Genomic DNA, 88,250 nt, shown 5'->3' with positions numbered 1-88,250 from the left:
TTTTGTTATCCTCTTGGCTTGGGGTCCCGAGGTGTTGATTCCCGCCTGTGGTTTTGGTGCAGCCCTCTAAGGCGGGGGCGCCGGGCCGATTACCGGGCCGGGCGCCGCAGGTCGGACGCGGGATTCAGGAACCGGGTCGCAGCGAGTTCCGGTACGGCGGCATGAACCTCAGCCGCGGCATCTGGTCGGCCAGCACCCCGCCGTCCACGACCAGGGTGGAGCCGGTGACGTAGCGGGCCGCCTCCGAAGCCAGGTAGGCGACCGCGCCGGCCACGTCGTCCGGCCTGCCGTACCCGCCCCGCAGCGGGATGCGCTCCTCCCACGCCGCCTCGAAGGCCTCGCGGTCGAAGGGGAAGTCGCCGTCGATCGGGGTGGCGATCATGCCGGGCGCGACGGCGTTGACGGTGATGCCGTGGGCTCCCAGCTCGGCGGCGAGCGAACGGGTGATCAGTTCCAGGGCGCCCTTGGAGGCGTTGTAGTGGGCCAGGCCGGCTTCGGCCATGAGGCCGTTCTTGGAGGAGACGGAGACGATCCGGCCCCGCACGCCGTCGGCGATCATGTGCTCGGCCACCCGCTGGGACAGGAAGAACGGCGCGTCGCAGTTGACCCGCATGACGGCCTGCCAGCCGGCCACGGTGATCTCGTTGAAGTGCTCAAGGCGAGCCACCCCGGCGTTGTTGACCAGGACGTGGATCGGCCCGTGGTCGCGCCGGACGTCGTCGGCGAGCCCGGCCAGGCCCTCGGTGTCGGCCAGGTCGAAGCCGTACGCGCAGCCCGCGCCCGGCCGGTCGACGGTGACCACCCGGTAGCCGTCGGCCGTCAGGCGCGCGGCGATGGCCTGGCCGAGGCCCCTGGCGGCCCCGGTGACCACGGCCAGTTCGGTCATGACAGCCCCAGCAGGTCGAGCGACGGGCGGTGGATGAGCTTCTCGATCTCCTCACCGTCCAGGGGCGGCAGCCCGGGGATGCCGGGGACCGCGCCGACGGCCCGCAGCCCCTCCACCGAGGCGTCCACCGTGGTGAAGGGGTAGTCGCTGCCGAACAGGAGCTTGGCCCACACGCCGTAGTCCTGGGCCAGGCGCAGGCTGTGCCAGAGCTGGAAGGGCCGGTAGTGCAGGGCCGAGACGTCGGCGTAGACGTGGCGGTGCTTGCGGATCACCGCGATGCACTCGCCCTCGTACGGGTGGCCGAGGTGGGCCAGGACCATGCGCAGCTCCGGATGCCTGATGGCGACCTCGTCCAGGTGCACCGGCAGGGCGTACCGCAGGGGGGCGGCCGAGACGAACGTGGTCCCGGTGTGCACGAGCAGCGGCAAGCCGTGGCGGGCGGCGTAGGCGTACAGGTCGTCCAGCTCGGGGGCGGCCGGGTCGAAGCCGGCGTACATCGGCATGAGCTTGATGCCGCGCAGCCCCAGGTCGCGGTGGCCGTGCTCCAGCTCGTCGCGCCAACCGGGCTGGGTGGGGTCCAGCGACAGGTAGCCGATGAGCCGGTCGGGGTGCTCGGCCGCGTAGGCGGCCACGGCGGCGTCGTCCACCCACAGGCCCGAGCGCCTGGCCTTGCCGCCCACCACAACGGTACGGGTGCCGGGGGGCGAGGTGGCGGCGTAGTCCGCCCAGCGCACGGTCAGGTCGACGTGACCGCCGTGCGCGCGGGCGGACTCGGCCGCGAACGGGTCGCCGACGTCGTCCGGGCAGGTGAACAGATGGGAGTGGACGTCAACGATCACGCTTCTCCCAGCCCTCCTTGAACATGTTCCAGAACCGGTGGGAGGGCGGGTGCTCGGCGAAGACCTCGTCGGCCAGCTCGACGCCGAGCCCCGGCCGCTCCGGCAGCCCGATGTGGCCGTCGACCACGGGCAGGGCGCCCTTCAGCGCGTCGAAGACGTACGGCTCCAGCATGCCGTCGAACGTCTCCAGGACGAGCAGGTTGGGCATGCCGAGCACGGCGTGCACGGAGGCCGTGGTGCACAGCGGGGAGTTGGAGTTGTGCGGGGCGACCAGCATGGCGTGCACGTCGGCCTGCGCGGCGAGCTTCCTGATCTCGGTGAACCCGCCGGCCATCGACAGGTCGGGCTGGATGATGTCGACCGCGCCGGTGGCGAACAGCCGGGCGTACTCGTAGCGGTTGTGGAAGTGCTCGCCGCCGGAGATGGGCATGGCGGCGCGGGCGCGCAGTTCGGCGTAGCGCTCGATGTGCGTCCAGGGCAGCGGCTCCTCGAACCAGCCGAGGTCGAACGGCTCCAGCTCGCGCACCAGCCGGACGGCGGTCGGCATCGCGAAGCGGGCGTGCCCCTCGACGAAGAGGTCGAGGTCCGGCACGGCCTCGCGGACGGCCGCGACGATGTCGACCGAGAGCCGCAGCTCGGCCCGGGACAGCTCGCCCAGCCCGGCCCCGAACGGGTCGAACTTCAGCCCGGTGTAGCCGCGGGCGGCGACCTCCTTGGCCTTGGCCGCGAACACCTGCGGGTCGCGCTCGCCGGTGTACCAGCCGTTGGCGTAGACGCGCACCGAGTCGCGGCAGGCACCGCCGGTCAGCCGGTAGGCGGGCACGCCCAGCGCCTTGCCCATGATGTCGTAGAGCGCCTGGTCGACGCCGGAGACGACGATGCCGCCGACGTCGCCGCCGCGCAGGAAGTCGCCCTGGTACATCCGCAGCCAGATCTCCTCGACGTCGAAGGGATCGGCGCCGATCAGGTGGCGCTGCGCCATGGCCTCGGTCAGCGAGCAGGTCTCCCGGCCCCGGTAGGGGTGGGTGATCTCGCCGATGCCGCTCAGACCTTCGTCGGTGTGGACGCGCACGTAGGAGAAGTCGCGCCAGGCGGTGCCGAGCGAGAGGGTCTCGACGCGGCTGATCCGGCCGGCGGGCCCGACCGGGCGCCTGGTGTCAACGGTGAGCATCGGCTCCGCCCATCGTGCTGGCGTCGGTGAGGTCGAGCACGTCGCCGCGGGCCAGGGTGGCCGCGGCGGCGGCCGCTTCGAGCAGGTGGTCGACGTCGGCGTCGGTGTGGGCGTAGGAGACGTGGCTGCGCTTGAGGTTCAGCGGCAGCTCGAAGATGCCGTGCTCCAGCAGGCGGCGGCGGTACCCGATGAACATGTTGGCATCATTGCGCAGCAGGTCGTCGTAGGTGCGGGCGGGTCCGGTCATGAAATATCCGACGAAGACCGAGCCGTAACCGCTGACCAGCGCCGGGAGGTCCAGCGAGGCGAAGACCTCGGCCAGCCCGGTCCTGATCCGCTCGCCGAGGCGGAAGACGTGCTCGTGCACCGGCTGCTCGCGCAGCTTGCGCAGCGTGGCCAGGGCGGCCGCCACGACGGCCGGGTGGCCGTTGTAGGTGCCGGCGAAGAAGGCGGGGCCGCCGGGCCGCGAGCTGAACAGCTCCATGAGATCGGCGCGGCCTCCGAGCGCGCCCACCGGGTAGCCGTTCGCGATCGCCTTGCCCATGGTGGTGAGGTCGGGGGTGATGCCGGAGATCGCCTGCCAGCCGCCCAGGTGGTGACGGAAGCCGGTGATGACCTCGTCGAAGATCAGCACGCTCCCCGACCTGGTGCACTCGGCGCGCAGCGTCTGGAGGAACTCCTGCTCGGGCAGCAGGCAGCCGACGTTGTGCGGCACCGGCTCCAGGATGACGGCGGCGATGTCGTCGCCGTGCTCGGCGAACGCCCGGCGGACGGCCTCCGCGTCGTTGAACGGCAGGACCAGCGTGGCCTGGAGCACCTCGGGCAGGATGCCGGTCGAGATCGGGTCGTGCGTGCCGACCTTCTCCGGCGTGGAGATCACGTTGAGGCTGACCGCGTCGTGCCAGCCGTGGTAGCAACCCTGGAACTTCACCACGAGCCGGCGGCCGGTCGCGGCCCTGGCCACGCGCAGGGCGTGGAAGGTGGCCTCGCTGCCGGTGCTGGTCAGGAGCACCTTCTCCACGCTCGGCACGAGTTCGGCCAGCGTCTCGGCCAGCTCGACCTCACCCGTGGTGACGCCGACGCCGCACAGGTCGACCGTACGGCCGGCCTCGGCGACGGCCGCGCCGACGTCGGGGTCGTTGTGGCCGAGCAGCGGCGGGCCGAAGGCGGCGTGGTAGTCGACGAACTCCCGTCCTTGCGAGTCGCGGAAGCGGGCGCCGGCGGCATGGGTGATCACCAGGTCGGTGAGCCCGGGGATGCTGCGCTGCCCGCTGTTCACGCCGCCGGGGATGACCTGGCGTGCGCGCTCGGCTAGGTGCTTCAAATCTCTCTCCTCTGACGCGCTTCCCGGCCCGGCCCGGCCTAGGGAGCGCTGGTCATCCGCCACAAATTCCGAACAGTGTTTGGCAATACCGAACAGACGAGGGAGATTGAAACACGAAGATGGGTGGGGGTCAACGATGAATTCCGCTAAGCTGTTCGGCTGTGACGAACACTGCTGCTGAGGAATCGCGATATTGGGTCCGCAGCGTCGCCCGCGCCGCCGAGGTGCTGGAGGTCCTGTCCCGTGTGGGGCCGGGCGGCGGCATGAGCGTGACCGAGATCGCCGCGGCCTGCGGGCTGAGCAAGAGCGCCGCCTTCGCCACGCTCTACACGCTGCGCGGCTACAGCCTGGTCGCCGACGACGGCGAGGGCATGAACCGCCGCTACCGACTGGGCATGGCGCTGGCCAGGCTGGGGGCCAGGGCCCAGGCACAGCTCTCGCTGCGCGACGTGGCGCGGCCGGCGCTGGTCGAGCTCACCGAGCGGACCGCGATGAACTCCCGGCTCGCCGTGCCCGAGGCCGGGCAGGCGGTCGTCGTCGACCAGGTGAGCAACGGCGAGCGCATCCAGGTCGACCTGCGGATGGGCACCAGGGAGCTGCCCCACTGCACCGGGCTGGGCAAGGCGCTGCTGGCCGAGATGAGCGACGAGGAGGTCGCCAAGGTCGTCGGCCACGTCGGCCTGCCGCGCCGGACCGGCCACACGATCACCGAGCTGCCGCTGCTGCTGGCCCACCTGAAGACCGTCAGGGAGCTCGGCTACGCGGTCGACGACGAGGAGGACGCCGACGGGATCTTCTGCATCGGCAGCGCGCTGCGCGACCACACCGGCGCCTGCGTGGGCGCGATCAGCATCACCTCGCTCAAGCGCGACCTGCCCGCCTGGCGCTACCAGGAGCTCGGCCGGGAGGTGCGGGAGACCGCGGCGATGATCTCCCAGCAGCTCGGGCATCCCGCGTGACGGCTTGACAGATCCGCCACCACTGTCTAGCGTCCTCGCCAATCGTTTCGGGCGAAGATCCGACTCCGAGCGCCGCGGCCCCGGCGCCGGACGTCCTGGGCCGCAGCGCCGCCGCCTGCCCGCCTTCGCACGCCCGGCCTTCCCATCACCCCGTTCCCGAAGGCCTCCCCCCATGAACCATGTAAGCGACGTCGCACGCCTGCTCGCGCTCGACGCCTCCCGACTCGCCGACGGCACGCTGCTGCGTGTCGCGGGCTACCATCGCGCCGGTGACGGCGGCGGCAAGCTCGTCCGCTGGGACGCGGCCTCCACCGCGCCCCCCAACGGCGGCACGGTCCTCGGCTCCGCGCCGAAGGGCCGCTGGATCCAGCTCCACGACGGCCGCCTCGACTTCCGGGCCTTCGGCGTCCTCGACCCCAGGACGCCCGCGGACGCCGCGCTGGAGGCCATGGTCAACGACCCGGCCGTCTCCAGGATCGAGGCCCACACCGACCTCAACTTCGTCAGGCGCCACACCTTCCGGCGCTCGGACGTCGTGCTCGACTTCGGCGGCCACACCATGACCACCGAGGGCATCGAGAAGAACAGCCACGACAACCCCTTCGGCGCGGTCCTGTTCTTCCAGGGCGAGCGGACCCGGACCACCGTCACCGGCACGCTCACGGCCACGATCCCCGACCTGGCCGACGTCTTCGAGGTCGACTCCCGCTCGTTCCGGGTCGGCCAGTGGTGGGCCGTGGAGGTCGACGCGCTGGCGGGCACGTACGAGCGCGAGCTCCAGCGCCTGGTCCAGGTCACCCAGATCGTCGACGACCGGCACGTCCGGGTGAACTACAAGAACGGCTGGGAGCTGGCGGCCGGCCGTACGCTGACCTGGACGCTGGTCAACCCGGTCGAGCGCGTCGACGTGCGCGGCCTGCGCTTCGTGGCCGCGCCCGGCGGCGACGAGTACACCGGCTCGCACCCGATCGCCTACGAGTACGCCGTCCACTGCGACGTCGAGGACGTCCACGCCACCGGCAGCTTCTGGCCGGTGATCATGCGGCGCTGGTGCACCCACTTCCGCACCCGGCGCTGCAGCCTGAAGAACCCCCCGACCGTCATGTACGGCGGCGCGGGCTACCTGACCCAGCAGATCTACTGCCTGTACGGCCACGTCGCCGACTGCACCACCTCCAACGTCCGCCACCTCAACGACTTCACCGCCAGCGCCTACTGCACGGTCGAGAACTGCCACGGCGACGGCGACGACGAGGGCGGCAACCCCTTCACCACCCACGGCCAGTACGAGCACGACCTGGTCTTCACCGGCAACTCCGGCCTCATGGACATCGCCAACAGCGGCGCCCTGTGGGGCACCAGCGCCAAGCGCATCACCGTGCGCAAGCACCTGTGCTCGTGGTTCGTGGCCGGAACGAAGATCACCGACCTGACGCTGGAGGACGTGCGGGTGATCCCCCGCTCGACGTTCGACCCGGCGGGAACGCTCCAGGTGAACGCCGACGGCCTGCACATGCGCGGCTGCTCGGCCAAGACCGTCGCGATCGGCCAGCGCTCCAACCGCTCCGGCCGCCCCAACGTCATCGAGGGCTGCTCCTTCGACCTGCCCAAGGACCAGGTGCTGGTCCAGACGCCGGTGAGCAACGCGCTGCACTTCAAGGAGTGCGTCATCACCGGGCTCGACGGCGCCACCCTGCGCGGCTCCGGTCCCCTGCGCCTCACCGGGTGCGTCCTGAGCGGCAAGGGCCAGGTCTCGCTGGGCTCGTCCGACGTCGTGATCAGCGGCGGCCGGGTCGACGGCGTGCGGATCGAACTGAGCGCCGTACGCGACCAGCGGCTGCGCCTGGAGGGCGTCACGCTGGACGGCGCCGTCCTCGGCCGTGCCGCCGGTCCGGGCGTCCTGACCTGGGAACTGGCCGCCTGCACGGCCGACGCCACCCGCGTCGAGCTGACCGGCGGCGACAACCGCTTCCGCGCCGCCGGCTCCCGCTTCACCGGCGGCCGCCTCGACCTGACCGCCGCCACCGTCCTGGTGCACACCGGCTGCACCGAGGAGGGCGTCGAGCGCGCCTTCCCGCCCGCCGGCCCCCGCGTCCTCATCGCCGACACCCTCGCACTGTAAGGAACCACCCATGGAACGTCGTGACATCCTGCGCGTCACCGGTTTAGCGGCTGTCGGCACCGTCCTGGCGGCCAGGCCCGCGCTCGCCGAGCCGGACAAGAAGCCCAAGGACGAGGTGCAGGCGGTCGGCACCGTCGCCGAGCTGCTCGCCTTCGAGGCCGCCAAGCTGGCGGACGGCACACTGGCGCAGGTCGCGGGCTACCTCAAGCCGGGCGACGGCGGCGGCAAGCTCGTGCGCTGGGACGCGGCCTCCACGGCCGCCGCCAACGGCGGCACCGTGCTCGGCTCCGCGCCGAAGGGCCGCTGGATCCAGCTCCACGACGGCTGCCTCGACTTCCGGGCCTTCGGCGTCTTCGACGACAGGACGCCCGCGGACGCCGCCCTGGAGGCCATGGTCAACGACCCCGCCGTCTCCAGGATCGAGGCCCACAGCGACCTCAACTTCGTCAAGCGGCACAAGTTCCAGCGCTCCGGCCTGGTGCTGGACTTCGGCGGTCACACGATGCGCACCGTGGGCATCGAGAAGGCCGGCCAGGACGACCCGTTCGCGGCGGTCATGTTCTTCCGCGGCAAGGTCACCTCGACCACGGTCACCCACAAGCTGGGCGCCGCGGTGCCCGACCTGTCGGACGTCTTCGAGGTCGCCGACTCCGCCGCCTTCAAGGTCGGGCAGTGGTGGAGCGCCGAGGTCAACGCGCTGTCCGGCCGCTGGGAGCGCGAGCTGCAGAAGCTGGTCGAGATCACCCAGATCGTCGACGGCACGCACGTCCGGGTGAACTACAAGAACGGCTGGGAGCTGGCCGCCGGCCGGACGATCACCTGGACGCTCGTCGAGCCGGTCGAGCGGGTGCACGTGCGCAACCTGCGCTTCGAGGGCGTCGCGGACGGCGACCAGTACACCGGCTCGCACCCGCTGGCCTACGAGTACGCCGTCCACTGCGACGTCGAGGGCCTCCACGGCACGGGCACGTTCTGGCCGCTGATCATGCGGCGCTGGGCCACCCACTTCCGCACCGAGCGCTGCACCCTGAAGAACCCCGCCAGCGTGACCTGGGGCGGCGCGGGCTACCTGACCCAGCAGATCTACTGCCTGTACGGCCACGTCCGCGACTGCCACACGGCCAACGCCCGCCACCTGAACGACTTCACCGCCAGCGCCTACTGCTACGTGGAGAACTGCCACGGCGACGGCGACGACCAGGGGCCGTTCGTCACCCACGGCCAGTACGAGCACGACCTGACCTACACCGGCAACTCCGGCCTGATGACCTTCGCCAACTCCGGCGCGGCCTGGGGCTCGGCGGCCAAGCGGATCACGGTGCGCAAGCACGTCTGCTCGTGGTTCGTGGCCCGGGTGAAGATCACCGACCTGACGCTGGAGGACCTCCAGGTCATCGGCAAGCCGTCGCTGGAGGGCTCGGGCATGATCTGGGTCAACGCCGACGGCGTGCAGATGCGCGGCTGCTCGGCCAGCCACACGCTGATCGTCTCCCAGCAGTCGAAGTTGTCGCGCCGTCCCAACCTGATCGAGGGCTGCGTCTTCACCGTCCCGGCCAAGAGCGAGATCGTCCAGGCGAACGTGACCGCGCCGGTGCACGTCAGCCGCACCACGTTCCACGGCCTGAACGGCAACGCCTTCAACGGCGCCGACCTGCGCCTGTCCGGCTCCACGCTGAACGGCGCCGAGGGCGCGGCCCCGCTGGTCCTCGCCGGGTCGGTGTCGCTGACCGGCTGCACGGTCAAGAACGTGGGCCTGGCCGCCGCCGGCAAGGCCGACCAGCGCGTCCGCCTCGACGGCGGCACCGAGCTGGCCGAGGCCGGGCTGTCGCGGGTGGACGGCGCCGGGCTGGTCTCCTGGCAGCTCGCCGGGGTCCGGAGCCAGAACGCCGGAGCCCACGTCCAGCTCGACTCCGGCAGGAACCGCTACACGGCGACCGGCTGCCAGTTCGGCGGCGGCCGCCTGTCGATCAAGGCCTTCGAGGTGGTCCAGCACACGGGCAACGTCGAGGAGGGCGTCGCCAGGGAGCTGCCGGCCGACGGGCCGAAGGTCCTTACCTCGGGAAATCTGGTGATTTAGGTGCGTAAAGTAACGCTGGCCGTCGCGGGGGCGGGCAACCGGGGGCAGACCTACGCCTCCTGGATCGCCGCCCACCCCGACCGGGCGGAGCTGGTCGCCGTGGCCGACCCCGACCCCGTCCGCCGGGCCAGGCTGGCCGGGCCCGGGGTGCGCGAGTTCGGCGACTGGCGCGAGCTGCTGCGCGAGCGGGTGGCCGACGCCGTCGTCCTGTCCACCCAGGACCGCCTGCACGTCGAGCCCGCCATCGCCCTGGCGCGGGCGGGCTACGCGCTGCTCCTGGAGAAGCCCATGGCGCCGACCGAGCAGGAGTGCCGCGAGATCGTGTCGGCCGTCGCCGGGACGGGCGTGCTGCTCGCCGTCTGCCACGTGCTGCGCTACACGCCCTACACCGCGCTGGTGAAGGAGACCGTGGACAGCGGGGTGCTCGGCGAGGTCATGAGCGTCGAGCACCTGGAGCCGGTCGGCTGGTGGCACCAGGCGCACTCCTACGTGCGCGGCCCCTGGCGCAGCGAGCGCCTGGCCAGCCCGATGCTGCTGGCCAAGTCCTCCCACGACCTGGACTGGCTGGCCTACGTCACCGGGCTCAGGATCGAGAAGGTCGCCAGTTTCGGCTCGCTCGGCCACTTCAGGCCCGAGCGGCGACCGGCGCAGGCCGCCGACCGCTGCCTCGACTGCGTGCTGGAGCCCGGGTGCCCGTACTCGGCGCCCCGGCTGTACCTGAACCGCGGCTACGACTGGCCGACCAGCGTCCTGGGCGAGAACGAGGAGCAGGTCATGGACGCCCTGCGCACCGGCCCGTACGGCAGGTGCGTGTACGCCTGCGACAACGACGTGGTCGACCACCAGGTGCTCGCCATGGAGCTGACCGGCGGGGCGACCGCGACGTTCACCATGACCGCCTTCACCGAGCAGACCCACCGCCAGACGAAGATCTTCGGCACCCACGGGCGGCTGATCGGCGACGGCGAGTCGGTCGAGGTGCTCGACTTCCGCGACGGCCGCAGCACCCGTCGCGACGTCACCGAGACCGGCTCGAACGCCGGCGACGGCCACGGCGGCGGGGACGACGGCGTGATGGACGCCTTCGTCACCGCGCTGGCCACCGGCGACCCCGCACACGTGCGCTCGGGCCCCACCGAGTCGCTCCACAGCCACCTCGCGGTCTTCGCCGCCGAGAAGGCCCGGCACAGCGGCACGGTCGTCACCGTGCCGGCATCCTAGGAAGGAACGATCATGCGACTGCGCGCGCTGGCCGCCGCTGCGGCCGCCCTCGGCACCCTGACCGCCTGCGGCGGCGGCTCCGGAGGCGACGAGAAGCAGACCGTGACCATGTGGATCTACCCGAACATCGCCGACCAGGCCAAGCACCAGGCGTTCTGGGACGAGCAGACCAAGGCGTTCGAGGCGGCCAACCCGAACATCGACGTCAAGGTCGAGATCTACCCGTGGGCCAAGCGCGACGAGGCGCTGTCCACGGCGATCGCCGGCAACAAGGCGCCCGACGTGGTCTACCTCATCCCCGACCAGCTCCCCAAGTACGGCAGGACGCTGGAGCCGGTGGACGCCTACCTCGCCGACAAGGCCGACTACCGGGACAACGCCCTGAAGTCGGTCACCATCGACGGCAAGGTCATGGGCGCGCCGATCCTCATGTCGGCCAACCCGCTGGTCTGCAACCAGAAGGCCTTCGACGCCGCCGGGATCACCGAGTTCCCCAAGACCTGGAACGACGTGCTCACCCTGGCCCCGAAGTTCAAGGCCAAGGACGTGGACGTCACCAACTACTGGGCCGACCCCGCCGCCACCCTCAACCAGTCGTTCTACCCGCTGCTGTGGCAGGCGGGCGGCGACGTGTTCAGCCCCGACGGCAGGTCGGCGGCCTTCGGCGGCCCCGAGGGCGTCAAGGCGCTGACGTTCCTGAAGAACCTGGCCGACGGCGGCTTTGTGGAGAAGGACCTGCTGACCGGGCTGCCCAAGTTCGAGCAGACCAGGACCGCGCAGAACAAGGTGGCCTGCACCTGGCAGCAGCTCCCCGCCGACGTCGAGTCGTTCTGGGGCAAGGAGAACATCAAGGTGCTGCCGCCGCTGACCGACGCCAAGCAGGTCGCCTACGGCACCGTCGGCTCGCTGTCCCTGCTCAAGGCCTCCGACAACAAGGAGGCGGCGGGCAAGTGGATCGGCTTCGCCACCGGCGCGGCCCCGAGCAAGGCCTACGACCTGGCCTCCGGCTACTTCTCGCCGCGCAAGTCCACCGGCTCGCTGTACGCGGACGACCCGGTGCAGGCCGAGGTGGAGAAGGCGCTCGACCTGACCACGGCCGGGCCGCTGCACGAGAAGGCGCGTGACGTGATGGGCGTCCTGGCTCCCGAGATCCAGGCCGCGCTGATCGGCAAGAAGACGCCCGAGCAGGCGCTCGCCGACGCGGCCAAGGCCGCGGACGCGCTGCTGGGTGGCTGATGGCGGCGATCGACGTCAGGCGGTGGGAGGCGCGGACCGGACTGCTGTTCGTCCTGCCGTGCCTCCTGCTCTTCCTGCTGTTCCGGTTCGGCCCGTCCGTCGCCGGGGTGCTGCTGGGGTTCTTCGACTCCTCCATCGGCGCCAGCCCGGAGTGGACCGGCGTGGACAACTACCGGCGGATGGCCGCCGACCCCGTCTTCTGGGAGTCGCTGCGCATCACGCTGATCTACACGATCCTGTACGTGCCGGCGTCGATGGCGGCCTCGGTGGGCATGGCGCTGCTGGTGCGCCGCGCCTTCCGCGGGGCCGCGTTCTTCCGCTCGGTCTTCTTCCTGCCCGTCGTCACCAGCCTGGTCCTGGCCGGGACGGTCTTCACCTGGCTGTTCTCCTCCGAGGGGCCGATCACCAAGCTCACCGGGCAGTCCTGGCTGGCCTCCACCACGCTGGTCATCCCGGCGCTGGTGATCGTCTCGGTCTGGTCCAGGTTCGGGTACGGCATGCTGATCGTCCTGGCCCGGCTCCAGGACCTGCCGCGGGAGCTGGAGGAGGCCGCGCTCACCGACGGCGCCTCCACCTGGCAGCGGTTCCGCTACATCGTGGCCCCGCAGCTGCGCCCCGCGCTGTTCTTCGTCGCCGTCATCGAGACGACCAACTCCTTCCAGGTGTTCGACCTGGTCTACGTGATGACCGGCGGCGGCCCGGCGCACGGCAGCTTCACGCTGGTCATGGCCCTGTACGAGCAGGCGTTCAAGAACTTCGACTTCGGCTACGCCAGCGCCATCGGCGTCGCGCTGTTCGTCATGACCCTCGTGGTCGCGCTGATCCAGCGCCTGATCATCGGGAGGTCGAAGTGACGAAGTATCGCTCGTACAAGGCGCTGGAGCCGACGAGGGGCGGGAAGGTCGTCAGGTTCGTCCTGCTGGCCGTCGCCACGCCGGTCACGCTGTTCCCCTTCTACGCGATGGTCGTGCTGTCGCTGAAGCCGGGCACGGCCGTGACGTTCCCGGAGAGCATGCTGCCCTGGCCGGTCGACTTCGGCGCCTACGGCGAGGTGCTGGGCGGGCGCGACCTGGTCACCTGGACGGTCAACACGCTGATCTACTCCGTGGTCAGCGTGGTGGCCGTGCTCCTGCTGGCCTCGCTGGCCGGGTACGCCTTCGCCAAGAAACGGTTCCCCGGCCGCGAGCCCATGTTCTGGTCGTTCCTGGCCATGGTCATGGTGCCCTACCACGTGACGCTCATCCCGACCTTCATGCTCATCGCCGAGCTGGGCGGGGTGGACACCTACTGGGGGCTGATCCTGCCGACGCTCGCCAACGCGCAGGCGGTCTTCCTCATGCGGCAGTTCATCATGGGCCTGCCGGACGAGCTGTTCGAGGCGGCCCGGCTCGACGGCGCCTCCGAGTGGCGGATCTTCATCAGGATCGTCCTGCCGCTGTGCAAGCCGATCCTGGCCACGCTGGGCGTCTTCGTCTTCCTGTGGCACTGGAACGACCTGCTCTGGCCGCTCATCATCGGCGGCGGCGCCGACATGCGCACTCTGACCGTGGGCATCGCCTCCCTGCAGACGGAGAACGTGCCGCTCAGCGTGGTGCTGGCCGGTGCCACGGTCGCGTTCGTACCGATCTTCGCCGCCTACCTGGTCGGCCAGCGTTATTTCACCGAAGGAGTCACGATGTCGGGGATCAAGGGTTGATGTTCACCTCCGTCGACGAACTGGAAGAGCGCCTCACGCGGCCGTCCGAGTCGCTCGTGGCCGACCTCGCCGCCGGCTCCGGCGACCTGGTCGTGCTGGGCGCCGGGGGCAAGATGGGGCCCACGTTGTGCCGCCTGGCCCGGCGCGGCCTGGACGCCGCCGGGCGCGGCGCCGACCGCGTCTTCGCCGTCTCCCGCTGGTCCGACCGCGCGGCCGCCGGCGCCCTCGCCGCGCACGGCGTGGACGTCGTCCCCTTCGACCTGCTCGACGGCGACCTGGGCACGCTGCCCGACGCCGGGGACGTGGTCTTCATGGTCGGGGCGAAGTTCGGCACGTCGGCCGCGCCGTACCTCGCCTGGGTCGTCAACGCGGCCCTGCCCGCCCGCGTCGCCGACAGGTACGGCCACGCGCGCGTCGCCGCGTTGTCCACGGGCAACGTCTACCCGCTGGTGCCCGTCTCGTCGGGCGGCAGCGCCGAGGGCGACCCGGTCGGGCCGGTGGGCGAGTACGCGATGAGCTGCCTCGGACGCGAGCGCATCTTCGAGCACGCGGCCGCCACCCGCGGCACGGCCGTGACGCTCGTCCGCCTCAACTACGCGGTGGACCTGCGGTACGGCGTGCTCGCCGACATCGGGCAGCGGGTGCTGTCCGGCGCCCCGGTGGACGTGACGACCGGCCACGTCAACGTGGTCTGGCAGGGCTACGCCAACGAGGTCGTGCTGCGCTCGCTCGCCCACGCCACGTCGGGCACGCCGTTCACGCTGAACCTGACCGGGCCCGAGACCGCCTCGGTGCGCCGGGTGGCCGCCGCCTTCGGCGCGCGTCTGGGCACGCCGGTGTCCTTCGAGGGGTCCGAGGCCGCGACGGCGCTGCTGAACGACGCCACCCTCTGTCACCGGCTCTTCGGCTACCCGGACGTCCCGCTGGGCACGCTCGTCGACTGGCAGGCCGCCTGGCTGTCCGCCGGGCTGCCGACGTCGGGCAAACCCACCAAGTTCGCCGTACGAGACGGGAGATTCTGATGCTCACGCCGAATGCCGCGCTGTCGCGCCTGCGGGCGGGGACCGTCATCCCCGCGCACCCGCTCGCGCTGACCGCGGACCGGACGCTGGACGAGCGCCGCCAGGCCGCCCTCACCCGGTACTACCTGGCGGCGGGCGCCGGGGGCCTGGCCGTGGGCGTGCACACGACCCAGTTCGAGATCCGCCGGGCCGGGCTGCTGGAGCCGGTCCTCCGCCTGGCCGCCGACGTGAGCCGGGAGTCCGCCCGGCGGTCTTCCGGGGAGCCGCCGGTGCTCGTCGCCGGGGCGTGCGGCCCGACCGCGCAGGCGGTGGCCGAGGCCGAGCTGGCCGCCTCCCTCGGGTACGACGCCGTGCTGCTGTCGCCGGTCGTGCCGGGCGCCTCCGAGGGCGATCTGCTGGCGCGGGCCGCGGCCGTGGGCGAGGTGCTGCCGGTCGTCGGCTTCTACCTGCAGACGGCCATCGGCGGGCCGGTGCTGTCGCGCGGCTTCTGGCGGGCGCTGGCCGACCAGCCGTCCACGGTCGCGGTGAAGGTGGCGGCGTTCGACCGCTACCGCTCGCTGGACGTGGCGCACGGGGTGGCCGCCTCCGACCGGGCCGACCAGGTCGCGCTGTACACGGGCAACGACGACCACATCATCGGCGACCTGCTGGCCGAGCTGCCCGGCGGGGCGCGCTTCGTCGGCGGGCTGCTCGGCCAGTGGGCGGTGTGGACCCGGGCGGCGGTGGAGATGGCCCAGGGCCTGCGCGACGACCCGGCGCCGTGGTGGGGCCGGGCCACGGCGCTCACCGACGCCAACGCCGCCGTCTTCGACGCCGCCAACGCCTTCGCCGGGTGCATCGCCGGCGTGCACGAGGTGCTGCGCAGGCAGGGTTTGCTGGCGGGCACCTGGTGCCTCGACCCCGCCGAGGGCCTGTCCCCCGGCCAGGCCGAGGAGCTGGCCCGCGTCAGCGCCGCCTACCCGTGGCTGACCGACGACGACTTCGTGGCGGAACACCGCGATGCCTGGCTCTCCTGACTCCCCCGTGCGCGTCCTGGTCAGCGTCCCGCCGGGGTTGCGTGCGCAGTTCTTCCCCGATCCCGCCGCCCTGACCGCCCTGGGGGACGTGCGGCTGATCGACGACCACCGCGCGCTGCCCGAGGCGCTGCCCGGCACCGAGGTGCTGGTGACGTCGTGGGGGGTGCCACCGCTCACCGCCGAGCTGCTCGATCGGGCGCCTGGGCTGCGGCTGGTCGCGCACACCGGGGCGACGGTCAAGCCGTTCGTCACCGGCGAGCTGTGGGCGCGCGGCGTCCGGGTGACGCAGGCGGGCGCGGGCATGGCGCGGTCGGTCGCGGAGGTGGCGCTGACCTTCACGCTGGCACTGCTGCACCAGGTGCACCGCTTCGACCACGCCCTGCGCGGCGGCCTGCCGTGGGAGGAGGCCGAGCGCGCGCCGGCCAGGCGGGAGATCCTCGGCTGCCCGATCGGCGTCATCGGCGCCTCCAGGACCGGCCGCGCCTACCTCGACCTGGTCCGCGCGCTGGGCGCCGAGGTCACCGTGGCCGACCCGTACCACGAGGGCGCCGTCGAGCTGGACGAGCTGCTGTCCACCAGCCGGATCGTCGCCGTGCACGCCCCGGCGCTGCCGGAGACGCGCCACCTGCTCGGGGCGCGGGAGCTGGAGCTGATGCCCGACGGCGCCGGGCTGGTCAACACCGCCCGGTCGTGGCTGGTCGACGAGGCCGCCCTGCTGGCCGAGCTGCGCACGGGACGGCTGGACGCGGCGATCGACGTCTTCGACGAGGAGCCACTGCCGGTCGGGCACCCGTTCCGCGGGCTGCCGAACGTGCTGCTCACCCCGCACCAGGCGGCCGGCACCGACTCGGGCCGGGCCCGCCAGGGCAGGCTGGTGGCCGAGGAGATCGCCCGGTACGCCGGCGGCGTCCCGCTGGAGCACGAGGTGACGCCGGAGCACCTGGGGAGGATGGGGTGACGCCGCTGCGCACCGCCCGTCCCGGCGACCGCGAGGCGCTCCACGCGCTGTGGGCCGCCTGCTTCGACGCCCCGCACGTGGTGCCCCTGTACGAGACCGACCCCGGCCGGTACGGCAGGACGTTCGTGACCGGCGACGTGTCGGCGTGCGTGTACTACCTGCCGCGCCGGGTCCACGACGGCCTGGGCGGCGAGGTGCTGGTGGGCGGGGTGGCCAACGTCGCCGCCCATCCGTCGGTGCGCGGCCGGGGGCACGTCCGGCGGCTGCTGGCGATGGCTACCGAGGCGATGGCGGCCGACGGCTGCGCCTGGTCGCTGCTGTTCACCGGCACGCCCGGGGTCTACAAGGAGTGGTCCGTCTTCGAGCTGCGGACCGTGTCCGGCCCGCTGCGCCGGCCCGCCGCGGGCGGGCGGAGGTTGCGCGGGCTCGCCGCGGGTGACGCGGCCCTCCTGCGTGACCTGTACGACCGGCACAACGCGCGGCGTCCGCTGACCGCCGTGCGGGACGAGGCGCACTGGCGCGACCGGCTGCCGATCTGGTACGGCGACCCGGTCGAACTGCTGGCCGGGGACGCCGGGTACGCCGCCGTCCGATGGGAGGGCGGCGTGCTCGACGTGCTGGAGGTCGCCGGGGACGTGCCCGAGGTGCTCTCCGCCCTGGCCGCCGAGGCGGAAGCCAGGGGCGTCGGCACCGGCAGGGCCAGGCTGACCTGGGACGACCCGGCCCTGCCGCACCTGTTCGCGAGCGTCGTCCCGGAGCGGGACCGCACGGGGATGGCCCGCGCGGTCCTGGGCGACCCGGCGCCCGTGGTCGGCGCGGCGAACGCCGCCCACTGGCCGGCCGACTACTTCTGACAGCCGGGGCTCATCCGGACATGCGGAAGTCGTACCGGGGTGGGACGGGCTCGCCGGGGTGGACGGCCAGCCAGAGCCGGTCGAGGGAGACCTCGCCCTCGCGCAGGTCGTCGACGCGGATGCCCTCCGCCAGCAGGCGGCGCAGGCGGTCGTCGTCGCCGGTCGCGTGCGCGGCCCTGGCCTCGGCCAGCCGGATCCGGCCGTGGTCGCGGTAGGGCAGCTCCTCGATCAGGGCGAGCGCCGCTTCGCACCGCCCGGCCACGAGCTGGGCGTCGAGGGTCTCGACGGCCAGTTCCCGCAGGTCCGGGCGCAGCCGGTGGGCTTCGAGCAGCAGGTCGGCCGCCTCCTGCGGCGACGCGGCGAGGAAGGCCAGGACGCGCAGCGCCCATGGGGTCCTCCGCGCGCCGACGGACAGCTCGCAGGCGTCACGGGCCGCGTCGTCCTCACCGTCGGCCAGGCGCATCAGGGCCAGGTGGTAGTACGCGTGCCAGTCGTCCGCGCTGCCCTCCAGCGCCTCCCTCCAGTGCCGGCCGGTGATCGGAGGCGCGGGCGGGTCGCAGACCGGCAGCCGGCCGGTGGCCAGTAGGTGCCCCCAGGGCTCCTGTGCGGGGCCCGGCGGCGGGAAGCCGTCGAGTCCCTCCAGCCCGCCCCAGCCGGACCCCTCGGCCAGCCACTCCTCGGGCGGCCCGAAGGACGCCGCCTCCCCGAGCGCCTCGTCCAGCCGGGCGGGAGGGACGAGCCGTTCCAGCGCCTCGGCCGTCGCCGCGCACGCCTCCCGCCAGTTCCCGTGCGCGGCCGCCGCGTCGACGTCGAGCCGGCCGTACGCCTCCACCCAGGACCAGGTCGCGCCGCCGGGCATCGGCAGGTGCTCCAGCTGGGTCCTGGCGAGCCCGGCCTGGATCTCCAGGTACGGCGAGCCGGGGCCGGACAGCCACTCCTGCCACTGCCGGCCGCCGGCCGTGTCCCCCCAGCAGAACAGCTTGCGCCCGCGCAACCTGCCGGTGGAGGTCTGGACGAGCCCCGACCCGGCCTCGTCCAGGGCCGCGATCCAGCGGCGCTCCCCCTCGGGCAGGTCCAGGAAGTAGTCGGCCGCCCGGACGGCCCGCGCCGGGTAGCTGCGGTCGGCCCCGTCCGCGCCGTCCACGCCCGGGAAGTCCACGTGCCGCAGATCGCTCACGTAGTCGAAGTGGAAGGCGCGATCGGCCGGGCAGAGCACCCGGCTCCCCGCACTCTCCGGGACGGCGATGTTGGACCACCAGTAGACCGGCGTGACCTGGTGGGCGGGGTTGTGGAGGGAGACGTGCACGTAGAGCACCGGCGACCCGGCGGGCAGCCAGGCGTCGATCCGCACGATCAGCCGCCGCAGCCGCTCGAACTCGAACATGCGCAGCACCGGCGTCCCGTCGGCGGCGGTGGCCCGGACCGCGTGCAGCGGCTCGCAGGTCAGCGGCCAGTGCCCGGTCGTGCCCAGGTTCCACTCCACCCCGCCGGCGACCCACGCGTCCCGCAGGGCGAGGTTGGCGGGCTGGAGGATCGGGTTGCGGTGCAGCAGCTCCCGGCCGCTGGGCCGGTGGACGAGGGACCACAGGCGCCCGCCGTACCCCGGCAGGAACGTGGCGGTGAGCAGGTCGTTCTCCAGGACCACCGTGGGCAGCTCGCGCTCGGCGCGCTCGCGGCCGTACCCCCACTGGCGGGTGTAGGGCAGGAGCGAGCGCGGCCGGCCGTAGGCCAGGTTCCGGCGCATCTCGTCGTCGACGCCCACGCCGTCCCCGGTGGTGGGGGGCACGCCGGTCAGGATCGGCAGCGTCCCGGAGACCGGGTCGGCGGCTCCCTCGATCCGGAGCAGTCCCTTGCGCAAGGAGGTCATGGCGTCACCTGTACGGTCAGTCCGAAGGTCAGCACGGCGCCGCCCGGCAGCACCGGACGTACCGTGAACGTGTGCGCCGAGCCGGGCGCGAGCGCGGCGAGCTTCGCCTTGGTCTTGTTCGCCGGGACGCGGGCGACCTCGGTGTCACCGTCGAAGACGGCGTAGCCGGTCGCGATCGGCGACCTGGGCCAGGCGAGCCGCACCGAGTTCTGCTTCTTCGTGACGGTGAGCTCGGCGCCGTCGGCCCACGGGCGCGGCACCTCGACGACGAAGGCGTCGACGATGGCGATCCGTCCGGTGTCGGCGGCGCTCTGCCTGTTGACGACGCGGATCGTGTGCTCGCCCAGCTCCAGGCCGCTCGCCCGGAACACCCGCTGCTGCCCCTGCCGGACCGGGCCGTAGCAGTCCGCCGAGGCCCGCAGCTCGCCGTCCACGTAGAGGTCGACGACCCCCATGTCGGTGTAGCGCTCGGTGAGGAAGCTGATGCCGGTGCCGGTGAAGGTGAGCTCGGCGTAGTCCCCCTTCTCGGTGGAGTAGTGCACGTCGTCGCCGTAGTCGCCGAGTCCGCGGCCCCGGTCCACGCCGAAGGCGCCGGAGTACGTCACTCGCGGGTCGTCGTCGTTGACGTGGGTGAGGAGCAGCGCGGGGTCGGTGACGGTCAGCGAATAGCCGTCCGAGAGGCCGTCGTAGATCGCCGTGATGGTGGTCGATCCCCAGGACGCCGCCTTCACCACGCCGTGCGCGTCCACCGTGGCGACCGACGGGTCCGAGCTGACGTAGGTGACGCCGTCGGAGACCTGGGTGCGGCTGCCGTCGGCGTGCACGGCCTCGGTGGTGATCGTGGCGGTCTGGCCGGCCTTGAGCGCGGTGGCGCCGGTCGCGACGAGCGCCTTGGTCGCGGCGGTGCCCGCGGTGACGGTGAACGCGTCGAGCAGCAGGCCCGTCCCCTCGGCGACGATCCGGAACGTGTGCGCGCCCGCGGTGAGCTTCACCCAGGTGCCGACGGTCGTGAAGTGGCCGTCGCCGCCGGTGTCCGGCACGTGCACCGGGTACCGGTCGCCGTCGACCTCGAAGCGGAAGGAGGTGGCCTTGCCGGACGCGGCGGTGAACGCGACCCGGTAGAGCCCGGTGTGCGGCGCGAGGACGTTCTCGTAGCGCAGGTAGTCGCCCTCGTCCACGTGGCCGACCGCGCGCACGGGGCCGTCGGGGCCCTGGTACGTGCCGACGACGACGCCGGTGTCGGCCCCCTTCCAGGCCCATTCCTGGCCCAGGTTCCACTGCATGGTGTAGTGCTCCGCCTCGATCGTCTGCTCGGCGGCGCCCTGGAGGTCGAAGCGCATCCGGTTCCACACGATGTTGGAGTGGGCCTCGGTCCACACCACCTTGATCGAGTGGGTGCCGGCGGTCAGCGGGAGGACGAAGTCCTCCGTCCGGACGCGGTTGACGCCGCCCGTGTCGCGCAGGCTCAGCCCGCCCGAGACGTCGGTCCCGTCGACCTCGACCCGGAACGTCAGCGGGTCGGCGTTGACCGTGGAGTACTGGAACTGCAGCAGGTAGTCGCCGCTCGCGGGCACCTCGACGTCGTCGTACCGCAGCCAGTCGCCGGTGTCGACGACCGAGACGCCGGGGGTGCCGTCGTCGCTGACCGCGTCCTCGGCGGCGAGCCAGACGCCCTCCTGAGCGGTGGGCTTCTCGGCCTGGATCGTGATCGACTCGGGCCGCTCGCGGGTGAACCGCATCCAGTTCATGAAGAACCAGCGGCCGTCCTCGCGGATGATCCGGATCGTGTGGCGGCCCTCGGGAAGGGTGAGGTCGCGTTCGACGGTCCGGTAGACGTTGTAGCCGCCGGAGTCCGGCACGGTGACCGTGCCCAGCGCGTCCCGGCCGTCCACCTCGACCCGGAAGCGGTTGCCCTGCTCCGACGACACGCGGAACTCGGCCCGGTAGGTCCCGCTCGCGGGCACCACGACGTTGTCGTACTCGGCCCACTCACCGGCCTCGTCCAGGTAGACCGAGCCGAAGCCGCCCTCGGGCGGCGCCTCGACGCCGTACGCGCCCTTGGCCTCGGTGTAGTCCTCGTTCTCGATCCTGAACTGGGTGAGCGGCGCGGCGAGCGCCGCCGGACGCGTGACCTCGGGCACGACCTTGATCGTGCCGATCGGGTACACCTTGCCGGCGCCGTCCGGCATGGCCAGCTCGATGCGCGGCTTGCCGTCGGCGCCGAGCATGGCGACCCCGACGTCGTAGGTTCCGGCGGGGACGCCCGCGGGCAGCGTGAACGCCGAGCGCAGTTCGCGCACGTCCCCCTTGAACCACTTCGTCTGGTCGAGCGAGTCGTCGGTGCCGCGCCACACCACCTCGCCCGTGGCACGGTCGGTGAAGCGTACCTCCAGCGGGTACTTGCGCGGGCTGAAGCCGACGCCGTTGTTGGTCCAGGTGTGGGCGAGCGTGAACCGGCCACCGGCCGTGACCTGTGAGTCGTACGTCGCCCGCGGCATGACGAACCGGTAGCCGGAGTAGCGCCCGAGCGTCGTGAACCACTCGCCGTACGCGTCCTTCATCGCCTGCCACTGCGCGAAGCTCGTGTTGTTGATGCCCTGGAGGTTCGAGTGGTAGGCCTCCAGCGCGTTCTTGACGACGAGCCGCGGGTTGTTCAGCATGATCCCGCTGTCCCAGCCCGCGCCCTCCGAGACCTGGATGAGGTCACGGCGGAGCTTGCGGTTGATCCACACGTTCTCGCTGCCGGTGCCGTACTGCATCCACGGGAAGGCGCTGTTCACGGTGTCGGACCGCAGGCCCCAGTTCTCGTTGCGGGCGGCCTGGTCGTAGCCGAACGCGACGTACCGCTTGGCCTGGGTGTCGGCGTCGGGGTCGGTCGCGACGACGTCCGCGCCGGGGTTCGGCATCATGACCATCGTCCGGGTGAAGGCGTCGGCGTAGATGTCGATGATCGCGCGCAGCGTCTTCGAGCGGGTGGCGTTGTCGGGCCAGGGGAAGTTCATCGCGTCGTTCCAGCCGGACCACTCGCCGAACAGCGCGAAGGCGCGCAGGTCGACCCAGGCCATCCCCGGGTTCGTGTCGTAGCGGGCCGCGAAGGCGCCGACCGCCTCCTTGAGCTCGGCGAGGTAGATCGGGTCGTGGTAGATCGGCTGCCGCGACTTGTAGACCGTGTTGTACGGCGCGAGCCGGAACCCCGCGCCGAGCTTGTCGAAGAGCCAGGCGGGCGGGTACTCGTAGGCGAAGACGCTCGGGTCGTTCTGGATGTCCGGCGCCTCGGACATGAGGAGCTGGAACTCCACGGTCTTGCCCTGCTCGACGATGCGCTTCATGAACGCGTCCAGGCGGTCCCAGGTGAAGGCGTCGTCGTCGGGCTCGAAGTCGGCCCACGCGATCTGGAGCCGTACGATGTCCGCCTCGTCCGGGATCTTCTCCTTGCCGTCGATGAACGCGGTGATCGCGGGGTCGTCGGCGAAGACCCAGCCGCGTTGGCCCGCGGGCTTGGGCGAGTTGATGTCGAAGGCGGTGCCGGTGTACGGGTTGCCGTGCAGCACCTCGTGGGTGTCGGTGAAGGTGACCGTCGTGCGGGGGGTCGGCGTCTCGGCGGCCGTCGCGGCGGCGGCGTGACCGGGCACGACGGCCAGGGCCGCGGCGACCGCTAACGAAAGGGCCAGGGACAGCGGGCCGCGTCTCATCGGTTCTCCATCTCAAGGCGCACGGGGGCCGTCTCGGTCAGCGACCGGTACGCCGCCTCGACCAGCGCGACGGTGCGGTAGCCCGCCCTCGCGTCCGGCTGGCGGGCCTCGCCGGTGCGCACCGCGTCGAGGAAGGCGCGGATCAGCAGGTCGTCCAGCGGCGCGCCGTACCCGGCGGCGACCGCGCCGCGGCTGTTCCAGCCGGTCAGGACGCCGGCGAAGGGCGCGATCTCGGCCACGCCCTCGGTGCCGACGACGGTCAGCGTGACCAGGTCGCCAGCGTTGGGCCGGCCGGGCGGGCGCGACCAGGAGCAGTCGATCGAGGCGATGGCGCCGTCGCGGTAGAGCAGGGAGACGAGCCCGGCGGTCTCGACCGGTGCGGCGGCGCCGTTCTGCGCCGGGTTCGGGATCGTGTTGGCGATGGCGTACACCTCGACGGGGTCCTCGTCCAGGAGGTCGGCGAGCAGGTCGGCCACGTGCACGACGTGGTCGGTCAGGGCGCCTCCGCCGCTGCGCGCCGGGTCGACGAACCAGTCCCGGGTGGTGGGCACGCCGCCGCAGTTCGTGGCCGCGATGGAGACGATCCGGCCGAGGTCGCCGTGTCGTACCGCCGCGCGCAGTTCGGCGTAGGCGGGGGCGAACCTGACCGGGAACGCCGTCATCAGCACGGTGCCCGCGGCGCGGGCGGCGCCGAGCATCTCGGCCGCGTCCGCGAGCGACGTCGCCAGCGGCTTCTCGCACAGCACGTGCACACCCTCGGCGGCGGCGCGGACCGCGAGCTCGCGGTGCCTGACGTTCTCGGCGCAGATCACCACGCCGTCCGGCCGCCAGGCCCAGAGGTCCTCCTCGGTCTCGAACCAGCCGATGCCGAGCTCGTCGGCGAGCGCACGGCCGCCGGGCTCCCCCGTGGGGCGGTCGGCGTGGCCGGCGTCGCACGCCGCGATCTCGACGTCGCCGGCACGGCGCAGCGCGGCGGCGTACTCGGTCGCGTGCAGGTGGGCGAAGGAGAGGATTCCGATCCTCATGCGGCAGAAACCTCTTCCTTGGTGGGCTGAAGGTCGACGGGCAGGCCGGCGGCGGCCGAGCGGGCCACGGCGTCGGCGATGCGCATGGCCTCAAGGCCGTCGAGGGCGGTGACCCTCGGCGCTGCGCCGGTCGCGATGGACCGCATGAAATCCGCCAGTTCGGCGCGATAGGGGCTGGTGAGAGGGGAGAAGTCAGGAAGGAGGTCCGCGCCGGGCTCGGCGTGTCCCTCGTAGCGGAAGGCGCGGCGCTCGGCGGAGTCGCCGTGCAGGACGCCGCCGGACCCCGCGACCTCGAACTGCGTCCGGAACTCGATCGGAGCGGTGGTCCAGGTCGCGGTGAGCACGGAGATCGCGCCCCCGGCATGCGTCAGGAACGCCTGCGTGCTCTGGCTGCCGTCCACGACGTTCGTCCGGGCGAACACCCGCTCGACGTCGCCGCCGATCCAGCGGGCGACGTCGATGTCGTGGATCATGAGGTCGAGGAGCACGCCGCCCGAGCGGTGCTCGTCGAGATACCAGCCGCTCTGCGGGCTGCGTCCCTGGCGGGTGTGGCGTTGCACGCCGACGCGGCCCACGTCGCCGCGCGTCACCGCGCGCCACAGCTCCTCGTACTCGGCGAAGTACCGGACGACGTGGGCGGGGAAGAGCGGCACCCCGGCCGCGGCGAACCGCGCGACGAGGTCCTCCGCCTCTCCGAGTGTGCGGGTCAGAGGTTTCTCGCACACCGTCGGGAGGCCGTGCTCAAGGGCGGCGAGCGCCAGCTCACGGTGGGTGTGCGTCGGCGTGCAGATGTCGACGACGTCGGCCGCGCCGAGCAGTTCCTCCAGGCCGGCCACGGACCGCCCGCCGCCGTGCCGGGCGATGAGCCGCTCCGCGTCGTCGGCGACGGAGAAGACCACGACGTCGTAGCCGAGGTCGAGCCAGGCCGGGAGATGCGCGTTGGCGATGCCGCCCGCGCCGATGAGTCCGACCGTTCCGTGCATGGGGTGACCATCCGTTTCCGCGCGATTGTCAGTCATTTGCCGATGCCTTGCGTCATGCCGTTGACGATGCGGCGGCCGAACCAGAGGTAGATCACGATCATGGGGAGCACGACGATGACGACGCCGGCGAAGAGCCCGCCCCAGTTCGAGGTGTATTGCATGTTGGAGTAGAAGTTGAGCAGCGCGACGTTCAGCGTCTGCATGCGCTGGTTGGGCACCAGCATCAGCACGATCACGGTCTCGTTCCACAGGCTCAGCACGTTCAGCACGGCCACGGTCGTGATGCCGGGCCTGGCGAGCGGGACCATGATCCGCCAGAAGGTCCTGAACGGCGTCGCGCCGTCCAGGGCCGCGGCCTCCTCCAGCTCGCCGGGCAGCGACCGGAAGTAGCCGATGAGCACGAAGACGCTGAACGGCAGGCTCAGCACGACGTAGAAGAGCGCGACGGTGACGCGTGGATCCCACGCCCCCGTCACCCAGTCGATCATGAACCTCGACAGGCCGACGCCGATGAGCACCATGGGCACGGCGAACGCCTGGAACGGGATGCTCATGCCGACGGCGAAGAACGTCGCGACCGGCCCGCTCGACCGTCCGCCCAGCCGCGCCACCGCGTAGGCCGCCGGGATGCTGAGCCCCATGATGAGCGCCACCGAGACGGTCACCAGGACCACCGAGTTGAGCGCGGCGGCCCCGAGCCCCGAGTCCGACCAGGCGGTGGCGAAGTTCTCCCACATCCAGGTGTCGGGCATCCCCACGGGGTTCGCGAAGATCGACCGTGAGGTCTTGACCGAGTTCAGCATGACCCAGACGACCATGGCGACGTTGAAGAGCACCCACAGCCAGAGACCGGCCCTGATGAGCACGATCAGCGAGGCGCCGAAGACGTCGGCCGGGCGTCGGGCGGAGCCGGTCATGACCACTCCAGCCGGTCGCGCCGCTGGATGCGGCGGGACAGCACGATCAGCCCGACGGTGATGGCCGTCATGACCACCCCGATGGCGGCCGCCTCGCCGAGCTGCGCCATGCCGCCGACGCGTCCGCCCGTGACCCGCAGGTACTGCTCGACGGCGAGGGTCCTGGCCTCCGGCGGAGGGGTGCCCGCCGTGCCGACGAAGGCGATGACGATCTCGAACGTCTTGATGCCGGCGATCGCCCAGAGGGCCGCGGCGATCGCGATCATGTCCCGGGTCAGCGGCAGGGTGACGTACCTGAACTGCTGGATCAGACCGGCGCCTTCGATGCGGGCCACCTCGTACAGGCTCGGGGGGATCCCGTCCACCGCGGACATCACCAGGACGACGTAGAAGCCGGCCGCGCTCCACACGACCCCGGCCATGATCACCCGGAAGATGAGCTCGGGCCCGAGCCAGGGCTGGCGCAGCGCGTCCAGGCCGGCCAGTCCGAGGACGCTGTTCACCATGCCCTTCGGGTTGAACAGGAACGAGACCGCGAGACCCACGGCGATCGGTGAGATCATGAACGGCAGGAAGACGGCCGACCGGATGAAGGCGCCGGCGCGAGCCGTGCGCAGCGCGACCATCGCGGCGACCGCGACGAGGAAGAGCGCCGCCCCGACGATCAGTGTCAGCAGGACGGTGTTCAGGAACGACGACAGGAACATCCGGCTCGACAGGAGTTCGGCGTAATTGGCGAGGCCGACCCAGGAGAACTCGGTGCCCAGCCCCGACCACTCGGCGAAACTGAGCACGACGCCGAAGACCGACGGCACGACGAAGAAGAGCAGGTAGGCGATCAGTGCCGGCAGCAGCAACGGGAGGTACAGCCGGCGGCGCTCGACGTGCAGGGCGCCGCCGTCGGCCGCCGCCCGCCCTCGGCGTGCCTTGGGCCGCGCCATGGTGTCCGCGACCACTATTCGCCCAGCTCGGCGGTCTGCGCCTTGCCCTCGGCCAGGAACTTGGCGGCGTCGATCGAGCCGCCGACGAGCTTGTCGTCGAGCGGGAGGAAGACGTCGTTGAACCACTTGGGCGCCACGGTGGCGACGCCGTCGAAGTCGAGGCTGACCGCCGTCGCGGTGCGGATCGACTCCTGGATCGAGGTGAGCGCCTCGGGGGCCGGGGAGTCGGCGCGCGACGGGATGTTGTCGGCGTCGGTCGCGATCCGGTCGATGTACTTCTTCTGCATCGCGAAGGCCAGGAAGTCCGCGACCGCCTGCCGGCTCTTCGACTTCGGGTTCATCCCCCAGCCGAGCGCGCCGATCGTGACCGCCGAGCCCTTCGAGGCGTCCACCGGCGGCAACGAGATGATGCGCGCCTTGACCGCCGGGGCGCGGAGCGAGGCCGTCTCGCTGCCGAGCCAGGTGCCGTTCAGGTTGAAGGTGTGGTCGCCGGCCGCCCACGCGTTCTGCGCGTCGGGGAACTTCGTGGCCATGTGGTCGGGCTGGAAGAGCCCGGCCTCGACGAGCGATTCGAGCTCGGTCGCGGCCCGCTTCACCTCGGGACGGTCCCAGGCGCCGGGGTCCTCGGCGAGCTGCCGCAGCGCGCCGGGGCCCGCCGTCGAGAGCAGCAGCTGGTAGAGCCAGAACGCGTTGTAGGAGTTGACCGTGCCGTCGAGCGCGATCGGCCGGCGGCCCGCGGCCTTCTCTTTGCCCGCGACGGCGAGGAAGTCCCCGAAGGTCTTGGGCGGGGTGGTGGCGAAGTCGGGATAGCGGGCGGCGTCGTACCAGAGGCCCACGGAGAAGACGCTGTGGGGCACGAACCCGTAGCCCTTGTCGTCGCTGATCGCCTTCAGCACGCTCTTCGGCAGGACCTGCTCGATCGTGGCGTTCTCGCCGGGGATCTTGGTCTTGAAGACGTCCGCCATGTCGCCGAGCGCGCCGGCGGCGCGGAACTCGGCGGTGTGGTCGATCGCCGTGTCGAAGAGGTCGGGGCCCTCCCCGGTCGCGATCGCGTTCTTGATCTGCTCTTCCTGGGCCTTGCCGAGCCACTGCACGTCGACCTTGCGCCCGGTCTCCTTGGCGTAGTCGGCGATGATGCTCTCGAAGAGCGTGGCCTGCGGGGTGCCCTTGGCCCACTTTCCCCAGTAGACCAGGGGTTTCGCGTTCGAGTCCGGCGAGGCGCCGGAGGGCTCGCCGCCTTGGAGCTTCGTGCCGCACGCGCTCAGGACGAGGAGCGCGCTGACGACGGCCGTGACGCGGATGCTGTTGCGCATTGCTGTTCCCTTCTGGGGGCAGGCGTCTACGGGGTGCCGTGCGACGCGAGGCGGGACTGCGCTGCGCAATAATAAAGACAGTTTCTGTATTAATGGAAGAGGTTGACCCGTACTCCGTGCGTCACCCGACGCCGCAGGAATCGAGAGGGTTGTGGATGAGTGTGCTGTTCGGACGTGAGCAGAGCCCGCTGCGCCGCGCCGGAGACCAGTCGCGGCTACGGCGCCTGAACTCCCTGGCCGTGATCGAGGCGATCCGGCGGGAGCCGCTCACCATCCCCATGGTCGCCCAGGCCACGGGGCTCTCGAAGACCGCCGCGGACTCCGTCGTCGCCAACCTCGTCACGCTCGGCTGGGCCGTCCCGGTCGAGCCGCTGGCCCCGACCGGCGCCGGTCGGCCGGCCAGCCGCTACCGCTTCCGGGCCGAGGCGGCGGTCGTGGTCGGCATCGACCTCGGCCAGCACACCACCAGGGCCGAGATCGCCGACCTGAACGGCGAGGTGCTGGCCGCGGGGGCGGTCGCCTCGTCCGTCTCGCAGGCCCCCGGCGATCTCGTCGCCGCCGCCGTGCGGGTCGTCGACCGCCTGCTCGCCGAGCAGGGGCGCGGGCGGGCCGAGGTCTGGGCGATCGGCGCGGCCGTGCCCGCCGTGGTCTACCAGGACGTCATCACCAAGGGGGCGGCGGGCTGGGCCGGCTTCAGCGTGCGCGCGGCGCTGGAACCGCACTTCGAGTGCCCGATCGCAGTGGAGAACGACTCGAACCTGGCCGCGTTCGCCGAGGCGTGGAAGGGCAGCGCCACCGACGCGACCTCGACGATCTACGTGCACTCGGGCAACCGCACGGGGGCGGGGCTCGTCCTGAACGGCATGGTCGTCCGCGGCGCGAACGGCGCGGCCGGCGAGATCGGCGCGCTGCCGCACCTCGGCTGGGAGCACGCCCAGGAGTTCCTGCACGACGTGCGGCTCGCCGACGGACGGCGGCTCAACCGCGAGGAGGTGTTCGCCGCCGCGGCCGACGGCGAGGCTCCGGCCGTCCAGGCGGTCGACCGGTTCAGCGGGGAGATCGCGATCGGCATCGCCGCGCTCGTGCTCGCGATCGACCCCGAGATCGTCGTGGTCGGCGGCGGCAACGCGCGTGCCGGCGACACCTTCCTGGAGCCGCTCCGCCGGCACGTCGAGGCCCTGTGCACGGTACGGCCGGCGCCGCCGATCGTGCCCTCGACGCTGAAGGAACGCGGGTCGATCACCGGCGCGGCCGGGCTGGCCGCCAACACCGTCCTGGAGCGGCTCTACGCGGTGGCCTCCGGCGGGCAGACGCTGTCCAGCACCGACATCCCGCCGTGGCGGTGGACCACGGCGGCGGGCGGAGCCGGGGCGTGACGCCGTCTCGCCCTTCAGGACAGACATCGGATGAATCTGCGCACAGCTCTTGCCGACGCCACGGAGATCGGGCTACGTTTCCTCCAATCTCTCCCCCGCTTTGGAGTGGCCATGGCCCGCTTACGTCGACTTCTCGCCGTCTCCATGCTCAGCATCATCGGATGTCTGCCTGCTCCTGCCCAGGCAGCGACAGACGGCCCGTATGAGCCGACCGTCGAATCACTAAACAGTCATCCGACCCCCAAATGGTTCAACAACGACAAGTTCGGCATCTTCCTCCACTGGGGGGCGTACTCCGTCCCGGCCTGGGGCCCGCGCGGCAGTTACGCCGAGTGGTACTGGTACTACATGAACTCCCCCGGCAACGCGACCAACAGCTACCACCGGGACACCTACGGCCAGGACTTCTCCTACGACCGCTTCGCCGAGCAGTGGAAGGCGGAGAAGTTCGACGCCGCCGACTGGGTCAAGCTCTTCAACGACGCCGGGGCCAAGTACTTCGTCCTCACCTCCAAGCACCACGAGGGCGTCGCCCTGTGGGACAGCAAGGTGAGCGAGCGCGACACCATGGCGATGGGCCCGAAGCGGGACCTGGCCAAGGAGCTGTTCACCGCGGCCCGCGCCGACGGGAAGCTGCGCGCGGGCTTCTACTACTCGCTCATGGAGTGGTACAACCCGCTGTTCACCGGCCAGCCGGCGACCAACCCGTACACCGGTCAGCCCGTGCCGTACACCGGGGCTCCGCAGAACGGCGACTACGTCAAGGACTACATGCTCCCGCAGATGCGCGAGCTGATCGACGGCTACGACCCCGACATCCTGTGGTGCGACGGCCAGTGGGACCGTTCGGCCGCCCAGTGGCAGACCGCGGGGGTGATCGCCGACTACTACAACCAGGCGGCCAAGAAGGGCAAGGAGGTGGCGGTCGCCAACCGGTGCAAGATCGAGAGCGGCGCGCTGGAGAGCCACGAGCTGGACTTCCAGACGCCCGAGTACTCCGTCAAGCCGGACATCGACCCCGTCAAGTGGGAATCCAGCCGCGGCATCGCCCACTCCTACGGCTACAACCAGAACGAGCCCATCGAGGACTACCTGACCTCCGACCAGCTCGTGGACTCCTTCGTGGACATCGTCAGCAAGAACGGCAACCTGCTGCTGGACGTGGGCCCGAAGGCCGACGGCACCATCCCCGAGGTGCAGCGCGAACGGCTGCTGGACATGGGCTCCTGGCTGAAGGTCAACGGCGAGGCCATGTACGGCACCACGTACTGGAACCGGGCCGAGGAGAAGGGCGGCCCGGACGACCTCCGGTACACCGTCAAGGACGGCGTGCTCTACGCCACCGCGCTGAAGTGGCCGGGCGAGCAGCTCACCCTGGGCGCGGACGTGCCGGTCGCCCCCGGGACGCGCATCACGCTGCTCGGCTCCGACAGCGGCCCGCTGCGGTGGCAGCGCGACGAGCAGGGCCGGGTGGTCGTCACCACCCCCGCCGAGACCGGGAAGTACGCCTACTCCTTCAAGATCGAGACGCCCGGCGTGTCGGCCCTGCCGCGCTTCGGCACCGATCTGCCCGAGTTCGTAGAGGCCGGTGAGACCTTCAGCGGCAAGGTGACCGTCACCAACCCCGGCTCCAAGCCGCTGCACGGGGCCTCGCTGGAACTCACCGCGCCCGAAGGCTGGACGGTGAACGCGGCGAACACCAGGATCGGCAACCTGGCGGGCGGGGCGAGCGCCGACGTGCCCGTCACCGTGACCGTGCCAGAAGGGGCCGAGCCCGCCGCGATGCCGATGCGGGCAACGCTCAAGTCGGGCCGGTTGCGCGTGCCGTACCCGGTGCCCGTCTCGGTGGTGTTGCCCAACCTGGCCGAGGGCAAGCCGGCCACCCAGCAGAGCACCGGCTACGACGCCCCGGCCTCGCGGGCCGTGGACGGCAACACCGACGGGAGCTTCTGGAGCGGTTCGGTCACCCACACCGCGGAACCGGCCAAGGAAGCCTGGTGGCAGGTCGATCTGGGAGCCTCGGCCGACCTGGACAGCGTCGAGATCTGGAACCGCACCGACTGCTGCGCCGACCGGTTGCGCGACTACTGGGTGATGTCCTCCGAACAGCCGATCACCGCGGACGGCCTGGAAGCGGCCCGCACGACACCGGGCGTGACCGCCGTGCACGTGCAGGAGCAGGCCGGACGGCCCAGCACGATCAGGCTGCCCGCCGGCACGACCGGGCGGCACGTGCGCATCCAGCTCTCCTCGGCCACCAATCCCCTGGCCCTGGCAGAGGTACGGGTGAGAGGCCGCTAGCAAAGACGGCCGACCACAAGGCGCCGATCGCCGTGCGGGTGCGCGGCGGTCGGCGCCGACGCGCGTGGCGGCAGCGGGCGGGTCAGGGGCGGCAGGTCTGGTCGGTGGCGGGGAGGGCGCCGGTGGCCAGGTAGGCGTTGACCTTGGCGTCCACGCAGGCGTCGCCGTACTCGCCGTAGATGCCGTGGGCGGTGACGCCGCGCAGGGTGAGCAGGCGGGAGCCGGACAGCGCCCGGTGCATGGCCTTGCTGCCCTGGTAGGTGGTGGCGGTGTCGCCGGTGGCGGACACGATCAGCGCGGGGGTGGCGTTGGCGACGCGCGTGAGGCGCTCGCGCGGCCGCGTCGGCCAGAACGCGCAGGGCCAGATGTTGTTCTTGACGGGCCCGAAGAGCGGGTGGCGCACACGGCTGCGCTGGACGTCGTCCCAGTAGACGTCGGGGTCGCGCGGCGCGGCCCGGTCGCCGCAGGTGATGGCGGCGGCCGGACCGGCGAGCGGGGAGCCGGCGCCGGTCAGGACGAACGCGAGGAATCCGGCGAGTTCGGCGCCTGGTTCGGCCGGGCGGCCGTGCGCGGCCTCGTTCAGGGTCCGGACGGTGGCGGCGAACTCGGCGCGGGCCTCCGGGCGGTCGTTGGCCGAGCCGACGGACAGGAGGTACGGGACCGCCTGGTCGTCCACCTCGTACCGGCCGACGCGCAGCGGGCCGTCCTCGGCGGCGGCGACGATCGTGTCCACGGTGGCGAGCACCCGGGCGGTGGTGGCGCCGAGGCCGTAGGCGCCGTGACGGGCGGCGGCCCAGGACGCCCAGCCGCGCAGCGCGCGGTCCGCCTCGTCCTCGCTGCCCCGCATCGCCCTGGGGCCCCACTTGTCCGGGTCGCCCGCGCTGTCCAGGACCACGCGGTCGGTGCGGCCGGGGAACAGCTGGGTGTAGACCGCGCCCAGGTAACTGCCGTAGGAGTAGCCGAGGAAGGAGATCCGGCGCTCCCCGAGGGCGCGGCGCACGAGGTCGAGGTCGCGGGCCGTGTCGCGGGTGTTGGCGTACGGGAGCACGTCGGCGTGGCGCTCGGCGCAGCGCTCGGCCAGGTCGCGCTGCACCGCCACCTGGTGATCGAACCGGGCGCGGGTCGCGCCGGCCGAGCGGACCCACAGGCCGATGGGCCAGCCGCAGTCGAGCGGCGTGCTGCGCCCGACGAAACGCGGGTCCAGGCCGACGATGTCGTACCGGGCGGCGACGTCCTTCATGGCCGCGCGGGTCCGCAGGGGCATGTCCAGCGTGCTCTCGCCGGGTCCGCCGCTGTTGAGCACCAGGGTGCCGATGCGGTGGGCGCGGTCGGCGGCGGGGATGCGGGACAGCGCGAGTTCGATCGTGCGGCCGCCCGGCCTGGAGTGGTCGAGCGGGACGGTGAGCGCCGCGCACCGTGCGCCCGCCCGGTCGAGCTCCTTGCCCACGGCGTCGTCGGAGCCCTGGGCACACGGCTTCCAGTCGAGCGACGGAGGCGCGACGGCGCCGGCGCCGGCCGGGGGCGCGAAGGCGGACAGGGCGATCAAGGCGGTCAGGGCGGCGGCCGGGACCAGGCGTCTCACACGTGTCGGTTTCATGGCCGGGGACGCTATTGCGGCCGCAGCCCCGGCACGATACAGCCGGCCGCACGCGCCTTGGTACAGCCCGCTGTAGTGTCCGGCGGGACATGGTGACAAATACTGGGATCCGTACGGAGTCGTGAGGAGGTGCGCATGCGTGACCGTGCGTTCTCCGGCTCGATCTACCTGCTGGGCACGCTGGCCACCGCCGTGGCCACGGCGCTCGCCCTGCCGGTGCTGCTCGCGCCGGCGGCCGGGCGGGGCTGGGCGGCCTGGCACCGCCGGCGGGCCGGCGGGCTGCTCGGCGTCCCGGCCGACGGGCGGCCGGGCGGGCGGCGGGATCTCCCCTGGGCCCTCGCGCACGTCGCCGTCGGGTTCCCGCTCGGGCTGGCCGCCCTGCTGTGCCTGGGCAACATCGTGGTCGCCGCGGTGGCGATGTCCCTGTGGTGGGCGTTCCCCGTCGGCGTGCGGCCCACGTTGTTCTCCTTCTACGACGTCCAGGTGGGCGACTGGGTGACCGCGCTGGTCGGGGGCGCCGCGCAGATCGCCGTCCTCGGCGCGGCGGCCTGGTGGGGGCTGCCGGTGCTGGCGCGGCTGCACGCCCGGCTGTGCCTGGCGCTGCTCACGCCGTCGGCCCGCGAACGGCTCACCGAGCGGGTCGACGTGCTGACCAGGAGCCGCGTCGGCGTGGTCGACGCCCACGGCGCGGAGCTCCAGCGCATCGAACGCGATCTCCACGACGGGACGCAGGCGCGCCTGGTGACCATCGCCATGCATCTGGGCCTGGCCCGGGAGTCGCTCGCCGACGACCCGGAGACGGTCGCGGCGCTGCTCCGGCAGGCGCACGAGACGGCCGAGGAGGCGATGGCCGAACTGCGCACGGTGCTCCAGACGATCTACCCGCCGATCCTGGCCGACCGCGGGCTCGACGGCGCGCTGACGGCGCTGGCCGCCCGGTCGGGCGTGCCGGTCCACATCGAGCTCGCCGAGCTGGGCGTGCTCCCGGCGTCCGTGGAGACGGTGGCCTACTACGTGATCGCCGAGGCGCTGACGAACGTGGCCAAGCACGCCGCCGCCACCCGGGCGGCCCTGCGGGTCGAGCGGTCCGGCGACGTGCTGTCCATCGAGGTCACCGACGACGGGAGGGGCGGCGCCGACGAGGCGCGCGGCACCGGGATCCCCGGGATCCGCCGGCGGGTCGCCGCCCTCGACGGCGTGGTCCGCCTCGACAGCCCCGCGGGCGGCCCCACCACGCTCGCCGTCCGGATGCCGTGCGCATTGTGATCGTTTCAGGAGGTTCCGTGCGGGTCGTGATCGCCGAGGACAACGTTCTGCTGTCCAGCGGGCTGAAGCTGCTGCTGGCGGCGAAGGGCTGCGAGGTCGTGGCGGTCGTCGGCGACGGGGAGGCGTTCCTCGACGCCGTCGCCGAACACCGCCCCGACATCGCCATCGTGGACGTGCGGCTGCCGCCGTCGTTCCGCGACGAGGGGATCCACGCCGCGCTGCGGGCCCGCCGCGAGCACGGCGCGCTGCCGATCCTGGTGCTCTCCCAGTACGTCGAGCGCGAGTACGCCGGCGAGCTGCTCTCCGACGGCCGCGGCGGCATCGGCTACCTGCTCAAGGACCGGATCGGCCGGGTGGCCGAGTTCGTCGACGCCCTGCGCCGCGTCGCGGCCGGCGGCACCGCCATGGACCCCGAGGTGATCGCCCAGCTCTTCGCCCGCCGCCCCGACGACCCCCTCGCCGCCCTCACCGCCCGCGAGCGGGAGTCCCTGGCGCTCATGGCGCAGGGGCACGACAACGCCACCATCGCCGAGCGGATGCGCATCTCCGACAACGCCGTCCACAAGCACATCGGCAACGTCTTCGCCAAGCTCGGCCTGGCCCCGGACGACTCCGGCCACCGCCGCGTCCGGGCCGTGCTCGCCTACCTGGACGGCACCTCCCCTCCGGCCGAGCCGGCCCCCGTCCGGGGGACGCGGCGCTGACCAGGCCGCACCCGGCGGACCGGCCGGGTCGTCAGAGCAGCGCGGCGAGGTCGTCCGGGCGCGAGAACATCGGCCAGTGGCCGGTCGGCAGCTCGACGAAGGTCCATTCGGGCGTGCCGAGCGGGGCGAACGCCGGGTTCCCCGAGGCGATCAGCTCGTGGATCAGCGCCACCGGCATCGTCGAGGCGACCATGGTCTTCGGCGTCGCCGGGATGTCCTGAGGCCGTTCGATCGGCTGGGTGACCGCGCCCCACGGGTGCGGCGTCGCCCTCTCGCGGACGCGCTCCCAGTCCTCCTCGGTCAGTCCGTCGAACCTGCCCGCCCCCTGCTCGTAGGCGGGCACGTCGAGCGCGTAACCGTCGCCGACCTGGGCGCGCCAGGCCTTCTGGGTGACCTCGTCGTTGAAGTCGATCACCGCCACGCCGGACGGCAGCGACGCGGTGTCGACGTACACGATCCGGGCGATCCGCTCGGGGTGCCGGTCGGCGACCGCGGTCACCGGGACGTTCGCGCCGCTGTGCCCGACCAGGACGACCTCCTCCCATCCGTCCATCGCGGCGAGGATGTCGGCGACATGCGTCTCCACGCCGACCTCCGGCGACAGTTCCGCGGCCCGCTCGGCCACCCCCGTCAGCGTGACCGCCCGCACCCGGTGCCCGGCGGCGCGCAGCCTCTCCGCCACCCGGTCCCAGGCCCAGGCGCCGAGCCAGAGTCCGGGCACCAGTACGTAGTTCGCCATCTCTTCGTCCTTCCAGTGAGCCGATGTCGCTACGCTAAAACCGAAAGCGGACAGAATCCGCCCGGATCAAGTGGGTGACCTGTGTCATATCCGGCGACCCGGATGCTGGCGATGCTCGAACTCCTCCAGGCGCACCACGTCCTGGGCGGCAGGGACCTGGCTCAGCGGCTCGGCGTGGACGAGCGGACCGTCCGGCGCTACGCCGCCCGGCTCGCCGACCTGGGCATCCCGGTCGCCGCCGAGCGCGGCCGCTACGGCGGCTACCGGCTGATGCCCGGCTACAAGCTGCCGCCGCTGATGCTCACCGACGACGAGGCCACCGCCGTGGTCCTCGGCCTGCTCGCCGGACGCCGCCTGGGCCTGGCCGCCGAGGCCACCGAAGCCGCCCTGGCCAAGATCCGGCGGGTGCTGCCGGCCACGCTGCGCGAGCAGGCCGGCGCACTGGAGGAGACCCTGGACTTCACCCTCGCCGAGCGCGCGACGCCGACGCCCGCGAGCCGGGCCGTGCTGACCCTGGCCGCCGCGATCCGCGACCGCCGCCGGGTCACGCTGGCCTATCGCTCCTGGAAGGGCTCACGAACCGAACGTGAACTGGACGGCCACGGCCTGGTCCTCCACTCCGGCCGCTGGTACGTCACCGGCCTCGACCACCTGTCCGGCGAGATCCGCACCTTCCGCCTCGACCGGATCTCGTCCGTCGTCCCCGGGACGGCGTCCTATGAGATTCCCGAGGAGTCCGACCCGGTGCGGCAGGTCACCGCGTCGCTGGCGCGGGTGCCGTACGCGCACGCGGTCGAGGTCCTTCTGCACGTCCCGCCGGCCGAGGCGGCCCGTCGCATCCCGCCGTCGGTGGCCACGCTCACCGGCGCCCCGGACGGGACCCTCCTGCGGATGCGCGCCGAGTCGCTGGACGGCATGGCCGCCATGCTCGCCGGGCTCGGCTTCCCGTTCACGATCCGGTCGCCGCGCGAGCTGGGCGACGCCGTTCGCCGGCTGGCCCGAGGCCTGCTGGAGCAGACTCCCGAATGAGGCCGGCCACCCGCTCCCGTGCTCTCACCCAGGCGGTGAGGCCCTCGACCGCGTCGACGACCGCCTCGAAGCGGACCGAGTGGTACAGATCGAAGGCGTGGTTGCCGCCGCGCAGCTCGGCGTACACGACGGGGGACGCCGACGTCCGGCGCAGGCGGTCGGCGAAGTGCCGGGCGTCCGCCACGGGCACCAGCGGGTCCAGGTCGCCGTGGGCCACCAGGAACGGCGGTGCGTCGGCGGTGATGTGGGCCGGCGGCGAGGACGCGGGGTCGTCGTCGAAGTAGGGGCCGTACCAGCCGTTCAGGTAGATCACGCCGGTCACGGAGGTGTCGGCGTGCTCGAAGCCCGGCTGGAAGGCGGGGTCGTTGGGGGTGAGCGCGGCCGGCGCCGCCATGTGCCCGCCCGCCGAGCTGCCCGCGACGAACAGCGTGGACGGGTCGGCGCCGTACTCGTGGGCGTGCTCGCGTACCCAGGCGATGATCTTCTTGAGGTCGATCAGGTGGTCCGGGTGCTGGGCCTGGGGCCGCAGCCGGTAGTTGGCGCTGACGCACACCCACCCCTGGGAGGCGAGGTGGTGGAGCAGGGGGGAGCGACTGGCTGTTCTTGTGGCCGCCGGAGTAGCCGCCTCCGTGCAGGTGGATCAGCACGGGCGCGCCGGAGGGGCGCGAGCGGTGGTGGTAGACGTCGAGCAGGTTGCGCCGGCCCGCCAGCCCGCGCCCAGCCCTTCCGTCATGGCGCGCTCGATCCTGGCCCGCTCCCCCAGCGCGCGGCGGGCGATGACCGTGAGCCCGATCGTGGTCACGGCGGCCAGGGCGACGACGGCCCAGCCGCCCGCCGAGTGAATGTCACCCTCGGCGAACGCCAGCGCCGTCGGGAGCAGCAGCAGCCAGAAGAAGGCCGCGAACGGCAGTTCGTTGGCGGCCAGGCCGAAGTAGTAGCTCGGCCGGCCCAGCGGACGCGAGTACGGCACCGGCCGCAGCGCGAACAGCGTGCCGATCGCGGCGAGCGCCACGGTGAACAAATACCCGAAAGGCACGGAACCTCCTGAAGATCGCATTCTCACGAATGAGCCTAAGAAGGGCTGCTATATGCTGTCCAAGACCGATATTCTCATCAGTTGATATCCGTAGAGGCATGATGGATCTGCTGTCGCTGCGCTATTTCCAGGTCGTGGCGCGCCACGAGCACATCAGCAGGGCGGCCGAAGAGCTCCGCATCGCCCAGCCCTCGCTCAGCCGGACCATCGCACGGCTGGAGGCCGATCTCGGGGTGCCGCTGTTCGACCGGCACGGCAGGCGCATCCACCTCAACCGGTTCGGTGTCGCCTTCCTGCGCCGGGTGGACCGGGCCCTGGCCGAGCTGGACGACGCCCGGCGCGAACTCACCGACGCCGCCGGCCTGGCCCGCGGCAGCGTCTCGCTGGCCTCGGAGACGCTGCTCACCGTCACCGAGGCGGTCAAGAGCTTCATCGCCGAGCATCCCGGCGTCGCCGTACGCCTCTTCCAGGCGACCCCGCAGGTCATGGCCGACCGGCTGAGCGAGGGACAGGTCGACTTCTGCCTGGCCTCCGAGGAGCTGGAGGGGCCGGGGCTGGGCCATGAGGTGCTGGTCCGCGAGGAGGTCATGCTGGGCGTGCCGCTCGGGCACCGGCTCGCCGGACGGAGCGAGGTGACCATGGCCGACCTCGCGGGCGAACCCGTCGTCACCACCCGGCCGGGGATCTGGCAGCGCACGCTGGCCGAGCGGCTGTTCGCCGAGGCCGGGCTGGAGCTGGTGGTCGCCTGCGAGATCGACGAGGCGTCCACGGGCATCGAGATGGTCGGCGCCGGTCTGGGCGTGGGATTCGGGCCCGCGTGGTATCTCCGCTCGCCGATGGCGTCGCGCACGCCGTTCGCGCCCGTACGGCTGGCCGCTCCCGGCGCCGAACGGGTGCTGCGGCTGTACTGGCGGGAGGGCGCGTACGTGTCCGAGGCGGCCCGCCGCTTCCGCCACCACCTGACCGCCTCGCTCACGCCGCCCTAGTGGGCCAGACGAGTTCGTCCGGGTCCGTCCAGCCTGCTGTCGGACACCCCGGCGGGCCCGCTTCCGTGGTTCGCGAGGCAGCCGACCGCCCCGCCCGCGCCCCGGCACCCGCCAATGGCGCGGGCGGGAGCGCCGCGTCAGTTCGCCTGCCTGCCGGTCACCAGCTCGACCAGGTGCACCAGCACCTTGCGCCCGATGTCCCTGACCATCTCGGGCTCCCGTTTCCCGAACGCGGCCGCGACCTCCTCCGGGGTCCGCCTCGCGTCCTCGTTCGCGATCTCCCGGATCGTCGGCACGGCGCCCCTCGGCAGATCCGGAAGCCGGCCCTTGGAGTAGCGCACCCTGAGCGCGCGATGGGCGGTCGGCTGATCGGTCACGATGAAGTGGAATGTCGGCGCGCCGGTGTCGTCCATGAAGACCTCCTAGCGTGGGGTGCCCTCGACGGTAGGAAGCGCCTCGGGGGCGGGTCCACGAACAATCACCGGCGGGAACCTGACACCGGGCCGCGCGAAGCCGCCGGACCGCGGTCGCCGGTCCCGGGCCATTGACAGGGCTGATATTCAGGCTGAAGCGCGTTCGCGCCGGGCCGTCGCGCGTCCACCGGCCATGAGCGACCGCGACAGCCGTCGAGAAGGGAATTCCTGCCACCGGTGGCCCTCCATGTCGCGGTCGTCGACCCCCTGCCCATGTACCGCGAGGGGGTCGCCGCAGTCCTGTCCGCGGCGGGTCATCGCGTCGAGGCTCCGGCGGAGCTGCTGGCCTGGGTACGGCAGGTCCAGCGCGGCGTGGTGCTGCTGACCCTGGAGCACGAACGGGACTGGGACGTCCTCGGCCGGCTGCGTGACGTGGCCGCGACGCACGCCGTGATCGCGCTGATCGGCGAGGAGCCCGCCGTGCTGGGGACGCGGGCGGTACGGGCCGGCGCCCGGTCGGTGCTGACGCGCGACGTGGCGGCGGGCGTGCTCAGGCGTACGGTGGAGGCGACCGCCGAGGGGCAGGCGGTGCTGCCCGCGGTCGTGGCCACGGCCCTAGCCACCGGCGCACACCGGACGGGCGGGGACACGAAGCCGCCGAGTCCCCGGCAGTTGTCCTGGCTGCGGCAGCTCGCGGAAGGCTCGACCGTGGCACAGCTCGCCGGACGGGCCGGCTACTCCGAACGCGCCATGTTCCGGCTCCTCCAGGCCCTCTACCAGGAGATGGGCGTCGCCACCCGCGTCCAGGCGATCGTCCGGGCACAGGAACAGGGGTGGTTCGGCGCGGGGACGGGCCTCTCGGAAGACCTCGGCACCGGGCCCGGCCGGGTACGGCGCTGAGCGGCCCGGCTCAGGCGGACGGCTCCTCGAAGGTCAGGACATCGCAGACCGGTTGCAACCGTCCGGGGGGCCGGCCGTACCCGTCGAGCTGCTTCAGCAGGAACAGCAGGCGGCCCACCAGCCCCGGGGTGGCGCGTGACGTCCTGTCGCGCGCCACGAGGAACGCGTGCATGGCCCCGGCCAGGCTGTCCTCGCTGTTCAGGTGGAGGCCGCAGAGAGCGAAGCCCTTGAAGTTCCAAGCGGTGACGTCGTCCTCGTCTCGTTCGATGCGCCGGTTCGTCTCGTCCAGAAGCTCGCGGAACAGCCTGACCGCGTCGCCGTCCTGGCCGGACCGGGCGAGCGAGACCAGCGCCCGCAGGGCCGGGGTGAGCAGCGGACGGCCGACATGGCGGTATTGGGCGGCGCTCTCGATCTGCTGGGAGGCGTCGGCGAGGTCGTGCCGGGCCAGGTGGATCTGGCAGAGGGTCGTGCGCGCCCGCAACAGGATGATCGGATCGTTGTACCGCCGCGCGAGCTCCACCGCCTTCTGCGCCGCCCGCATCGCCTCATCGTCGTCGTGTCCGAGCCGCACCTGGGCGATCCCGTCCTGGTAGCGGCTGTGCAACCAGTCCTCGTCGTGTCCGGTCAGCCTCTGCTCGACGGCCATGAGGGCGCCTTCCGCGGCCGCCAGATCGCCGAGCTCGGCGTGCCAGCGGGCCAGCTTCAGGTCGATGGAGACGCTTCCCGACAGGGCGAGGGCGAGGGCGTCGTCGGTGTCGGGATATCCGGTCGTTCCGGGCACGGCGCGTGCTTCTTCGGCGTACTGGATGGCCCTGTCGTAGTCGCCCCATTGGCGATGGCAGTCCGCCAGCCCTTCCAGCGCGCTCATCCGGACCGGCAGCAGGGCGAGGTGTTCCTGCCGGCCGCTCCGGGCCAGCTTGTCGTGTTCGTGAAGCACGCCCTTGTAGTGTTCGCCGGCGTTCTTCGCGTCCCGGTTCCACCAGTACGCTGTCGCGAAGTTGGCCCGGACCCGCATGCGGCTGGGCACGTCGTGCCGGTCGTCGGCCTGCTGGAGCGCTCTGCCGTACGCCTCGCTCGCCTTGTCGAAATCGCCGCCGGAGGCGTAGATGTCCCCGAGCGCGATGTCGTTCTCCAGCTCCCGCTCGGCGTCCCCATCGACGAGCCTGCCCCGCAGCCTCTCCCGTGGCTCGCGCAGCAGGAACGCGCAGTGCCGCTTGCGCAGCTCGCGATCGACGACCTCGATCCGGTTGTAGGCGGACTGCGGGCTGCCCGCCCGGATGTAGGCGCGCATCCCGGCGAGGTGCAGGCGCAGGTGCTCGACCGTCCGCGGGGACGACACGCGGCGGCCGGCGAGCACGCCACCGGCGTCGGTCAGCAGCTTCTTCTGCCTCGCCCCGACGGGTCCGTCCTCGCCGGGCAACCCGGCCCAGGCCCGCTCCTCCTCCGACAGGGCCAGGCAGTACTCCCCGTCGCGCGTCCTGTCCGCCACGCGTTTGTCCACCAGCCCCGCCAGGATGTCCCGCACGTCGCCGAGCCGGAGCCGGGTCCCGCCCTCCGCCTGGCCGAGCAGTTCGCGCACCGCCTCCGCGTCCACGGCGGTCCCGAAGGCGTCGAGCGCTTCGAGGATCGCGCGCTCTCCCGGGTCCAGCCCCCGTATGAGCCTCTCGATGAGGAATTCGGGCATTCTCCGGGTCTTCCCGTCCAGCTTCTTGAACAGCTGGGTGGTGTCGTCCTGCGGCGACTGGGCGACGACGCAGGCCAGCTCCGCCAGGCGGAGGTTGCCCCCGAACAAGTCGTAGTACTTGTCCGCCGCCCGGAGCATCGTGTGTTTCTGGTTGGTCCGGTCGCCGATGAAGGTGAGGAAGAACGTCCGCTCCAGCCCGCCCACCTTGATCGGCGCGTGAGCCGCCCATCGGCCTGGTCCTGCGGTCTTCGGCGGTACCCGCGTCACGAGCACCACGGCGACGCGATGGCCCTCGTCCGCGGCGAGCACCTCGAACACCGAGCTCAACTCGGGATCGGCGAGCTGCCGGGTGGCCGGGTCGAGCAGGTTCTCCGCGCGCTCGACGACGATCACCCCCGGGGTGTCGCCGATCCTCTCCAGGCACGCTCGCACGTGATCGGCGGGCGGCGCGTCGCCGACCTCGGACCATCGCACCACCCCGTCGCCCTGCAGCGCTTCGAGGTCGGCGATCAGCGTCCTGGCGTCGAGGCCCAGGCCGGGAACGGCCTCGTGACGGAAGATCGTCGGCAGCGGACCGGCCGATGCGCCCGCCAACTCGTCCACCACCCGGTCCACGAGCATCGTCTTACCGACTCCCCGTTCTCCCGTCACGACGACGACGCCCCACGGCCCCTGAGTCAGCCGGGTCAGGAGAAGGGCCTGCTCGTCCTTGCGATCGATGATGGCGCTTCGGTGAATGGTTCGCGGAGACTGGACCCCGGTCGTGGGGGGCCGTTCGGGCTCCCGCCGTTGTTCCGGCTCCACGGACGTACGCCGCGCCCGTTCCTTCTTGTCCCCGGCCAGGGTGACGAACAGGCTGACGACGCCGGCGACAGAGCCTCCGATGCCGGCCAGCCAGCCCACGGGTTCCGCCCATGGCACATTGTTCTTGTCACCCACGAACGACCACCAGCCCGCCAGGACGCCCCAGGCGACGAGCGCCACCAGGAGTGCGGCAAGGCCGATGAACGGTAACTTCCCCTGCTTGCCCATACGGCGCACCCCGTCATCATCACGCCAACCCGAGTGACGGAAAAGTCAGGTTCATGCCACCTGGTCCGCAGATGCCGGCGGGGTTCAGCCGGTGGCGGAGGGCAGGACGCCGGTCCGGTGGAGATGGCGGCGGGCCGCCGCGATGGCCTCCGGCGTGGAGGCGAACACCTGCCCCGCCTCGTCCAGCCGGGCGATCGTGCCCAGGGCGCGCAGTGGCCGGTGATGGCCGTCCCGGATGCCGGAGACGTACACGATGATGCCGCGTCGTTCCAGGCGGGTGATGGCGTCGCCGAGCACCAGGGCGCCGCTGGCGTCGATCGTGGTGATGCGGGACATGCGCAGGATGATCACCGAGACGTCGGCGACCTCCGACAGCTCCAGCAGGAAGCGGTGCGCCGCGGCGAAGAACAGCGGCCCGTCCAGCCGGTAGGCGACGATGTGCTCGGCCAGCAGCTCGTGCTCTTCGGCGTCATGGTCGTCCGGCAGGTCGGCCCGCAGGGGCACGGTGTCCAGGCGGACGTCGCGGGCGATGGCGCGCAGCGCGAGCGCCCCGGCCACGATCAGGCCGAGGATGACGGCGGTGACCAGGTCCAGGACGAGCGTGGCGATCGCGGTCGAGGCCAGGACGACGGCGTCGGCGCGGGTGGACCGCAACATCGCGCGCACCGAGCCGACCTCGACCATCCGCGCCGCGGTGGCCAGCAGCACGCCCGCCAGGGCCGCCAGCGGGATGCGGGCCACCAGGCCGGCGGCGGTGAACACGATCACGCCCAGGATCGCGGCGTGAGCGAGCGCGGCCAGCCGGGAGGAGGCGCCCGCGCGCACGTTGACCGCCGTGCGGGCGATCGCGCCGGTGGCCGGGAGCCCGCCGAACAGCGGGGCGATCAGGTTGGCCACGCCCTGGCCGAACAGTTCGCGGTCGGGGTCGTGCCGATGGTTGACGCTCATGCCGTCGGCGACCGCGGCCGACAACAACGACTCCAGCGCGGCCAGCGCGGCCACGGCGAACGCGGGGGCGACGAGGGAGCTCAGCGCGGCCACGTCCAGGAACTCCAGGGACGGCGCGGGCAGCCCCGCGGGCAGGGCGTCGATGCGCGCCACCGGCAGGTTCACCAGCTCCGCGACGAGGGTGGCGGCGACGACGGCCAGCAGCGAGAACGGCACCGAGGGCCGGAGACGCCCGCCGACCAGGATCAGCGCCGCCACCGCCGCGGTCATGGCGAAGGCGGCCCAGTTCGGACGGGCGGCGAAGTCGCGTATCGCCTGCCAGGCCACGGCCAGCACCTTGTCGCCCCCGGGTGTGGGAACGCCGAGCGCGGCGGGCACCTGCTGCATGCCGATCACACAGGCGATGCCCAGGGTGAACCCCTCCACCACCGGCGCGGGCACCAGCATCATGAACCGGCCCGCCCGCGCCAGGGCCAGGCCGAGCAGCAGCAGCCCGGCCAGCACCCCCACCGTCAGCACGCCGGAGGCGCCGTACGCGTGCATGATCGGCACCAGCACCACCGTCATCGCCCCGGTCGGCCCGGACACCTGCAGCGCGGAGCCGCCGAAGACGGCGGCCAGCGCGCCGGCCACCACCGCGGTGGCCAGCCCCGCCTGCGCGCCCAGCCCGCTGGAGATGCCGAAGCCGAGCGCCAGCGGCAGCGCCACGATCGCCACGGTCAGCCCGGCCAGCAGGTCACGGCGCGGATGACGGCCGAAGGCGGCCAGATCGGCCCGGGCGGGCAGAACGGGGCGCAGACGGGCCCAGCCCGCCCGGAGCACTGGGGTCACCGTTCGCCGGCCTCCGACTCGAGCAGCTCGTTCAGCAGCGCGTGCCGGCCCGAGAGCTTGGCCTGGAGCAGGTGACGGGCGGCGCGCAGCAGCTCCGCGACGTCCCCGCCGGACAGCGCGTAGACGACGGTCGATCCGTCACGGCGCGCGGTGACCAGCTCCGAGCGGCGCAGCACCGCCAGATGTTGCGACAGGCCGGCGGGCTCCACCTCGATCTCGGCCAGCAGGTCGCGCACCGGCATCGGCCCGTCCTGGAGCAGCTCCAGGACGCGGATGCGCACCGGATGCCCCAGCAGGCGGAACAGCTCGGCCTTGGCCTCGTACAGGGGGACGGACATCAGCGCGACTCCTCTCCCTCCGCGGCCTGGCGGGCCGGGGCGGGATCGGGGCTCCGGTCCGTGTCCACCCCGTGTGCGCGGGCCATCCGCAGCACCTCGTCCAGCCCTCCGGCGGCCGCCAGCGCCGCGTCGGCGTCGCCGTCCTGTTCGGCCGCGTGCAGCGCGCCGGCCGCCTCATCCACCCGGCGCCGGATCGCCGCAGCGAACGCCTCGCTCACCCCTGGTCCCCGCCTTCTGCCGACGTCCGGCGCGACTCCGCACCAGCCTTTCGAACATTAGTGTTCAACAAATTGCGAATTTTCGCAACTTCTATACTGGCCCGCTCGGGGCTCGTACAGAGGGAACCGGCGGTGATCGGGGGTGTCAGACGCCTGGACGTCGCGCCACCGCGGCGGCGTCGGCGGGCTCCTTGCGGCGTGACCTGATCTCGTAGGCGAGCAGGGTGCCGCCGACGGCCACGGCGACCGCGCCGACGACCGGCAGCGCCTCCGCGGAGGAGGCGACCGCGGCGAACGCCAGGACCAGCAGCGCCACCACGACCCGGCTCAGCCAGGGGAAGCCCCACATCCGCAGCCTGAGCAGCTCGGGCGACTCGGCCTCCATACGGCGGCGCAGCCGGAGCTGGCTGAGCGCGACGAAGACGTAGAGCAGCAACACCAGCAACCCGGCGGTGTTGATCAGCAGGTCGAAGGCGTCGTCACCGGCCGCGCCCGCACCGGCCATCAGGGCCAGCGCGAGCACGGCGCCGCCGAGCAGCGCGGGCGCGGGGACGCCGGACGCGCGCACCCGGCCCGCCGCGGCGGGGGCGTCGCCGCGGGCGGCCATGGCACGCAGGACGCGCGAGGCGGCGTACAGCGCGGCGTTCATCACCGACACGACCGCGACCAGGACGACCCAGGTCATCAGCGTCGCCGCGCCGGGGACGCCGAGCGCGGCGATGGCGGTCGCGAACGGGCTGTCGGCGCCGTTGGCCGGGACCCGGTCCCACGGCACGACCGCCAGGATGACCAGCACCGAGCCGACGTAGAAGATCAGCACTCGCCAGACCACCCGCAGGGTGGCCCGCGCGACCTCCTTGGCCGGTTCGGCCGACTCGGCGGCCGCGATGGTGACGATCTCCGCGCCGAAGTAGGAGAACAGCACGGTGACGAGGGCGGTGAGGACCGCGCCCCAGCCCTTGGGGGCGAACCCGCCGTGCCCGGTCAGCGTGGCGAGCCCGGCCCCGGCCCCGGCGGACGGCCACAGGCCCAGGACGTACAGCGCCCCGGCGGCGAGGAACGCCACGATCACCACGACCTTGACCGAGGCCAGCCAGAACTCGGTCTCGCCGAACAGCCGCACCGAGACCAGGTTGGCCGCGGTGAGGGCGGCCAGCAGCGCGACGGCCGCCGGCAGCACCGGGATGCCGCCGGACAGGGAGTGCAGCAGCTTGGCCCCCGCCACCCCCTCGAACGCCACCGCGACGATGGCGAACAGCCAGTAGCACCAGCCCACCAGGAACCCGGCGCGCGGGCCGAGGGCGGTACGGGCGTAGTCGGCGAACGAGCCCGCCGAGGGCCGGGCGGCGGCCATCTCGCCGAGCATCCGCATCACCAGGATGACGATCAGGCCGCCCAGGGCGTAGGCGACCAGCGCCGCCGGGCCGGTGTCGGCGATCACCTTGCCGCTGCTGACGAACAGGCCGGCGCTGATGACGCCGCCGAGCCCGATCATGGTCATGTGCCGTCGTCTGAGTCCGCGGTGGAGCGATCCTCCGCTGTCGTGCCCGGTCATTGGCGTTCGGCTCCCTGCTGTTCTCGGAAAGGGGAGGTCGGACCCCGGCCCATGGGCGGGCCGGGGTCTCATTGATCGCGAGGACGGTCAGTTTCCGCGGTAGACGGCGGGACGCCGCTCGACGAAGGACCGGACGCCTTCGAGCACGTCCTGGCCGCGCAGGCAGGCCAGCAGCCCTTCGGTCTCCAGGTCGAGCACCTGTTCCAGGTCCAGCTCCCAGACCCGCCGCATGGCCTTCTTGATCAGGCGTACCGGGGTGGGCGCGGCGGCGGCGACGCGTTCGGCCAGCTCCAACGCCGTGTCGAGCAGGTCGGCGTCGGGGACCAGGCGGCTGACCAGCCCGGCCCGGTACGCCTCGGCGGCGTCGACGGTCTCGCCCGACAGCAGCAGGTCCACCGCGCGGCCGTGGCCGATCAGGCGGGGCAGGGCGTACAGGACGCCGTTGCTCGGGAACAGGCCGCGGTGCACCTCCTTGAAGGCGAACGAGGCGGCGTGGCCGGCCAGTCGCAGGTCGCTGGCGATGGCCAGCTCCACGCCGACGCCGACCGCGATCCCGTTGACCGCGGAGATGATCACCTTGGGGTGGGCGGTGAAGCGGCGGGTGAGGTCCTGGAGCGCGGCGATCCGTTCGACCAGGTCGGCGTCGGACCCGGCGGCCAGTTGCGCGCCGGCCTCCTTCAGGTCGGTGCCGGCCGAGAAGGCGCGGCCGGTGCCGGTGAGCACGACCGCGCCCACCGTGTCGTCGCGGGCGGCTTCGTCCAGGACGGCGACCAGCTCGCCGTAGGTGCGCTGCCGGAAGGCGTTGAGCACCTCGGGCCGGTCGAAGGCGACCACCAGGGCCGAGCCGGCGCGGCGCACCCGCAGATCGGTGCTCATCGGTCTTCCTCCCGGGAGTCGTAGGCGCCGCCGCGTCCGGCGGGCAGCAGGTGTTTGGCGACGCGTTCGGACGGCGTCATCGGGAACGCCTCGACGAACTCCACGTACCTCGGCGTCTTGAAGGCGGCCAGCCGCGCGCGGACGTAGGCCACCAGCTCGCGCGGCTCGACGGGCTCGGCGACCTGGACGAACGCCTTGACCTCCTCGCCGAACAGCTCGTCCGGCACCGGGACCACGGCGGCGGCGCGCACGGCCGGGTGGCCGGTCAGGACCGCCTCCACCTCGGCGGCGGCGATGTTCTCGCTGCCACGCCTGATCATGTCCTTGAGCCGCCCGACCAGGTGGTAGTGGCCGCGCGCGTCCCGGTAACCGAGGTCGCCCATGGGGTACCAGCCGTCGCGCAGCAGCGGCTCGTCCCGGTTCCAGTAGCCGGTCAGCATCGGCGCGCCGCGGGCCACGATCTCGCCGACCTCGCCGTCCGCGGCGTCGGTTCCGTCCTCCCGGACGACCTTGGCCTCCTTGCCGGGAACGGGCGACCCCATCGCGCCGGTGCCGACGCACGCGGTGTCCTCGGGCCGGACGGCCAGCACCACCCCAGCCTCGGTGCTGCCGTACGCCTCCCGCCAGGGCGCGCCCCAACGCTCCTCGATCGTGGCGTGCAGGGCGGGTGTGATCCCCGAGCACAGGACGAGCCGGACGCGGTGGGAGCGGTCCAGTCCGGCGTCGGGCGGCTGCTTGAGCAGCAGCAGCGGCATCGTGCCGAGGACGTAGAAGAAGGTGGCGCCGTGCTCGCGGACCGACGGCCAGAAGCCCGAGGCGGAGAAGCGCGGCAGGATCACCAGCGGGATGCCGGTCAGCAGGCACAGCACCGTGTTCCACTGCGGGTCCATGTAGTGGAAGGGCTGCGCGGTGAGGTCCACGTCGTCCGGCGTGACGGCGGCGACGTCGGCCGCGAGCTCGGCCAGGTGGAGCCAGTAGCGGTGGGTGAGCATGCAGCCTTTGGGAAAGCCGGTCGTGCCCGAGGTGTACTGGAGGTTGAGGAGGTCGTCCCAGCCGACGTCGGGCAGGTCGCGTAAGCCGGCCGCGACGGCCGCCTCGGCGCCCGCGTCGAAGGCGCCGGCCTGTACGGGGTCGGGTGCGGGCCCGGCGTCGGCGGGATCGAGCAGCCCGACCTCGCCGAAGTCCAGCGCGAGCAGCGCCTGCGCCGCGGCGGCCGAGCCGGCCAGGGCCAGCACCGGGCCGGAGTCCTTGACGATGTGAGCCAGGTCGGCGCTGCGGTAGCCCGGGTTCAGCGGGACGATCACCGCGCCGAGCCTGGCGATCGCCAGCCAGGCGACCGGGAACCCGACGCCGTTGTCCAGCATCACCGCGACCCGGTCGCCCCGGCGGACGCCGTGCGCGGCCAGCACGGCCGCCAGCCGGTCGGTGCGGTCCTCCACCTGCGCGACGGTGGTCTCGACCCCGGCGAAGCGGAACAGCACACGGTCACCGTGGGCGACGGCCCGCTCCCGAAGCAACCCACCCAGGCCCCCCGCGACATGCCCGGCCACTCCCCCACCGAGCCCCCCTGCGACGTTCCCGGCAGCTCCCCCACCGGGCGGCGGCGCGGCGGTCATGCCCGCCGCCGGGTGGCCATGTCGAACATCATCGCCAGCTCGGCCGCGCAGTCGGACAGGTCGATGGCCTCCTCGTCGAAGACCCACTGGAGCATCACGCCGTCGATCGCGCCCTGCACGGTGGCGGCCAGCGTGCGCGGCGAGAAGTCGCGGAAGTCGCCGCTGTCCTGGCCGCGCCGCAGGATGCCCTCCAGGTGGCGGCGGCACGGGTCGTACATGTCGGCGTTGAAGCGGCGTTTGGCCTCCGGCGATCCGAAACTGCCCCAGATGTCCACCAGCGCGACGAAGTTGGCGCGGTTGGCCGCCATGAACTCGAAACTGGCCTCGATGAAGGCGCGCAGCCGGTGCGGGGCGTCCGGCGCCCGGTCCACCCGGGCCTTGATGAACCGGTTGGTCTCGGCGAACAGGGCATTGACGACCTGCTGGATCAGTTCGTCCTTGCCGGCGAAATGGTAGGAGATCACGCCTCTGCTGACGCCGACGTCCTGGGCGATCCGGGCCAGCGACGCCTGGGGCAACCCGGTGCTGGCGATGGTGGAGATGGCGCCCTCCACGATCTGCCGTCGCCGGGCCTCCTCGATGAACGAGGCCTTCTTCTGGCTGTCCTGATCGATTTTTGACCGCATGGCCAGGATTCAAGCCTGACGGACGTCGCGCGGCAAGCCCCGGCCGCCGACTGTGCGGTTTCCCCCACCCGGCACGGTTCCGCGTTCCTCCCCGGGCCGGCCGGTCGCCGCCAGGTAGTGCAGCACCGCCAGCACCCGCCGGTTGCCGGCCGCCGACGCGGGCAGCCCCAGCTTGGCGAACACCGCAGTGACGTGCTTCTCCACCGCGCTCAGCGACACGAAGAGCCGGTCGGCGATGCCGGTGTTGGACCAGCCCTCGGCCATCAGGGCAAGCACCTCGCGCTCTCGGGGGAGCAGGGAATCGTCCCAGCCGGAAGCCTCGGGCATGGCGGCACCTCCTCGGTACGGGAAACCGCAGAATCCGGGCGAACCTCTTGTCTCACTCATACCATCTGGATTAAATCCTGGCCATGCGGTCAAAAATTCGCCACCAGGTTCAGAAATCTCGCCTGTTCGCCGCCGTCCTGGCCGGCGTGGTGCTCAGCGGCGGGCTCGCCGCCCCGGCCCTCGCCCGGACGGCCCGCGTCCCCGCCGCGGCCCAGGACGCCACCGACGAGCAGCTCCGCTGCTTACTGGACGGCGTCGTCAAGCCGCCCGTGCCCGGCGCGATCCTCACCGTGACCGGCCCCGGCCGCAGCTTCGACGGCGCGGCCGGCGTGTACGAGCTCGGCGGACGCCCCCTGCGCCCCTCCGACGCCTTCCGGGCGGCCAGCGTCACCAAGACGATGACCGCGGCCGTCGCCCTCCAGCTCGCCGAACGCGGCGACCTGCGCCTGGACGCCCCCATCGGCACGTACCTGGACCGGAAGCTGGTCGCGCGCATCCCGTACGGGTCGCGCATCACCGTCCGGCAGCTCCTGGACCACACCGCCGGCCTGTACGACTACGTCGGGGACGAGAAATGGTTCCAGTACGTGCTCGACCACCCGGACAAGACCTGGAAGCCCCTGGAACTGGTGGACTGGGCGCTGCGCTCGGGCAAGCCCTACTTCGCGCCCGCCAAGGGCTACCACTACTCCGACACGGGCTACGTCCTGGCCGGGCTGGTCATCGAGAAGGCCGCCCGCAAGCCGCTGCACCAGGTGTACCGGTCGATGTTGCTGCGTCCGCTGAAGATGGACCGCACCTACCTCGAACACCCGGAGGCGCCCCGCGGCCCGCGCGCCCACAACTACCTCGGGGAGCGTGACACCTACGACTTCAACCCGACGTTCGACACGTTCGGCGGGGGCGGCCTGGTCTCCACGGGGGCCGACCTCAACCGGTTCATGCGCGGCCTGTTCGAGGGCAAGGTCTTCAAGCGCCCGGCGACGCTCCGGACGATGGTGCGCAGCACCCCGCAGAGCGTCAAGGCCGGCTCGCCGTACGGGCTGGGCATCGCCCGGCTGACGGCGACGGGCGACGCGGCCTACGGGCACAGCGGTTTCTTCGGCGCGTTCCAGGTCTACGTGCCGAAGAAGCGGGTCGCGGTGACCGGCTCCCTCACCCAGTCGGAGATGGTAACCAAGAAGCAGAACAGCCGGTTCATCGAGAGCGCCCTCCGGCTGGCCGTCGGCAGGCCGCCCGCCGACCTCTGCGAGAGCCGGTAGCGGCCGGGGCGCCGGCCGCCGCGCGCCTAGACTTGTCACCTGTCCGAAAAAGGAGTGAAGGTGGCCGGCACAACGACCCCTGACCCGCCCGCCGAGGTGCTGGCCGAGGCCGCGGCCGCCTTCGCGCTGCTGGCCTCGCCGCCCAGGCTGCACATCGTGTGGGCGCTGGCGCAGGGCGAGTGCGACGTGTCCGGGCTGGCCGAACGGGTGGGCGGCGCGCTGCCCGCGGTCAGCCAGCACCTGGCCAAGCTGAAACTGGCCGGCCTGGTCCGCTCCCGCCGCGAGGGGCGCAGGGTCGTCTACCTGATCGACGACGAGGACGTCGTGGCCACCGTGCGCGGCCTCGTCGGGCGGCTCTCGCAACGGGCCGGCGCCTCCGGAGGACGCGTCCATGGTCTGGGCGCCTGACGCGCCGACCAGGGCCGGCGGTCCGGCCACGCTGAGCCAGCTCCAGACCCTGCGCCTGCTCGACACCGGGCCACGCGGCCTGACGGAGGCGCAGGCCGAGGCCCGCCTGCTGGAACGCGGCGAGAACACGATCCCCGCCCAGCGGCCGGTGTCCTGGCCGCGCCGCCTGGCCCGCAGCCTGCGTGACCCGTTCACCATGACGCTGCTCGCGCTGGGGCTCGTCTCCGCCGCCATCACCTCCTGGGGGACGACGGGCGTCATCGTCCTGCTGGTGGCGGCCAGTTGCCTGCTGCGCTCCAACGGCGAGTTCCGCGCCGACCGCTCGACCGCGGCCCTGCGCAGGCTCGTGGCCACCACGGCCACCGTGAGACGGCGCCCCCGCGACGGAGGCGAGCCGCGGGAGCGGGAGATCCCCGTCGACCAGCTCGTCCCCGGCGACGTGATCAAGCTGGGGCCGGGCGACCTGGTCCCCGCCGACGTGCGGCTGTTACGGGCCGCCGGCCTGACCGTGCACCAGGCGGCGCTGACCGGCGAGTCCGCGCCCGTGCCCAAGCGGGCGCGCGACCTGCCCGAGGGGGACGACCATCTGTGCTGGCAGGGCAGCAGCGTGGCGTCCGGCAGCGCGCTCGCGGTGGTGACGGCCACGGGAGGCGGCACCCTGTTCGCCGGCGCCCACCACGCTCCGGCGCGCGGGCGTTCGGCCTTCGACCAGTCGGTGAACGGCATCTCCTGGATCCTGGTCCGGCTCATGCTGGTCATCCCGCCCGTGGCGCTGGTGGCCGGCGCGGTCCTGCGCGGCAAGGGGCTGGAGGCGCTGCCGTTCGCGGTGGCGGTGGCCGTGGGGCTGACGCCCGAGATGTTGCCGGTCGTGGTGACCACGGCGCTCGCCCGGGGAGCGGCGCTGCTGGCCCACCGGGGCGTGATCGTCAAGCGGCTGCCCGCGCTGCACGACGTGGGGGCGATCGACGTCCTGTGCATGGACAAGACCGGCACCCTGACGCGGGACCGGCCCGTGCTCAGCGCGTCCGTCGGCCCCGGCGGCGCGCCGGATCCCGAGGTGCTGCGCTGGGCGGCCGTCAACAGCTTCTGGACGCTGCACCTGACCGATCCCCCGATCCCCGACCCGCTGGACGAGGCGATCCTGGAGTGCGCGCCCGACCTGGGCGGCACCGAAGGGCTGGAGGCCACCCCCTTCGATCCCGCCCAGCGGCTCTCCCGCGCGGTGGTCCGGGACGGCGGCGCGAACGTCGTCGTGGTCAAGGGCGCCGTGGAGGCGGTGCTCGGCCGGTGCGCGATGAGCCCGGGTGACCGACTGCGGGCGGGCGAGGTCGCCCGAGCCCTGGCCGAAGCCGGTGCGCGGGTGCTCGCGGTCGCCGTGTCCGATCAGCACGCCGATCAGCACGCCGATCAGTACGCCGATCAGTACGCCGGGCACTCCCCCGGCGATCCCGTCGCGGAGGGCGGGCTGAGGCTCACCGGATTCCTCACCCTCGTCGACGAGCCGTCGCCGGACGCCGCCGCCGCGCTGGCGCTGCTGGCCCGCAGGGGCATCGCCCTGAAGGTGCTGACCGGCGACCACCCGGCCACCGCCGCCCGGACGTGCCGGGAGCTGGGCCTCGACGTGGGAGCGGTGATCGAGGCGGCCGACCTCACCCCCGCCGCCGCCGAACGGGCCACGGTGATCGCCCGCTGCACCCCGGACGACAAGGCCCGCGTCGTCCGGGTGCTGCGCGAGGCCGGGCACATGGTCGGCTTCCTCGGCGACGGCGTCAACGACTCGCCCGCCATGCGCGCCGCCGACGTCGGCATCTGCCCGCGCGCCGCCGTGGACGTCACCCGCGAGACCGCCGACGTCGTGCTGGCCGGCAAGGACCTGTCGGCGATCGACCACGCGATCGTCGCCGGACGGCGGAGCACCGGCAACATCGTCACCTATCTGCGCATCGCGCTGTCGTCCAACCTCGGGAACGTGATCGCGATGCTGGCGGCCGGGCTGGCGCTGCCGTTCCTGCCGATGTTGCCGGTCCAGGTGCTGCTGCAGAACGTCTGCTTCGACGTCGCCCAGCTCGCCTTCGCCTTCGACCGGGCCGCGCCGGCCGTCCTGCGGGGGCCGTTCGGGCTGCGTCCGCGCGGCATCCTCGGGTTCATCGCCGGTTTCGGGGCGCTCAACGCCGGCGTGGACCTGGCCACCTTCACCGTCCTGACCCAGGTCGTCGGCGTGGTCGACGAGCGGTCCTTCCACACGGGCTGGTTCATCGAGAACCTGCTCACCCAGGCCGTGATCATGCTGCTGCTGCGGCCCGTCGCCCCGGTCTCCCCGCCGCTGTGGCTGGCCGCGGGGTCGCTCGCGGCGATCGCGTTGCTGCTGCCGCTCTCGCCGCTGGCCGCTCCCGTCGGCCTGACCGCCCTGCCCGTCACGAGCTGTCTGTGGCTGGCGCTCGTGGCCGTCCTGTACGGCGGAGTGCTCGCCGTACTGAACCCCCGCAGACAGTTGTAGAGTTGCGCAATGTGGCAACCGTCATGCCGGGCCGGACCGCTAGGGCGAACACATGCGTGCAGGGGAGCATCGGAGGGTCGCCGCGCTCATCGTGTGGGCGCTGGTGTGCGTGCTCGACGTCTGCCTGTGGGCCTGGATCGACTAGGCCGCGCAGGAGTCCGACAACTTCCCCGACGACGCCATCGCCGTCCTGGTGGGCCTGGCGGACGGCGTACCGGACGGCGTGCTCGACGGTCCCGCGGACGGCGTTCCCATGGCGACGGGGGCGCGGTGCGAGCGGGCGATGGCCTTGCGGACGTCGGCGCGGATGCGCGGGAAGTCCGGATACGCCGGGTTGTAGCGTGGCGGGACGATGGACAACGTCCCGACCCGCCCGCCCTTGACCTTGTCGGCCAGCGGCACCAGGTCCTGCAACAGCCCGCGCGGGATGTCGGTCCTGAACGTCTGCCGGGCCGCGCCGGCCAGCTGCTTGAACTTCAGCAGCACGGTGGCCGGGTCGAGCTGGTCGAGCATGGCGGAGATGACGCAGTGCTGGCGCCGCATCCGGGCGTGGTTGTCGCCGCCGGCGCAGCTGGAGCCGTCATGGTCGCGCGCCCTGCCGTACCAGAGCGCGTCGTTGCCGTTCAGCCGGCGGGTGCCCGCCTTGATGACGCCACCGTCGCTGCGGCCGACGCCGTAGCAGATGTCCTGCTCGACGTGGATGCGCACGCCGCCGAGCGCGTCGATCAGCCGGGCCACGCCCCACATGTTGACCAGCACGTAGTAGTCGATCTTGAGGCCGAGGATCTGGCCGACCGCGCCCTTGACGGCCTCCGGCGCCCGGGTGGGGGCGTTGTGGAACAGCGCGGGATGGGTGTCGGCGTAGGCCCAGACGCCGTTCAGCAGGTCCTCCGACCCGCGGCCCGCCCCCTGGACGTAGAAGCCCTTGGGCGGCGGGAACAGCCTGCCCATCACGCTGTCCTTGGGGAAGGGCGCGTTCTCCATCTCCCTGGGCAGCGCGAACAGCACGGTCTCGCCGGTCCTGACGTCGATGCTGGCCACGTTGAGGCTGTCGGTACGGATGCTCGTCCCGGTGCGGCCGCGTGCGCCGTCGCCGCCGAGCAGCAGGATGTTCACCCTGGTACGTCCGGCCCAGGGGTCTTCGTGGTTGATGGGGGTGGGCTCCGGGGCGTCGAACACGTCGGTCAGCGCCGCGTCCATCTGCGACACCGTCTGCGAGGCCACCACGAACGGCGACACCACGGCCACGACCAGCAGCAGCGCCAGGCCGTCCGACCAGATCAGCCGCCGCCGCGGCCGCAGCACGGTGTACGAGGCGACCACCAGCAGCCCCCACGCGACGCCGACGCCGATCGCGCCGCCGCCGATCGCCTTGGCCCAGGTCGCCTGCGTCGCCACGGCCCAGCCGCCCGCCGAGATCGTCACGGCGGCCACCGCGACGCCCGCGGCCAGGAACAGCCCCAGCAGCGCCAGCCCGAGCACGCGGTACCCGGCCCGCAGATGGGCCGCGCCCGGAATCACGATCGACAGCGCCGCCCAGCCGATGGCTGCCCCCGCGCCCCGCTTGGTCCCCATGTGCCCTCATGATCTCTGTGCCACCCGACCCCGAGATCATAGATTCGGGCCTAATTGCCCATGTGCGCAACTTTTTGACTAAATATCCACCCGAACCCCCCACCCCCCGAGCTCGGCCGACGGCCACGAGCCCGGGGAGAAGGCGTCAGTCCACGTACGCCCACAGGTCGTAGGTGGAGGAGCCCGGGTAGCTCTGCGGATAGTGCGTGCTGCACCACCAGGTCTGCCAGCGTCCGTTCTCCTGGCCCGAGCTGCCGAAGGAGAGGCAGATGTCGTAGGGCAGGTTGGTGTAGACGACCTGGAGCGTGGATGTGGCGTGTGCCGGCGTACTCGTGGCCAGGACAGGCGCCAGGGCGGTGACCGCGACAAGCGCCAAGGCGGTGATTCTGCGACGCACCAGCTCTCCCCTCGTGAAGGTGTGAGAAGCGATCACCGTGAATTGCACGACAGGGCTCGCCCCCACCGCAAGATCGGCCCTCGACAGACCGCGGCGACCAGCGCGAACGTCTCGGAGGCGGTGAAAGGTTCATTTCGTCCTGACATCCGGCGGGTCCGTGGCGGCGCCGTGTCAGCACGACGTCGGCGCCGTGTCAGCGCGCCCGACGATGCTCTACGCATGAACAGCTCACCGGGCACGGCACTTGCACATCGGCCTCGGCTATTCAGCGTTGCTAAGTACCGCTAGTCCGTGTCACTATGTAGCAGTACTCAGCAGTGCTAGGTAGATGGCGAACCGGAGAAGAAGGAGGGACCGTCCGATGACGGCACAGCCGGTCCAGGCGATCCGCGTGCGGGGCCTGGAGAAGTCGTACAAGGAGCTGCACGTCCTGCGCGGCGTGGACTTCGAGGTGGCGCGGGGCAGCATCTTCGCCCTGCTCGGCTCCAACGGAGCCGGCAAGACCACGATGGTGAAGATCCTGGCCACGCTGCTCAAAGCCGACGCCGGCACGGCCACCGTCAACGGCCTCGACGTCGCCAAGCAGGCCGCGGACGTGCGCGAGTCCATCAGCCTGACCGGCCAGTTCGCCGCCGTGGACGAGATCCTCAGCGGGCGGGAGAACCTGGTGCTGGTCGCCCGGCTGCGGCACCTGAAGAACCCGGGGAAGATCGCCGACGATCTGCTCACCCGGTTCTCGCTGACCGAGGCGGGCGGGCGGAAGGTGGCGACGTACTCGGGCGGCATGCGACGCCGCCTCGACATCGCGATGAGCCTCATCGGCGACCCGCCGGTCATCTTCCTCGACGAGCCCACGACGGGGCTCGACCCCCAGGCCCGCATCGAGGTGTGGCAGGCCGTCAAGGAGCTCGCCGGACGCGGCACGACGGTGCTGCTCACCACCCAGTACCTGGACGAGGCCGAACAGCTCGCGGACCGGATCGCGATCCTGCACGAGGGCCGGATCATCGTCAACGGCACCCTCGCCGAGCTCAAGCAGCTCCTCCCGCCCGCCAAGGTCGAGTACGTCGAGAAGCAGCCGACCCTGGAGGACGTCTTCCTCACCCTCGTCGGCACGAAAGCCTAAGGACAACCACGATGAGCAAGCACTTCTTCGGTGACACCACCGTCCTGCTGGGACGGTCACTGCGCCACATCACGCGCAGCCCGGACACCATCATCACGACCGCGATCATGCCGATCGCCATGATGCTCATGTTCGTCTACGTCTTCGGCGGCGCGATCAGAACAGGGTCGGACTCGTATGTGAACTACATGCTGCCCGGCATCCTGCTCATCACGGTCGCCTCGGGCATCGCCTACACCGCGTACCGGCTGTTCATGGACATGAAGGGCGGCATCTTCGAGCGTTTCCAGTCGATGCCGACCGCGCGCTCGTCCGTGCTGTGGGCGCACGTGCTGACCTCGCTGATCGCCAACCTGATCTCCCTCGTGGTCGTGATGCTCGTCGCCCTGCTCATGGGCTTCCGCTCGGGGGCCGGAGTGCTCGCGTGGCTGTCGGTCGCGGGCATCCTGATCCTGTTCACTCTGGCGCTGACCTGGATCGCCGTCATTCCCGGCCTGTCGGCCAAGACCATGGAGGGCGCGAGCGCGTTCTCCTACCCGCTCATCTTCCTGCCGTTCCTCAGCTCGGCGTTCGTGCCCACCGACACCATGCCCACCGTGGTGCGGGTCTTCGCCGAGAACCAGCCGGTGACCTCCATCGTCAACGCCGTCCGCGCCCTGTTCAGCGAGCAGCCGGTCGGCAACGACATCTGGATCGCCCTGGCCTGGTGCGTCGGCATCCTCGTCGTCGCCTACTTCTTCGCCATGAACACCTACCGCCGCAAGATCTCCTAGGACGTGAAGGAACGACCATGACCGACTCCCTCCACACCCTCGCCTCCATGCCGACCGAGCGCCGCCGCGGCTGCCCGTTCGACCCGCCCGAGGCCCTGGTCGAGGCCCGCGAGCACGGCCCGATCAGCCGCTTCACCTTCCCCAGCGGCCACGAGGGCTGGCTGGTCACCGGCTACGACCTGGCCCGGTCGGTCCTGGCCGACCCGCGCTTCAGCTCCCGCAAGGAGCTCATGGTCCAGCACCCGCTGATCGACTACGGCGACATCGAGGTGCCCCCGGCGCCGCCCGGCGAGTTCCTGCTCATGGACGAGCCGCAGCACAGCCGGTACCGCAAGCCGCTGGTCGGCAAGTTCACCGTCCGCCGCATGCGCCTGCTGACCGAACGCGTCGAGCAGGTCACCGCCGAGCACCTGGACGCCATGGAGAAGGCCGGCACCCAGGCGGACCTGGTGACCGCGTTCGCCAAGCCCATCCCCGCCGTCGTCATCTGCGAGCTGCTCGGGGTTCCGTACGAGGACCGGGGCTTCTTCCAGGAGAACATCGACAAGTTCCTCGGCGGGGAGGTCGGCGACGACGAGCTGATCGCCGCCTACCTCGCGACCCAGCAGTACCTCGCCCAGCTCGTCGCCGCCAAGCGCGCCAACCCGACCGACGACGTGCTCAGCGACCTGCTCGACAGCGACCTCACCGACGAGGAGCTGCAGGGGATGGCCCTGATCCTGCTGTCGGCCGGGTTCGACACGACCGCGAACATGCTGGCGCTGGGCACGTTCGCGCTGCTGCAGAACCCGGACCAGCTCGCCGCGCTGCGCGACGACCCCGGGCTCGTGGACGGCGCCGTGGAGGAGCTGCTGCGGTACCTGAGCGTCGCCAAGCAGTTCCACCGGGTCGCGCTGGAGGACGTCGAGCTGGGCGGCCACACCGTCAAGGCCGGTTCGACCGTCATCCTGTCCCTCAGCACCGCCAACCGCGACCCCGAGCGCTTCCCCGACCCGCACACGCTCGACCTGCGCCGGCAGAACGGCGGCCACCTGGCCTTCAGCCACGGCATCCACCAGTGCCTGGGGCAGCAGCTCGCCCGCGTCGAGATGCGGGTCGCCTTCCCCGCCCTGCTCAACCGCTTCCCCACGCTGAGGCTGGCCGTACCGGCCGAGGAGGTCGCCCTGCGCCCGGAGACCGCCGACATCTACGGGATGAAGAGCCTCCCGGTCGCCTGGGACGCCTGACCCCCGACCGGCGACGCCGGGCGACGGCGAAAAGGCGGTCCCTCCCCCTTGATGCGTTGTGCTGGATGGACATTTCCATTCGGATGGAGGCGTCATGGGGGCGGGTCGGCCACTGGAGTTCCGGTCGTCCCCGAGCGCTGAACTCCAGGCCGAACGGCCCCCGTCTCCCTACGCATCCATACGTTTTCTTGACGCCCTGACTCGGCCAAACCCCCTCAAACCGTCGCTAGGGTGCGATGCGTATTTACGCGGCCTTGACGGGGGGATGACCGGAAATGGTGCTGGCGAAACGGCCGGCGGCTACGGAAGGAACGCTGCGTTCCTGGCTCCTCCAGGGCCTGCAGACCGACCGCGGGCAGATCGAGCACGGCCCCCATGTGAAGCACCCGTGGTGGCGGGTCATGTGCCTGACCGGCGTCGACTACTTCTCCACCCTGGGCTACCAGCCCGGCATCGCGGCCCTGGCGGCCGGGTTCCTGTCGCCCCTGGCCACCCTGTTCCTGGTCGCGCTCACCCTGCTGGGCGCGCTGCCGGTCTACCGCCGGGTCGCCGCCGAGAGCCCGTACGGCCAGGGCTCGATCGCGATGCTGGAGAAGCTCGCCCCGCAGTGGTGGGGCAAGATCTTCGTCCTGGCGCTGCTCGGGTTCGCGGCCACCGACTTCGTCATCACCATGACGCTGTCGGCGGCCGACGCCACGGCGCACATCCTGGAGAACCCCTTCGTGCCCGACTTCCTGGCCGGGCGGCGGGTGATCGTCACGCTCGTGCTGCTGGCCGCGCTCGGCGGGGTGTTCCTGATGGGCTTCAGCGAGGCGATCGGCATCGCGGTGCTGCTCGTCCTCGTCTACCTCGCTCTGAACGCGGTCGTCGTCGCCACCGCCCTCACCCGGGTCGTCCAGGCGCCGCAGGTGGTCGTGGACTGGCAGCGTGCCCTGAACCTCGACTTCAGCAGCCCGCTCACCATGATCGGGCTGTCGTTGCTGGTGATGCCCAAGCTGGCGCTCGGCCTGTCGGGGTTCGAGACCGGCGTGGCGGTGATGCCGGTGGTCAAGGGCGAGGTCGGGCAGCGGATCAAGGGCACCAAGCGGATGCTCACGGTCGCGGCGTCCATCATGAGCGTGTTCCTGATCTGTTCCAGCTTCGTCACCACCGTGCTGATCCCGCACGAGGAGTTCGAGGAGGGCGGCAGGGCGAGCGGCCGGGCCCTGGCCTATCTGGCGCACGGCTACCTGGGCGACTGGTTCGGCACCGTCTACGACGTCTCCACCATCACGATCCTGTGGTTCGCGGGGGCGTCGGCCATGGCGGGGCTGATCAACCTGGTGCCGCGCTACCTGCCCCGCTACGGCATGGCCCCGGAGTGGACCGGCGCGGTCCGTCCGCTGGTCCTGGTGTTCTCCGTGATCGCGTTCGCCATCACGATCATCTTCGACGCGGACGTGGAGGCCCAGGGAGGCGCGTACGCCACGGGCGTGCTGGTGCTCATGTTGTCGGCGGCGGTCGCGGTGACCCTGTCGGCGTACAAGAAGGGGCAGCGCGGGGCCACGGCCGGCTTCTCCGTGATCACGGCTGTGCTCGTCTACACGCTGGTCGACAACGTGATCGAGCGGCCGGACGGCGTGAAGATCGCCTCGTTCTTCATCGCGGCCATCGTCGTCACCTCGCTGATCTCCCGCGCCACCCGCTCCACGGAGCTGCGGGTGACCGAGGTGCGCCTGGACGCGCTGGCCGAGCAGTACGTCAACGACGCCTGCGGAGACCTCCACCTGATCGCGAACGAGCCCCACCAGCGCGACCAGGACGAGTACCACGACAAACTACGCGAGACCTGGCTCAACCACCGGCTGCGCAGCTCGGAGCCGGTGCTGTTCGTGGAGGTCTCGGTGCCGGACGCGTCCGAGTTCGAGACCGAGCTGCACGTCAGGGGCGAGGAGCGGTACGGGCACCGGATCCTCACCATCGAGAGCTCGGCCGTGCCCAACTCGCTGGCCGCGCTCCTGCTCCACCTGCGCGACCGGACCGGCTCGGTGCCGCACATCTACTTCCACTGGACCGAGGGCAACCCGGTCGTGGCGATGCTGCGCTACCTGGTCTTCGGCGGCGGGGACGTGCCGCCGCTGACCCGGGAGGTGCTGCGCCAGGCGGAGCCGGACCTGGAGCGCCGCCCGCACGTCCACGTGGGCTGACGCGCCGCGCGGAGGGGTCCGCGTATGGATCGCGTGAAGAATCGGGCCGCCGCCGTAGGGAAGCCGTCAAGAAACGCCAAACGGGGCTTTTCCCGGGTTTTCCTTGGTCTGGAACCGCTCATTCCGGGCGGTAAGGAAATGTTCCAGAGCTGAGGAGTGGGGATGGCAGACGTCATCTTCGTCGCCCTGACGATCGCGGTCTTCGTGGTCTTCGGGCTCGTGGTGAAGGCGGTGGAGCGCCTGTGAGCGCGATCAACGCCACCGGTCTCGTGGTGGCCGCGGCCCTGGTGATCTTCATGGTCGCCGCCCTGCTGTTCCCGGAGCGGTTCTGATGAGCACGACCGTCGCAGGAATGATCTTCATAGCCTCGCTGATCGCCGCGCTCGCGCTGGTGCACAAGCCGCTCGGCGACCACATGTACCGCGTCTACTCCACGACCAGGCACAACGCGGTCGAGCGCGGGATCTACCGGCTGCTCGGGGTGCGCGCCGACGCCGAGCAGAGCTGGCCGGTCTACGCGCGCGGCCTGCTCGCCTTCTCGGTCGTCTCCGTCCTGGTCGTGTACGGTCTCCAGCGCCTTCAGGACAAGCTGCCGCTCAGCCTGGGCATGGAACCGGTCACCGGTCACATCGCCTGGAACACCGCGATCAGCTTCGTCACCAACACCAACTGGCAGGCCTACTCGGGCGAGTCCACGATGGGCCACCTGACCCAGATGGCCGCCCTGGCCGTGCAGAACTTCGTCTCGGCGGCCGTCGGCATGGCGGTCGCGGTCGCCCTCGTCCGCGGGTTCGCCCGCCGCAGGTCCGGCACGATCGGCAACTTCTGGGTCGACCTGGTCCGCGGCACGCTGCGCATCCTGCTGCCGATCGCGTTCGTCGGGGCGCTGGTGCTGGTCGCGGGCGGCCTGGTGCAGAACTTCTCCGGCGTGCACGAGCTGACCACGCTGACCGGCGGAACGCAGGGCATCACCGGCGGCCCGGTGGCCTCCCAGGAGGTCATCAAGGAACTGGGCACCAACGGCGGCGGCTTCTACAACGCCAACTCCTCCCACCCGTTCGAGAACGCCACGAGCTGGACGAACTGGTTCGAGATCTTCCTGATCCTGGTGATCCCGTTCTCGCTCACCCGCACCTTCGGCCGGCTGGTCGGCCAGGTCCGCCAGGGGTACGCCATCCTCGCCGTGATGGGCGTCCTCGCGCTGACCAGCGTGATCCTCACCAACGTCTTCGAGCTGTCCGGGAACGCCACCGTCCCGCAGGCCGTGGGCGCGGCGATGGAGGGCAAGGAGCTGCGCTTCGGGGTGTCCAACTCGGCCACCTTCGGCGCGGCGACCACGCTCACCTCGACCGGGGCGGTGAACTCCTTCCACGACTCCTACACGCCGTTCGGCGGCATGATGACGATGGTCAACATGATGCTCGGCGAGGTCGCGCCCGGCGGCGTCGGCTCGGGCCTGTACGGCATGCTCATCCTCGCCGTGATCACCGTCTTCGTGGCGGGCCTGATGGTCGGCCGCACCCCCGAGTACCTGGGCAAGCGTATCGGCGCCCGCGAGATCAAGCTCGCCTCCCTGTATTTCCTGGTCACCCCGGCCCTGGTGCTCATCGGCACCGCCGCCGCGATGGGCTCGGCGGAGCAGCGAGCGGGCATGCTGAACGGCGGCCCGCACGGCCTGTCGGAGGTGCTGTACGCCTTCACCAGCGCCTCCAACAACAACGGCTCGGCCTTCGGCGGCCTGACCGTCAACACCCCCTGGTACGACGTGGCGCTCGGCCTGTGCATGGCCTTCGGCCGGTTCCTGCCGATCATCCTGGTGCTGGCCCTGGCCGGCTCGCTGGCGGCGCAGTCGCCCGTCCCGGAGGGCGCCGGCACGCTGCCCACGCACCGGCCGCAGTTCGTCGGCATGGTCGTCGGCGTGACGGTCGTCCTCGTCGCCCTCACCTTCCTCCCGGCACTCGCGCTCGGCCCGATCGCAGAAGGACTGTCCTGACATGTCAACCCCCGTACTGGACAAACCCTCCCCCGCGCGCCGGGACGGCCGCGTGGGCGGCGGCCTGCTGGATCCCCGGCAGCTCGTCAGGTCCTTCCCCGACGCGGTCAGGAAGCTGAACCCGGCCACGTTGTGGCGCAACCCCGTCATGCTGATCGTCGAGGTCGGCGCGGTGTTCACCACCGTCCTGGCGGTCGTCGAGCCGTCGTTCTTCGCCTGGGCGACCGTCGTGTGGCTGTGGCTGACCGTGGTCTTCGCCAACCTGGCCGAGGCCGTCGCCGAAGGGCGCGGCAAGGCGCAGGCGGCCACGCTGCGCAAGGCCAAGACCGACACCCAGGCCCGCCGCCTGCGCGCCGGCGGCGGGACCGAGTGGGACCGGGTCGGCGCGCCCGACCTGCGGCAGGGCGACCTGGTGGTGGTCGAGGCCGGCGAGGTCATCCCCGGCGACGGCGACGTGGTCGAGGGCATCGCCTCGGTGGACGAGTCGGCCATCACCGGCGAGTCCGCGCCCGTCATCCGCGAGTCGGGCGGCGACCGCTCGGCGGTGACCGGCGGCACGAAGGTGCTCTCCGACCGGATCGTCGTCAAGATCACCCAGAAGCCCGGCGAGAGCTTCATCGACCGCATGATCGCCCTGGTCGAGGGCGCGAACCGGCAGAAGACGCCGAACGAGATCGCGCTCAACATCCTGCTGGCCGCCCTGACGATCGTCTTCCTCGTCGCCACCGTGACCATGCAGCCGCTGGCGATCTACTCCAAGCAGATCAACCCCGGCGTCCCCGACTCGGTCGCGCTCGATGCGAACGGCGTCACCGGCATCGTGCTGGTGTCGCTGCTGGTCTGCCTGATCCCGACGACAATCGGGGCGCTGCTGTCGGCCATCGGCATCGCCGGCATGGACCGCCTGGTCCAGCGCAACGTCCTGGCCATGTCGGGACGCGCGGTCGAGGCCGCGGGCGACGTGTCCACGCTGCTGCTGGACAAGACCGGCACGATCACGCTGGGCAACCGGCAGGCGGCCGAGTTCGTCCCCGTGGAGGGGATCGGCGAGCAGGAGCTCGCCGAGGCCGCCCAGCTCTCCAGCCTCGCCGACGAGACCCCCGAGGGCCGCTCGATCGTGGTGTTCGCCAAGGAGCGGTACGGCCTGCGCGAGCGCGAGATCCACGGCGCCGAATGGGTGCAGTTCACCGCGCAGACCCGCATGTCCGGCGTGAACCTGGACGGTCGCGAGGTCCGCAAGGGCGCGGCCACCGCGGTCATGAAGTGGGTGCGCGACAACGGCGGCCACCCCACCGACGACGTCGGCCACATCGTGGACGGCATCTCCGCCTCCGGCGGCACCCCGCTGGTCGTGGCCGAGCGGGGCCGCGTGCTCGGCGTCATCCACCTCAAGGACGTCGTCAAGCAGGGCATGCGCGAACGCTTCGACGAGATGCGCCGCATGGGCATCCGCACCGTCATGATCACCGGCGACAACCCGCTCACCGCCAAGGCCATCGCCGACGAGGCCGGCGTGGACGACTTCCTGGCCGAGGCCACCCCCGAGGACAAGCTCGCCCTGATCAGGAAGGAGCAGGAGGGCGGCCGCCTGGTCGCGATGACCGGCGACGGCACCAACGACGCCCCCGCCCTGGCCCAGTCGGACGTCGGCGTGGCCATGAACACCGGCACCTCGGCCGCCAAGGAGGCCGGGAACATGGTGGACCTGGACTCCAACCCGACCAAGCTCATCGAGATCGTCGAGATCGGCAAGCAGTTGCTGATCACCCGGGGCGCGCTGACCACGTTCTCGATCGCCAACGACATCGCCAAGTACTTCGCGATCATCCCGGCCATGTTCGCGGCCGTCTACCCGGGCCTGGACGCGCTCAACGTCATGCGCCTGGCCAGCCCCCAGTCGGCCATCCTGTCGGCGGTCGTCTTCAACGCGCTGGTCATCGTCGCGCTCATCCCACTGGCCCTGCGCGGAGTGCGCTACCGGCCCTCCAGCGCCTCCAAACTGCTCTCCCGCAACCTGTACGTCTACGGCCTGGGCGGCATCGTCGCCCCCTTCGCCGGCATCAAGCTCATTGACCTGCTGATCCAGTTCCTTCCGGGGATGTCATAAATGGAACGCCTGCCAAGCTGGGTCCGCCAGCACCTCGCCGCCCTGCGCGCCGTCGCCGTCCTGACCGCGCTGCTCGGCGTCGTCTACCCGCTGGTCACCACCGGCGTCGCCCAGGCGCTGTTCAACGGCCGGGCCAACGGCTCGATCGTCGATGGCGGCCACGGCAGCGCCCTGATCGGCCAGTCCTTCACCGACAAGGACGGCAACCCGGTCAGGACGTACTTCCAGTCCCGTCCCTCGGCCGCCGGCGACGGCTACGACCCGACCTCGTCGGGGGCGAGCAACCTCGGTCCTGAGGACGTCGTGGACACGCTGCCGGGCGCGGGCGGGGAGGGCAGGCAGTCGCTGCTCACCCGGGTCTGCGCCCGTTCCAGGGCGGCCGGCGAGCTGGAGGGCGTCAGCGGCGCCCGCCCGTACTGCACGGCCGACGGGGTCGGCGCGGTGCTGAAGGTCTTCCCCGGCCGGGTCGTCAGCGTCAACCAGGCGTGCCCCGCCGTCCCGTTCGTCGCCTCCTACCAGGGCGTCACGGTCGAGTGCGGCAGGCCGGGTGAGGACTACTCCGCCGGGCGGACCGTGCCCGTCAGGGGGAACGCCAGGGCGGTCGTCCCCGCCGACGCGGTCACGGCCAGCGGTTCCGGTCTCGACCCGCACATCTCGGTCGCCTACGCCGAGCTCCAGGCGCCCCGTGTGGCCAGGGAGCGCGGCCTCGACCTCGCCCGGGTCAAGGGGCTGATCGGCGAGCACACCACCGGCCGCGTCCTCGGCTTCATGGGCGAGCCCGCGGTCAACGTGCTCGAACTCAACCTCGCGCTCGACAGGGCGTGAGGTGAGGGGCCGGCTGCGGGTCTACCTCGGGGCGGCGCCCGGGGTCGGCAAGACGTACGCGATGCTCGGCGAGGGCCGCAGGGCCCACGAGCGCGGCCGGGACGTGGTCGTGGGGTTCGTCGAGACCCACGGCCGGGCCCGGACCGCCGCCCTGCTGGAGGGCATGGAGATCGTCCCCCGCCGGACGCTCGTCCACCGCGGCGCCACCTTCACCGAGCTGGACGCCGACGCCGTGATCGCCCGCCGGCCGCGGGTGGCGCTGATCGACGAGCTGGCCCACACCAACGTGCCCGGCTCGAAGAACGCCAAGCGCTGGCAGGACATCGACGACATCCTGGACGCCGGCATCGACGTGATCTCCACGGTGAACATCCAGCACCTGGAGTCGGTCAACGACGTCGTCCAGGAGATCACCGGTGTGCCGCAGCGCGAGACCGTGCCCGACGAGGTCGTGCGCCGGGCCGACCAGATCGAGCTGGTGGACATGTCGCCCGAGGCGCTGCGCAGGCGGATGGCCCACGGCAACGTGTACGCCCCCGAGAAGGTGAACGCGGCGCTGTCGAACTACTTCCGCGTCGGCAACCTCACCGCGCTGCGCGAGCTGGCGCTGCTGTGGGTGGCCGGCAAGGTGGACGACCAGCTCGACCGCTACCGCGCCGACCACGGCATCGCGACCACGTGGGAGACCCGCGAACGCGTCGTCGTCGCCCTGACCGGCGGCCCCGAGGGCGACACGCTGGTCCGGCGGGCCGCCCGCATCGCCGCCCGCACCAAGGGCGCCGACCTGCTCGCGGTGCACGTGACCAGCGCCGACGGGCTGGCCGGGGCCGACCCGGGCAGCCTGGCCCGCCAGCGCACACTGGTGGAGGACATGGGCGGCACCTACCACCAGGTCGTCGGCGACGACGTCCCCCGGGCGCTGCTCGACTTCGCCCGCGGCGTCAACGCCACCCAGCTCGTCCTCGGCGCCTCGCGCAGGGGGCGGTTCGCGCAGATCTTCTCCCGCGGCGTCGGCGTGGAGACCACCGCCCGGTCCGGCTCGATCGACGTGCACATGATCACGCACGAGGAGGCCAAGAAGGGCCGGCGGCCGGGCCGCTCGCGCGCCGCGCTCACCCGCGCCCGCCGCACGACCGGCTGGGTGCTCGCGGTGGCCGGGATGCCGCTGCTGACGGCCGCGCTGTGGCCGTTCCGGGACCTGCTGTCGCTGCCCAGCGAGATCCTGTTCTTCCTCTGCCTGACCGTGGGCGTGGCACTGGCCGGCGGCATGTGGCCGGCCATCACCGCGGCCGTCGGCGGGTCGCTGCTGCTCAACTGGTTCTTCACGCCGCCGGTCGGGGAGTTCACCATCGCCGCCCCGGAGAACCTGTTCGCGCTGGTCGTGTTCCTGCTGGTGGCGGCGGCGGTGAGCACGATCGTGGACATCGCGGCCCGCCGCACCCGGCAGGCCGCCCGCGCGAGCGCCGACGCCGAACTGCTGTCCACGCTGGCCGGGCACGTGCTGCGCGGCGAGGCCGCCGTGCCGTCCCTGCTGGAACGCACCCGCGAGACGTTCGGCCTGAGCTCGGTCACCCTGCTGGAACGCCGGCCCGACGCCGCCCACACCCCCGACGACCAGTCGGACCCGGACGTCTGGCGGATCGTCGCCACCTCCGGCGGCGCCCCCTCCACCTGCCCCGGCCAGTCCGACACCGACGTCGTCATCGGCGAGGACCTGGTCCTGGCGGCCAAGGGCGGCCCGCTGGAGGCCTCCGACCGCGCGGTGCTGGAGGCGTTCGCCGCCGAGGCCGCCGTCGCGCTGCGCCAGGAACGCCTCCAGGAGGCGGCCGAACACGCCCGCCCGCTGGCCGAGGCCGACCGCATGCGCACCGCGCTGCTGGCCGCCGTCAGCCACGACCTGCGTACGCCGCTCGCCTCGGCCAAGGCCGCCGTCGAGAGCCTGGGCAGCACCGAGATCGCCTGGTCGGAACGGGACCGCTCGGAGCTGCTGGCCACCGCGGAGGAGTCGCTGGACAAGCTGGACCGGCTGGTGGCGAACCTGCTGGACATGAGCCGGTTGCAGGCGGGCGTGCTCGGGGTGAGCGCGCAGCCCCTGGCACTTGAGGAGATCGTGCCGCGGGCCATCGACGACCTGGGCCCGCTCCAGGAGCGCATCGACGGCGACGTCTCCGTCGAGCTGCCCGACGTCCTGGCCGACCCCGCGCTGCTCGAACGCGTCCTGGTCAATCTCATGTCCAACGCCGTGCGCTACAGCCCGCCCGGCCGGACCGTGCTGATCACCGCCAGCGGGCACGGCGACCACGTCGAGATCCGGGTGATCGATCGCGGCCCGGGCATCCCGCCGGAGGCGCACGACCGGGTCTTCCAGCCGTTCCAGCGGCTCGGCGACCGCGACAACCACTCCGGCGTCGGGCTCGGGCTCGCCCTGTCACGCGGGCTCGCCGAGGCCATGGGCGGCACGCTCGTACCCGAAGAGACGCCTGGGGGCGGTCTGACCATGATCCTCACCCTGCCCGTCGCCACCCCGCGGAGGACGACCCGGTGACCCGCATCCTCGTCGTGGACGACGAGCCGCAGATCCTGCGCGCCCTGCGCATCAACCTGGTCGCCCGGCACTACGACGTCACCGTCGCGGCCGACGGCGCGTCCGCGCTCAGGGCCGCCGTCGACGCCGCCCCGGACCTGGTCATCCTCGACCTGGGCCTGCCTGACCTGGACGGCGTGGAGGTGATCCACGGCCTGCGCGGCTGGAGCGGCATCCCGATCATCGTGCTGTCCGGCCGGGCCGGGAACCAGGACAAGATCGAGGCCCTGGACGCCGGCGCCGACGACTACGTGACGAAACCGTTCGGCATCGACGAGCTGCTGGCCCGGGTGCGGGCCGTGACCCGGCGCACCGCCATCCAGGAGGCCGAGCTGGCGAGCATCCGGATCGGCGACCACGTCATCGACCTGACGAACAAGACGATCTCCGGCGACGTCCGGCTGACGCCGACGGAGTGGCACATCCTCGACCTGCTGCTGCGCCACCCCGGCAAGCTGATCAGCCAGCGCCGGGTCCTCACCGAGGTGTGGGGCGCGACGTTCGTCAAGGAGACCCACTACCTGCGCCAGTACATGGCGCAGATCCGCCGCAAGCTCGAACGGGACCCGTCCCGGCCGGTCCATCTGATCACCGAACCCGGGATGGGTTACCGCTTCAGACCCTGACCGCGGACGTGCCGCCGCCTGGTCAAGGGCGGAGCAGGGCGCGGACCCGGTCGATGGTCGCGGCGGCGCGTTCCAGGTTCTCCTGGAGGGCGCCGGTCGCGGCGCGCAGGTGCTCGGCGACGAGCCGGCGGTCGGCCAGAAGCGCGTTGCCGCCGAGAAGGGCCTCGGTCCTGGCGCGTTCCTCGGCTTCGGCCCGTTCCCGCGCCTGCTGGATCAGGTCGAGGATCGTCCCGGCGAGCCGGCCGGAGTCCAGCCGCATGGCCCGCGGGTCGAGGCGCAGGTCCCGCACGCCCGCCGCGCAGCTGTACTCGACGCTCACCCAGCCGTCCCGGGACTCGGCCCGTGCCGTCGCGGCCTCGCCGGGCGGCCGTCCCAGCAGGCCGAAGAGGCGGTCGGCGTCGGCCGCGAGCCGCTCGGGGTCGATCCCGAGCTCTTCCTCGAAGTTCATGGACGCTCCCATTGGTCACTCCCAGGGGAAGAGGTACGAGCCGTCGGCGTTCTGCTCCGGCGTGAGGCGGCCGGTCAGCGTCTGGCCGCCGGTCATGAGATCGTTGACCGCCTTGCCGCCCGCCGCCTGCGGCAGTCCTGGCGGCAGAGCCGCGCCCGCCCGCCCGCCCGACCAGGGGCCGGAGGACGGGAACCGGCCGCTGAGGCCGTGCGCGGTCAGGTCGCGCTCGATCCGGTCGGCCGTGCCCCAGACCAGCATGGGCCCCTGGGCGAAGGTCGCCGCGGCGAGGTCGTTCAGGCCGTCACGGTCACCGCGGACGGTCCGGACGCCCAGGTCGGCCGCCACCGCCGCGGTCAGGGCGGCGGCGCAGCCGTGCAGCAGCGCGTCGAGCATCGACTCCACCGCCTGGTAGCCCTCGAAGAGCTTGATCAGGCACTGCATGGCCAGGAGCCGGGCCGAGGCCAGGCTGAGCGGCGTGACGGCCGCGGTCAGCGTCCACAGCGCCACCGCCGCCATGGCCGCCGCGACCAGGAACTGGAACAGCACCATCGCCGCCAGTGCGGCCCCCGCCGTGAACAGGGTGAGCGCGGTGACCAGCGCGCGGAGCTCGATGCAGCGGAGGTCGGCCAGGTAGGCGTCCATGCGGCGCTGGAAGGCCCGGCCGTCCTCGCTGCGCCAGCTCGTCGCGGCCACCCCGGCGACGAGGGCCTCCACGTCCAGCCGGGCGGCGACGACGTCGTCGTGGACCGACGACCAGGTGGTGGCGGCGTCGAAGAACGCCTGCGGGTCGTACTGGTGGACGTACATCTTGCCGACGAACGGCCAGGCCGCCGGAACGCCCAGGGCCGACAGCGTCAGCGCCGCGCCCGTGCCCACCATGAGGCCGTGCCGCCCCAGGGCCGCGAGGTTCACCACCGGCTCACGGAACTGGCACGCTCGGCGCTCTCCCAGGTCGCGATGGACGCGGTCAGGCCGTCCTGGATGCGTGCCACGTCCTCGACCCGGTGGCGCGCCTCCACCATCGTGAACGCCTCGACCTCGTTGTAGGCCAGGGCGAGCGAATAGGTGAAGGACGTGAAGGCGGACTCCGCCACCGTGAGCCCGGCCAGGCTCGGCAGCACGCCGCCGAGCGGCCGGACGGCGTCGGGGAGCCGGGACCTGATCTCCCTGAGCCGGGCGCGCTCGATCTCCACGTCGTACGGGGTGGGGGGCTGTTCAGGAGTGGGATTGGTAGGCATGTGTCGCTTTCGTCCGCATTGTTGACGCCCCCAGCCTCACCCCCCGCGCCCGTGACCGGGGACGTTTTGACGCCATCCCTATACGAACGCGGCGCCCCCCTGCACGATCTTGACGGCGCCGCCGTCGTCGCGGTTCACGACGGCGGCGGCGTCATGATCACCCGAACCTCTTCATCCCCGACAGGGCCGCGCCTTCATCGGGTCGCGGGCGGGCCGAACCAGCGGGAGAGATGGGCGTCCAGGTCGTGCTGGTCGTCGCCGGCCCAGGCCACGTGGCCGTCGGGGCGCAGCAGGACGCACGGGACGTCCAGGGCCGCGGTGCGATCCGCCACGTGGTCGACCCGGTCCGACCAGCCGCCGGCGGTCAGGCGTTCGGTGCGGTCCAGCAGCAGGCCACGGCCGTGACGCAGCAGGCCGTAGAGGCGGCCCTCCTTCACGTCGAGGTCGGGCAGGCGGCGGCCGAGCAGGTCGGGGCCCTCGCCGAAGTCGTAGCGGACGCCGACCGCGGTGATCTTCTCGATCAGGTGGCGGTTCACCTCGTCGATGTCCATGAGTTCGGTGAGCAGCCTGCGCACGGCCTGCGGGCCCGGTTCGGGGGACAGCAGCTCCTTCTGGGCGCGGGTGTTGTCCAGCACGTCCGCGGCGACCGGGTGGCGTTCGGCCTCGTAGGTGTCCAGCAGCGTGGCCGGCGCCCAGCCGCGGACCTGCGCGGCCAGCTTCCAGCCGAGGTTGAACGCGTCCTGGACGCCGAGGTTGAGGCCCTGTCCGCCGATGGGTGGGTGGATGTGCGCCGCGTCGCCGGCCAGCAGCACCCGCCCGAGCCGATAACGTTCGGCCAGCCGGGTGGCGTCGCCGAAGCGGGACAACCAGCGCGGCGAGTGCACGCCGAAATCGGTTCCGGCGAGGGCGCGCAGCGCCTGCCGGAAGTCCTCAAGGGTCGGCGGTTCCGCGCGGTCGCCTGTTCCGACGGCCGGGACGACGACGCTGTAGACCCCGTTGCCGAAGGGCCGGATCCAGAACGGCCTGTGGGGCCCGTGGAGCTCGGCCGCCCTGGCGGTGATCTCCTCCTGCGGCACGCCCGCCTCCATCTCGCCCATCAGCGTCTCGGTCCGCGACGGCTCGCCGGGGAAGCCGACGCCGAGCAGTTTGCGCACCGTACTGCGTGCGCCGTCGCAGCCGACGAGAAAGCGTGCGCGCAGCCGTTCCCCGTCGGCCAGTTCGACGGTCACGCCTTCGTCGTCCTGTTCGAGGGCGGTCACCGCGCGACCGCGGCGGATCTGCGCTCCGAGGTCGATCGCGTGCTCTTCGAGCAGGCGCTCGATGACCGGCTGCGGAATGCCCAGCAAATAGGCGTGCGCGGAATCCAGGCCCTTGGGCACGGGTTTGTCGATGGCGGCGAAGAAACCGGCGGCCGGACGCCGTCTTCCGTGTTCGAGAACGCGTTCCAGCAGGCCGCGCATCGCCATGATCTCAAGGCTGCGAATATGCAGCCCGACTATGCGGACGAACGACTTGGGCTCGGTCTCCTTCTCCAGGACGAGTACCCGTACGTCGTGCAGCCGCAGTTCGGCGGCCAGCATCGCGCCGGTCGGCCCGCATCCGGCGATGATCACGTCGTACGCGAGGGGCACGCGGTCGGCGCCGGCGTTCGACGGCGGCTCTGTGGCGTTGGCGTGCGGAGAGTGCATGGCGTTGCCTTTCGGGAGTGCCTTGTCGGAGGCGCTCCCGGCGACGCCTACGTCAGCCGCCCGGCCGTGACGGAATGGGGGAGCACCCACAGCGGAACTGCGTTCATGGGGCTCACCTCCTCGGGCGGTGTCACGGTCGCCTGCAAGCTACAAGCCCGGCCGTCGTCGCGTCCAGTCCTTTTCCCCTGGGGAGGCCCGTTTGCGGGACGGCCCCGGCCGAGAGGATCACGGTGTCCCGGCGCCCCGGAGCAGTGGAGAGAAGGCCGCCCGCCGAGCCGTCCCGAGCCGATCGGCCGTCGACGTTGCCCTGCTGCAAGCAAGATCACGGCAGGTTCCAAGTCAGCGGCAAGCCGGGTCACCGATGCTGCTGTGCGGAGGACCCGGTCTTCGGTGAAGGGAGCAGGTGACCGTAGAAGACACTCCTCGCCGCCCCCGCCGGCCCCGCCGACCATGCGGCAGTGAGCCGCCCGCACGACCCCCGCGCGCCCAGCGACGACCTCGCCCGGGCCCGCGTGCCGTCCCGGAGGAGCGGGCCCGTTCGAGACCGCCCACCCGGGCACGTTCGATCTTTGCTGGAAAGAGGACACATGACTACGGATGTGACGGGCGCGAACCGCCCTCTCACAGACTCCCCCAGCCGCCTCCACCAGGCCCTGGAGGCGCAGTGCCGGCGGACGCCCGATCGCCTCGCCGTCGTCGCGGGCACGAGCCGGCTGACCTACGCCGAGCTCGACCGCAGGGCCAACGGGGTCGCCCACGCCCTGGCCGCGCGCGGTGTCGGACGCGGCGACCTGGCGGGCATCTGCCTGGACCGCGACGAGTGGCTGGTGCCCGCGCTGATCGGGGTGCTGAAGGCGGGGGCGGCCTACGTCCCGCTGGACCCGGCCTACCCGGCGGAACGGTTACGTTTCATGGCCGAGGACGCCGCCGTGAGCGCGGTGGTCACCTCGGCCGCGCGGCGCGACACCGCGTCGCTGACCGGCGCCGCCACGGTGCTCGTCGATGACGTGACGCCCGCCGCGTCCGGGCCCGAGGTGCCCGGCGAGCCGGGCGACGCCGCGTACGTCATCTACACCTCCGGCTCGACCGGCCGCCCCAAGGGCGTGGTCGTGGAGCATCGCAACACTCTGAACCTGGTGCGCTGGGAGGCGGCCGCCTACACCGCCGAGGAGTTGAGCGGCATGCTGGCCGGCTCCTCCATCTGCTTCGACGCCTCCATCACCCAGATCTTCACGCCGCTGTTCGCCGGCGGAACCGTGATCATGGCGGACAACGTGCTGGCGCTGCCGACGCTGCCGGCCCGCGACGAGGTGCGCACGGTCTTCGGCGTCCCGTCCGCGCTGTCGGTGCTACTGCGCGAGCCGCTGCCGGACGGCGTGCGCATGGTGCTGTCGGGCGGCGAACGGCTGACCGCGGCCCTGGTCGCGCGCATGTTCGCCAACCCGGGCGTACGCCGGGTGCTCAACATGTACGGCCCCACCGAGTGCACCACCGGCTCCACCATGTTCGAGGTGACCCGCGACCACCAGGGTGAACCGCCGCTGGGCGAGCCGATGGCGGGCGCGCTGCTCAGCGTGCGCGACGACGCGGGCAGGCCGGTCCCGGACGGAGAGACCGGCGAGTTGTGGATCGGCGGCCCCGGCGTGACCCGCGGCTACCTGGGCCACGAGTCGCAGGCCTTCCGCACCGAGCCCGACGGCGCCCGCGTCTACCGCAGCGGCGACCTGGTCCGACGGGTGGACGGCGAGCTGCGGTACGTGGGCCGCGCCGACGACCAGGTCAAGATCCGCGGCTACCGGGTGGAGCTGGGCGAGGTCGAGTCGGCGCTGGACCGCCACCCCGCGGTGCGCCGCGCGGTCGTGCTGGCCCACACCGACGACGACGGCATCGCCTACCTCGCCGCGCACGTGGCCGCCTCCGGCGTGACCGAGCCCGACCTGCGCGACTGGCTGCGCGACCGCCTGCCCGACCACCTGGTCCCGGCCAGGATCGGCGTGACCGGCGACCTGCCGATCGGCCCCACCGGCAAGGTGGACCGCGCGGCCCTGCCCAAGCTGGGCGCCGCCCGGACGGGGAACGCGGCCCCGGTCGCGCCGCGCACGGACGACGAGCGCCAGGTGGCCGAGGTGATCGCGGACGTGCTGGGCCTGCCGGAGGTGGGCGTGCACGACCGGTTCGCCGACCTGGGCGGGCACTCGCTGGCCGCCGCCCGGGTGGTGACCGAGCTGTCACGGCGGCTCGGGCACACCGTGCCCCTGGCGTCGTTCCTGACCGAGCCGACCGCGGCCGGGCTGGCGGCGCGGCTGCGCGAGCCGGGATCGGCGCCGGTGCGGCGGACCGGCCGGACCCGGCACCCGCTCACCGCCGCGCAACGCGAGTTCTGGACGTTGCGCCAGCTCCACCCGCACAGCCCGGTCACCACCGTGTCGGTCCGGCTGCGCGTGCGCGGCCTGAGCGGGAGCGCGCCGCTGCGCCCGGCACTCGACGCGGTCCTGCGCCGGCACGAGGCCCTGCGCAGCACGGTCTCCGTCGGCGAGGACGGCGTCCCGTACGCGGTCGTGCACCCGCCCGTCGCCGTCCCGCTGGTCGAGCACCCGGCGGGCGCGGACCCGGTGAAGGTGGCCCGGGCCGCGGCGGAGCACGTGTTCGACGTGACGAACGAGGTGCCGCTGCTGCGCGCGAGCCTGTGCCCCGTCGGGGACGACGTGGCCGAGCTGGTGCTCGTGACCGACCACCTCGCCTTCGACGGCGGTTCGGTCGGCGTGCTCATGGACGAGCTGGCCGCCGAGCTGGCGGGCGAGCCCGTTCCCGAGCCCGCGGTGCAGCTCGGCGACGTGGCGGTGCGCGAGCAGGAGGAACGGCCCGACCTCGCGCGGCTGCGGGAGTTCTGGCGCGGCGAGCTGGCGGGGGCGCCGGTGGCGGGGCCGCCGCCGCGCGACCTGACGACGTGCCGGGTGACCAGGCCGCTGCCCGAAGAGCTCACGGACGGCGTGGCCGCGCTGGCCCGCGCGTGCGGCGCGACCCCGTTCGCGGTGTACGTGGCCGCCGTCGCCCTGGCCGCCGGGGAGCCGGACACGCTGGTCGGCATGGTCGCGGCGCGGCGTGCCAGGCCGGAGCTGGCCCGGGTCGTCGGGCCGCTGATCGACACGGTGCCGGTGCGGCTGCGGCCGGACGCCGAGCCGACCTTCCGCGACCTGGTCAGGCAGGCCGGGGAGGCCACCACGCGGGCGCTCGTCCACCAGGAGGCGCCGCCCGCCGACCTGCCCCGCGCCCCCGTGCTGCTGGCCATGCAGCACGCCGAGGTGCCGGTGCGCGCGGGCTGCCTCGAACTGCTGACCGAGGTCGGCTCCGGCGCTGCCGTGCACGAGTTCAGCGTGCTCGTCAACCGCACGGCGGCCGGCGCCGAGCTGCACCTGGAGTACGCGGTCGCGCTGCTCGGCCGGGAGGCGGCCGGGGCGTACCTGGACCGGCTGCTGTGGCTGCTGCGACGCGCGGTGGCCGAGCCGGACCTGCTGATCGCGGCGTTCGAGCCGGTCACGCCGGACGAGCGCGCCGCGCTGCTGGCCCGCGCGGCCGGCCCGCGGCTGCCGGACGACCTGCCGCCGGTGCCCCGGGCCCTCGCGGCCCACAGAACCGGCACGGCGGGCACGGCGGGCACGGTGGGCACGGCGGTGGTCGGCCCGGACGGCGCCGCGCTGAGCCACGCCGAGCTGAACGACCGCGCCGACCGGATCGCGGCCGGGCTGCTGGCGCACGGGGTGTCGCGGGGCGACGTGGTCGGCGTCCACGTGCCGCGGGACCGGATGTTGCCCGTGGTGCTGCTGGGCGTGTGGCGGGCGGGGGCGGCGTACCTGCCGCTGGACCCCGAACACCCGGCCGAACGGCTGCGCCTGCTGGCCGCGGACGCGGGCGCCCGCGTGGTGCTCACCCGCGGCGACACCCCCTTCGACCCAGCCCCGCCGTCCACCCCGAACGAACCGGCGCCGCCCGCCCCGCACCACCCGGCGCCGCCCGCCCCGAACGGCCCGGCGACCCCTGCCGGGCACCGGCCGGTGGTGCTCGACGCGGACCGGCTCGCGGCCGGCCCGCTCGCGGACCTGCCCGAGGTGCGCTCCGAGGACCTGGCGTACGTCACCTACACCTCCGGCTCCACCGGCGCCCCCAAGGGGGTCGAGGTCACCCACGGCGGCCTGGCCGCCCTCGTGGCCGGGATGATCTCGACGCTCCGCCTCGGCCCGGCCGACGTGCAACTCGCGGTCGCGCCGCTGAGCTTCGACGCCTCCGCCTCCGAGCTGTGGAGCGTGCTGACCGCCGGCGGCACGTCGGTGGTGGTGGACAGGGCCACGGCCACCGACGGGCACGCGCTGGCCGAGCTGATCGGCACGAGCGCGGCCACGGTGATCGACCTGGTGCCGACCGCGTACCGGATGCTGATCGCAACCGGCTGGGCGGGCGGCCCGGCGCTGCGCGCCGTCGCGGGCGGGGAGGCGCTGGACCCGGCGCTGGCCGAGCAGATCCTGCGCCGCGTCGGCGAGTTGTGGAACGCCTACGGGCCCACCGAGACCACCGTCACCTCGACGCTGCACCGGGTGCGCGCGCACGAGGGCGACCGGGTGCCGATCGGGGCGCCGATGCCGGGCGAGCGGGCGTACGTGGTCGACGCGCGGCTGCGGCTGGTGCCGCCGGGCGCGGTCGGCGAACTGCTGCTGGGCGGCGCCGGGGTGGCCCGCGGCTATCGGGGGCGTCCGGACCTGACCGCGACCGCCTTCGTGGCCGACCCGTTCACGCCGGATGGCCGCTGCTACCGCACCGGTGACCTGGCCCGATGGCGGCCGGACGGGACGCTGGAGTTCCATGGCCGCCGCGACCACCAGGTGAAGGTCCGCGGATACCGGATCGAGCTGGGCGAGATCGAGGCCGTGCTGCGCGAGCTGGCCGAGGCCGCCGTGACCGTCGCGGGGACGGACGCGCACGCCCACCTGGTCGGCTACGTCGCGCCGGAGACGGCGGACCTGGCCGCGATCGAGCGGCACGCCCGGTCCCGGCTGCCCGGCCACATGGTGCCGCGCCGCTGGGTCGCCCTGCCCGCCCTGCCCACACTGCCCGGCGGCAAGGTCGACCGCCACGCGCTGCCCGAGCCGGACACCGGCCCGGACCCGGCGCGGGTCGCGCCGGACACCGGCGCCGAGCGGCTGGTGGCCGCCGTCTGGGCCGAGGTGCTCGAACGGCCCGAGGTCTGGGCCGGCGACGACTTCTTCGCCCTCGGCGGAGCCTCGTTCGCCGCGACCAGGGTGGCCGCCCGCCTGCGCGAGATGTTGCAGGTCACCGTGCCCGTGCGGTTGCTGTTCGACCGTCCGGTGCTCGCCGACTTCGCCGCCGCGCTCGAAGAGCTGCTGGCCGCCGACCTGATGGAGGGGGACGAGGGATGACCGAGACACGTGAGGACCGGATCGCCGAACTCGTCCGGTCCAGGATCGACGCCGCTCTGAAGCAGAAGGAGAAGAAGGCCGCCCCCGGCATCCCGGCGACGTCGGCCGCGGACATGCCGCTGTCGCCGGCGCAGGAACGGCTGTGGTTCCTGGCCCAGCTCGAACCGGACACGCCCGCCTACAACGTGCCGCTGACGCTGCGGCTGCGCGGCCCGGTGGACGTCGCCGCCCTCACCGGCGCGGTGGCGGACCTGGCCGAACGGCACTGGGTCCTGCGCGGCGTCATCGACGAGGGACGCGTGCGGCCCGTCGCCGCCGTCCCGGTGCCCGTGGTGGATGTGGACGGGACGGAGCTGGACCGGGAGCTGGCCGCACACGCCTGGCGGCCGTTCCGGCTGGACGCCGAGCCGCCCCTGCGGGCCACGGTGTTCCGGCTCGGCGACGAGGAGTGCGTGCTCGCGCTCACCCTGCACCACATCGCCACCGACGCCTGGTCGGAACGCGTGCTGCTGGACGACCTCACCCGCCTGTACGCCGCCCGCCTCGGCCTGGAGCCGCCCCCCGCTCCCCCGGCCCTCCAGTACGCGGACGTGGCCGCCTGGGAGGCCGGACGGCCGGACGCCGACCTCGACTGGTGGGCCGGGCGCCTGGCGGGCCTGCCGCCGGTGCTCGACCTGCCGCTCGCCCGCCCGCGCCCGTCCGTGCCCACGTGGGAGGGGGCGGCCGTCGTGGTGGAGGTGCCCGAGGCGCTGTCGGCGAAGGTGCGCGCGGTGGCGGGGACGTCGCCGTTCATGGTGTTCCTGGCCGGGTTGCAGGCGTTGCTGAGCCGCCTGTCCGGCGTCGACGACATCGCCGTCGGGGTGCCGCACGCGGGCCGCCACCACCCCGACGCCGAGCGGGTCGTCGGCTGTTTCATCAACACGCTGGTGGTGCGCGGCGACACCTCGGGCGACCCGACCGGCGCGGAGCTGCTGGCGCGGGCGCGCACGGCGGCGCTGGACGCGTTCGCGCACGCCGGCACGCCGTTCGAGCGGGTCGTGGAGCGCCTGCAGCCGGAGCGGAACCTCGCGGTCACGCCGCTGTTCCAGGTGATGCTCAACGTCTACGAGACCGGCGCGCCGATGTCGCTGCCCGGGCTGGAGGTCGTGGCCGGGACGCCGCCCGCGCCGACCGCCAAGTTCGACCTGAACCTGGAGCTCGGCGACGACGGCACCCGGTTCTCGGGCGAGTTGCGGTACCGCACCGACCTGTTCGACGAGGCCACCGTGAGCCGGCTGGCCGGCTGGTACCTGGAGCTGCTGGACGGCCTGCTCACCGACCCCGCCGCGCCGGTGCGGCTGCCGGCCGGCGACGACCTGCGCGGCCGGGACGCCGCGCTGCCGGTGGACGTGCCGCTGCACACGCTGGTCGAGCGGGTGGCCGACGCCCGCCCGGACGCGGTCGCCGTCGGCTCGCTCAGCTACGCGGAGCTGGACCGCCGCGCCAACCAGGTGGCCCATTGGCTGCTGGCGAGCGGGGTGCGTCCGGAGGAGCCGGTCGGGGTGCTGCTGGAGCGGCGTCCCGAGCTGGTGGTCGCCATGCTCGGCGTGCTCAAGGCGGGGGCGGCCTACCTGCCGCTCGACCCGGTCTATCCGGAGCGGCGCAACCGGGCGGTGATCGCCGACGCCGGTGCGCGGTTCGTGCTCACGGACGCCGAGCTCGCCGCCGCGGCGGAGGCGGCCGGCGAGCGTCCCGGCCTGGCGGTGCGGCCGGAGCACCTGGCTTTCTTGAAATACACGTCGGGCTCGACGGGCCGGCGTTCGGGCGTCGCGGTCGAGCACCGGCACATCACGCACTACCTCGGCGCGGTGGCCGAGGTCGTCCCCGCCGGGATGACGTCGTTCGCGCTGGTCTCCACCGCCGCCGCCGACCTCGGCATGACGAACGTGTGGTGCGCGCTGACCACGGGCGCCACCCTCCACCTGATCGACCACGAGACGGCCACCGACCCGGCCGCGTTCGCCGCCCGCCTGGCGGCGCACCCGGTGGACGCGATCAAGATGGTGCCCAGCCAGCTCGAACTCCTCGGCACGGCCGCGTTACCCGGGAAGCTGCTGATCCTGGCCGGCGAGGCGGTGCCGGCGGACCTGGTGGCGCGAGTCCGGGAGGCGCGGCCGGACCTGGAGGTGCAGATCCACTACGGCCCCACCGAGACCACGGTCTCGGTGCTGGCCTGCGACGCGGCCGAGGCCCTGGCCGGGCTGGGCCCGGGCCGGGCGCCGCTGGGCCGGCCGCTGGCCGACGTGCTGTGCCGGGTGGCCGACCCGTCCGGACGGGCGCTGCCGCCCGGCGTGCCCGGTGAGCTGTGGATCGGCGGGCCCAGCGTGGCCCGCGGCTACCTGGGCCGCCCCGACCTCACCGCGGAACGTTTCACCGGCGGCTGGTACCGCACCGGCGACCGCGTCCGGATGACCGGGGACGGGCTGGTCGAGTTCCTGGGGCGGATCGACGACCAGGTGAAGGTGCGCGGCTTCCGCGTCGAGCTGGGCGAGGTCGCCGCGGCTCTGCGGGCCCTGCCGCAGGTCGCGGAGGCGTACGTGCAGCCGGTCGGCGAGGGCCTGGAGCGGCGCCTGGCCGCCTGGGTGACGCCGGCCGCGATGGCCACGGTGGACGTGCCAGAGGTGCGGGCGGCGCTGCGCGAGCGGCTGCCCGACTACATGGTGCCGGCCGCGATCGGCGTGCTGGCGGCGCTGCCGCTCACCCCGAACGGCAAGGTGGACCGGGCGGCGCTGCCCGTGCCCGAGGCGGGGCCCGCGGTGCGGGTGCCGCTGGGCACCGCGGGGGAGCGCCTGGTGGGCGAGGTCTGGGCCGACGTGCTCGGGCTCCCCAAGGTCTGGGCGGACGACGACTTCTTCGCCCTCGGCGGACACTCGTTCGCGGCGACCCGGGTGGCCGGGCGGCTGCGGGAGCGGCTGGGCGCGGCGGTGCCGGTGCGGCTGCTGTTCGAGCACCCGGTGCTGGCCGACCTGGCCGCCGCGCTCCCCCGTCCGGCGGACGCCGTTCGCGTGCGGCGCGCGCCGGCGGACGGGCCGGTGCCGCTGTCCGGCGTGCAGGCCAGGCTGTGGTTCCTGGCCCAGCTCGAACCGGACAGCAGCGCCTACAACGTGCCGGTGGCGCTGCGGCTGCGCGGCCCGCTGCGGGCGGACGCCCTGCTCGACGCCGTACGCGACCTGGCCGAGCGGCACCACGTGCTGCGCGGCGTGGTCGACGACTCCGGCCCCGAGCCGGTGATCGTGGTCCGGGACGCCGCCGAGGTGCCCGTGTCCACCACGCGCGTGGACCGCTCGGAGGTCGAGGACGTGCTGGCCGCGCACCTGGCGACGCCGTTCGCGCTGGACCGCGAGCCGCCGATGCGGGCGGTGCTGCTCACCGTCGGCGAGCCTGGGGCCGACGACGAGCACGTGCTCTCGCTCACCTTCCACCACATCGCCACCGACGCCTGGACGCGCGGGCTGCTGCTGTCGGAACTGTCCGGCCTGTACGCCGCCCGCCTCGGCCTGCGCCCGCCGCTCGACCCGCCGCCGGCGCAGTACGCCGAGGTGTCCCCCGTCCCCGACCCGGCCGACCTGGACTGGTGGGCCGGGCACCTGGACGGCCTGCCGCCGGTGCTCGACCTGCCCACCGACCGGCCGCGTCCCGCGGTGCCCGACCCGGGCGGGGCCGCGCTCGACCTGGAGCTGCCGGCCGGGCTGAGCGAGCGGATCAGGGCGGTGGCCGCCGCCTACCGGTCCACGCCGTTCATCGTGCTGCTGGCCGGGCTGCAGGCGCTGCTGGCCCGGCTGTCGGCCACTGCGGACGTCGCGGTCGGCGTGCCGGTCTCCGGCCGCGACCACCCGGACACCGAAGGCGTGGTGGGCTGCTTCCTCAACACCGTCGTCGTGCGGACCGACGTGGGCGGCGACCCGACCGGGCGCGACCTGCTGGCCCGCGCGCGGGAGTCCGCGCTGGGCGCGCTCGCGCACGCGGGCACGCCGTTCGACCGGGTGGTGGACCGGCTGCGGCCGGAGCGGAACCTGGCGGCCACGCCGCTGTTCCAGGTGATGCTCAACTACATCCCCGGCGGGGCCGGGCCGGAGCTGCCCGGCCTGGAGGCGTCCGAGATCCACCTGCCGGAGCTGACCACCAAGTTCGACCTGAGCTGGCACGTCGTCGACGACGGGCCGGGCGCGCCGCTGCGCGGCGGGCTCGCCTACCGGACCGACCTGTTCGAGCCGGGCACCGCCGCCAAGCTGACCCGCTGGTACGCGGCCCTGCTCGACGGGCTGCTCGCCGACCTGGACGCGCCGGTGGGGGCGGTGCCGCTGGAGCCGGTGACCGGCCCCGCCGTGGACGGCGGGCCGCCGCCCGAGCCGCCCGCCGGGGCGGTGCACCACCTGATCGAGCGCTGGGTGGACGAGACGCCCGGCGCGCCGGCCGTGGTGGGCGCCGACCGCGCCCTGACGTACGCGGAGCTGGAGGCGTCCGCGAACCGGATCGCGCGCTGGCTGCTGGAGGCCGGGGTGGGCGCCGACGAGCCGGTCGGCGTGCTGCTGGAGCCGGGCGCGGACCTGGCGTGCGCGTTGTTCGGCATCCAGAAGTCGGGCGGCGGGTACCTGCCGATGGACCCGGCGTACCCGGCGGCGCGGATCGCCGCGATGCTGGAGGCCGCCGGGGTGCGGGCCGTTGTGACGGTGAGCGAGTTCGCGCCGCTGATCGGGGACGGCCGGCGGGTGCTGGCGCTCGACCGGCCGCCGTCCCTGCCGGACACCCGCCCCCGGGTCGAGGTGCTGCCGGAGCATCTGCACCACGTGATCTTCACGTCGGGGTCCACCGGCACGCCCAAGGCGGTGGCCGCCGAGCACGGCGGCGTCCTGAACTACCTGGGCGGCATGCTGCCGCGCATCGGCGTGCCCGGCGGGTCGTTCGCGGTGGTCTCCACGCCCGCCGCCGACTTCGGCCTGACCTGCGTGTTCGGCGCGCTGACCACGGGCGGGACGGTGCACCTGGTCCCCCGCGAGACCGCCATGGACCCGGCCGCGTTCGCCGGATACCTGGCCGAGCACCGGGTGGACGTCGTCAAGTGCGTCCCGAGCCACCTGGAGCTGCTGGCCTCGGGCGGCGACCTGGCCGCCGTGCTGCCGCGCGAGCTGCTGATCCTGGCGGGCGAGGCCTGCCCGTGGGACCTGGTGGAGCGGGCCCGGGCCGCCCGGCCCGGACTGCGGATCCAGAGCCACTACGGCCACACCGAGTCCACGATGATCTGCCTGGTCTGCGACACCGAGGAGATCCCCGCCGACCGGCGGACCGGCATCGTGCCGCTGGGCCGTCCGCTGCCCGGCGTGTACGGGCACCTCGTGGACGCCGCACTACGGCCGGTGCCGCCCGGCGTGCCCGGCGAGCTGGTGGTCGGCGGCCCCGGCGTCACCCGCGGCTACATCGGCCGGCCCGAGCTGACCGCCGAGCGGTTCGTCCCCGACCCGCTGACCGCCGAGGGACGCTGCTACCGCAGCGGCGACCTGCTGCGCGTCACCTCCGACGCGCGGATCGAGTTCCGCGGCCGGGTGGACGACCAGGTCAAGGTGCGCGGCTACCGGGTCGAGCTGGGCGAGGTCACCACCGCGCTGCGGGCGCTGCCCCAGGTCGCCGAGGCCGTGGTGCTGCCTGTCGGCGAGGGGAAGGCCAGGCAGCTCGCCGCGTGGGTGACGCCCGCGACCGTGGAGGCCGCGTCCGTACGGTCGGCGCTGCGCGAGCGGCTGCCCGACTACATGGTGCCGGCGCACGTCATGGCCCTGGACCGGCTGCCGCTCAATCCGAACGGGAAGATCGACCGGGCCGCGCTGCCCGAGCCGGTGGCCGGGCAGGCCGCGTACGCGGCGCCCTCGACGCCGAACGAGGAGCTGGTCGCCGGGGCCTTCGCCCGGGTGCTCGGCGTGGAACGGGTGGGTGCGGGCGACGACTTCTTCGCCCTCGGCGGCGACTCGTTCGCCGCGGTGCGCGCGGTCAAGGAGATCGGCCGCGGGCTGCGGGTGATCGACCTGTTCACCCGGCCCGCCGTGGCCGAGCTGGCCGCGTTCCTGGGCCGCGAGGACACCGGCGGGCTGCTGCACCGCCTGGGCGGCGGCCGGGCCGGCGAGTTCACGCTGGTCTGCGTGCCGTACGGCGGCGGGTCGGCGGCGGTGTACCAGCCGCTGGCCCAGGCGCTGGGCGACCGGGTCGAGGTGCTCTCCGCCGAACTGCCCGGCCACGACCCCGCCCGCCCGGACGAGCCGCCGCTCCCGCTGGAGCAGCTCGTGGACGTGCTGGCCGCCGAGGTGGCCGCGACCGCGTCGGGTCCCGTCGCGGTCTACGGCCACTGCGTGGGCTCCGCGACCGCCGTCGCGCTGGCACGCCGGCTGGAGGCGGACGGCGTGCCCGTGCTGGGCGTGATCGCCGCCGCGAGCTTCCCGGCGGCACGGCTGCCCGGTCCGGTCAGGCGGCTGTTCGGCGGCGACCGCTGGGTGTCCGACCGGATGTTCCGGGACGCGCTGCGCGCCTCCGGCGGGCTGCTCGACGACATGGACGAGGCCGCCAAGCGCACCGCCGTACGCGCCATGCGGCACGACGCCGACCAGGCGCAGGAGTGGTTCGGCCAGGAGCTGGCCGGCGAGGGCGCGCCGCTGCGCGCCCCGATCCTGAGCCTGGTCGGGGAACGCGACCGCGCCACCGAGCTGCACGAGGAGCGCCACACCGAATGGGCGGCGTTCGCGCCGCGGGTGGAGCGGGCCGTGCTGCCCAGGGCCGGGCACTACTTCCTGCGTCACCAGGCCGAGCCGCTGGCCGCCCTGGTGCTGGCGCACCTGACCCGCTGGGCGGCCGGGACGCTGCCCGACCCGGTGCGTCCGCCCGAACGCGCCAGGCTGCGGCCCTTCTACACGGTCGCGGGCGGGCAGATCGTCTCGGCGCTGGGCACGGCGCTGAGCTCGTTCGCGCTCGGCGTGTGGGCCTACCAGCGCAGCGGCGAGATCCTGGACCTGGCGCTGGTCACGATGCTGGCGCAGATCCCGGCCGTGCTGCTCACCCCGCTGGGCGGCGCGCTGGCCGACCGGGTGGACCGGCGCAGGATCATGCTGGCCTGCGACGCGCTGTCCGGGTTGTCCATGGTGGCGCTGGTGCTGCTGCTGACCACCGGGCGGCTGGAGTTCTGGAACGTCTGCCTCATCGTGGGCGTGACCTCCGTCGTGTCGGCGTTCCAGCAGCCCGCGTGGCTGGCGGCGATCGCGCAACTGGTGCCGAAACCGTACCTGCCGCAGGCCAACGCGCTGGCGAACGTGGGCTTCGGCGCGGGCAACGTGGTCGCGCCGCTCGCGGGCGGCGCGCTGATCGGCCTGTTCGGGTTGTCGGCGGTGGTGGCCGTGGACGTGGCCACGTTCGCGATCGGCGTGCTGACGCTGCTGCTGGTGCGCTTCCCCGACCGGCTGTTCCACCGGCGCGAGGAGACGTTCACGGCGGCGCTCACCGGCGGGTGGCGGTTCCTGCGCAGGCGGCGTCCGCTGATGGTGATGGCGCTCTACTTCGCGGTCGTGAACTTCTGCACCGCGCTGATGTGGGTGCTCGTCACCCCCGTCGTGCTGGCCATCGGCACCTCCGCGGACCTGGGCCTGGTGACCGCCGTCGGCGGCGTCGGCGCGGCCGTGGGCACCGGCGTGGTGCTGGTGTGGGGCGGCACCCGGCGACGGGCCACCGGGATGATCGGTTTCGTCGTCGGATCCGGGCTCGGCGTGGTGCTGATGGGCGTGTGGCCGGTCGTGTGGCTGGTCGCGGCCGGGTTGTTCGTCCGGCTGGCGTGCATGAGCATCGGCAACGCGCACTGGCTGTCCATCATCCAGGTCAAGGTGGGTCCGGAGCTGCAGGGACGGGTGCTCGCGGTGAACATCATGATCGCCACGGCCATGCAGCCGATCGGCTTCCTCGCCGCCGGACCGCTGGCGGAATGGGCCGGACGGTTCGCCGGCGGGCCCGGCGGGGGCGCGGGGGTCGTGCTGCTCGCCAGCGGCGTGTTCCTGGTGCTGTGGGGCTTGGTGGGGCTGCGGCACCGGCCGCTGCATCACCTGGAGGACCTCGTCCCGGACGCCGCCCCGCCGTCGGAGGCCGCGGCCGACCTGGACGCCATCCAGGAGAGGGTGCTGAGCGCATGAACCCGGAACCCACGGAAGGCGCGGACGGCACGACTCACACCGGGCTTGTCACCGGGCTCGACACCGGGCCCGGCACCGGGCTTGTCACCGGGCTTGTCACCGCGGCCGACGTCCGGGCCGCCGGTGACCGCATCGCGCCGTACGTCCGGCGCACGCCGCTGCTGCGGGTGCCCGGCGAACGGCTCTGGGTCAAGCCGGAGAACCGCCAGCCGACCCGCTCGTTCAAGGTGCGCGGCGCGGTCAACGCCGTGGGCCGGCTGGCCGGACACGGCGTCCGGCACGTGATCGTCCAGTCGTCGGGCAACCACGCCCAGGCCATCGCGTACGCCGCCGCCGAACACGGGGTGCGGGCGACCGTCGTCCTGCCCGACACGGCCCCGGACCTGAAGGTGCGCGCCGCCCGCCGGCTCGGCGGCGAGGTGGTGATCGTGCCGCCCGCCCTGCGGGAGGAGGCGTGCCTCGCCCTGGCCGACCGGTTCGGCGCGACGGTCGTCGGCTCCGACGCGTACGACGTCATCGCCGGGCACGGCACCGCCGGGACCGAACTCTGCCTGGACCTGCCGGACGCGGGGACCGTACTGGTGCCCGTCTGCAACGGCGGCCTGCTGGCCGGGATCGCGGTGGCGGTCAAGGCCGCCGACCCGACCATCCGGGTGATCGGCGTCGAACCCGAACTGGCCGCCGACGGTGCGGCCAGCTTCCGGACGGGCACGCGGACCGCATGGCCGGTGGAACTGACCTACCGCACACGAGCCGACGGCCTGCGCGCCCCGGTACTGGGCGCCCTGGCCTGGGAACACATCCACCGTCACGTGGACGACATGCTCACCGTGCCCGAGGACGCCATCGACACCGCCGCCGACCTGCTCTGGCGCGAGCTGGGCGAACGCGCCGAACCCAGCGGCGCGACCGCCACAGCCGCCTACCTCACCCACCAGGCACACCTGCCACCGGGCCCGGTGGTCGCGATCCTGTCCGGCGGCAACGTCGCGATCGACGCGGAGACCAAGGAGGAGCCACTGGCGCGGAGCACGTGATCCCCTGTCGTGGGGGGGGGTGGGGGGCCCCACCAACAGGTAAAGAAACCACAGGCGTGAAGGTGGGGGGGTTAGTGTTTGTCTGGTGGGGAGGGGGGGGGCCCGGGCGGGGCAGG

General features: G+C 72.7%; 64 protein-coding genes and 1 pseudogene. 34 read left to right on the top strand and 31 right to left on the bottom strand.

All coding sequences use genetic code 11. The features are described 5' to 3' along the window. Positions 1 to 124: 124 nt before the first annotated feature. The 4 genes from ABZ815_RS21680 to ABZ815_RS21665 are packed head-to-tail and all read right to left on the bottom strand — an operon-like array spanning position 125 to position 4,220. Entirely contained in the window at positions 125 to 886 is a 762-nt protein-coding gene (locus ABZ815_RS21680) for an SDR family oxidoreductase (protein WP_357700528.1), read from the bottom strand. Then, a complete protein-coding gene (locus ABZ815_RS21675; protein WP_357700526.1) occupies positions 883 to 1,725 on the bottom strand; it encodes an amidohydrolase family protein in 843 nt (280 codons plus the stop codon). Before ABZ815_RS21675 ends, ABZ815_RS21680 begins: the two co-directional genes overlap by 4 nt. Beyond that, positions 1,715 to 2,896, bottom strand: coding sequence for a mandelate racemase/muconate lactonizing enzyme family protein (locus ABZ815_RS21670; protein ID WP_357700524.1), 1,182 nt, complete (start codon positions 2,894 to 2,896; stop codon positions 1,715 to 1,717). Before ABZ815_RS21670 ends, ABZ815_RS21675 begins: the two co-directional genes overlap by 11 nt. After that, entirely contained in the window at positions 2,883 to 4,220 is a 1,338-nt protein-coding gene (locus tag ABZ815_RS21665) for an aspartate aminotransferase family protein (RefSeq protein ID WP_357700522.1), read from the bottom strand. The genes ABZ815_RS21670 and ABZ815_RS21665 overlap by 14 nt, the downstream gene beginning before the upstream one ends. Before the next feature lie 161 nt (positions 4,221 to 4,381). On the opposite strand from ABZ815_RS21665, the gene ABZ815_RS21660 reads away from it, so the two are divergent. From ABZ815_RS21660 to ABZ815_RS21610, 11 genes are all read left to right on the top strand, one after another. Then, complete coding sequence (locus ABZ815_RS21660) at positions 4,382 to 5,179, top strand: IclR family transcriptional regulator (RefSeq protein ID WP_357700520.1); 798 nt, start codon at positions 4,382 to 4,384, stop codon at positions 5,177 to 5,179. A 172-nt stretch (positions 5,180 to 5,351) separates the two neighbouring features. Continuing rightward, positions 5,352 to 7,301, top strand: a complete 1,950-nt coding sequence (locus tag ABZ815_RS21655; protein WP_357700518.1) for a hypothetical protein — start codon at positions 5,352 to 5,354, stop codon at positions 7,299 to 7,301. Positions 7,302 to 7,311: 10 nt separating this feature from the next. Further along, positions 7,312 to 9,378 (top strand): hypothetical protein, encoded by a 2,067-nt coding sequence (locus ABZ815_RS21650; protein WP_357700516.1) that lies wholly within the window; start codon positions 7,312 to 7,314, stop codon positions 9,376 to 9,378. Further along, positions 9,379 to 10,599: a Gfo/Idh/MocA family oxidoreductase gene (locus ABZ815_RS21645; protein ID WP_357700514.1), complete on the top strand. Its 1,221-nt coding sequence runs from the start codon at positions 9,379 to 9,381 to the stop codon at positions 10,597 to 10,599. A 12-nt stretch (positions 10,600 to 10,611) separates the two neighbouring features. Continuing rightward, positions 10,612 to 11,835 carry a sugar ABC transporter substrate-binding protein gene (locus ABZ815_RS21640; protein ID WP_357700512.1) on the top strand — a complete coding sequence of 408 codons (1,224 nt, stop codon included), beginning with the start codon at positions 10,612 to 10,614 and terminating at the stop codon, positions 11,833 to 11,835. Continuing rightward, complete coding sequence (locus ABZ815_RS21635; RefSeq protein WP_357700510.1) at positions 11,835 to 12,689, top strand: sugar ABC transporter permease; 855 nt, start codon at positions 11,835 to 11,837, stop codon at positions 12,687 to 12,689. The genes ABZ815_RS21640 and ABZ815_RS21635 overlap by 1 nt, the downstream gene beginning before the upstream one ends. Beyond that, a complete protein-coding gene (locus tag ABZ815_RS21630; RefSeq protein WP_357700508.1) occupies positions 12,686 to 13,531 on the top strand; it encodes a carbohydrate ABC transporter permease in 846 nt (281 codons plus the stop codon). The genes ABZ815_RS21635 and ABZ815_RS21630 overlap by 4 nt, the downstream gene beginning before the upstream one ends. After that, positions 13,531 to 14,553 carry an NAD-dependent epimerase/dehydratase family protein gene (locus ABZ815_RS21625; protein ID WP_357700506.1) on the top strand — a complete coding sequence of 341 codons (1,023 nt, stop codon included), beginning with the start codon at positions 13,531 to 13,533 and terminating at the stop codon, positions 14,551 to 14,553. The genes ABZ815_RS21630 and ABZ815_RS21625 overlap by 1 nt, the downstream gene beginning before the upstream one ends. Beyond that, complete coding sequence (locus ABZ815_RS21620) at positions 14,553 to 15,569, top strand: dihydrodipicolinate synthase family protein (protein ID WP_357700504.1); 1,017 nt, start codon at positions 14,553 to 14,555, stop codon at positions 15,567 to 15,569. Before ABZ815_RS21625 ends, ABZ815_RS21620 begins: the two co-directional genes overlap by 1 nt. Then, on the top strand, positions 15,553 to 16,527 hold the full coding sequence (locus tag ABZ815_RS21615) for a hydroxyacid dehydrogenase (protein ID WP_357700502.1): 975 nt from the start codon (positions 15,553 to 15,555) through the stop codon (positions 16,525 to 16,527). Before ABZ815_RS21620 ends, ABZ815_RS21615 begins: the two co-directional genes overlap by 17 nt. Next, entirely contained in the window at positions 16,524 to 17,381 is an 858-nt protein-coding gene (locus ABZ815_RS21610; protein ID WP_357700500.1) for a GNAT family N-acetyltransferase, read from the top strand. Before ABZ815_RS21615 ends, ABZ815_RS21610 begins: the two co-directional genes overlap by 4 nt. 10 nt (positions 17,382 to 17,391) lie before the next feature. Here ABZ815_RS21610 and ABZ815_RS21605 read toward each other — a convergent pair whose 3' ends face one another. From ABZ815_RS21605 to ABZ815_RS21575, 7 genes are read right to left on the bottom strand one after another with little or no spacing between them, the layout of a single operon-like run. Beyond that, on the bottom strand, positions 17,392 to 19,248 hold the full coding sequence (locus ABZ815_RS21605) for a DUF5107 domain-containing protein (RefSeq protein WP_357700498.1): 1,857 nt from the start codon (positions 19,246 to 19,248) through the stop codon (positions 17,392 to 17,394). After that, a complete protein-coding gene (locus ABZ815_RS21600; RefSeq protein WP_357700497.1) occupies positions 19,245 to 22,940 on the bottom strand; it encodes a carbohydrate-binding protein in 3,696 nt (1,231 codons plus the stop codon). The genes ABZ815_RS21605 and ABZ815_RS21600 overlap by 4 nt, the downstream gene beginning before the upstream one ends. Then, on the bottom strand, positions 22,937 to 23,965 hold the full coding sequence (locus ABZ815_RS21595; RefSeq protein ID WP_357700495.1) for a Gfo/Idh/MocA family oxidoreductase: 1,029 nt from the start codon (positions 23,963 to 23,965) through the stop codon (positions 22,937 to 22,939). The genes ABZ815_RS21600 and ABZ815_RS21595 overlap by 4 nt, the downstream gene beginning before the upstream one ends. Then, a complete protein-coding gene (locus ABZ815_RS21590) occupies positions 23,962 to 24,948 on the bottom strand; it encodes a Gfo/Idh/MocA family oxidoreductase (protein ID WP_357700493.1) in 987 nt (328 codons plus the stop codon). Before ABZ815_RS21590 ends, ABZ815_RS21595 begins: the two co-directional genes overlap by 4 nt. Before the next feature lie 32 nt (positions 24,949 to 24,980). Next, the gene (locus ABZ815_RS21585) at positions 24,981 to 25,865 is read right to left on the bottom strand and encodes a carbohydrate ABC transporter permease (RefSeq protein WP_357700491.1); all 885 of its coding nucleotides are present in this window, start codon (positions 25,863 to 25,865) and stop codon (positions 24,981 to 24,983) included. Next, positions 25,862 to 26,821: a sugar ABC transporter permease gene (locus tag ABZ815_RS21580; protein WP_357700489.1), complete on the bottom strand. Its 960-nt coding sequence runs from the start codon at positions 26,819 to 26,821 to the stop codon at positions 25,862 to 25,864. Before ABZ815_RS21580 ends, ABZ815_RS21585 begins: the two co-directional genes overlap by 4 nt. Next, positions 26,821 to 28,119, bottom strand: coding sequence for an ABC transporter substrate-binding protein (locus ABZ815_RS21575; protein ID WP_357700487.1), 1,299 nt, complete (start codon positions 28,117 to 28,119; stop codon positions 26,821 to 26,823). The genes ABZ815_RS21580 and ABZ815_RS21575 overlap by 1 nt, the downstream gene beginning before the upstream one ends. Before the next feature lie 155 nt (positions 28,120 to 28,274). Here ABZ815_RS21575 and ABZ815_RS21570 point away from each other — a divergent pair, with 155 nt between their 5' ends. Both ABZ815_RS21570 and ABZ815_RS21565 read left to right on the top strand, forming a co-directional pair. Next, complete coding sequence (locus ABZ815_RS21570) at positions 28,275 to 29,495, top strand: ROK family protein (protein ID WP_357700485.1); 1,221 nt, start codon at positions 28,275 to 28,277, stop codon at positions 29,493 to 29,495. Between the two features lie 111 nt (positions 29,496 to 29,606). Then, positions 29,607 to 31,796, top strand: coding sequence for an alpha-L-fucosidase (locus tag ABZ815_RS21565; protein ID WP_357700483.1), 2,190 nt, complete (start codon positions 29,607 to 29,609; stop codon positions 31,794 to 31,796). A gap of 82 nt (positions 31,797 to 31,878) precedes the next feature. Here the strand turns inward: ABZ815_RS21565 and ABZ815_RS21560 are convergent, their stop codons facing one another. Next, positions 31,879 to 33,393: an alpha/beta hydrolase gene (locus ABZ815_RS21560; RefSeq protein WP_357700481.1), complete on the bottom strand. Its 1,515-nt coding sequence runs from the start codon at positions 33,391 to 33,393 to the stop codon at positions 31,879 to 31,881. A gap of 135 nt (positions 33,394 to 33,528) precedes the next feature. Here ABZ815_RS21560 and ABZ815_RS21555 point away from each other — a divergent pair, with 135 nt between their 5' ends. Continuing rightward, positions 33,529 to 34,659 carry a histidine kinase gene (locus ABZ815_RS21555; RefSeq protein WP_357700479.1) on the top strand — a complete coding sequence of 377 codons (1,131 nt, stop codon included), beginning with the start codon at positions 33,529 to 33,531 and terminating at the stop codon, positions 34,657 to 34,659. A 17-nt stretch (positions 34,660 to 34,676) separates the two neighbouring features. After that, entirely contained in the window at positions 34,677 to 35,363 is a 687-nt protein-coding gene (locus ABZ815_RS21550) for a response regulator transcription factor (RefSeq protein ID WP_357700477.1), read from the top strand. 31 nt (positions 35,364 to 35,394) lie between these two features. On the opposite strand, the gene ABZ815_RS21545 is transcribed toward ABZ815_RS21550, so the two are convergent. Beyond that, positions 35,395 to 36,102 carry an alpha/beta fold hydrolase gene (locus ABZ815_RS21545; protein ID WP_357700475.1) on the bottom strand — a complete coding sequence of 236 codons (708 nt, stop codon included), beginning with the start codon at positions 36,100 to 36,102 and terminating at the stop codon, positions 35,395 to 35,397. A gap of 81 nt (positions 36,103 to 36,183) precedes the next feature. On the opposite strand from ABZ815_RS21545, the gene ABZ815_RS21540 reads away from it, so the two are divergent. Further along, on the top strand, positions 36,184 to 37,131 hold the full coding sequence (locus tag ABZ815_RS21540; protein ID WP_357700473.1) for a YafY family protein: 948 nt from the start codon (positions 36,184 to 36,186) through the stop codon (positions 37,129 to 37,131). Here ABZ815_RS21540 and ABZ815_RS21535 read toward each other — a convergent pair. After that, positions 37,052 to 37,714, bottom strand: coding sequence for an alpha/beta hydrolase (locus ABZ815_RS21535; protein ID WP_357700557.1), 663 nt, complete (start codon positions 37,712 to 37,714; stop codon positions 37,052 to 37,054). The two genes, ABZ815_RS21540 and ABZ815_RS21535, sit on opposite strands and share 80 nt — an antisense overlap. Positions 37,715 to 37,771: 57 nt before the next feature. Then, on the bottom strand, positions 37,772 to 38,167 hold the full coding sequence (locus ABZ815_RS21530; protein ID WP_357700471.1) for a hypothetical protein: 396 nt from the start codon (positions 38,165 to 38,167) through the stop codon (positions 37,772 to 37,774). A gap of 98 nt (positions 38,168 to 38,265) precedes the next feature. Here ABZ815_RS21530 and ABZ815_RS21525 point away from each other — a divergent pair, with 98 nt between their 5' ends. Then, positions 38,266 to 39,153, top strand: a complete 888-nt coding sequence (locus ABZ815_RS21525; RefSeq protein WP_357700469.1) for a LysR substrate-binding domain-containing protein — start codon at positions 38,266 to 38,268, stop codon at positions 39,151 to 39,153. Positions 39,154 to 39,290: 137 nt separating this feature from the next. Here ABZ815_RS21525 and ABZ815_RS21520 read toward each other — a convergent pair whose 3' ends face one another. Continuing rightward, positions 39,291 to 39,566, bottom strand: a complete 276-nt coding sequence (locus ABZ815_RS21520; protein ID WP_357700467.1) for a hypothetical protein — start codon at positions 39,564 to 39,566, stop codon at positions 39,291 to 39,293. Between the two features lie 237 nt (positions 39,567 to 39,803). Here ABZ815_RS21520 and ABZ815_RS21515 point away from each other — a divergent pair, with 237 nt between their 5' ends. After that, positions 39,804 to 40,466, top strand: a complete 663-nt coding sequence (locus tag ABZ815_RS21515; protein WP_357700465.1) for a hypothetical protein — start codon at positions 39,804 to 39,806, stop codon at positions 40,464 to 40,466. A gap of 10 nt (positions 40,467 to 40,476) precedes the next feature. On the opposite strand, the gene ABZ815_RS21510 is transcribed toward ABZ815_RS21515, so the two are convergent. From ABZ815_RS21510 to ABZ815_RS21470, 9 genes and pseudogenes are all read right to left on the bottom strand, one after another. Then, positions 40,477 to 43,182, bottom strand: a complete 2,706-nt coding sequence (locus ABZ815_RS21510; protein ID WP_357700463.1) for a hypothetical protein — start codon at positions 43,180 to 43,182, stop codon at positions 40,477 to 40,479. 84 nt (positions 43,183 to 43,266) lie between these two features. After that, entirely contained in the window at positions 43,267 to 44,961 is a 1,695-nt protein-coding gene (locus tag ABZ815_RS21505) for a SulP family inorganic anion transporter (protein ID WP_357700461.1), read from the bottom strand. After that, on the bottom strand, positions 44,958 to 45,299 hold the full coding sequence (locus ABZ815_RS21500; RefSeq protein WP_357700459.1) for a metalloregulator ArsR/SmtB family transcription factor: 342 nt from the start codon (positions 45,297 to 45,299) through the stop codon (positions 44,958 to 44,960). The genes ABZ815_RS21505 and ABZ815_RS21500 overlap by 4 nt, the downstream gene beginning before the upstream one ends. Then, the gene (locus ABZ815_RS21495; RefSeq protein ID WP_357700457.1) at positions 45,299 to 45,517 is read right to left on the bottom strand and encodes a hypothetical protein; all 219 of its coding nucleotides are present in this window, start codon (positions 45,515 to 45,517) and stop codon (positions 45,299 to 45,301) included. The genes ABZ815_RS21500 and ABZ815_RS21495 overlap by 1 nt, the downstream gene beginning before the upstream one ends. Before the next feature lie 145 nt (positions 45,518 to 45,662). Next, positions 45,663 to 47,018 (bottom strand): amino acid permease, encoded by a 1,356-nt coding sequence (locus ABZ815_RS21490; RefSeq protein WP_357700455.1) that lies wholly within the window; start codon positions 47,016 to 47,018, stop codon positions 45,663 to 45,665. 141 nt (positions 47,019 to 47,159) lie between these two features. Next, positions 47,160 to 47,948 carry an enoyl-CoA hydratase/isomerase family protein gene (locus ABZ815_RS21485; protein WP_357700453.1) on the bottom strand — a complete coding sequence of 263 codons (789 nt, stop codon included), beginning with the start codon at positions 47,946 to 47,948 and terminating at the stop codon, positions 47,160 to 47,162. Continuing rightward, a complete protein-coding gene (locus ABZ815_RS21480) occupies positions 47,945 to 49,564 on the bottom strand; it encodes an AMP-binding protein (RefSeq protein WP_357700451.1) in 1,620 nt (539 codons plus the stop codon). Before ABZ815_RS21480 ends, ABZ815_RS21485 begins: the two co-directional genes overlap by 4 nt. After that, a complete protein-coding gene (locus ABZ815_RS21475; protein ID WP_357700449.1) occupies positions 49,561 to 50,190 on the bottom strand; it encodes a TetR/AcrR family transcriptional regulator in 630 nt (209 codons plus the stop codon). Before ABZ815_RS21475 ends, ABZ815_RS21480 begins: the two co-directional genes overlap by 4 nt. Before the next feature lie 9 nt (positions 50,191 to 50,199). Next, positions 50,200 to 50,487 (bottom strand): annotated as a pseudogene (locus ABZ815_RS21470) (helix-turn-helix transcriptional regulator); the annotation flags it as partial. 113 nt (positions 50,488 to 50,600) lie between these two features. Between ABZ815_RS21470 and ABZ815_RS21465 the strand changes: the two are divergent. Genes ABZ815_RS21465 through mgtA form a run of 3 tightly spaced genes read left to right on the top strand, consistent with a single transcriptional unit; the run spans position 50,601 to position 54,684 of the window. Next, a complete protein-coding gene (locus ABZ815_RS21465; RefSeq protein ID WP_357700447.1) occupies positions 50,601 to 51,779 on the top strand; it encodes a serine hydrolase domain-containing protein in 1,179 nt (392 codons plus the stop codon). 60 nt (positions 51,780 to 51,839) lie between these two features. After that, a complete protein-coding gene (locus ABZ815_RS21460) occupies positions 51,840 to 52,187 on the top strand; it encodes a metalloregulator ArsR/SmtB family transcription factor (RefSeq protein ID WP_357700445.1) in 348 nt (115 codons plus the stop codon). Then, the gene (gene mgtA / locus ABZ815_RS21455) at positions 52,171 to 54,684 is read left to right on the top strand and encodes a magnesium-translocating P-type ATPase (RefSeq protein ID WP_357700443.1); all 2,514 of its coding nucleotides are present in this window, start codon (positions 52,171 to 52,173) and stop codon (positions 54,682 to 54,684) included. Before ABZ815_RS21460 ends, mgtA begins: the two co-directional genes overlap by 17 nt. 141 nt (positions 54,685 to 54,825) lie before the next feature. Here mgtA and ABZ815_RS21450 read toward each other — a convergent pair whose 3' ends face one another. Next, positions 54,826 to 56,259 carry an LCP family protein gene (locus ABZ815_RS21450; RefSeq protein WP_357700441.1) on the bottom strand — a complete coding sequence of 478 codons (1,434 nt, stop codon included), beginning with the start codon at positions 56,257 to 56,259 and terminating at the stop codon, positions 54,826 to 54,828. 145 nt (positions 56,260 to 56,404) lie between these two features. Beyond that, positions 56,405 to 56,635 (bottom strand): hypothetical protein, encoded by a 231-nt coding sequence (locus ABZ815_RS21445; RefSeq protein ID WP_357700439.1) that lies wholly within the window; start codon positions 56,633 to 56,635, stop codon positions 56,405 to 56,407. A gap of 382 nt (positions 56,636 to 57,017) precedes the next feature. Here ABZ815_RS21445 and ABZ815_RS21440 point away from each other — a divergent pair, with 382 nt between their 5' ends. The 10 genes from ABZ815_RS21440 to ABZ815_RS21395 all read left to right on the top strand — a co-directional run bounded on the left by ABZ815_RS21440 (position 57,018) and on the right by ABZ815_RS21395 (position 70,102). Further along, on the top strand, positions 57,018 to 57,782 hold the full coding sequence (locus ABZ815_RS21440) for an ATP-binding cassette domain-containing protein (RefSeq protein ID WP_357700437.1): 765 nt from the start codon (positions 57,018 to 57,020) through the stop codon (positions 57,780 to 57,782). 11 nt (positions 57,783 to 57,793) lie between these two features. Beyond that, positions 57,794 to 58,555, top strand: coding sequence for an ABC transporter permease (locus ABZ815_RS21435; RefSeq protein ID WP_357700435.1), 762 nt, complete (start codon positions 57,794 to 57,796; stop codon positions 58,553 to 58,555). Positions 58,556 to 58,572: 17 nt separating this feature from the next. Beyond that, entirely contained in the window at positions 58,573 to 59,781 is a 1,209-nt protein-coding gene (locus tag ABZ815_RS21430) for a cytochrome P450 (protein ID WP_357700433.1), read from the top strand. Between the two features lie 275 nt (positions 59,782 to 60,056). Then, positions 60,057 to 61,967, top strand: a complete 1,911-nt coding sequence (locus ABZ815_RS21425) for an amino acid transporter (RefSeq protein WP_357700431.1) — start codon at positions 60,057 to 60,059, stop codon at positions 61,965 to 61,967. 242 nt (positions 61,968 to 62,209) lie between these two features. Beyond that, entirely contained in the window at positions 62,210 to 62,299 is a 90-nt protein-coding gene (gene kdpF, locus ABZ815_RS21420; RefSeq protein ID WP_357700429.1) for a K(+)-transporting ATPase subunit F, read from the top strand. Further along, entirely contained in the window at positions 62,299 to 63,960 is a 1,662-nt protein-coding gene (gene kdpA / locus ABZ815_RS21415) for a potassium-transporting ATPase subunit KdpA (RefSeq protein WP_357700427.1), read from the top strand. The genes kdpF and kdpA overlap by 1 nt, the downstream gene beginning before the upstream one ends. 1 nt (position 63,961) lies before the next feature. Then, complete coding sequence (gene kdpB, locus ABZ815_RS21410; protein WP_357700425.1) at positions 63,962 to 66,067, top strand: potassium-transporting ATPase subunit KdpB; 2,106 nt, start codon at positions 63,962 to 63,964, stop codon at positions 66,065 to 66,067. Then, positions 66,068 to 66,892, top strand: a complete 825-nt coding sequence (locus ABZ815_RS21405; protein ID WP_357700423.1) for a potassium-transporting ATPase subunit C — start codon at positions 66,068 to 66,070, stop codon at positions 66,890 to 66,892. Position 66,893: 1 nt separating this feature from the next. Beyond that, positions 66,894 to 69,437: a sensor histidine kinase KdpD gene (locus ABZ815_RS21400; RefSeq protein WP_357700420.1), complete on the top strand. Its 2,544-nt coding sequence runs from the start codon at positions 66,894 to 66,896 to the stop codon at positions 69,435 to 69,437. After that, positions 69,434 to 70,102 (top strand): response regulator, encoded by a 669-nt coding sequence (locus tag ABZ815_RS21395; protein ID WP_357700417.1) that lies wholly within the window; start codon positions 69,434 to 69,436, stop codon positions 70,100 to 70,102. The genes ABZ815_RS21400 and ABZ815_RS21395 overlap by 4 nt, the downstream gene beginning before the upstream one ends. A 22-nt stretch (positions 70,103 to 70,124) precedes the next feature. Here the strand turns inward: ABZ815_RS21395 and ABZ815_RS21390 are convergent, their stop codons facing one another. From ABZ815_RS21390 to rox, 4 genes are all read right to left on the bottom strand, one after another. Further along, complete coding sequence (locus tag ABZ815_RS21390) at positions 70,125 to 70,550, bottom strand: YbaB/EbfC family nucleoid-associated protein (RefSeq protein WP_357700414.1); 426 nt, start codon at positions 70,548 to 70,550, stop codon at positions 70,125 to 70,127. A 15-nt stretch (positions 70,551 to 70,565) separates the two neighbouring features. Next, positions 70,566 to 71,465 (bottom strand): hypothetical protein, encoded by a 900-nt coding sequence (locus ABZ815_RS21385; protein WP_357700411.1) that lies wholly within the window; start codon positions 71,463 to 71,465, stop codon positions 70,566 to 70,568. Further along, a complete protein-coding gene (locus tag ABZ815_RS21380; RefSeq protein WP_357700409.1) occupies positions 71,459 to 71,788 on the bottom strand; it encodes a hypothetical protein in 330 nt (109 codons plus the stop codon). The genes ABZ815_RS21385 and ABZ815_RS21380 overlap by 7 nt, the downstream gene beginning before the upstream one ends. A gap of 194 nt (positions 71,789 to 71,982) precedes the next feature. Continuing rightward, positions 71,983 to 73,476 carry a rifampin monooxygenase gene (gene rox, locus ABZ815_RS21375; protein WP_357700406.1) on the bottom strand — a complete coding sequence of 498 codons (1,494 nt, stop codon included), beginning with the start codon at positions 73,474 to 73,476 and terminating at the stop codon, positions 71,983 to 71,985. A 587-nt stretch (positions 73,477 to 74,063) separates the two neighbouring features. Here rox and ABZ815_RS21370 point away from each other — a divergent pair. From ABZ815_RS21370 to ABZ815_RS21360, 3 genes are read left to right on the top strand one after another with little or no spacing between them, the layout of a single operon-like run. Further along, positions 74,064 to 78,905 carry an amino acid adenylation domain-containing protein gene (locus tag ABZ815_RS21370; RefSeq protein WP_357700404.1) on the top strand — a complete coding sequence of 1,614 codons (4,842 nt, stop codon included), beginning with the start codon at positions 74,064 to 74,066 and terminating at the stop codon, positions 78,903 to 78,905. Further along, positions 78,902 to 87,097, top strand: coding sequence for an amino acid adenylation domain-containing protein (locus ABZ815_RS21365; RefSeq protein WP_357700401.1), 8,196 nt, complete (start codon positions 78,902 to 78,904; stop codon positions 87,095 to 87,097). The genes ABZ815_RS21370 and ABZ815_RS21365 overlap by 4 nt, the downstream gene beginning before the upstream one ends. Next, positions 87,094 to 88,134 (top strand): pyridoxal-phosphate dependent enzyme, encoded by a 1,041-nt coding sequence (locus tag ABZ815_RS21360; RefSeq protein ID WP_357700399.1) that lies wholly within the window; start codon positions 87,094 to 87,096, stop codon positions 88,132 to 88,134. Before ABZ815_RS21365 ends, ABZ815_RS21360 begins: the two co-directional genes overlap by 4 nt. Positions 88,135 to 88,250: the final 116 nt, after the last annotated feature.

This window comes from Nonomuraea sp. NPDC047529 (assembly GCF_040642995.1).
Lineage (GTDB): Bacteria > Actinomycetota > Actinomycetes > Streptosporangiales > Streptosporangiaceae > Nonomuraea.
The sequence above is the reverse complement of the archived record's forward strand: the minus strand, read 5'-3'. Positions and strand labels throughout refer to the sequence as shown.

Excerpts from the sequence above, each read along its gene's own strand:
- ABZ815_RS21680 (WP_357700528.1), bottom strand. The coding sequence starts at position 886 with ATGACCGAACTGGCCGTGGTCACCGGGGCCGCCAGGGGCCTCGGCCAG.
- ABZ815_RS21670 (WP_357700524.1), bottom strand. The coding sequence starts at position 2,896 with ATGCTCACCGTTGACACCAGGCGCCCGGTCGGGCCCGCCGGCCGGATC.
- ABZ815_RS21655 (WP_357700518.1), top strand. The coding sequence starts at position 5,352 with ATGAACCATGTAAGCGACGTCGCACGCCTGCTCGCGCTCGACGCCTCC.
- ABZ815_RS21650 (WP_357700516.1), top strand. The coding sequence starts at position 7,312 with ATGGAACGTCGTGACATCCTGCGCGTCACCGGTTTAGCGGCTGTCGGC.
- ABZ815_RS21640 (WP_357700512.1), top strand. The coding sequence starts at position 10,612 with ATGCGACTGCGCGCGCTGGCCGCCGCTGCGGCCGCCCTCGGCACCCTG.
- ABZ815_RS21635 (WP_357700510.1), top strand. The coding sequence starts at position 11,835 with ATGGCGGCGATCGACGTCAGGCGGTGGGAGGCGCGGACCGGACTGCTG.
- ABZ815_RS21625 (WP_357700506.1), top strand. The coding sequence starts at position 13,531 with ATGTTCACCTCCGTCGACGAACTGGAAGAGCGCCTCACGCGGCCGTCC.
- ABZ815_RS21620 (WP_357700504.1), top strand. The coding sequence starts at position 14,553 with ATGCTCACGCCGAATGCCGCGCTGTCGCGCCTGCGGGCGGGGACCGTC.
- ABZ815_RS21615 (WP_357700502.1), top strand. The coding sequence starts at position 15,553 with ATGCCTGGCTCTCCTGACTCCCCCGTGCGCGTCCTGGTCAGCGTCCCG.
- ABZ815_RS21605 (WP_357700498.1), bottom strand. The coding sequence starts at position 19,248 with ATGACCTCCTTGCGCAAGGGACTGCTCCGGATCGAGGGAGCCGCCGAC.
- ABZ815_RS21600 (WP_357700497.1), bottom strand. The coding sequence starts at position 22,940 with ATGAGACGCGGCCCGCTGTCCCTGGCCCTTTCGTTAGCGGTCGCCGCG.
- ABZ815_RS21595 (WP_357700495.1), bottom strand. The coding sequence starts at position 23,965 with ATGAGGATCGGAATCCTCTCCTTCGCCCACCTGCACGCGACCGAGTAC.
- ABZ815_RS21590 (WP_357700493.1), bottom strand. The coding sequence starts at position 24,948 with ATGCACGGAACGGTCGGACTCATCGGCGCGGGCGGCATCGCCAACGCG.
- ABZ815_RS21585 (WP_357700491.1), bottom strand. The coding sequence starts at position 25,865 with ATGACCGGCTCCGCCCGACGCCCGGCCGACGTCTTCGGCGCCTCGCTG.
- ABZ815_RS21575 (WP_357700487.1), bottom strand. The coding sequence starts at position 28,119 with ATGCGCAACAGCATCCGCGTCACGGCCGTCGTCAGCGCGCTCCTCGTC.
- ABZ815_RS21570 (WP_357700485.1), top strand. The coding sequence starts at position 28,275 with ATGAGTGTGCTGTTCGGACGTGAGCAGAGCCCGCTGCGCCGCGCCGGA.
- ABZ815_RS21565 (WP_357700483.1), top strand. The coding sequence starts at position 29,607 with ATGGCCCGCTTACGTCGACTTCTCGCCGTCTCCATGCTCAGCATCATC.
- ABZ815_RS21560 (WP_357700481.1), bottom strand. The coding sequence starts at position 33,393 with ATGAAACCGACACGTGTGAGACGCCTGGTCCCGGCCGCCGCCCTGACC.
- ABZ815_RS21555 (WP_357700479.1), top strand. The coding sequence starts at position 33,529 with ATGCGTGACCGTGCGTTCTCCGGCTCGATCTACCTGCTGGGCACGCTG.
- ABZ815_RS21545 (WP_357700475.1), bottom strand. The coding sequence starts at position 36,102 with ATGGCGAACTACGTACTGGTGCCCGGACTCTGGCTCGGCGCCTGGGCC.
- ABZ815_RS21525 (WP_357700469.1), top strand. The coding sequence starts at position 38,266 with ATGATGGATCTGCTGTCGCTGCGCTATTTCCAGGTCGTGGCGCGCCAC.
- ABZ815_RS21520 (WP_357700467.1), bottom strand. The coding sequence starts at position 39,566 with ATGGACGACACCGGCGCGCCGACATTCCACTTCATCGTGACCGATCAG.
- ABZ815_RS21510 (WP_357700463.1), bottom strand. The coding sequence starts at position 43,182 with ATGGGCAAGCAGGGGAAGTTACCGTTCATCGGCCTTGCCGCACTCCTG.
- ABZ815_RS21500 (WP_357700459.1), bottom strand. The coding sequence starts at position 45,299 with ATGTCCGTCCCCCTGTACGAGGCCAAGGCCGAGCTGTTCCGCCTGCTG.
- ABZ815_RS21490 (WP_357700455.1), bottom strand. The coding sequence starts at position 47,018 with ATGACCATGATCGGGCTCGGCGGCGTCATCAGCGCCGGCCTGTTCGTC.
- ABZ815_RS21485 (WP_357700453.1), bottom strand. The coding sequence starts at position 47,948 with ATGAGCACCGATCTGCGGGTGCGCCGCGCCGGCTCGGCCCTGGTGGTC.
- ABZ815_RS21480 (WP_357700451.1), bottom strand. The coding sequence starts at position 49,564 with ATGACCGCCGCGCCGCCGCCCGGTGGGGGAGCTGCCGGGAACGTCGCA.
- ABZ815_RS21475 (WP_357700449.1), bottom strand. The coding sequence starts at position 50,190 with ATGCGGTCAAAAATCGATCAGGACAGCCAGAAGAAGGCCTCGTTCATC.
- ABZ815_RS21465 (WP_357700447.1), top strand. The coding sequence starts at position 50,601 with ATGCGGTCAAAAATTCGCCACCAGGTTCAGAAATCTCGCCTGTTCGCC.
- mgtA (WP_357700443.1), top strand. The coding sequence starts at position 52,171 with ATGGTCTGGGCGCCTGACGCGCCGACCAGGGCCGGCGGTCCGGCCACG.
- ABZ815_RS21450 (WP_357700441.1), bottom strand. The coding sequence starts at position 56,259 with ATGGGGACCAAGCGGGGCGCGGGGGCAGCCATCGGCTGGGCGGCGCTG.
- ABZ815_RS21440 (WP_357700437.1), top strand. The coding sequence starts at position 57,018 with ATGACGGCACAGCCGGTCCAGGCGATCCGCGTGCGGGGCCTGGAGAAG.
- ABZ815_RS21435 (WP_357700435.1), top strand. The coding sequence starts at position 57,794 with ATGAGCAAGCACTTCTTCGGTGACACCACCGTCCTGCTGGGACGGTCA.
- ABZ815_RS21430 (WP_357700433.1), top strand. The coding sequence starts at position 58,573 with ATGACCGACTCCCTCCACACCCTCGCCTCCATGCCGACCGAGCGCCGC.
- ABZ815_RS21425 (WP_357700431.1), top strand. The coding sequence starts at position 60,057 with ATGGTGCTGGCGAAACGGCCGGCGGCTACGGAAGGAACGCTGCGTTCC.
- kdpA (WP_357700427.1), top strand. The coding sequence starts at position 62,299 with ATGAGCACGACCGTCGCAGGAATGATCTTCATAGCCTCGCTGATCGCC.
- kdpB (WP_357700425.1), top strand. The coding sequence starts at position 63,962 with ATGTCAACCCCCGTACTGGACAAACCCTCCCCCGCGCGCCGGGACGGC.
- ABZ815_RS21405 (WP_357700423.1), top strand. The coding sequence starts at position 66,068 with ATGGAACGCCTGCCAAGCTGGGTCCGCCAGCACCTCGCCGCCCTGCGC.
- ABZ815_RS21390 (WP_357700414.1), bottom strand. The coding sequence starts at position 70,550 with ATGAACTTCGAGGAAGAGCTCGGGATCGACCCCGAGCGGCTCGCGGCC.
- ABZ815_RS21380 (WP_357700409.1), bottom strand. The coding sequence starts at position 71,788 with ATGCCTACCAATCCCACTCCTGAACAGCCCCCCACCCCGTACGACGTG.
- rox (WP_357700406.1), bottom strand. The coding sequence starts at position 73,476 with ATGCACTCTCCGCACGCCAACGCCACAGAGCCGCCGTCGAACGCCGGC.
- ABZ815_RS21370 (WP_357700404.1), top strand. The coding sequence starts at position 74,064 with ATGACTACGGATGTGACGGGCGCGAACCGCCCTCTCACAGACTCCCCC.
- ABZ815_RS21365 (WP_357700401.1), top strand. The coding sequence starts at position 78,902 with ATGACCGAGACACGTGAGGACCGGATCGCCGAACTCGTCCGGTCCAGG.
- ABZ815_RS21360 (WP_357700399.1), top strand. The coding sequence starts at position 87,094 with ATGAACCCGGAACCCACGGAAGGCGCGGACGGCACGACTCACACCGGG.